At 59.8% G+C, this 115,343-nt stretch carries 88 protein-coding genes and 23 pseudogenes (2 of these 111 only partly in view); 62 read left to right on the plus strand and 49 right to left on the minus strand.

The window, feature by feature from the left end:
* From sctN to IHQ72_RS32955, 8 genes are all read left to right on the plus strand, one after another.
* Positions 1 to 775 carry the 3' portion of a type III secretion system ATPase SctN gene (sctN, locus tag IHQ72_RS32920; RefSeq protein WP_258119931.1) on the plus strand. The gene continues 584 nt to the left of window position 1, outside the view, so the window shows 775 of its 1,359 coding nt (coding positions 585-1,359); its start codon lies off the left edge, out of view; the stop codon is at positions 773 to 775.
* Positions 751 to 1,299 carry a hypothetical protein gene (locus tag IHQ72_RS32925; RefSeq protein WP_258119932.1) on the plus strand — a complete coding sequence of 183 codons (549 nt, stop codon included), beginning with the start codon at positions 751 to 753 and terminating at the stop codon, positions 1,297 to 1,299. The genes sctN and IHQ72_RS32925 overlap by 25 nt, the downstream gene beginning before the upstream one ends.
* Before the next feature lie 61 nt (positions 1,300 to 1,360).
* Complete coding sequence (gene sctQ, locus IHQ72_RS32930; protein ID WP_258119933.1) at positions 1,361 to 2,380, plus strand: type III secretion system cytoplasmic ring protein SctQ; 1,020 nt, start codon at positions 1,361 to 1,363, stop codon at positions 2,378 to 2,380.
* The gene (gene sctR / locus IHQ72_RS32935; RefSeq protein WP_258119936.1) at positions 2,373 to 3,038 is read left to right on the plus strand and encodes a type III secretion system export apparatus subunit SctR; all 666 of its coding nucleotides are present in this window, start codon (positions 2,373 to 2,375) and stop codon (positions 3,036 to 3,038) included. The genes sctQ and sctR overlap by 8 nt, the downstream gene beginning before the upstream one ends.
* 29 nt (positions 3,039 to 3,067) lie before the next feature.
* Complete coding sequence (locus IHQ72_RS32940; protein ID WP_374120420.1) at positions 3,068 to 3,316, plus strand: EscS/YscS/HrcS family type III secretion system export apparatus protein; 249 nt, start codon at positions 3,068 to 3,070, stop codon at positions 3,314 to 3,316.
* Between the two features lie 8 nt (positions 3,317 to 3,324).
* Positions 3,325 to 4,143 (plus strand): type III secretion system export apparatus subunit SctT, encoded by an 819-nt coding sequence (gene sctT, locus IHQ72_RS32945; protein ID WP_258119937.1) that lies wholly within the window; start codon positions 3,325 to 3,327, stop codon positions 4,141 to 4,143.
* Positions 4,140 to 5,177, plus strand: coding sequence for an EscU/YscU/HrcU family type III secretion system export apparatus switch protein (locus tag IHQ72_RS32950; RefSeq protein WP_258119939.1), 1,038 nt, complete (start codon positions 4,140 to 4,142; stop codon positions 5,175 to 5,177). Before sctT ends, IHQ72_RS32950 begins: the two co-directional genes overlap by 4 nt.
* A 224-nt stretch (positions 5,178 to 5,401) precedes the next feature.
* Positions 5,402 to 5,746: a hypothetical protein gene (locus tag IHQ72_RS32955; protein ID WP_258119940.1), complete on the plus strand. Its 345-nt coding sequence runs from the start codon at positions 5,402 to 5,404 to the stop codon at positions 5,744 to 5,746.
* A 216-nt stretch (positions 5,747 to 5,962) separates the two neighbouring features.
* On the opposite strand, the pseudogene istB reads toward IHQ72_RS32955, so the two are convergent.
* The 6 genes and pseudogenes from istB to tnpA form a co-directional block, all read right to left on the minus strand.
* Positions 5,963 to 6,816: pseudogene (istB, locus tag IHQ72_RS32960) on the minus strand (IS21-like element helper ATPase IstB).
* A pseudogene (gene istA / locus IHQ72_RS32965) lies at positions 6,813 to 8,067 on the minus strand (IS21 family transposase). The pseudogenes istB and istA overlap by 4 nt, the downstream one beginning before the upstream one ends.
* A 184-nt stretch (positions 8,068 to 8,251) precedes the next feature.
* Entirely contained in the window at positions 8,252 to 8,848 is a 597-nt protein-coding gene (locus IHQ72_RS32970; RefSeq protein ID WP_258117213.1) for a UPF0149 family protein, read from the minus strand.
* Complete coding sequence (tnpC, locus tag IHQ72_RS32975; protein WP_258117212.1) at positions 8,845 to 10,428, minus strand: IS66 family transposase; 1,584 nt, start codon at positions 10,426 to 10,428, stop codon at positions 8,845 to 8,847. The genes IHQ72_RS32970 and tnpC overlap by 4 nt, the downstream gene beginning before the upstream one ends.
* 71 nt (positions 10,429 to 10,499) lie before the next feature.
* On the minus strand, positions 10,500 to 10,850 hold the full coding sequence (tnpB, locus tag IHQ72_RS32980) for an IS66 family insertion sequence element accessory protein TnpB (protein ID WP_258117211.1): 351 nt from the start codon (positions 10,848 to 10,850) through the stop codon (positions 10,500 to 10,502).
* Positions 10,847 to 11,284, minus strand: a complete 438-nt coding sequence (tnpA, locus tag IHQ72_RS32985; RefSeq protein WP_258117210.1) for an IS66-like element accessory protein TnpA — start codon at positions 11,282 to 11,284, stop codon at positions 10,847 to 10,849. Before tnpA ends, tnpB begins: the two co-directional genes overlap by 4 nt.
* A gap of 698 nt (positions 11,285 to 11,982) precedes the next feature.
* Here tnpA and IHQ72_RS32990 point away from each other — a divergent pair.
* Together IHQ72_RS32990 and IHQ72_RS32995 are read left to right on the plus strand one after the other, a co-directional pair.
* Positions 11,983 to 12,813 carry an Effector protein NopP gene (locus IHQ72_RS32990; RefSeq protein ID WP_258119941.1) on the plus strand — a complete coding sequence of 277 codons (831 nt, stop codon included), beginning with the start codon at positions 11,983 to 11,985 and terminating at the stop codon, positions 12,811 to 12,813.
* Between the two features lie 657 nt (positions 12,814 to 13,470).
* Positions 13,471 to 13,904, plus strand: a pseudogene (locus IHQ72_RS32995) (IS630 family transposase); the annotation flags it as partial.
* A gap of 276 nt (positions 13,905 to 14,180) precedes the next feature.
* On the opposite strand, the gene IHQ72_RS37525 reads toward IHQ72_RS32995, so the two are convergent.
* Positions 14,181 to 14,969, minus strand: a complete 789-nt coding sequence (locus IHQ72_RS37525; protein WP_258119942.1) for a T3SS effector XopP-like protein — start codon at positions 14,967 to 14,969, stop codon at positions 14,181 to 14,183.
* Between the two features lie 37 nt (positions 14,970 to 15,006).
* Between IHQ72_RS37525 and IHQ72_RS37530 the strand changes: the two genes are divergently transcribed.
* The 5 genes from IHQ72_RS37530 (at position 15,007) to IHQ72_RS33025 (ending at position 22,314) form a co-directional block, all read left to right on the plus strand.
* Positions 15,007 to 15,684: a hypothetical protein gene (locus IHQ72_RS37530; RefSeq protein WP_258119944.1), complete on the plus strand. Its 678-nt coding sequence runs from the start codon at positions 15,007 to 15,009 to the stop codon at positions 15,682 to 15,684.
* Between the two features lie 2,543 nt (positions 15,685 to 18,227).
* On the plus strand, positions 18,228 to 18,446 hold the full coding sequence (locus IHQ72_RS33010) for a hypothetical protein (RefSeq protein ID WP_258119945.1): 219 nt from the start codon (positions 18,228 to 18,230) through the stop codon (positions 18,444 to 18,446).
* Positions 18,447 to 18,563: 117 nt separating this feature from the next.
* A complete protein-coding gene (locus tag IHQ72_RS33015; RefSeq protein ID WP_258124013.1) occupies positions 18,564 to 19,454 on the plus strand; it encodes a SctD/MshK family protein in 891 nt (296 codons plus the stop codon).
* 231 nt (positions 19,455 to 19,685) lie between these two features.
* A complete protein-coding gene (sctV, locus tag IHQ72_RS33020) occupies positions 19,686 to 21,737 on the plus strand; it encodes a type III secretion system export apparatus subunit SctV (RefSeq protein WP_258119947.1) in 2,052 nt (683 codons plus the stop codon).
* 67 nt (positions 21,738 to 21,804) lie between these two features.
* Entirely contained in the window at positions 21,805 to 22,314 is a 510-nt protein-coding gene (locus tag IHQ72_RS33025) for a tetratricopeptide repeat protein (RefSeq protein WP_258119949.1), read from the plus strand.
* Positions 22,315 to 23,034: 720 nt separating this feature from the next.
* Here the strand turns inward: IHQ72_RS33025 and IHQ72_RS33030 are convergent.
* Both IHQ72_RS33030 and IHQ72_RS33035 read right to left on the minus strand, forming a co-directional pair.
* Positions 23,035 to 24,561 (minus strand): hypothetical protein, encoded by a 1,527-nt coding sequence (locus IHQ72_RS33030; protein ID WP_258119950.1) that lies wholly within the window; start codon positions 24,559 to 24,561, stop codon positions 23,035 to 23,037.
* 696 nt (positions 24,562 to 25,257) lie between these two features.
* A complete protein-coding gene (locus IHQ72_RS33035; RefSeq protein WP_258119951.1) occupies positions 25,258 to 26,853 on the minus strand; it encodes an alpha,alpha-trehalose-phosphate synthase (UDP-forming) in 1,596 nt (531 codons plus the stop codon).
* A 1,360-nt stretch (positions 26,854 to 28,213) separates the two neighbouring features.
* Between IHQ72_RS33035 and IHQ72_RS33040 the strand changes: the two genes are divergently transcribed.
* The 6 genes and pseudogenes from IHQ72_RS33040 to IHQ72_RS33065 all read left to right on the plus strand — a co-directional run bounded on the left by IHQ72_RS33040 (position 28,214) and on the right by IHQ72_RS33065 (position 32,502).
* Positions 28,214 to 28,480 (plus strand): winged helix-turn-helix domain-containing protein, encoded by a 267-nt coding sequence (locus tag IHQ72_RS33040; RefSeq protein ID WP_258124014.1) that lies wholly within the window; start codon positions 28,214 to 28,216, stop codon positions 28,478 to 28,480.
* Positions 28,425 to 28,706: pseudogene (glyA, locus tag IHQ72_RS33045) on the plus strand (serine hydroxymethyltransferase); the annotation flags it as partial. The gene IHQ72_RS33040 and the pseudogene glyA, both read left to right, overlap by 56 nt.
* A 51-nt stretch (positions 28,707 to 28,757) precedes the next feature.
* The gene (metK, locus tag IHQ72_RS33050; protein ID WP_258119952.1) at positions 28,758 to 29,933 is read left to right on the plus strand and encodes a methionine adenosyltransferase; all 1,176 of its coding nucleotides are present in this window, start codon (positions 28,758 to 28,760) and stop codon (positions 29,931 to 29,933) included.
* A 101-nt stretch (positions 29,934 to 30,034) separates the two neighbouring features.
* Positions 30,035 to 31,048, plus strand: coding sequence for an adenosine kinase (locus IHQ72_RS33055; protein ID WP_258119953.1), 1,014 nt, complete (start codon positions 30,035 to 30,037; stop codon positions 31,046 to 31,048).
* A gap of 75 nt (positions 31,049 to 31,123) precedes the next feature.
* Positions 31,124 to 32,154 (plus strand): annotated as a pseudogene (gene tdh / locus IHQ72_RS33060) (L-threonine 3-dehydrogenase); the annotation flags it as partial.
* 291 nt (positions 32,155 to 32,445) lie between these two features.
* Positions 32,446 to 32,502, plus strand: coding sequence for a hypothetical protein (locus tag IHQ72_RS33065; RefSeq protein WP_258124015.1), 57 nt, complete (start codon positions 32,446 to 32,448; stop codon positions 32,500 to 32,502).
* Positions 32,503 to 32,756: 254 nt separating this feature from the next.
* Here IHQ72_RS33065 and IHQ72_RS37275 read toward each other — a convergent pair whose 3' ends face one another.
* Both IHQ72_RS37275 and IHQ72_RS33080 read right to left on the minus strand, forming a co-directional pair.
* Complete coding sequence (locus IHQ72_RS37275; RefSeq protein ID WP_374120298.1) at positions 32,757 to 32,909, minus strand: Hsp20/alpha crystallin family protein; 153 nt, start codon at positions 32,907 to 32,909, stop codon at positions 32,757 to 32,759.
* Positions 32,910 to 33,086: 177 nt separating this feature from the next.
* Complete coding sequence (locus IHQ72_RS33080) at positions 33,087 to 33,491, minus strand: Hsp20 family protein (protein WP_258124016.1); 405 nt, start codon at positions 33,489 to 33,491, stop codon at positions 33,087 to 33,089.
* 531 nt (positions 33,492 to 34,022) lie between these two features.
* On the opposite strand from IHQ72_RS33080, the pseudogene IHQ72_RS33085 reads away from it, so the two are divergent.
* Positions 34,023 to 34,124, plus strand: a pseudogene (locus IHQ72_RS33085) (DUF892 family protein); the annotation flags it as partial.
* Positions 34,125 to 34,564: 440 nt separating this feature from the next.
* Positions 34,565 to 35,035 carry a Ros/MucR family transcriptional regulator gene (locus tag IHQ72_RS33090; protein WP_258119956.1) on the plus strand — a complete coding sequence of 157 codons (471 nt, stop codon included), beginning with the start codon at positions 34,565 to 34,567 and terminating at the stop codon, positions 35,033 to 35,035.
* A gap of 248 nt (positions 35,036 to 35,283) precedes the next feature.
* Here the strand turns inward: IHQ72_RS33090 and IHQ72_RS33095 are convergent, their stop codons facing one another.
* The gene (locus tag IHQ72_RS33095) at positions 35,284 to 35,496 is read right to left on the minus strand and encodes a cold-shock protein (RefSeq protein ID WP_258119957.1); all 213 of its coding nucleotides are present in this window, start codon (positions 35,494 to 35,496) and stop codon (positions 35,284 to 35,286) included.
* 730 nt (positions 35,497 to 36,226) lie between these two features.
* Between IHQ72_RS33095 and IHQ72_RS33100 the strand changes: the two are divergent.
* Together IHQ72_RS33100 and IHQ72_RS33105 are read left to right on the plus strand one after the other, a co-directional pair.
* Positions 36,227 to 37,533: pseudogene (locus IHQ72_RS33100) on the plus strand (M16 family metallopeptidase).
* Positions 37,534 to 37,537: 4 nt separating this feature from the next.
* Entirely contained in the window at positions 37,538 to 38,929 is a 1,392-nt protein-coding gene (locus IHQ72_RS33105) for a M16 family metallopeptidase (RefSeq protein ID WP_258119959.1), read from the plus strand.
* Positions 38,930 to 39,160: 231 nt separating this feature from the next.
* Here the strand turns inward: IHQ72_RS33105 and IHQ72_RS33110 are convergent.
* The 3 genes and pseudogenes from IHQ72_RS33110 to IHQ72_RS33125 form a co-directional block, all read right to left on the minus strand.
* Positions 39,161 to 39,359 (minus strand): annotated as a pseudogene (locus IHQ72_RS33110) (DNA repair exonuclease); the annotation flags it as partial.
* 904 nt (positions 39,360 to 40,263) lie between these two features.
* Positions 40,264 to 41,580, minus strand: a complete 1,317-nt coding sequence (locus tag IHQ72_RS33120; protein ID WP_258124017.1) for a type II toxin-antitoxin system HipA family toxin — start codon at positions 41,578 to 41,580, stop codon at positions 40,264 to 40,266.
* Complete coding sequence (locus IHQ72_RS33125; RefSeq protein ID WP_258119961.1) at positions 41,570 to 41,908, minus strand: helix-turn-helix transcriptional regulator; 339 nt, start codon at positions 41,906 to 41,908, stop codon at positions 41,570 to 41,572. Before IHQ72_RS33125 ends, IHQ72_RS33120 begins: the two co-directional genes overlap by 11 nt.
* A 484-nt stretch (positions 41,909 to 42,392) precedes the next feature.
* On the opposite strand from IHQ72_RS33125, the gene IHQ72_RS33130 reads away from it, so the two are divergent.
* On the plus strand, positions 42,393 to 42,719 hold the full coding sequence (locus tag IHQ72_RS33130) for a helix-turn-helix domain-containing protein (RefSeq protein ID WP_258119963.1): 327 nt from the start codon (positions 42,393 to 42,395) through the stop codon (positions 42,717 to 42,719).
* 553 nt (positions 42,720 to 43,272) lie between these two features.
* Here IHQ72_RS33130 and IHQ72_RS33135 read toward each other — a convergent pair.
* Positions 43,273 to 43,863, minus strand: a complete 591-nt coding sequence (locus tag IHQ72_RS33135) for a type II toxin-antitoxin system VapC family toxin (protein WP_258119967.1) — start codon at positions 43,861 to 43,863, stop codon at positions 43,273 to 43,275.
* Entirely contained in the window at positions 43,853 to 44,149 is a 297-nt protein-coding gene (locus tag IHQ72_RS33140; protein WP_258119969.1) for a hypothetical protein, read from the minus strand. Before IHQ72_RS33140 ends, IHQ72_RS33135 begins: the two co-directional genes overlap by 11 nt.
* Positions 44,150 to 45,490: 1,341 nt before the next feature.
* Here IHQ72_RS33140 and IHQ72_RS33145 point away from each other — a divergent pair.
* A complete protein-coding gene (locus IHQ72_RS33145) occupies positions 45,491 to 46,948 on the plus strand; it encodes an NAD-dependent succinate-semialdehyde dehydrogenase (RefSeq protein WP_374120421.1) in 1,458 nt (485 codons plus the stop codon).
* Here IHQ72_RS33145 and IHQ72_RS33150 read toward each other — a convergent pair.
* Positions 46,945 to 47,265, minus strand: a pseudogene (locus tag IHQ72_RS33150) (hypothetical protein); the annotation flags it as partial. The gene IHQ72_RS33145 and the pseudogene IHQ72_RS33150 sit on opposite strands and share 4 nt — an antisense overlap.
* A 236-nt stretch (positions 47,266 to 47,501) precedes the next feature.
* On the opposite strand from IHQ72_RS33150, the gene IHQ72_RS33155 reads away from it, so the two are divergent.
* Both IHQ72_RS33155 and IHQ72_RS33160 read left to right on the plus strand, forming a co-directional pair.
* Positions 47,502 to 47,864, plus strand: a complete 363-nt coding sequence (locus IHQ72_RS33155) for a hypothetical protein (protein WP_258119975.1) — start codon at positions 47,502 to 47,504, stop codon at positions 47,862 to 47,864.
* A 134-nt stretch (positions 47,865 to 47,998) separates the two neighbouring features.
* Positions 47,999 to 49,146 (plus strand): annotated as a pseudogene (locus tag IHQ72_RS33160) (TlpA disulfide reductase family protein).
* Between the two features lie 412 nt (positions 49,147 to 49,558).
* On the opposite strand, the gene IHQ72_RS33165 reads toward IHQ72_RS33160, so the two are convergent.
* Complete coding sequence (locus IHQ72_RS33165) at positions 49,559 to 51,073, minus strand: ISNCY family transposase (protein WP_258119977.1); 1,515 nt, start codon at positions 51,071 to 51,073, stop codon at positions 49,559 to 49,561.
* A 281-nt stretch (positions 51,074 to 51,354) separates the two neighbouring features.
* Between IHQ72_RS33165 and IHQ72_RS33170 the strand changes: the two genes are divergently transcribed.
* Entirely contained in the window at positions 51,355 to 51,642 is a 288-nt protein-coding gene (locus IHQ72_RS33170) for a hypothetical protein (protein WP_258119979.1), read from the plus strand.
* Positions 51,643 to 52,145: 503 nt separating this feature from the next.
* Complete coding sequence (locus IHQ72_RS33175) at positions 52,146 to 52,601, plus strand: transposase (RefSeq protein ID WP_258124019.1); 456 nt, start codon at positions 52,146 to 52,148, stop codon at positions 52,599 to 52,601.
* A gap of 263 nt (positions 52,602 to 52,864) precedes the next feature.
* Here IHQ72_RS33175 and IHQ72_RS33180 read toward each other — a convergent pair whose 3' ends face one another.
* The 3 genes and pseudogenes from IHQ72_RS33180 to IHQ72_RS33190 form a co-directional block, all read right to left on the minus strand.
* Complete coding sequence (locus tag IHQ72_RS33180) at positions 52,865 to 53,263, minus strand: hypothetical protein (protein ID WP_258119981.1); 399 nt, start codon at positions 53,261 to 53,263, stop codon at positions 52,865 to 52,867.
* Positions 53,247 to 56,126 carry a hypothetical protein gene (locus IHQ72_RS33185; protein WP_258119983.1) on the minus strand — a complete coding sequence of 960 codons (2,880 nt, stop codon included), beginning with the start codon at positions 56,124 to 56,126 and terminating at the stop codon, positions 53,247 to 53,249. Before IHQ72_RS33185 ends, IHQ72_RS33180 begins: the two co-directional genes overlap by 17 nt.
* 352 nt (positions 56,127 to 56,478) lie before the next feature.
* A pseudogene (locus IHQ72_RS33190) lies at positions 56,479 to 56,905 on the minus strand (carbohydrate kinase family protein); the annotation flags it as partial.
* Positions 56,906 to 57,049: 144 nt separating this feature from the next.
* Here IHQ72_RS33190 and IHQ72_RS33195 point away from each other — a divergent pair.
* From IHQ72_RS33195 to IHQ72_RS37280, 7 genes and pseudogenes are all read left to right on the plus strand, one after another.
* Positions 57,050 to 57,436, plus strand: a complete 387-nt coding sequence (locus IHQ72_RS33195) for a hypothetical protein (RefSeq protein WP_258119985.1) — start codon at positions 57,050 to 57,052, stop codon at positions 57,434 to 57,436.
* 91 nt (positions 57,437 to 57,527) lie between these two features.
* Positions 57,528 to 58,128: pseudogene (locus IHQ72_RS33200) on the plus strand (site-specific integrase).
* Complete coding sequence (locus IHQ72_RS33205) at positions 58,125 to 58,544, plus strand: hypothetical protein (RefSeq protein ID WP_258119987.1); 420 nt, start codon at positions 58,125 to 58,127, stop codon at positions 58,542 to 58,544. Before IHQ72_RS33200 ends, IHQ72_RS33205 begins: the two are co-directional and overlap by 4 nt.
* Positions 58,545 to 58,549: 5 nt before the next feature.
* Positions 58,550 to 59,056, plus strand: coding sequence for a tyrosine-type recombinase/integrase (locus IHQ72_RS33210; RefSeq protein ID WP_258124020.1), 507 nt, complete (start codon positions 58,550 to 58,552; stop codon positions 59,054 to 59,056).
* A pseudogene (locus tag IHQ72_RS33215) lies at positions 59,053 to 60,043 on the plus strand (tyrosine-type recombinase/integrase). The gene IHQ72_RS33210 and the pseudogene IHQ72_RS33215 overlap by 4 nt, the downstream one beginning before the upstream one ends.
* Positions 60,044 to 60,298: 255 nt before the next feature.
* Positions 60,299 to 61,133: pseudogene (locus tag IHQ72_RS33220) on the plus strand (tyrosine-type recombinase/integrase); the annotation flags it as partial.
* A pseudogene (locus tag IHQ72_RS37280) lies at positions 61,133 to 61,210 on the plus strand (transposase); the annotation flags it as partial. The pseudogenes IHQ72_RS33220 and IHQ72_RS37280, both read left to right, overlap by 1 nt.
* 188 nt (positions 61,211 to 61,398) lie before the next feature.
* Here IHQ72_RS37280 and IHQ72_RS33225 read toward each other — a convergent pair.
* Positions 61,399 to 62,379: an SIR2 family protein gene (locus IHQ72_RS33225; protein WP_258119989.1), complete on the minus strand. Its 981-nt coding sequence runs from the start codon at positions 62,377 to 62,379 to the stop codon at positions 61,399 to 61,401.
* Positions 62,376 to 62,522, minus strand: a complete 147-nt coding sequence (locus tag IHQ72_RS33230) for a hypothetical protein (protein WP_258119990.1) — start codon at positions 62,520 to 62,522, stop codon at positions 62,376 to 62,378. The genes IHQ72_RS33225 and IHQ72_RS33230 overlap by 4 nt, the downstream gene beginning before the upstream one ends.
* Before the next feature lie 441 nt (positions 62,523 to 62,963).
* Between IHQ72_RS33230 and IHQ72_RS33235 the strand changes: the two genes are divergently transcribed.
* Entirely contained in the window at positions 62,964 to 63,797 is an 834-nt protein-coding gene (locus IHQ72_RS33235) for a type IV toxin-antitoxin system AbiEi family antitoxin domain-containing protein (RefSeq protein ID WP_258119992.1), read from the plus strand.
* Positions 63,798 to 63,805: 8 nt separating this feature from the next.
* Positions 63,806 to 64,714, plus strand: a complete 909-nt coding sequence (locus IHQ72_RS33240) for a nucleotidyl transferase AbiEii/AbiGii toxin family protein (RefSeq protein ID WP_258119994.1) — start codon at positions 63,806 to 63,808, stop codon at positions 64,712 to 64,714.
* A gap of 16 nt (positions 64,715 to 64,730) precedes the next feature.
* Here IHQ72_RS33240 and IHQ72_RS33245 read toward each other — a convergent pair whose 3' ends face one another.
* The 5 genes from IHQ72_RS33245 to IHQ72_RS33265 all read right to left on the minus strand — a co-directional run bounded on the left by IHQ72_RS33245 (position 64,731) and on the right by IHQ72_RS33265 (position 68,137).
* Positions 64,731 to 65,201 carry a type II CBASS E2 protein gene (locus tag IHQ72_RS33245; RefSeq protein ID WP_258119995.1) on the minus strand — a complete coding sequence of 157 codons (471 nt, stop codon included), beginning with the start codon at positions 65,199 to 65,201 and terminating at the stop codon, positions 64,731 to 64,733.
* Between the two features lie 52 nt (positions 65,202 to 65,253).
* Positions 65,254 to 66,033 (minus strand): hypothetical protein, encoded by a 780-nt coding sequence (locus tag IHQ72_RS33250; RefSeq protein WP_258119996.1) that lies wholly within the window; start codon positions 66,031 to 66,033, stop codon positions 65,254 to 65,256.
* Positions 66,034 to 66,085: 52 nt separating this feature from the next.
* On the minus strand, positions 66,086 to 66,394 hold the full coding sequence (locus tag IHQ72_RS33255; RefSeq protein WP_258119997.1) for a nucleotidyltransferase family protein: 309 nt from the start codon (positions 66,392 to 66,394) through the stop codon (positions 66,086 to 66,088).
* A gap of 182 nt (positions 66,395 to 66,576) precedes the next feature.
* Positions 66,577 to 66,843 (minus strand): hypothetical protein, encoded by a 267-nt coding sequence (locus IHQ72_RS33260; RefSeq protein ID WP_258119998.1) that lies wholly within the window; start codon positions 66,841 to 66,843, stop codon positions 66,577 to 66,579.
* Between the two features lie 661 nt (positions 66,844 to 67,504).
* On the minus strand, positions 67,505 to 68,137 hold the full coding sequence (locus IHQ72_RS33265) for a TetR/AcrR family transcriptional regulator (RefSeq protein WP_258120000.1): 633 nt from the start codon (positions 68,135 to 68,137) through the stop codon (positions 67,505 to 67,507).
* A gap of 105 nt (positions 68,138 to 68,242) precedes the next feature.
* Between IHQ72_RS33265 and IHQ72_RS33270 the strand changes: the two genes are divergently transcribed.
* Positions 68,243 to 69,307, plus strand: a complete 1,065-nt coding sequence (locus IHQ72_RS33270) for an efflux RND transporter periplasmic adaptor subunit (RefSeq protein ID WP_258120003.1) — start codon at positions 68,243 to 68,245, stop codon at positions 69,305 to 69,307.
* A 25-nt stretch (positions 69,308 to 69,332) separates the two neighbouring features.
* On the opposite strand, the gene IHQ72_RS33275 is transcribed toward IHQ72_RS33270, so the two are convergent.
* Positions 69,333 to 69,593, minus strand: a complete 261-nt coding sequence (locus IHQ72_RS33275; protein ID WP_258124077.1) for a hypothetical protein — start codon at positions 69,591 to 69,593, stop codon at positions 69,333 to 69,335.
* On the opposite strand from IHQ72_RS33275, the gene IHQ72_RS33280 reads away from it, so the two are divergent.
* From IHQ72_RS33280 to IHQ72_RS33290, 3 genes are read left to right on the plus strand one after another with little or no spacing between them, the layout of a single operon-like run.
* Complete coding sequence (locus tag IHQ72_RS33280) at positions 69,507 to 70,439, plus strand: efflux RND transporter periplasmic adaptor subunit (protein WP_258124021.1); 933 nt, start codon at positions 69,507 to 69,509, stop codon at positions 70,437 to 70,439. The genes IHQ72_RS33275 and IHQ72_RS33280 overlap by 87 nt on opposite strands.
* The gene (locus tag IHQ72_RS33285; protein ID WP_309508722.1) at positions 70,436 to 73,486 is read left to right on the plus strand and encodes an efflux RND transporter permease subunit; all 3,051 of its coding nucleotides are present in this window, start codon (positions 70,436 to 70,438) and stop codon (positions 73,484 to 73,486) included. The genes IHQ72_RS33280 and IHQ72_RS33285 overlap by 4 nt, the downstream gene beginning before the upstream one ends.
* A gap of 1 nt (position 73,487) precedes the next feature.
* Positions 73,488 to 74,702: an alpha/beta hydrolase gene (locus IHQ72_RS33290; RefSeq protein ID WP_258120005.1), complete on the plus strand. Its 1,215-nt coding sequence runs from the start codon at positions 73,488 to 73,490 to the stop codon at positions 74,700 to 74,702.
* Positions 74,703 to 74,870: 168 nt separating this feature from the next.
* Here IHQ72_RS33290 and IHQ72_RS33295 read toward each other — a convergent pair.
* From IHQ72_RS33295 to IHQ72_RS33310, 4 genes and pseudogenes are all read right to left on the minus strand, one after another.
* A pseudogene (locus IHQ72_RS33295) lies at positions 74,871 to 75,013 on the minus strand (IS6 family transposase); the annotation flags it as partial.
* 93 nt (positions 75,014 to 75,106) lie between these two features.
* Complete coding sequence (locus IHQ72_RS33300) at positions 75,107 to 75,250, minus strand: hypothetical protein (protein WP_258120006.1); 144 nt, start codon at positions 75,248 to 75,250, stop codon at positions 75,107 to 75,109.
* Between the two features lie 81 nt (positions 75,251 to 75,331).
* A complete protein-coding gene (locus IHQ72_RS33305) occupies positions 75,332 to 78,478 on the minus strand; it encodes an efflux RND transporter permease subunit (RefSeq protein ID WP_258120007.1) in 3,147 nt (1,048 codons plus the stop codon).
* Positions 78,478 to 79,563, minus strand: a complete 1,086-nt coding sequence (locus IHQ72_RS33310) for an efflux RND transporter periplasmic adaptor subunit (protein ID WP_374120301.1) — start codon at positions 79,561 to 79,563, stop codon at positions 78,478 to 78,480. Before IHQ72_RS33310 ends, IHQ72_RS33305 begins: the two co-directional genes overlap by 1 nt.
* Positions 79,564 to 79,808: 245 nt before the next feature.
* Here IHQ72_RS33310 and IHQ72_RS33315 point away from each other — a divergent pair, with 245 nt between their 5' ends.
* From IHQ72_RS33315 to IHQ72_RS33335, 5 genes are all read left to right on the plus strand, one after another.
* Positions 79,809 to 80,495 carry a response regulator gene (locus IHQ72_RS33315; protein ID WP_258120009.1) on the plus strand — a complete coding sequence of 229 codons (687 nt, stop codon included), beginning with the start codon at positions 79,809 to 79,811 and terminating at the stop codon, positions 80,493 to 80,495.
* Between the two features lie 2 nt (positions 80,496 to 80,497).
* A complete protein-coding gene (locus IHQ72_RS33320; protein ID WP_258120010.1) occupies positions 80,498 to 81,796 on the plus strand; it encodes a HAMP domain-containing sensor histidine kinase in 1,299 nt (432 codons plus the stop codon).
* 280 nt (positions 81,797 to 82,076) lie between these two features.
* Positions 82,077 to 82,751, plus strand: a complete 675-nt coding sequence (locus tag IHQ72_RS33325) for a DUF3313 domain-containing protein (protein WP_374120302.1) — start codon at positions 82,077 to 82,079, stop codon at positions 82,749 to 82,751.
* 94 nt (positions 82,752 to 82,845) lie between these two features.
* Positions 82,846 to 83,199 carry a hypothetical protein gene (locus IHQ72_RS33330; protein WP_258120013.1) on the plus strand — a complete coding sequence of 118 codons (354 nt, stop codon included), beginning with the start codon at positions 82,846 to 82,848 and terminating at the stop codon, positions 83,197 to 83,199.
* A gap of 383 nt (positions 83,200 to 83,582) precedes the next feature.
* Positions 83,583 to 85,427: an ATP-binding protein gene (locus tag IHQ72_RS33335; RefSeq protein ID WP_258120014.1), complete on the plus strand. Its 1,845-nt coding sequence runs from the start codon at positions 83,583 to 83,585 to the stop codon at positions 85,425 to 85,427.
* Between the two features lie 23 nt (positions 85,428 to 85,450).
* Here the strand turns inward: IHQ72_RS33335 and IHQ72_RS33340 are convergent, their stop codons facing one another.
* Both IHQ72_RS33340 and IHQ72_RS33345 read right to left on the minus strand, forming a co-directional pair.
* A complete protein-coding gene (locus IHQ72_RS33340; protein ID WP_258120015.1) occupies positions 85,451 to 86,530 on the minus strand; it encodes an IS630 family transposase in 1,080 nt (359 codons plus the stop codon).
* Positions 86,531 to 86,678: 148 nt separating this feature from the next.
* On the minus strand, positions 86,679 to 87,176 hold the full coding sequence (locus IHQ72_RS33345; RefSeq protein WP_258120016.1) for a hypothetical protein: 498 nt from the start codon (positions 87,174 to 87,176) through the stop codon (positions 86,679 to 86,681).
* A gap of 287 nt (positions 87,177 to 87,463) precedes the next feature.
* On the opposite strand from IHQ72_RS33345, the gene IHQ72_RS33350 reads away from it, so the two are divergent.
* The 5 genes from IHQ72_RS33350 to IHQ72_RS33370 all read left to right on the plus strand — a co-directional run bounded on the left by IHQ72_RS33350 (position 87,464) and on the right by IHQ72_RS33370 (position 92,614).
* Positions 87,464 to 87,709: a hypothetical protein gene (locus IHQ72_RS33350; protein ID WP_258120017.1), complete on the plus strand. Its 246-nt coding sequence runs from the start codon at positions 87,464 to 87,466 to the stop codon at positions 87,707 to 87,709.
* Positions 87,710 to 87,713: 4 nt separating this feature from the next.
* The gene (locus IHQ72_RS33355) at positions 87,714 to 88,370 is read left to right on the plus strand and encodes a hypothetical protein (protein ID WP_258120018.1); all 657 of its coding nucleotides are present in this window, start codon (positions 87,714 to 87,716) and stop codon (positions 88,368 to 88,370) included.
* 468 nt (positions 88,371 to 88,838) lie between these two features.
* The gene (locus IHQ72_RS33360; protein WP_258120019.1) at positions 88,839 to 90,548 is read left to right on the plus strand and encodes an Eco57I restriction-modification methylase domain-containing protein; all 1,710 of its coding nucleotides are present in this window, start codon (positions 88,839 to 88,841) and stop codon (positions 90,546 to 90,548) included.
* A 6-nt stretch (positions 90,549 to 90,554) separates the two neighbouring features.
* Positions 90,555 to 91,295: a PaeR7I family type II restriction endonuclease gene (locus IHQ72_RS33365; RefSeq protein WP_258120020.1), complete on the plus strand. Its 741-nt coding sequence runs from the start codon at positions 90,555 to 90,557 to the stop codon at positions 91,293 to 91,295.
* Between the two features lie 41 nt (positions 91,296 to 91,336).
* Positions 91,337 to 92,614 (plus strand): DUF2130 domain-containing protein, encoded by a 1,278-nt coding sequence (locus tag IHQ72_RS33370; RefSeq protein WP_258120021.1) that lies wholly within the window; start codon positions 91,337 to 91,339, stop codon positions 92,612 to 92,614.
* Between the two features lie 11 nt (positions 92,615 to 92,625).
* Here IHQ72_RS33370 and IHQ72_RS33375 read toward each other — a convergent pair whose 3' ends face one another.
* Positions 92,626 to 92,766 (minus strand): hypothetical protein, encoded by a 141-nt coding sequence (locus tag IHQ72_RS33375; protein ID WP_258120024.1) that lies wholly within the window; start codon positions 92,764 to 92,766, stop codon positions 92,626 to 92,628.
* A 201-nt stretch (positions 92,767 to 92,967) separates the two neighbouring features.
* Between IHQ72_RS33375 and IHQ72_RS33380 the strand changes: the two are divergent.
* Positions 92,968 to 93,991 (plus strand): annotated as a pseudogene (locus tag IHQ72_RS33380) (integrase core domain-containing protein).
* Positions 93,992 to 94,220: 229 nt separating this feature from the next.
* Here the strand turns inward: IHQ72_RS33380 and IHQ72_RS33385 are convergent.
* Complete coding sequence (locus tag IHQ72_RS33385; RefSeq protein ID WP_258120025.1) at positions 94,221 to 94,565, minus strand: hypothetical protein; 345 nt, start codon at positions 94,563 to 94,565, stop codon at positions 94,221 to 94,223.
* A 259-nt stretch (positions 94,566 to 94,824) separates the two neighbouring features.
* Between IHQ72_RS33385 and IHQ72_RS33390 the strand changes: the two genes are divergently transcribed.
* Together IHQ72_RS33390 and IHQ72_RS33395 are read left to right on the plus strand one after the other, a co-directional pair.
* The gene (locus IHQ72_RS33390; protein ID WP_258120026.1) at positions 94,825 to 95,427 is read left to right on the plus strand and encodes a hypothetical protein; all 603 of its coding nucleotides are present in this window, start codon (positions 94,825 to 94,827) and stop codon (positions 95,425 to 95,427) included.
* Between the two features lie 860 nt (positions 95,428 to 96,287).
* Positions 96,288 to 98,429: a S46 family peptidase gene (locus tag IHQ72_RS33395; protein ID WP_258120027.1), complete on the plus strand. Its 2,142-nt coding sequence runs from the start codon at positions 96,288 to 96,290 to the stop codon at positions 98,427 to 98,429.
* A gap of 157 nt (positions 98,430 to 98,586) precedes the next feature.
* Here the strand turns inward: IHQ72_RS33395 and IHQ72_RS37440 are convergent.
* A pseudogene (locus IHQ72_RS37440) lies at positions 98,587 to 98,769 on the minus strand (hypothetical protein); the annotation flags it as partial.
* Between the two features lie 1,085 nt (positions 98,770 to 99,854).
* Positions 99,855 to 100,023, minus strand: a pseudogene (locus tag IHQ72_RS33405) (divalent metal cation transporter); the annotation flags it as partial.
* Between the two features lie 98 nt (positions 100,024 to 100,121).
* Between IHQ72_RS33405 and IHQ72_RS33410 the strand changes: the two are divergent.
* Positions 100,122 to 100,424, plus strand: a pseudogene (locus tag IHQ72_RS33410) (DDE-type integrase/transposase/recombinase); the annotation flags it as partial.
* 72 nt (positions 100,425 to 100,496) lie between these two features.
* Here the strand turns inward: IHQ72_RS33410 and IHQ72_RS33415 are convergent.
* A complete protein-coding gene (locus IHQ72_RS33415) occupies positions 100,497 to 101,243 on the minus strand; it encodes a type III secretion protein (RefSeq protein ID WP_258120028.1) in 747 nt (248 codons plus the stop codon).
* Positions 101,244 to 101,770: 527 nt separating this feature from the next.
* Here IHQ72_RS33415 and IHQ72_RS33420 point away from each other — a divergent pair.
* Together IHQ72_RS33420 and IHQ72_RS37535 are read left to right on the plus strand one after the other, a co-directional pair.
* Positions 101,771 to 102,484 (plus strand): annotated as a pseudogene (locus tag IHQ72_RS33420) (IS6 family transposase).
* Positions 102,485 to 102,630: 146 nt separating this feature from the next.
* Entirely contained in the window at positions 102,631 to 102,942 is a 312-nt protein-coding gene (locus IHQ72_RS37535) for a TnsB C-terminal domain-containing protein (RefSeq protein WP_502572803.1), read from the plus strand.
* A 149-nt stretch (positions 102,943 to 103,091) separates the two neighbouring features.
* Here IHQ72_RS37535 and IHQ72_RS33425 read toward each other — a convergent pair.
* Positions 103,092 to 104,371, minus strand: a pseudogene (locus tag IHQ72_RS33425) (IS110 family RNA-guided transposase).
* Between IHQ72_RS33425 and IHQ72_RS33430 the strand changes: the two are divergent.
* Together IHQ72_RS33430 and IHQ72_RS33435 are read left to right on the plus strand one after the other, a co-directional pair.
* A complete protein-coding gene (locus tag IHQ72_RS33430) occupies positions 104,370 to 104,960 on the plus strand; it encodes a TnsB C-terminal domain-containing protein (RefSeq protein ID WP_258124078.1) in 591 nt (196 codons plus the stop codon). The pseudogene IHQ72_RS33425 and the gene IHQ72_RS33430 sit on opposite strands and share 2 nt — an antisense overlap.
* A 42-nt stretch (positions 104,961 to 105,002) precedes the next feature.
* Entirely contained in the window at positions 105,003 to 105,284 is a 282-nt protein-coding gene (locus IHQ72_RS33435; protein WP_258124024.1) for a Mu transposase C-terminal domain-containing protein, read from the plus strand.
* Between the two features lie 419 nt (positions 105,285 to 105,703).
* Here IHQ72_RS33435 and IHQ72_RS33440 read toward each other — a convergent pair whose 3' ends face one another.
* The 7 genes and pseudogenes from IHQ72_RS33440 to IHQ72_RS33470 form a co-directional block, all read right to left on the minus strand.
* Entirely contained in the window at positions 105,704 to 106,315 is a 612-nt protein-coding gene (locus IHQ72_RS33440) for a hypothetical protein (RefSeq protein ID WP_258120029.1), read from the minus strand.
* A gap of 137 nt (positions 106,316 to 106,452) precedes the next feature.
* Complete coding sequence (locus IHQ72_RS33445; protein ID WP_258120030.1) at positions 106,453 to 107,367, minus strand: PIN domain-containing protein; 915 nt, start codon at positions 107,365 to 107,367, stop codon at positions 106,453 to 106,455.
* A 41-nt stretch (positions 107,368 to 107,408) separates the two neighbouring features.
* Positions 107,409 to 108,176 (minus strand): Qat anti-phage system TatD family nuclease QatD, encoded by a 768-nt coding sequence (gene qatD, locus IHQ72_RS33450; RefSeq protein WP_258120031.1) that lies wholly within the window; start codon positions 108,174 to 108,176, stop codon positions 107,409 to 107,411.
* The gene (qatC, locus tag IHQ72_RS33455) at positions 108,173 to 109,546 is read right to left on the minus strand and encodes a Qat anti-phage system QueC-like protein QatC (RefSeq protein WP_258120036.1); all 1,374 of its coding nucleotides are present in this window, start codon (positions 109,544 to 109,546) and stop codon (positions 108,173 to 108,175) included. The genes qatD and qatC overlap by 4 nt, the downstream gene beginning before the upstream one ends.
* A complete protein-coding gene (qatB, locus tag IHQ72_RS33460) occupies positions 109,543 to 110,055 on the minus strand; it encodes a Qat anti-phage system associated protein QatB (protein ID WP_258120037.1) in 513 nt (170 codons plus the stop codon). Before qatB ends, qatC begins: the two co-directional genes overlap by 4 nt.
* Positions 110,056 to 110,446: 391 nt before the next feature.
* Entirely contained in the window at positions 110,447 to 112,402 is a 1,956-nt protein-coding gene (qatA, locus tag IHQ72_RS33465; RefSeq protein ID WP_258120039.1) for a Qat anti-phage system ATPase QatA, read from the minus strand.
* Positions 112,403 to 112,468: 66 nt separating this feature from the next.
* Positions 112,469 to 115,343, minus strand: a pseudogene (locus IHQ72_RS33470) (TrlF family AAA-like ATPase); it runs 98 nt beyond the window's last position.

Consider the following 115,343-nt stretch of genomic DNA (forward strand, 5'->3'; position numbering starts at 1 on the left):
CGTAAAAGGTGCTGCCGCTGACGTCGTCATAGTCGCGCTCATAGGCGAACGAGGACGTGAAGTTCGTGAATTCATCGAGAGGCATCTTGGGGAGGAGGGCCTTCGCCGTGCGGTCGTGGTTGTTGAAACGTCCGACCGCTCGGCTGTTGAGCGGGCACAATGTGCTCCGATGGCGACAGCGCTCGCGGAGTATTTTCGCGAACAAGGGCTACGCGTTGCTCTCATGCTGGACTCGCTGACACGCTTCTGCCGCGCCATGCGCGAAATAGGCCTTGCTGCGGGTGAGCCGCCGACACGACGGGGCTTTCCTCCTTCTGTCTTTGGCATGCTGCCAGGCTTGCTGGAGCGCGCTGGCATGGGTGAGCGTGGCTCAATCACGGCTTTCTATACTGTGCTTGTAGAAGGCGATGGCACAGGTGATCCGATCGCCGAAGAATCGCGCGGCATTCTCGATGGCCATATCGTCCTCTCACGCTCGATTGCAGCGCGATCGCATTTCCCCGCTATCGATATACTGCAGAGTCGCAGCCGCGTAATGGATGCGGTCGTTTCGGGGACACATCGCAACGCAGCATCCTCCTTTCGTGAACTCCTCTCGCGGTATGCCGAGACCGAGTTCTTGATCAATGTCGGCGAATACAAGGAAGGCGGCGATCCCCTGACGGACCGGGCTGTCGCGTCAATCGACGAACTGAGGGAGTTTTTGCGCCAGAGCGAAGACGAGGCGTCAGGGTTTGAGGAAACGGTCGCATGGATGTCGCGTCTGACCGCGTGAATCATATTCAGGCTTCGAGGCTACGGCTCCTGAAGGAAATGCAAGAGCGTCGTGCCCTCAGTGAGCTGTCCAAGAAGGAAGCCCAGCACCATATGGCCACCTTAGCCGCACAGAATGCCTGCCGAGAGCTTGCAATGGCACAACAACATTGCTCAACGGCCGAAGCAGCGCTCTACCAGGAGCTGATGACGCTCGACGACTTGTCTAGCACCACGCTCGACCGGCACCACCTCCATATTGAGCGGCTTGCGGCTGAGATCACTCGCAGCCGGCAGATGCTCGATAATGCGCGCGTCGCCGAAGAAAAGGCCGAGTTAGCGGCGTCCGAGACGCGGGACCTATGGGCCGCATGTTCGGCGGCAACGCAAAAATGGCGCCAAATCGAGGACGACGTCCGGCGCGCCGTCGAGATCCATTCGGAGGCCGCAGGCGAGATCGAGGCCGACGATGAGATACTGCTTCGGTTTGGGAGGGGTCCGCTTACCCAGGTCGCGAAAACAGATTCGATTACCCGCAGGTCCTGAGAATGACAGAACCGTACAGTTTTTGGCAGCCGCTTTGGTGAGCCCCACTCTATTGGAACCAGTGCTGACACTGTCCCACGAGGTCGCCGCGTGGCTGAATGACACAGCGGCTTCCCGCAGACCGTTTCAGAGCCGGATCAACGACGTGCCGCTATCGGTGCGAATGGCAGGGCTTGTCATGCAGGAGAAATCTGCTGCCGTCATTCCAATGTTTGACTGCATTTGGAGGGTCGGAGCTGAGACGGTCGTCCTGTCGATATCGCGGTCGCTTGTAGAGGGGCTCTTCGCTGCAGTGCAGAAAGGGCTGACTTTCCCTTCCGAGCCGACGGCTTCACTCATTGTGGAACTTGCACTTGAGCCGCTTATCGCTCGACTGGAGTATACGACACAGCTGAACGTGCAACTGGTGCGCGTGTGTGAAGCCGCGACACTGGCTCCCTATCTCGAACTGGATATCGACTTCGGCCCGGTCAGTGGCAAGGGTCGTCTGTTCCTGTTCTCGCCTCTTGATGGCTTGGTGCCGTCCGCGTTTCGCGCTCTGGGCGAACTGTTTGGCCAGTTACCGCGACAGCCGCGCGGATTACTTTCAGACCTCCCGATCGTGGTTGCAGGGGAGATCGGCACGCTGCGCGTTCCTGCGGCGCTTCTTCGAAAAGCATGTGCCGGTGATGCGCTGTTGCTGGACATGGCACCGTTCGGCCGCGGCCAGATCACCTTATCTTTCGGCCAATTGTGGGCCGGTGCAGATCTTGAGGGCGACCAGCTAGTCCTGCGCGGGGCCTTCCGCCCGCGATCATGTTCTTTGGAGAATGCGCATATGACACAACCTGGATCGCAACTAGGGCTGACGGAGGATCTCGACGAAGTCGAGATCATGCTTGTCTTTGAGTGCGGCCGCTGGCCTATTCCTCTAGGGGAATTAAGAAGTGCCGGCGAAGGGCATATTTTCGAACTTGGACGGCCGATTGAGGGTCCGGTCGATATACTTGCCAATGGTCAGTGTATCGGGCGTGGCGACATCGTGCGCATCGGAGATACGCTGGGCATCAGGCTCCGCGGCGGGTTGGGATGCAATGACTGAGATCCAGCCGCCAATCCTGGCGCTTCTCGCGGTTACCGCCGGACTGGGTCTGCTGGTTTTAGCAGTCGTCACGACCACGGCCTTTGTAAAGGTATCGGTTGTTCTTTTCCTTGTGCGCAATGCGCTCGGGACTCAGACGATACCACCTAACATAGTGCTGTACGCCGTGGCATTGATCCTCACCATGTTCGTTAGCGCGCCCGTTGTTGAACAGACCTATGATCGGTTGACCGATCCGAAGCTACATTATCAGACGTTCGATGACTGGGTAAGCGCCGCCAAATCCGGGAGCGAGCCCCTGCGTGATCATCTTAAGAAGTTCACAAATGAAGAGCAGAGACAATTTTTTCTCTCGTCGACCGAAAAAGTCTGGCCAGAGGAAATGCGTAACAAAGCCACAGCTGAAGATTTGTCCATTATGGTCCCATCTTTTCTAATTTCTGAGCTAAAGCGCGCGTTTGAGATTGGATTTCTCCTCTATCTTCCTTTTATCGCTATCGATCTTATTGTGACGACAATTTTGATGGCGATGGGCATGTCCATGGTATCCCCAACGCTTATATCTGTCCCTTTCAAACTCTTCGTGTTCGTCGCTATTGATGGTTGGTCGAAATTGATGCACGGACTTGTGTTGAGTTACACGATACCGGGAGGTTGACCATCGCCGAATCCAATATTGTCACTCTAATGAGCCAATCGTTGGTGGTATTCATGATCTGGATTCTGCCCCCGCTCATTGCATCGGTGATCGTTGGCTTGGTCATTGGCATCATCCAGGCGGCAACGCAGATCCAGGATGAAAGTCTGCCACTCACCGTCAAGCTTCTGGTTGTTGTCGCGGTTATTGGCTTGGCTGCGCCTGTGCTGAGCGCACCGCTGATAGAGCTAGCCAACCAGATCTTTACCGAGTTTCCCGCCATGACACTTAGCTACTAGGCTCTGCCATGGATGCCTCACCGGCCGAGATTCAAATCCTGATCAATACGGCTATCGAACTCGTCGTTGCAGCCAGTCTCGGCGCGGCTCGCGCGATAGGCATTATGCTGATCCTACCCGTATTTACACGGTCTCAGACGGATGGGCTGATCCGCGGCTGCCTGGCTGTCGCCTTCGGATTGCCATGCCTGGCACACGTCAGCGACGGGTTGCAGGCGCTGGATCCTGATACACGTCTGATCCAGGTAACTCTGCTCGGATTGAAGGAGGTTTTTGTCGGCGCGCTACTTGGCACCTTCCTTGGCATTCCCTTGTGGGGCCTTCAGGCGGCCGGTGAATTTATCGACAACCAACGCGGCGTCACCAACCCGTCCGCACCGACCGACCCCGCGACGAACAGTCAGGCTTCCGCTATGGGCGTCTATCTCGGGATCACGGCGACTACCATCTTCGTCGCATCAGGGGGTCTGGAGACTGTGATCAGCGCTCTTTATGGTAGCTACTTGATCTGGCCCGTGTATCGGTTTCACCCAACATTGAGCATGCAAGGAGCAATGGAGACATTAGGGCTCCTCGATCAGATTATGCGCATGGCTTTGTTGGTGTCAGGGCCAGTCGTGTTCTTTATGATGCTGATTGATGTATCCATGATGCTACTGCGTCGCTTTGCACCGCAATTCAAATTGATCCAACTGTCCCCGACGATCAAGAATCTTCTCTTTCCGATTCTCATGGTCACCTACGCTGGCTATCTGGTAGAGGGTATGAAACTGGAGATCTCACAAGCGAATGGCGCGCTTGAGTGGTTCGATAAGTTGCTGAAATGAGCGACACGAGTGAAGAGAAGACACACGCCGCAACCCCCAAGAAGCTAAACGACGCACGCAGAAAAGGGCAGTTGCCACGTAGCTCCGATTTCGTTCGGGCGGCCGGCACTTGCGCTGGGCTAGGGTACCTATGGCTAAAAGGCAGCGTGATCGAAGACAAATGCCGCGAGGTGCTGCTATTTGCCGACAAGCTGCAGAACCTGCCTTTCGATGTCGCGGTCCGGCAGGCGGTGGTTGTGCTACTCGAACTCACACTGGCAACTGTCGGCCCGCTGCTTGGAACCCTCGCCGCTGCGGCGATTTTGGCCAGCTTGTTAGCCAATGGTGGATTTGTTTTCTCTCTCGAGCCAATGAAGCCCACCTTTGAGAAAATCGATCCTTTTCAAGGGCTGAAGCGCTTGGTGTCTGCGCGTTCTATGGTCGAACTTGGCAAGACGCTGCTTAAGGCATTCGTTCTCAGTGCAACCTTTTCCTTTTGCCTTCTCGGCATGTGGAAGACGATGGTCTATCTGCCGGTCTGCGGCATGGGCTGTCTGGGCCTTGTCGTTGCGGGGGCAAAACTGCTGATCGGAATTGGTGCCGGCGCACTTCTGGCCGCCGGCCTGATCGATCTCCTGTTGCAGCGTGCATTGTTTCTGCGCGAAATGCGAATGACCCAGACTGAAGTCACGCGCGAGGTGAAGGATCAGCAAGGGGCGCCCGAGGTGAAGGGTGAACGACGTCGCATCCGCGAGGATGCAGCTGACGATCCTCCCCTTGGTGTGCATCGCGCCACGCTGGTCTTCAAAGGAAGGGCGATACTGATCGGTCTACGCTACGTTCGTGGTGAGACCGGGGTGCCGGTCCTGGTTTGCCGCGCCGAAGGCGAGCGCGCGTCACACCTGCTGAGCGAGGCGCGGGCGCTAGGCCTCGAAATTGTCGATAACCATGTTCTAGCGCATCAGCTCATCAGCAAAGCGAAACTCGGCAACCCTGTTCCTGGGCAATATTTCGAGCCCGTGGCGAGAGCACTCTTCGCCGCAGGCTTGGCTTAGCTGTGGGGCCTCCATGCTCGCCCCGCAATACAAGAGGAGCTAATGACCTTTTCGACGTGTGACTGAGTGCGATCTTCCCTGCGGCCTTTACGTTTGAAATTTCCTAGCCTGAAAATTCATGCGGGTTGGCAGATGTGGCGCAAGGCGTTGAAATGACGCAGGGTTTGGTAGCTTACGCCGATTCGGTTCATTTCCCGGAGACCACACCCGCCATGAATGGTCCTATGCTGCCGCTGACCGGTTTGTCATCTGTTGGCGGCAAGCCGTCGTCACGTGTTTCGACGGGCGGCATGCTGTGTCCCGAAACAAACCCGCTGACCTCAACCCGCAAACCCTCGCCTTCCATCGCGACGGATCACCGCCTGCGCCTGGACGAGGTTTGGAAAACGCACCGCAAAGGCACCAGATCGCCGCTTCAGGGCGCCAAAAGCTCATCGCCGTGCAGCAAACGGGCTAGGCCGGCGATCGGCGTGTCAAGTTCCATGACCCATCTCCGAGCACGCCGGCTTTTTGGCTCCAGCTGGTTTTCTGTTCGAGGCTGTTCGATCCTTGCGCCATTCGCGCCGTAGTTGCGGCGCGACGATCAGTATGAGATTCGTATTGCCTCAGCGAGGAGTGCTCCCGAGCAACTCTGCCGTTGCCTCGCTTGGATGTTCCCCGTAAGCGATGCGCCAAGGCACCTTTCCCGAAATCGTCTTGATGGTTAGGTGGTGTCAATGGGCACCGAAGTTTCCGCAAAAGTGGGCATCCAATTTTCCCTATCTGGCGGGTGAAGGTTTCGGTGATCAGCCGGCGTCTTGATCGGTCGATTTCAGTCCTGCTGGGCGGCCACGCTTTTTCGGCGGCGGCGGCGGATTGATGAGCGCTTTGGAGCGAACATGCTCGGGAACAAGATCAGCGTGCTGGCGCAATCGGTAGCTCGATCCTTCGATCTGCACGACGACGGCATGGTGAAGAAGTCTGTCGAGCAATGCTGTTGCGACAACAGGATCACCAAAAACTTCGCCCCATTCTGCAAAGCCGCGATTGGAGGTGAGTATCATGGCACCCTTCTCGTAACGGGCATTGACGAGCTGGAAGAAGAGATTGCCGCCGCCGGGCACGACCGGGAGATAGCCGATTTCGTCGACGACCAGCAGGGATGCGCGGCATAGATAGCGGATACGCTCGCGCAACTGCCCTCGCGCTCGGCCTTGGCCAGCGAGGCGATAATGTCGGCGAGCGTGGAGAAGTAGACGCTCTTTGCGGCCTTGACGGCTTCGACGGCGAGCGCGGTCGCCAGATGGCTCTTGCCGGTGCCGGGCGGGCCGAGAAGATGGACTACCTCCGCCCGCTCGATGAACTTCAGTTCGGCCAGCGCCATGATGCGGTTTTTATCGAGCGATGGCTGGAAAGCGAAGTCGAAGCCGGCGAGCGTCTTGATGGTGGTCAGGCGCGCCATCATCAGAGCAGCCTTGATGCGCCGACTTTCGCGCAGGGTTAGTTCTTCCACCAGAAGTTCCTCGAAGGCCTGGATGCCGTCGATCTCGCCCTGCTCGATGCGCCGCAGGATCGCTTCAAGCGCTTCGAGCGCCCGCGGCATGCGCAGCCCGACCAGGCTCTTCCTGATGCTGTCGATCGTGGATGCGTGCATGGTCATGACCGGCTCCCCGCGTCGGCCAGTCGCTCGGCGACGGCCTGATAGAAGTCGAGCGAGCGCCGGGCGACATGATCGCCGAGGCGGCCGACGATGATATCCGGGGCGGTCTTCCTCGCGGCGTGGCGAGCTAACCCCTGACGATGAGCAGGATCGATCCGATATTGGCGGCGCCCCTCGATCACAGGATGGCTGGCGACCAGCCGGCCTTCGTCCAGGATGCGGATGCAGTCGGCAAGCTGGTGAACCTCGACAAGTCGCCGGGTGCGATCGGGAACGCTATAGTAGTTGCCGCCGATCGAGACGAGACCATCATGGCTGACGCGACGCTCCAGCTTGAGAAGCGCGTCGAAGGGAACTGCCGGGAGAGGTTGAAGTTCCGGCTGCTCTGCCGCGAAGGCTTCGCTGACGATGCGTTGCGTGGTGCCGTGCAGGCGAGCATTGGCGACGGTGTCGAGCCAATCTCGCAATTGCTCGTTCAGGTCCTCGAGATTGCGGAAGCTGCGGGCCAGGAAGAAGTCCTCGCGGATATAGCGGAATGGTCGCTCGACTTTGCCCTTGGTTTTGGCGCGATACGGCCGGCAGGCTCTGGGCTGGAAGCCAAAGTGCTTGGCCAGCGCCAGCAGCGAGCGATTGTAGATGATGTGGCCTTCGTTATGTGACCGCCGTCTTCATCCTGTCGTAGAGGATCTCGATCGGTACTCCTCCAATGGCGTCGAACGCCTGCATATGACAGCGCAGCAGCGTTTGCAGGTCCTGGTGCATGACGTAGCGGGCGAAGATGTAGCGCGAGTGGCCAAGCACGAGCGAGAACAGCCAGACGATGCGCGTCACGCCCGGCGCGTCGGTGAACTCGGTGACGAAGCGCGCGAAGTCGATCTGTGCTTGATATCCGGCCGGAGTCTCGAACCGCACCTCGAAGGGACGCACCTGCTCCTGCGGTCGGATTGCGGCCACGAAGCGCTTCACGGCGGTGTAGGCGCCGTCATAGCCGCGCTCACGAATCTCGCGCGTCAGGCGCACGGCGCTCAGATCGGGAAAGGCCGAGACCCGTTCGCGCAGATAGTCGACAAAGGGAACGATCTTGTTTGGCCGCCCCGCCTGTCGCGGGCCATAGGCGGGAAGTTCGAGCCCGCGCTCGATGTATTTGCGGACCGTCTTGGGATCGCGGCCCGTTCGCCGAGCAATCGCGGTCACGGACAGGCCCTGACGGTGTAGATCCAATATCATCAGAAGTTCTCCAAGTTGGACCACCAGCGCCGCTCCGATTCCGATCAAATCGGGACGGACTATCGACGCCGGAGCGAAAGCCGCCAGTTCCGGGACGCGTCCCGGAACTGGCGACAGCAGCGCCAACTAGGGAATTTTCGATGCCCACAATCAGGGAATATTCATCGCCCGATGACAGGTGGCTTGTTGGTCGGCGCGCCGGCGCCGATCACTCCGGGTCGTAATGGGTGACGTAGTGGAGTTCGCGGAGGGCGGGGATGACCAGGGCGATGTCTTTGTACGCCTCGTGCTCGATGATGTGCGCGGTCTCGGGCCCCGGCCTGGGCTTGCCGAGGACGGGCCTGCCCTTTTTGTCAACGCAGTAGATCAGGATCGGCAGCAGCAGGCCGTGATTGGGATTATTGAGGTCGAGTAGCCGTTTCCAGCTTTTGATGTTGAGATTCATGGCCGCGTAGAACCCCTGGCACCACGGCCGGGGATCGATGCCGCCGCTGGGCTTGGTGGCGAATCGGGGCGCATAATCCTGCGGTCTGTCGAAGAGCGTCTCGTTGGTCCGATTGTGAATCCTGGCGACGCTGGCAAATACGGCGTGATCGGTTGCAGAGCCTTTGGCCAAAACGTCGCGCGGCAACCCCATGAGCGGGCACATCCAGTCCTGCGGGTCCGCGAACCGCGGCCCGGTGATCGCTGCCGTTACGAAGCCATCCAGCGCCGACATGGTCCGCACCAGCGGGCGGTTGGTCTTGGCAGCCATCCAGGCCTCGAGCGCCTCGTCCGACAGCGCCATGTCATCGAGCGCGCTCATGCCGCCAACGGGAGCGGCATCTCTTGGCGGCGCGCCCAATTCCACGGCATCAGCTCGTCCCAGCGCGAGGCTGGCCAGTCGTTCTGGATGCGCTCGGTGACATCGGCCATGTAGGCTTCGGCATCGACGCCGCAGAGCTTGCAGGTCTCGATGATGCTGAGCACGACCGCTGACCGCTCTGCCGCGGCGAAGCTGCCGGAGAAAAGCCAATTGCGCCTGCCGACCGTAAATCCACGAATGGCCCGCTCTGCGATCAGGTTGTCGGGCTCGAGCTGGCCATCGTAGAGGAAGCGGTTGAACGCGCGCCATCGCTTGGTGCCATAGGCGAAGGCCTTCGCGATATCGGCATGGCGCGACAAACCCTTGCCTTGGCGCATAAGCTGTCGTCGCAACGCGCGGACCAGTGGTCGGGTGCGCCTTCGTCGTGCGGCCAATCGCTCGGCGGGCGGGAGTCCCCGGATCTCTTCCTCGATCCGGTAGATCGCCTGGATACCCGCCATGGCCGTGGTGCTGAGCTCGGTCGGCTGGCTGTCGTGAACGTCGAATATCTTGCGACGCAGATGGGCCAGGCAGGCAGCTTCTCGAATGGCGCCGCCCTTGTAGATCTGGTTATAGCCGCTGAAACCGTCGGCCTGGAGGGTGCCGGCAAATCCGGCGAGCTCGGTCATCACGCTCTCGCCGGCGCGGCCCAGGGTGGCGCGATACCAGGCGATCGGCGGCTCCTGCGAACCCGAATTGCGGTCGTCGGCGACATAAACCCAGAGCGCGCCCTTGTGCGTCTTGCCGGCGCTGGGCACCAAGATCGGAAGCCGCGTGTCGTCGGTATGAATCTTGGTGCGGGTACGGCCGATCTCGCGGATGCGGTTGTAGATCGGGTCGAGCAAGGCGGCGGCGTAGCCGGCGCTGCGCGCAAGCGTGGAACGCTCGATATCGACGCCCTTGGCGGCCATCATCTGGGCCTGACGGTAGAACGGCAGATGATAGCCCCACTTCGCCATCATGATATGGGCGAGCGCGGCATAGCTGAGCTTGCCGCGTGCAATGGCCTTAACTGGTGCCGGCGCCTGGATGATTTTATCGCACGTCCGGCAGCTGTACTTAGGTCGAATGGTCTCCATCACCTGCCAGGCCTGGGCGACCAGATCGAGCATCTCCTCACTATCTTCGCCCATGGCGCGCAGATCGCCGCCGCAGCCCGGGCAACATGCGCAAGACGGCTCGCGAACGTCGTGCTTGCGCGGCAGGTTGGGATTGAGCTTGCGCACCGGCAACACCCGAACCTTGGCGGTGTCAGCGACGATGGGCAGCTCGATATCGGGCACGCTCGCGGCGAAATCGGTCTCGAGATCTTCGAGTTCGAGCCGCATCTGGCCCAGCTTCTCGGACGAGCGGCCGAAGGCCTTGCGGTTGAAGCGATCGATCTGCAGCTGCAGGCGCTGGATGCGAAGTGCGGCCTCGGCGCGCTCTCTTCGCAGCTGTTCATCGCGTTCGGCGATGGTGATGTCGCGGGCAGAAACGGCCGCTTCCAGAAGGGCGATCCGGGCGAAGAAATCTGCGGTTGAGGGAGCTTGTTCCGACACCCAAAACCTATACCCGAAAGACCCTCGTTACGGAAGCAGAATCATCACAAAATCAATAAGAAACGTCCAAATTAGCCAGCCAAACGCGGTCGATAAATCTTGCTCGGTCGGCGCCAATCGATCCCGTCCAAAAGCAGCGAAAGCTGCGCCTTGGTGAGCGATACGGTGACCTGCTCCTTGGTGGTTGGCCAGGCAAAACAACCATCGGTAAGCCGCTTGGTGAACAGGCAGAACCCCTGGTCGTCATGCGCCAAAATCTTGATGATATGGCCCTTGTGTCCACGGAAGCAGAAGATCGCGCCGGTGTGCGGGTCGAGCGCGAGCACCTGCTGCACCATCCGCGCCAGGCTGTTGATCCCGCGGCGCATATCGGTCGCGCCGCAGCACAGATAAATCCGGTCGGTCGGCACCACCGTGATCACCTGGTCAACTCCGCCAGAACGATACGCAGCGCTGTCGGATCGACGCTCCCGTCAATGCGCAGTCGCGTGCCGCTCGGAAAGGCCACGACGATCCCGCCGGCCGGGTCCGGGCAATCGGCGACGGGGCGTTCGACACCGGGCAGATCGCTCACCTCGATGCGTGCGAAGGTCGCTATCGCCTGATCGGCATCGAGCTCGCCGCCGGCCATCTGCTTGCGCCACGCATAGAGCTGTGACGGAGCTACGCCGAACGCTTCCGCGACCTCGGTCACCGACGATCCCGCCGCGCTCGCCAGGTCGACCAACGCGCGCTTCTCGGTGCAAGTCCACAGCCTTCGTTGCCGCACGCGCCCGGCCACCCTTGCAAGATCTTCTGCCGGCGCGGCGCCGCTGATCTCGGCGACCGTATCGCCCCTTGCATGTTCCAATGTCATGGCCCGAAAACTCCATGTTCATCGGCTTATTGCAAGGTGCCTTGGCGCATCGCTTACTGTTCCCCATGGTCGCGGCCCGTCACTCCGACATTGCCTGGAAGGCCGTTGCTGACGAAGTTGGGCCGAACACCGTCTCATGAGCATTCTCCTTCGCCATATTTGACGCGACGTTGCAGTGCGCGCAGAGGAGACTGGGATGTTTGTGCGGATAGTCCGACTGCAGTCGCGCCAGCAATTCCAGGCTCGTTTGCAACGTCCCATCTTCCAACCATCCATGTAGCTATTGCTAGTTGCTCCGCCGGCGAAGGACTGCTGTCATGTCATCGGGAGAGCTTCTGCGCATCTCGGGCATAGGCGGCGGACGCCAGGGAACGGCTGCGAACTCGTGCGGCTCGACCCGCAACCGTGGCTTGGCGACGTCCTCGCTCGCCGCTTAGCATGCTAATCGCGAAACTGGAGCAACTGCTCCGCCTCGGAACGGCAGCCAGCAAGACCCGAAGAGTTCAGGCGATCTGACCCGGGCTCTTGGCTGGCCGGCGCAGGTCACAGCCTAATTTCAACAAACGCTAACGGCTGTTCGGATTTTCGTCTGCATCAGGAGAACGCCTTCGTCAGCTAGTCGTCAGCTAAACCGGCTACCTAGGGCTGTGGCGCCACACCCGCCTCAACCTGATGCCTAAACACAGGAGTGCAATATTATGTATGGTCGAATTGGTGGCTCGTCCGATAGCCACTACACGCGTAGTGCCAACGGGCAAACGGATTCACAAACTCAACAGTTCGCGGACACGTTTGCCCGCATGGACTTAGCTGGATCGGATTCCAGCGGCGGCTCATCGTCGCGGGCGACGCAAGCGTATTCCCTTCATCCCAGACCTCCGGTGGTAGAGATCGACAGGCCTTCTTTCAGAAGCGAGGTGAGGCAATTTCATGGCGAGAAAATCATGCACATCGCCGACAATCCGCAAGAGTATTCGGAGTTCGTATCCTCACGGGCAAGACGCACTGCGGACGTTGCTAAGCAATACGGCGTGCGTCGCGATACGAAGCACGCGCGATATTTCAGCTACCAATTGGGAGACCAGAGTGCCGGACTGATGAGAACGGAAGGCGGATTCAGCATGGCTGAGTTCGAATCCGAAACTTGGCGGGAACAATTTCCTGGCAGAACTGAGATCACCTCCATAGTGGATCTTCAGGTCGCTCATCCGCTCATCGAGAATGCAGGCGATATTCTGCTGGAGCATCAACTTCGGATTGACGGCGAACGGCCGTTGCTGAATTGGCGTGCGGCTAATCCAGAAGCACAAGCCCGCGCAGCCACGATGGGGTTTGTTGAGGTGGGTGATGGAGACATGGTCCTTGACCCTACCCAGCATCCCGAAAAGTGGACTAAGAACAGTGCCGGTGAATGGCAGCGTGCAAACAAACCGCCGCTCTATCTTTGCAAAACTGAGGATAGCGAGAGCAGCGATGTCGAGAGCTCACCAAGTTCACCCAGATATTCGTACGAGGATGACTTTATGTGATCAGCCGGCGCGGCCGGTCCTTGCAACCGTTGCCGTGCGCTCGGTCGATAAGGATATTTGAATCCGAGTACTCTTGTTGATAGTCGGCGGTGGTTCGATTCGTCGCCGTAAAAACCCCTCCGGTGCGGATGGCCCGGTTCCAGCACCTGCCCCCGCGCCAGCGAAGCCGCAGTAATCCAGCCCAGCCCGCCTGGAGGATGAACTGCGGCATGAATGCAGATAGCGGCTGCAGCAGGCGAGCGAATCGGAGTCGGGACGGGACACCGCCTCTTCACGTTCAGAACCGGGCTGGTGTCGACCTCCCGACCGTCTTCCCCGGACAACATACCATTGGCGAGTTTGGATCCGCTGAAGCCGGCGAACCGGATCGGTTATCCTGCTCCGCGCTCGTCGCCGGACGATCTTCGGATTGATTTCGAAGCGAGCCGGACGACGGCGGAGAGCGCTGTCACTTCTAACCTCAGAAAACGTGGCAGCGCCGCTCGGCCTCTTTTGCCCTAAAGCGTTCATTGATTGATTGAATCGGGAGGGGATTCCCTGGGTTTTGGTTTGCGATTCAAGATTCTGGCCGGAATGAGGCCAGCATTTGATGACACGAGCCTATTCCAATGATCTTCATGAGCGTGTTGTTGCGGCGGTTGTTGCGGGTGAGAGCGGCCGCACGGTTGCGTCCACTGGCGCACGCTGACCTTTCTCGGCGCGCTGCGCTGCGACCGGCTCGCCGCGCCATGCGTCTTCGACGAAGGCCCGATCAACGGCGAATGCTTTCGCGCCTATGTCGACCAGCAGTTGGCGCCGCTCCTCAGGCCCGGCGACATCGTGATCATGGACAATCTCGGCAGCCACAAATCCGCAGCCGTCCGTCAGATAATCAAGGCCGCGGGCGCAAGGCTCTGGTTCCTGCCGCCCTGTTCTCCGGACCTCAACCCGATCGAACAGACCTTCGCCAAGATCAAGCACTGGATGCGCCAAGCACAGAAGCGCACCGTCGAGGACACTTGGCGTCATATCGGCGCCCTCGTCCCAACCATCCAACCGGATGAATGCGACAACTATTTCGCAATGCCGGATACGCTTTCGTCAAACCATGAAACGCTCTTAGTTGAGTTGCATGGCCGGCAACTCGAGCACCTCGCGTGCATTTCCGTTTTGGCTCAAGACGGAAATGCTTTAATTTACCCGTCTGGGACCACAAGTCATGGGCCCCATAAGCGGCATACTCGCGAGATGCCTCGGCCTTGGCGAACAGCCTGTCTGGCACCACAACTCATGGGGCGCCACAAGCGGCATGCTCGCGAGATGCCCGGATTGACGAACCGCCTGGGTTGAAGCTGCCGCCTCGGGAACCAGATGGAGGTGCATGGCCGCTAAGTGGTCAACAAGGACTTGCAGAACGCGGGGGTGAGCTTGCCGCGGTGGATCACGACGTTCTCGTGACCGATCGCAGCCCGGGCGTCTTGCCACTGCCGATTGTGGCCGCGCTGTTCATTTGACTTGACGTGGCAAGCGGCGAAGGCTGCGTCATCCAGCGTTGCCAACTGGCCGGCATGTACCGGCCGGTTTGTATGGATGTGCACCCACATCGGATTCGGCATTGCACCGTTGCGCAGCGCCTTGGGCTGCAGCCTGATCTCGAACAGATTGCCCGGCTCCCCCCTCAACGCGTGGGGGGAATCCGCAAGCGTCAACTCCTCGGTCGCCCGCAAGCGTTCAAGGTGCTTCTGCGATGGAAATGCGTAGTTCTTCATGCATTCAATCGTAATAATGGCCTTTCGCTCGGTCAAAGTCTTGGCGAGTCCCTGCGCCTGACTCAACATTTTTTCGAGGTGGTCTGTTTTCTCGTGCACCTTGGATACCTGCGTAGACGGCAGTAGCAGGCGTAGACGAGGATCCTGCAATGCGGCAAGACAGGCCTGCATCTCGGTGGCCTGCGTTTGCAGGCGCTTGACCACGGTGTCGACGGCGTGTTCGGCGTCCTCGGGCTTCATCTGGCGCGCTTGCGAGACGGTTCTTTGCTGACCCGCCACATCGAACTGCAAAAGTTCGTCTAACCGCTCGAGTCGTGACGTCAGGTCCTCCGCGGACGGCGGGGCCTGCCAGATTGCCAAGTGTGCGCCCGCCGCCGACGCACTCGCATGCGCCTCCTCCGCGCTCACGAACCTCTTCGTACCCAGATCCGAGCGCACGAGAACCTTGTGCTTCTGGCGCAGGGTCGCTGACGGCCGCAGCGATTTGCGGTTCCGGCCGCCCGGCCGCCGAACTACCAGCGCCAGCGGCCGGCTTGTGCTTGCCTTTCCCTTTCTTGCGCGCTGCGGTGCCTTCGGCCACTGCAGGCTTGGCGGTGTCGGCCGGTATCGCCGCGCCAGCGTCGGCCGGCAGTGCAACGGCTGGCGGCTTTGGCTGCAGTTCCAGGTAGCGCATGACATCGTGCGCAATGATCCACGCGCCGTCCACGATCTGGCTCAACAGTTCCAATGGCAGGTCGGCACCTGTTGGGTGATCGTTCAGTTTGGTCCGGATGACCTGGAACGCCGACGCAAATTCCGAAAGCCGCTCCATGACTCCTTCCAAAACGGCGCAGTGCTCTGCGTCGAGTGGGCGCCCTTCGTTCTTCGTTACAGCGTCGGCCGCCGAGCGGAATGCCGGATAAACGTCTCCGACGAAGTCTCCCAGCAGACGCACTCGCCCATTCTCACCAATGAGGATTTCCCCGACGGGTGCTTCGAGCGTGCTCACCTGCGGCTCTACCTTAGCTCGCGCGAGCCCGATCCGAGATTGCAGATGCACGAACTTGGCATACAGTGTGTGGCCGGTGGACAGCCGCAGTGCGGACTCTTCTTCCTGCCGCATCTCGGCTGTTGCACTTGGTAAGTTGCCAGTGGCGGCCCAGGCGAATCGCTCCCGTTCGCGGTGCCCTACCTTCTTTTCCCACCAGTCCACACAGGCCACATGCGCCTTCACCACACTGAGATTCGCTCGGCTCAGCTGGTCCGGGGTAGCCGTGGATTGAATCATCCTAAACACTTCTTCCGAAGCTTTTAGTGTTCCTTGCAATTTGTGGATAGTCGGTTCGGCAAGGCTGCTATAGTATTTCACCGCATCATACACGAGGTAGCGGCAGATACGGACCTGCTTGTCGTCCACAATGGTCCGCGCCGAAGCCGGGGGCAGGCTAGCGTAGTAGTCCAGAACTGCTGAACCTGCATCGATGACCCGATCGAGCAGCTCTTGCGCCTCCGGGTCTTTCGTGGACGCATTATAGCGAATGGTCATTTCCGTAAGCAGACCGCGCATTCGTTGCCGTGCCTCGGAAATGGGGACTGCCGCACCTGAAGTTGGCGGCTGGCTGGCGACGGGCGCCAGGGCTTCACCCTCCGAGATTGAGGGAAGACTGCGCCGCCGCGGACTAGCTGCACGTGGCGCGGCGGCTGCATGCCGCGCAGTGTTCATTGTTCGGTGTATGCCAACCGAGGGGTCGGACGCGCTGTCGCGCGGGGCATCGTCGACACCACGCTGCATTGGAACGGCGGGCGTCCTTCTATTTATCCCCACAGAGCGCATCTGCTCCACGACGGCATCGAACGACTGGCCGCCTTCCCCAGGCGCAAGACTTGATTGCGAGCGCGAACTGCTAGCCTCCCCCGCCCTGCCGGCCCTCTTTTCAGTCCGCGATCTCCCAGATCGGTCAATGCCCGTCATATTCCGTCTCCGTTTAGGCGAGGATGTGTTGTCTATGCCGTTGGGGCTGATGTCGCTGAGCCCTCGCGTATCAAGGCTTTCATGAGTGCAATGCCGCCAATTCACTGAACTAGGATTTGCACTGCCATCTTTCCGTCGCCGTCAGGCCGGTTGGGCACGGCAGGTCTAGATAGATCGCCTGGCTGACGATTATCTGACGAAGAGTTTCTTCTGGGCGCGCAAAATCCGACCTGGCTCAAGCGTTTAATCGTTGATGGAAACAACCTAGGCATACACCGGCTGCGAAGGCGCCGGATCAATCGTCTGGCGTGGGCGCTGTCACTTTATCGAGGGATCATTCACCACTTTCCAACCTGAAATAGCGTTGAGGCGCTGGGAATGTATGTGGCATGCAGAGCTGTTGCGGTCACACGCGAAAGCCTGGCGCTGGTTGCCAACCTTCACTTTCCACGCGGCGCCTGGTTCACGAACTCGATGCAATCCTCGCGCCTTGCAGCCGACCCATGTGGATCGCCAGCGACGATGGCACCGATCTGACACTACAGTGCTCAAGCCGAGCCCTCGCAACACGTCATTGTCGACGGCTAAATGGTTGCTTTCGCGATTAGCTCCTGAACGCCCTTGCCGAGAGCGCCAAGATCCAAGTTCGCTAATTGGAGCGAGTACTACAATTCTGTTTCCTATAAGTCACCGAAGTACACACCGATTTTCCTGCTCAGGAAGCGATCTCTGGGGCGTATTTGAGTCCGTCGCGCGTGCTGAAACGGGGATGCCTGCAGCCTTCCAAGCTCTGATCGGCTGGATTCAGGACGATCTGCCCGCATCCGAGCAACCCTCGTCTCATACGCTCCGCGTCCAATGCCAACATCCTGCAATCAGATCATCGCTGGCCATTAGCGGCGGTTGTCGGATGCGTGATGATATCGCCGGAAGTGCAGCTGCGCTGTCGACGATGCGCTTCGCCTGGCGCAGCCGGTATGCGAACACGCTCCGGTCAATCAGAGCTCGGAGTTTGCCTCCGGCGCGCCTCAGCCCGCCATCGTGGGAAAGCTGGGACACTGCGTGTGGCATTCCATGCAATGTATCGGAGCAAGAAGCGTAGGACTTAGCCCTACGGCGGAGGAAAGTCGGGCTCCTGTCTGGCCCGGCAGAAACGCACTGCCCACATTATCCCCTTGCCGGGACGCAAGACGTTTGCCGCAGCAGGCGCCCGAACCGTGCGCGAATCATTATTTTCCGGCAACCCGCTTTTTGTCCAGACTCGTCAGGTTCCCGAAAGCTCCCGCTCATAGCTTGACCACATTATCTTTGACGGTCGCCGCCAATGAAAACAAATGCAGGAGTACCTGATGATATTAGGATTTGGGAGTGGAGTGGGCAGCAGTTTTTCCTTAGCCCGTGCGGGCCATGGAGATCACAAACCCGGGCCTTCTCATGATAACAAGCCGGTTGGTGGGAAAGATCGGCGGGAAGACCGGACCACTACTAATGAGGACTCGCATCCTGTTTCTAATGGCGAGTCGCTCGCTGTAGATCAAACTAAAGCCTTCGAATCTGTCCTCAAATCGTTCGCACTCCAATTTGTGAACGATGCCATGGCTGAGACCGATGACGCCATGGACGAGTCAGAATAGAATGCCTGACGCCGGACGGTCCGGCGTCAGGTTTATACGGGCCGTTAATGACGGCACAACTTCAACAGAAAAGGAATTGATATGTCAAAAATTGACGGAAATGGTAAGAGTAACAACAATAAAAATATACACAATGATAAACACTCTGGAAGTGGAAAAGCTGGAGAGAACGAGTTCAAGAAGCAAATGGAAGAGCTCGAGAGCATGAGCATGGAGGCCACGGCTAGGAGTGTACAGCTGCGGACGGTGATGACCAACCTCCAGACAATCAAGAAGGCGGCCGACGAACGCGTTTCGTAATGTCGCAACGGGGCGTTAGGTTGCCCCTACCGCGTCGCTCTAGTAGCGCGATGTGGGACCGAAATGAGCCGCATGGCAATTGCCGTGCGGCTTCTATCCTTGTTTGAGAGATCCTCTGTGGATGACGCCGTTTTCCTCCATTTCGAAGTGCTGTCGGGGCTCTATTGCGGATTGACCGATAAGACTGCTCTCGCAACGAGCTTAATCGGCAGCGGCTTAGACGCCGATATGATCTTCGTCGAGCAAGGACTGGCACCGCATCATCTTCGTGTAACTCTTCTTGGCAACTCGATCGAGGTCGCGGCGCTTGCAGCCGGGCTCAGCATCGAGGGCAAGCGGAATATTGCCGCGGGCGAGTCCGTTGTGGTGCCCCTTCCTGTCGTCATCCATGCAGGCAAGATGTCCATTCTCTGGTCAGTGCAGGATGCAGCGCCAGCTGGTTCGATCGGCTTACCACGCCTTTCCCTCTCAGTGCTCGCCTTGGTGTTAGTCGGCTCTCTCGGGATCGGCATGCTCTCGGCCATTTTCTCCTACTACGGCAACGCTGGTGCATTGAGCGCCAATTCACCCGGTGTCGAACATGAGTCGAAGCTGACCAGTCACCGCTCTAACGACCAAATTGCGGAGGCAGTGGCCAAAGAGATGCAGGAGGAAGTCGGTAAATCGGGCCTTCTCAATGTTAAGATCGGCTCTGCAAACGGTGCTGTGACCGCCGAGGGCACCGTAACGTCTGAATTGGTCGTCAGCTGGCAGAAGCTTCAGCAGTGGTTCGATCATCGCACCAAGGGCACGCTAACACTGGTCAATGGTGTGCTCCTCAAGGAGGAAAAGTCGCCATCCGCAATCGCAGTTGAAGCCGTTTGGCGTGGCCCCCAACCATATCTTGTCATCGATGGCGAGAAGCATTTTGTCGGCGCCGTGCTGGATGATGGATGGATGGTCGATCGGATCGAGGACGGTCATGTGCTACTGAGCCGTAACGGCCGCTTTGCTGCTCTCCCGTACTAGATCCGCCCTATTAAGCAGAACTGCATGGTCAGCAACCATTCTGCCGCGCCCGGTACTGACAAAGCTGGACAGACTGAAACTCCTGCTGACCAGCCACCTTCGCGCATGTCTCTGGTTTCATGCACAGCCTCCTGTTGGCGGGCCGCCCAATGTGGACGAGGCTCTCGGACTTCGAATGCTACGCTTCCTGCGTAGCAGAATAATTCTCAAGCGGATCGTAAAGGGGCCTCGATGGCCAACACCCTGCGTAACTTCATCAAGCGGTCGCCGGCCAATCCGGACCTAATGGTCGCGTTGATGCTGCTTCTGGCTATCGCTATGATGGTCATGCCTATCCCGATCGTGGTGGTCGACGCGCTGATAGGATTCAATATGGGACTGGCCATCCTGCTGATGATGGTTGCCCTGTATGTCAGTACTCCACTTGATCTTTCCTCTTTGCCTGGCATCATTTTGCTTTCCACGGTATTCCGCCTGGCGCTCACCGTCGCAACAACGCGCCTGATCCTGGCCGAGGGAGAGGCAGGCGCCATCATCCATACGTTCGGCGATTTCGTGATCTCGGGCAATATCGTAGTGGGTTTCGTCATCTTTCTGGTCGTCACCATGGTGCAATTCATGGTCCTCGCGAAGGGGGCCGAACGCGTAGCAGAAGTGGCAGCGCGCTTCACGCTCGACGCCCTGCCGGGTAAGCAAATGGCGGTCGACGCAGAGTTACGCAACGGCCACATCGATGCCAACGAATCTCGCAAGCGGCGCGCCGCATTGGAGAAGGAAAGCCAACTTTACGGCGCGATGGACGGCGCGATGAAATTTGTGAAGGGCGATTCCATCGCCGGCCTGGTGATTATCTTCATCAACATGGTGGGTGGAATTTCGATCGGCCTGCTCTCGAAGGGCATGTCCTTCGGCGATGTGCTGCATCACTATACACTGCTAACGATAGGCGACGCATTGATATCGCAGATTCCGGCCCTGCTGCTGTCAATTACAGCGGCGACCATCGTTACCCGTGTCACAGGGGCGGCAAGGGTCAATCTTGGTACTGAAATGGTAAATCAGCTCACGGCCAGCAAGCGAGCATTGCGGCTGGCAGCTTGCGTCCTGGTTTTAATGGCGTTCGTTCCTGGCTTCCCCCTGCCCATCTTCTTGATGTTGGCCGCAGTTTTCGCCGCGGCAAGCTTTGTCAAGGGCGATGTTGTCGATGCTACAAGTGCAGCTGCAGGGGACACTCAAAAGCAAATCGCGCCCGCGCAGGAATGTCCGATCGCTTTCTTCCTTGCGCCAGACCTGATGCATGCGATCGAACAAGTCGAATTGCAGCAGGAGATTGCACGCGTTTCGCAACTAGTCTCAGCCGATCTAGGCATTGTCGTTCCCCCCATCCCTATCACGGTCGACCAGCAGTTGCTGGAGTCGCAATTTCGGATAGATATCGAGGGGGTGCCAGTCGAACAGGATGTGTTAGATCCGAGCCAGCTAACGCTCAAAGACAATGTAGCGAACATCGAGTCGAGCGGTATCCCCTTTCGGCGTGATCCAAAAACGGACAGGCTCGTGGCCGAACAGAGCCATGCACCGGCTCTCAAGGGCGCCGGCATCACGCATTACGGTCCTGGCGAATTCCTCGCGTTGCGCGTCCATGCAGCGTTGACCCGTTTCGCACCGCGGTTGATCGGTATTCAAGAAACCCGCCAATTGCTAGGCCGAATGGAGCAGGACTATTCTGATCTGGTGAAGGAGGTGCTGCGCACCACGCCGATCCCTCGGATTGCGGATGTGCTGCGCCGGCTCCTAGATGAAGGTATCCCGATCCGCCATACCCGCCTTCTCTTGGAAGCATTGGCGGAGTGGAGCGAACGTGAGCAAAACGTTGCCCTGCTCACGGAATATGTTCGTTCTGGTTTGAAGCGGCAGATCTGTCACCGCTATGCCAATAGAGAGGGCGTCGTGCACGCCTTGGTCGTCGAACGTGAGAGTGAGGATGTGATGCGTAGTGCAGTTCGAGATTCGGCTGCAGGTCCCTACCTCGTACTAGAGGATCGGCAAAGCGAAGCGCTGCTGTCACAGATGCGTCAGATCCATTCGAACGCAGCACCGGGTCAGACCCGCCCTGTCGTTTTAACCTCAATGGATATCCGACGCTTCGTCCGCGGCTTTTTCACCCGAAACGGGATCGATCTTGCCGTGCTGTCTTATCAAGAACTCGCCTCCGACTTTACAATTAAGCCCGCCGGGTCCGTCAAACTCCCGCCTGCATCGAACAGTGGGCTGTCAGAGTAACGGCAATATCCGCCCTGCCAGCGACTGAACGTCATAGAACTTCGTGATAATCAATTGGAAACCTAGCATGAATTCACACCAGAATACAGACGTCCGAGCATTTAGGTCTTTTCGTCTGAACTCACTTCTCTTCTCTTTACTCGCCATCCTGCCTCTCGGCGGTTGCGCCACCTTGGACAAGCCCGCTCTTTCAGTGAAGGAGACGTCATCCCCAGAGCTGCTCGCCGCCAACCAAATCGATCCGGCTATGCGCGAACGCATCTTGCGGGCAGTCGGCCAGGATGCTCAAGAGCGGGCTTTGCGCGATGAACTGAAGCAGCACCCGGACAATGTCGATGCGGCAATCCGTCTTACGAATGCGTTGGTGGCCCAGAAGCGCCCTCATGAGGCGCTTCAGGTAGTCGACACGGTCTTGGTTGCGGCCCCAGGAAATTTGCGCGCATTGAACGCGAAGGGAGTGATCTTGGACCTTGAGGGGCGGCATGACGCGGCACAGGTGCTGTATCGGCAAGCTCTCGAAACAGAGCCTGGGAATCAGATGGTGCAGCACAATCTCAACCTGTCGCTTACGCTTTGAAGGAAGTCCGGACGGAGTGCGTTGGCGCGGTCGCGCTAGCTGTGCACATGCACCGCATTGCATGCCCATATCAGAGCCTCGCAAATCCGGTCCTATGTCATCGGGTGGCAACGGCCAGCTACTGCCATTCGCCAAGGCTGATTTCGGAGCATTCACCAGAAGTCTCAGCTCAGCGCAGCCGTTTGTGGGCGTTTGCCGGGAACGCAGCGCAAGGGAGGGCCACAAAGGTTCGGGAACGAAAGGTGACGCGGTCGCTCTTGAAGAGAGATACTCGATGCCCCTCACAGTGACGCTGACCCGCAAGCAAGTTCGCCGCGGGGCGGCGGCTTAACCTGTGCGTCCTTCTCGGAGCCACGCCGCTGGTCCTCGAACCTCGAGCACCGCATCGTTTATCGGCATCTGCTTACGGATCATGGTGTCGCGCAGCCGAGTGAGGCGCGTCGAGGTCGATCCGCACCAGGCTGGACGCAAGTCCACAGCGTCCGCGGCGGCGTTGGTCGGTGGAAGCGAAGGCACGGCTGGTTGAAGAGTCTCTGAAGCCGTGGTGCGAACGTGTCGGCGATCGCGCGCCAGGCTGGACTGGCGAGCTCGCAGCTGTCTAGGAGCCGCGCCGAACTGCTGGGCCTTCGAACCTCAAGCACCGCATCGTTTATCGGCATCTGCTTACGGATCATGGCGTCGCGCAGCCGAGCGAGACGCCTCGAAGTCGATCCGCAGGCTTCAACTCCTTGGCCGCCGCCAAGTGTTCAAGCTACTTCTGCGTGGGAAAGGGGTATTCTTCATGCAATCGATGGAAATAGCGGCCTTTCCGTTATCCAAAGCCTTGGCCAGTCTCTGTGACTCGGACAACATCACCTTGACAGTTTTGTCGTGCTCTTCGCGCATTTGCACAGGGGTGAGTAGGTCGCGTCGACGAGGATCATCCAGTGCGGCAAGACAGGCCTGCATCTCGGTGGCCTGCGTTTGCAGGCGCTCGACTACGGTGCCGACGGCGTGTTCGGCGTCCTCTGGCTTCATCTGGCGCGCTTCCGGACCAGCTTGATCGAACTGCAAAAGTTCGTCCGCCAGTGTGAGTGTTTGCTTCAGGGCCTCCATCGACATCGGGCTTTGCCAGATCTCCAAGTCTGCCGCCCAACTCGCATGCGCTTCATTCGGGCTCACGAGCTTCTTCGTGCCTAGATCCGAGCGCACGAGAATCTTGGCTTCTGGCACAGAGTCGCTGACGCCCGCAACGGCTTGCGGTCCCGGCCGCCGCGTGGCCGGAGGCCTGGCGACGGCCGGCCCCTTGATGATGGCTGGCGCGTTCGCCTGCAGCGCGAGGAAGTGCATGACCTCTTGCGCAATGATCCTGACGTCGTCCACGATCTGGCCCAAATGTTCCAATGGGAGGTCGGCACCTGCTTGGGGATCGTTTAGTTTGGTCCGAATGAGCTGCAACGCCGACGCAAATTCCGAAAGCCGCTCCATGACTCCTCCCAAAACAGCGCAGTGATGTGCGTCGAGTGGGCGCCCATTGCTGCGCAGGACAGCGTCGCCCGTCGAGAGGAATGCCGGAAAAACGTCGCCAATAAAGGTTCCCAGCAGACGCACTTGCTCGTTCTCACCAATGACAATTTCCTTGACGGGTGCTTCGAACGTGCTCGCCTGCGGCTCAATCGTGACCTGCGCAAGAGCGATCCGAGATTGCAGATGCATGAACTTGGTATTCAGTGCCCAGCCGGCGCGCAGCCGCAGCGCGGCCTGCTCCACCTGCCGCATCTCAGCCGTTGCACTTGGCAAGTTGGCAGTGGCGACGCAGACGGAGCGCATCATTTCGCAGCGGCGTGCCTTCTTTTGCCACCACTCCATGCAGGCCGCATAGTGCGTCGCCACGGTGGAAGCGGCTTGGCTCAGCTGGTCGCGTGTAGCGTTGCTTTGGAGCAGCATGAACACTTTAGCCGCACGGTTCCTATGCGCTTCCAGGGAGGAGATAGTGCTGGAGCCTTTTGCGTTGCATTTGTCCCCCACGCAAAGGGCATGATCGCGGAGTCGACGGGCCTGATTGTCGGACAGAATGCTACGCGCTACAGGCAAGGGCAGGCTCGCTCGGCAGCCCAGAACCGCCGAGGTTGCATCAACGACCCGATCGAGCAGATCTTGCTTCTTCTCCGAGTCCTGGGCCTGCCCGGCCGCATCACGGCAAGCTCGGAGTTCCTCAAGCAGGCCTTGCAATCGTCGCCTTGCTGCGGTGACATCTTCGTCGGTCACGGGAGTGGCACCGACCATACCCGAAACAGACACCTGGCTCGTGACCGGCGCTGCGGCTCCACGCCCCGGCACTGAGCGAAAACGGCGCCGCCGCTCAGTACCTGAGCCTGGCGCCGAGGTTGCACGTAGCGCAGTATCCAGGATCCGGGGTGTAGCAGCCGGGCCAGCGAAGAGCTGTCGCCAAGGGGATCGTCCGAACAGCGTGCATTGGGAACGGATGACGTCGTTCTGTCGAGGCACAGAACGCATCCGGTGGGCTCCCCACGGATGCCACCTGATTCCCAGCGTGAACTGCTCAATCCGGCTCCAGCATTGCCAATGCGCGATCTCCCAGTTCGGCCACGGCCCGTCATATTCAATCTCCAGGTCGGCAATAGGCTGTCATGATGTTGAGGGCTGATGTCGCTCAGCCCAATGCCTCAGGGCTTTCACCCAAAACTTGGTGCGTTGCTCTGAAATTTGCTGAGCTAGGAGCGGCTTGGTCGCACACCGCCTTCACAGGCACTGTTGCTCGCCGTTACGCCGAAGATGGGCTGCCACTGGAACCTGCACCGGCTAGGTGCATCCGGCCGAACGAACGGTCCGCAAATCCCTTCCGATGTCTTTGCTGTACGGCTACCAACTGATTAGTTTCGTCAGCTTCACCAATGGGGCTGCGGCGCGGCGTACATTGCGGCCGCGTTAGACGGCCCATGCCTAATTGATCCAACCAGAGCCGAGGTCAGAACAGGTCGCCCGCACCGTGACCCGGCTTTTGTCCAGCTCCTGAACGAAGTGCGCCGACCAATCGTGGATGGTATATGCTTCAAGTTTATCCATCATCGCCCGCCAGCGTTGGACGCGCTCTTCGCGCGGCATATTGGCCGCTTTGGAAATTGCGGCAGCGATCTCGTCAGGGCGGGTCGGATCCACCAGCAGCGCTTCATTTTGATCAAAGTCTTCGGCCGCGCCTGCAAACTTCGATAGGACCAAAACGCCGGGATCGTTCGGATCTTGCGCCGCGACATATTCTTTCGCTACCAGATTCATGCCGTCACGCAGTGGCGTCACCACGCCAACCCGAGCAGCGCGGTAAAGACCTGCCAATTGAGCCTGGGTGAAAGGACTATTCTCATAGAGGACGGGCCTCCACTCGTTCGTGCCATGCTTGTCATTGACACGTTCTACCAGGCTCTCAACGTCGCGCTTATAAATTTTATACGCTTCGATTTCGGTTCGCGAGGGGTTGGCGATCTGCAGCAGCACTATGCTGCGCGGCTCGGCTGCCAAGACCTGATCGAAGGCTTTAATCCGTTCGTCAATACCTTTGGTGTAGTCGAGCCGGTCGACCCCGATTGCAAGCTTCGCGCCGTTGAGTTTCTTCTGCAACGAGGAGATATAGGGATCCGGTTTCGCAAGCGACTCCGAAGCATTCCGTGCGAACTGTTTGGGATCGATACCGATCGGAAATGTCTGGCAACGCGTGTGCCCGCGCGCCGAGATCACTACACCGTGCTCGATTTCCAGCCCTAGATGGGTACGGAGGCAGGCGCGGAAGTTGTTCAGGTCCCAGTTGGTCTGGAAGCCGAGCAGATCGTAGGCGAGCATCGATTGCATGAGCTCACCATGGTTGGGCACCTGCTCGATCATGTCGGGTGCTGGCCATGGTGTATGCAGGAAAAAGCCGATCGGCTTGTCGACGCCGAGATTTTGCAGACCAGCTCCAAGTGGTAGAAAGTGATAATCATGGACCCAGATTGCATCCCGATCCCTGAACTGGAATGCGGCTCCCGCCACGAACTTGTTGATCTCCTGGTAGCTTTTATAGTGATTTGCGGAGGCGGCCATCCGGTCAGGCAGCGAGTGCAACGCCGGCCACAATATCGAATTCGCGAAACCTTCGTAGTACCCTGAATAGTGCTCGCGCGGCAGATCGAGCTTCGCCACTTGGCCCTCGCCGTGCTGCCCGATGTCCAAGGGCTCGCTGCCGTCGCCTAACTTGCCCGAGGAGCCCATCCAGACCGCGCCAGAGCGTTCCACCACAGGCTCGAGGGCCGCAGCAAGCCCGCCCGTCTTCGGTTGAAGCGGGCCGAATGTCGCAACGCGGTTTGAGATGACGACAAGTTTTGGCTGCCGGGCTGCCGTGCCGAGGTGATGCTCCAGCTCAGGAGTGGCTGAACCTACAAGTGATCCCTGCTGTGCTGCCTCGCGCAGGTGCTGATCAAAGTCTGCTTGCTGGGTTGCTTGCTGAGTGGCGAATGACGTTCCGGGGTAACCTGCGGCTCTCTCACGGCCAGCGATATTGATATCCATCCGCCTCAACCTCCGATCGCAACCAACTATCGATTGCTCATCTTAGGAGGTCTCAGCTGTCGAGAAGCTGACGAGCCGAAGAGACAGTCACGGCCACGTTGCTGGCGTGTAAAGGGTTGTCTTTAGGGGCAGCCTCCTTGCCCGGCAGGCAAACGGTGCTTGAAACGCTGATCGCTCCGACGGGCTGTATCGCGAGCGGCGCTGTTTGAGCATCAGCGTGAGCGGCTCGCCCCATTGCGAGCTGGCGTCGCAGTCCAGGTCCCTGCCCTCGCCTGATGCTGGCCCGAGATGCGTTTTCGCCTGACGGCCGACGCCCACATCAAATCATTGTTGGTATGCAGGTCTTTGGCACGCTGTGCAATTTGGGGGAACATGTATCTATCAATGAAGCGGATCAGCTCGCTTCTGATGCCGCCATTTGCTTGTCAGGCGTCGCACCTGATTTCTTTCAGAAGAGATGCAGGGTGGTTCGATCCGGCACTGACCCTTGAGCGGGGGGGCTGGTTTGAGCCGGTGCCGGATCGAACCGTCTCAGGGCAACGCCGGCTATCTCGTGGAAGATTGGGACAACGCCGCGGCTAAACGGTGGCGATAATGTGTCACTGATTCACCAATTCCAACACGCACTTCGCAAAAGTGACTAGACGTTTCGGAAACGGCGCAGTGCAGCTGGCTTTGGCCAGAGCTCTTCAGTTCGGCCACGAAAACGCGAACCTTGGCTGTGGGACTGACCGATCACTGCGGTCGGGTGGAAGATAGGGAACACTCGCAATTGATTCCGCAGATCGACGGGCGACACACACCACCGTGACCAGCAGGTGCGGCTCGACTCGCGCGAAATCGACCAGATCCTCAGGAAGGACTCACACTGGCAGCCACTGAGTGGCGCGATCATCTTGCCGGTTGCCTTAGCTACCTGAGCGACGCGGATCAACGCCACACTTGGCTGCTCAGGCAAAACGCCGTGGCACCATCGCCCCTGTCGCGTCGGACCCAGGTCCTCACAGGCATACTGCGTTCTGGGGCAACGAGATGCTCCTCGAAAGTCGACCAGAACTCCTGAATGCTGAGACGATCGCAAGCGTGGGGTCAATGGTGGGCCTGTATTATATCCTCATCGGACCAGCCGCCCATCTTAGCCGATGGCCGGCTTGCAACAGATCCTTCAAAGAAAATCGCGGACTCTTAGCACTCCAATCCGCTGGGAATGGTTATCCTTTCATCTGACCCCAGTGGGTCGAGACCGTGGCGCCGTGTACCGAGCCAAAAACCAAGCGGTCGAGCGGACAAGAAAATTGCCTCTGAAAGTCCTGGAGGACGCCAAATGGACGGAATCAATAGGACGACCACCCAACCGATGATGAAACTGGTCAGGAGCCTAAGGGCGGCGGCTCATCTTGATCGGCTTCGGATCCTGGGACTTTGCGCGAATGCGGACCTAACCGTCTGCGAACTGGCAGAAGTTCTGGCTCTGCCCCGCGGCCACGTTATGGGACATGTCCGTCAGCTCGCCAGAGCCGGCTTTCTTCTCGGCAACGAACAACGTCCGCAGTCCTCGTACCGCCTCGAAGTCAGGCAAAGCCTATGCCGAGCGCTTATCGCAAGCAGGTATCATTGCGAATTTTAATATGGTGCCGGGCGACCGGCGGCATCCGGCGCTCACAAGCGGCATCCGCCTAGGTACACCAGCGGTGACGTCCATGGGCATGCGCGAGACGGAAATGATGCAGATTGCCGCTTTCATCGACCTGGTTTGCCGCCAGCCCGATGATCCGGGTGTCCATGCCTGCGTGCGGAGAGAAGTCGCCGACTTCTGCGCTGCGTTCGATGTGCCTGGCATCCCCGAGAGGTAAGACGGCCAATGCAAGTGTCACACCCAACTCCAAATTAAACGAGGGCATTTTATGACCAGGCAATTCGTGTTCTCTTCCGAATCCGTCGGCGCGGGACATCCCGACAAGATGGCCGACAATATCTCAGATGCCGTCCTCGATGCGATCCTTTGTAAGGATCCTGAGGCTCGTGTCGCCTGTGAAGCGTTGGTGAAGGCAGGGATCGTCGTTCTGGCTGGCGAGATCACCAGCCATGCGCAGATCGATTACAGCCAAGTTGCCCGAGACACCATTTTGGACATTGGATATGACGACGACGCCATCGGCTTTGACGGTCGGCGTTGCGCCGTGGTCCTGGCCCTAACCGAGCAGTCGCCGGACATCAGCCAGGGCGTTGACGAGGGACGAGGGCAGGATCTCGAGCAGGGAGCGGGCGATCAAGGCCTCATGTTCGGGTACGCATGCAATGAGACCGAAACCTTGATGCCGCTGCCAATCCAACTCGCTCACGATTTGACAAAAAGACAGGCAGAGGTGCGGAAAACGGGGCGGCTTAGCTGGCTGCGCCCGGATGTGAAGTCTCAAGTATCCGTCCGCTATGAAGGTCAGCGCCCCGTGGCACTTGATACCATAGTCCTGTCAACGCAGCATGACGAGGAGGTCTCACAAGCCACGGTCCGCGAAGGCGTGATTGAGGAGATCATAAGGCCAGTCTTGCCCCCCGACTTCGATACGACGGGGATAAGATTCCTGGTCAATCCAACAGGCCGGTTCGTGGTCGGTGGGCCGCGCGGCGACTGCGGGCTCACCGGTCGCAAGATCATCGTTGATTCCTACGGTGGGATGGGGCGTCACGGTGGCGGCGCCTTTTCGGGCAAGGACCCGTCCAAGGTTGATCGCTCGGCCGCCTATGCGGCGCGGTACGTCGCAAAAAATGTCGTTTCCAGCGGCCTTGCGGAGGTCTGCGAGGTTCAGCTTGCCTACGCGATCGGTGTGGCCGCGCCGGTGTCTATCCTGGTCAATACCTTCGGAACCGCAAAGATCGACGAAAAAAGGATCGAGCGCGCTGTTCTTGATCTTTTCGATCTCCGACCAAAAGGCATCATCAAAATGCTTGATCTCCTACGCCCAATATACCGCAAGACCGCGACATACGGACACTTCGGCCGCGAAGAGCCGGAGTTCACCTGGGAAAGGACGGACAGAGCAAACGACCTGCTGCGTGAGGCAGGACCGGCAGCTGCGTGATGCGCGGATGTTGGGTCAGCGGCATACGGCAGCCTTCGCCAAAAAAACCGCCCGCGGCCGGCATGCCAGAAAGCCGGTGGTTTTTCGCGGAGACATGATTGATGCCGAACTATGACGTGCTTTGTATCGGCAATGCCATTGTCGACATCATTGCCCAGTGCGACGAGGCATTCCTTGAGACGAACGGCATCATCAAGGGCGCGATGAACCTGATCGACACGAGGCGCGCCGAGCTGCTCTACAGCCGCATGGGCCCGGCCATCGAAGCCTCCGGCGGCAGCGCCGGCAACACGGCGGCGGGTGTCGCCAGCTTCGGCGGCCGCGCCGCCTTCTTCGGCAAGGTCTCGAATGACGCGCTCGGCGAAATCTACGCCCATGACATGCACGCCCAGGGCGTGGCCTTCGACACCAGGCCGCTCAATGGCGAACCGCCGACGGCGCGCTCGATGATCTTCGTCACGCCGGACGGCGAGCGCTCGATGAACACCTATCTCGGCGCTTGCGTCGAGCTCGGTCCGGAGGATGTCGAGGCGGACAAGGCGTCGGGCGCCGCCGTCACCTATTTCGAGGGCTATCTGTGGGACCCGCCGCGCGCCAAGGAAGCGTTCCGGCAGACGGCGAAGCTCGCCCACGCAGCCGGGCGCGAAGTGTCGATGACATTGTCGGATTCGTTCTGCGTCGACCGCTACCGCGAGGAGTTTCTGGAGCTGATGCGCTCGGGCACCGTCGATATCGTCTTTGCCAACAGCCACGAGATCAAGTCGCTGTACCAGACCGCCTCCTTCGACGAGGCGCTGGCCCAGATCCGCAAGGATTGCAAGATCGCCGCCGTCACCCGCTCCGAAAAGGGCTCGGTGATCGTGCGCGGCGACGAGACCGTCACCATCAATGCGACCAAAATCCGCGAGCTGGTCGACACCACCGGCGCCGGCGACCTCTATGCCGCCGGTTTCCTCTACGGCTACACACAAGGCCGCAGCCTGAAGCATTGCGGCGATCTCGGCTCGCTGGCGGCCGGGCTGGTGATCCAGCAGATCGGCCCAAGGCCGCGGCAGAATTTACGCCACGAGGCTGAACAGGCAGGGTTGATCCATTCCGGGTACTCAAAAGACTAGTAGCTGACTTCCCGTTGTGCAGGGCACGCAAGGGAGCGCGAGAAGGCAATTACTCACGGATATAGGGAGGCTCTGATGTCGAACATGATGAAGGCGCTGGTCAAGGCCAAGGCCGAGCCGGGCATCTGGATGGAAGAAGTGCCGGTGCCGGAAATGGGCCCGAACGACGTTCTGATCAAGATCAAGAAGACCGCGATCTGCGGTACCGACGTCCACATCTACAATTGGGACCAGTGGGCGCAGAAGACCGTGCCGGTGCCGATGGTGACCGGCCACGAATTCGTCGGCACAGTCGCCGACTTCGGCGCGGCGGTCACCGAATACAAGATCGGCCAGCGTGTTTCGGGCGAAGGCCACATCGTCTGCGGCCATTGCCGCAATTGCCGGGCGGGCAGGGGGCATCTGTGCCGCAACACGCTCGGCGTCGGCGTCAACCGGCCAGGCGCCTTCGGTGAATATCTGGCGATCCCGCAGCACAACGTCGTGCCGATCCCCGACGATGTGCCCGACGAGATCGCCGCAATCTTCGATCCCCTGGGCAATGCGGTCCACACCGCACTGTCCTTTGATCTGGTCGGCGAGGACGTGCTGGTCACCGGCGCCGGGCCGATCGGCATCATGGGTGCGCTGGTGGCGCAGTGCGTCGGCGCGCGAAAGGTGGTCATCACCGACATCAACCCGGTGCGGCTGGCGCTGGCGAAAAAACTCGGCGTCCAGCATGTGGTCGACGCGTCGAAGGAAAAGCTGCGCGATATCATGCCGGCGCTCGGCATGACCGAAGGTTTTGACGTCGGCCTCGAAATGTCGGGTGCGGCACCCGCCTTCCGCGACATGATCGACACCATGAACAATGGCGGCAAGATCGCCATTTTGGGCATCGCGCCGACCGGCTTCGAGATCGCTGGAACAAGGTCATCTTCAAGATGCTGCATCTCAAGGGCATTTACGGCCGCGAAATGTTCGAGACCTGGTACAAGATGATCGCGCTGGTGCAGGGCCCGCTCGATGTCAGTGGGTTGATCACGCACCGCATCGGCGTGGACGACTATATTTCCGGCTTCGAGGCGATGAAGAGCGGCAATTCCGGCAAGGTAGTGATGGGCTGGGAGGTGTTGGCTGGGTGCCGTTTCCTGAAACGTTGGAGGAACAGCACCCCTGTGGCCTTCCGGGCATCTCCCGACGAGGGGAAGCGCGGCTGGGCAGAGCTATGGCTAGCGCTTCGTGCGGCCCCAATCAAATTCGGCAACGTATCGCGGCCCAATCCGATGACGGCGCTGATGGGAATTCGCCAGTGGACGACAGAAAAGCCGGTCCAAGAAACGCTCACAGGCCCAGCGACTATTCTTTCCTGATCTTTTGTACGCGATGACCTACCCCGCTCCGAAGCCTGCCGCCAGATCGCGCTGGCCGTCGGCGATGAAGTGCCGGACCTTGAAAGAGCCGGCGCAGGATGATCCGGATCGACCAGGCCGCGATTAGTGACGGCTCCGCTGCGCAAGTCCGCCGATCGGCTTGGCTGTCGGACGCTTCCGGCTCACCTGAAGGGCGTGTACAGGATGCGACCCAAATTCAAACGCAGTGTGCTATTCGGAATTCGCCGAGGTCATCGACGCGATCACCTATTTGCCCAAGATCTGCGATTGAGGTCGAGGTGTTGCCGCCGTCTCGGCCGGCAATATGGGATAGGTTATCTCCGGTAGCTTTCCGATCAGCGAATTAACAAAGGCGACGAGCAGGTCGAGTTCGGTATCCGACCGTTTTCGCCACGCGGGGTCAGCACGTCGTCATCGAGCAGGACTTCGATGTCCTTCTCTTCCATGCCGGGGACCTCGGCGATGACGCGAAGCTCGTCGTCGAACAACCTGTTCACCTCGCGATGAAGTTCTGGTCGCCGCCCCGATAGACGCTCGGGGCCTGACTGCCGTTGCGGCCCCAGGGAATGAGATCACATTCATGGTTTACCTCCATGTTCAGCAGACATGCTTCTGGAAGGCACCGACGACCGCCGGTGCCTTGCCTTTTCAGATATGCGCTTGCATCAAGCCGCGTTTTTTTCGCCTTCGATTTGCTGCGGCTTCGCCTTTGCCGCGCTGCCGCCTATAGCGATCCGGCGCGGTTTCATCTCTTCAGGAATCTCGCGCTTGAGTTCGACGGTGAGCAGCCCATTCTCGAGGCTGGCGCCGGCTACCTTGACATGGTCGGCCAGTTCGAACCGACGCTCAAACGCGCGACCGGCAATGCCGCGGTAGAGATACTCGCCATTGTCTTCACCGTTCTTCGATCCGCTCACAACCAGCATATTAGGCTGGTGAGTGATCGTCAGCTCATCCTGCGAGAACCCGGCCACCACCATGGTGATGCGGTAGTCGTCCTCACCAACTTTGGCGATGTCGTAAGGCGGCCAGTTGTCGATGGTGCTGACGCGGCTCGCATTCTCGAGCATGTTGAAAATGCGGTCGAAGCCGACGCTTGACCGGAACAGGGGTGTAAAATCGAGGTTCGTCGCTCTCCTGTGCGGCGGGTTTTTTGTTTCCGGATAGAACAGTTGGTTGGAGTGAAAGTTTGCTCCATCGGCATCTCTTGTCGAATGCCCCAAGAGCTGGTCGGAGACTCTGACGAGTGTGCAAAGGGTTGGTCCAATTGAAGAGCGCGCAATCGCCGCAATCCTCAACAGGGCGGACCGTGGCGACAGCGTTTCGATCAAAGCGACATTAAACCATATTCGGCACACTGCGCCTGATCTGGTCGCGTCCAACGGCGAGCTAATCGAAGCTATTATGGAGGCAGCTACTGCCCTTGGCCTGTCGGTGGCCTCAGATGCGGGTGAGTAGTAGCCGTTCAATTAGCTCGCGCAAGACACGCCGGTTGTTGAGTCTTTGTTGCCGGTTGGGGACAAAGCTTCCGACGATCGGAACGAACGCTCTGTGGCGGCGTTGCGATGGCGGTGAAACTATGCTGACCAACGGAGACAGACATGACAGAGCCCAAGGAACGTTTGGTGCAATGGCTTCGCGACGCTCACGCGATGGAAGAACAGGCGGAGACCATTTTGAGCGGCCAAATCGAGCGTCCCGAGCGGCAGAGCCCGTAATTTGGGTGCCACCGCTCCGACAGCGGATTCCAATCGGTAGGCCCGCGCCACGCAATTGTTCGCTCAAGGTTCCACGGCTCGTCCCCACAATCCCACAGCAACGCCAACGTGTTTCATGCGGCCGAAGGTTTTCTGGCGCGTCGAATGCACGGCTCATGGTATCGAAGTTAAGCTTTGTGCGTCTTCGGCTCCTCCTGTTCCGAATTCAAATGGACGAGATCGGAACTGAAAGTCAATCTGCAACCAGTTGCAGGACAGCCATTACCAGGCAGATCAGCGTTCGCGACCGCGTGATACGACTCGATAGACCTCGATGCTGGACGACCATCGAAATAATCATGTCGAGACATTGGTTGCCTTAAGCGGAAACCGCCACTAGAAGCGACGCTTCGCCGACTATGGTTCAAATCCGCCCGGAGAGTTTCATGACAGAAGAAGCCTACAAAAACATCGACAACCTCATCCAGCTTACCGCCGATGTCGTCTCAGCCTATGTCTCCAACAATCCGGTCCCGGTGGCGGACCTCCCTGGACTGATCAGCCAAGTGCACGCGGCACTGGAAGGCAGGGTAGGAGATGTCTCCCAAAAGGAGCCGCAGGCTTTGAAGCCTGCTGTCCCGATCAGGAAGTCGGTGACCCCGGACTACATCATCTCCCTTGAGGACGGGAAGAAATTCAAATCACTAAGGCGCCATCTGTCGACCCACCATGGTATGACGCCGGACGAATATCGCGCCAAATGGGGACTGCCCGCGGATTATCCTATGGTCGCACCGAATTATGCTGCTACACGCTCGGCATTGGCCAAGACTATGGGGCTCGGCCGCAGACCTAAAGAGCCGGAAACGTCAGCGCCGGCTGCTGTAAAGCGGACCCGCAAGAAGGTCGCAGCTTGAATCATCTATTCTAGATTTCGTTCTGGAGCGCAGCTGACGGCATCGCCTGTGCAGAACTTGAAAAGGCGGGGGACCAACCCCGCCTTGCTTTCTTACAACTTGGTTTCACAAGGATTTCGCGACCGCTCGCAGCGTCTGCTGCCCCAGCCTTCCTGTCGATCCATGTTCTCGCCCGCTCTTATCGAGCGGCCGTCAGCGCATCCGGCACGTGCCGCGTCATTCCGCTCTTGCCCGGGCGCAGGAGAAATTCAGCCAGCTTTGCTGAGGTTGCTGGCAGAGGACTTGCCAGTGCGGCGGTCCTGTTCGATCTCATAGTTGATCTTCTGGCCCTCAGTGAGGGTCGAGAGTCCCGCGCGTTCCACCGCGGAAATGTGGACGAAAACATCCTGGCCGCCATTGTCGGGCTGGATAAATCCAAATCCCTTCGTGCTGTTGAACCACTTTACCGTTCCGGTCGCCATAATCGTATTCCTTCGTAACCATTCAATGTGGGCAGGCCATAAGCCAGTCCGGTTCATACCCGAGATTTTGGGGGCAGCAAAAGCGAAAATTGCAAAAGCCGCGGTTCAATCACCCACGGCAGCTCGAAAAGGCACCATGACATGGGAGACCGCGTCCATCGCCAGTTTTGGAGACCTATCACGGATTCTGCAATCTGCCGTCGCGAGTCACATGTGCTTACGAACCTGCTACGCGCGCTAAGGCCACCGCCGCTGAGCCATATTCGTTGGACCACCGGGCAGGTCACCTAGCCACCTTCATGAGGCAAGAACTCCCCATTCGGCGGTGTCCGATGTCTGACAATGTCGGATACGCAACATCGCCGAGTTCCGACAATCATATCGCCGAAACGGCTTTTTCGTTGGCACGGTTCGTGCACGGTGATTGCAACACGTCACGGCCCGAGGAGAAGCCATGATCACCTCACCCCAAAATACTACTGAACGTTTCCCTAACGCATCCAAAGATAAGCCTCGAGTCAGGCCTCGCAACATGATGATGGCTCATCTGGCTCGGGGCTGTCCACCGCGCCACCCTCTCCCACTACTAAGTGCGACGAGCACGCAGCACCCTAAACATAAGGGACAACTCACTTTGCCTCAAACCTTACCCATCGCCCGGCCACGACAACAGAAGCGATCAGCAAACCTTCGGTCGGACTGGCTGCGCGGGACACTTTTTGCGACCGCGCTGGCCTTCGTGACGACCGCTCCGGTTCTGGCGGCCACCGATGACATCAAGGCAACGAATTTCCTGCTCGACAACGGCATGGAGATTATCGTCATTCCCGATCATCGGGCGCCGATCGTCACCCATATGGTGTGGTACAAGATCGGCAGCGCGGATGAGCCGCCGGGCAAGTCCGGCATCGCCCATTTCTTCGAGCATCTGATGTTCAAGGCGACGACCAATCACGCGGCCGGCGCATTCGGCCGCGCCGTCTCCGCCATCGGCGGTTCGAACAACGCTTTCACCTCCTATGACTACACCGCCTTTTACGAGACGGTGGTGCCGCAGGCGCTCGAGCAGATGATGGATTTCGAGGCCGATCGCATGCGCAACCTCATCCTCAGCGACAATGTCATCGCCACCGAGCGCGACGTGATCCTCGAGGAACGCCGCTCGCGCATCGACAGCAACCCGCAGGCGCTGCTCGGCGAGGAGGTCGACGCGACGCTCTGGCAGAACCAGCCTTATCGCATTCCGGTGATCGGCTGGATGCAGGAGATGGAGAAGCTGAACCGCGCCGACGCCAAGGCTTTCTACAACAAATATTACACGCCCAACAACGCCGTGCTGGTGGTCGCCGGCGATGTCGAGCCGGAGGTGGTCAAGGCGCTGGCCGAAAAGACCTATGGCAAGATCGCGCGTGGTCCAGACCTGCCGCCGCGCATCCGTCCGGTCGAACCCGAACAGAACACCAGGCGCACGGTGACGCTCACTGACGCGCGTGTCAGTGTGCCGAACTTTTCGACGCAATGGGTGGTTCCCTCCTATCACACTGCGAAGCCGGGCGAAGCGGAAGCGCTGGACCTGCTGGCGGAGATCCTCGGCGGCGGCAGCCGCAGCCGGCTCCACCAGCAGCTTGTCGTCAAGCAAGGCATCGCGCCGAGGCCGGCGCCTTCTTCCAGGGCACCATGCTCGATGCCACCAATTTCACCGTCTATGGCGCGCCGCGCGGCGACGCCAAGCTGGCCGATGTCCAAGCGGCGATCGAGGTCGAGGTCGCCCGCATCGCCAAGGACGGCGTCACATCAGGCGAGTTGGAAAAGGCCAAGGATCGTTTCGTCCGCTCGATGATCTTCGCCCGCGACAAGCAGGATTCGATGGCCAACATCTACGGCGCGACGCTCGCCACCGGCGGCAGCGTCAGGGACGTCGAGGAATGGCCGGACCGCATCCGCAAGGTCACCGCCGATCAGGTCAAAGCCGTTGCCGCCCGCTATCTCGCGTCCGACCATTCAACCACCGGCTATCTCTTGCCCAAGGAGAATTGATGTGATGACAAACCAACTCCGCAGCAGCATTGCACAAGCGTTGCCCTCTCCTATTGGAGGAGGGAGGACCACGCGCCTCACGACCTGGCTGGCCGTCCTTCCCCTTGCTATTTTCTTCCTTATCCTGCCCGCTCTCACCGCCCACGCAGCGATGAACATCCAGGAGGTGAAATCTGAAAAGGGGATCACCGCCTGGCTGGTGGAAGACCACACGCTGCCGATCGTCACACTCGACTTTGTCTTCGACGGCGGCACCAGCCAGGACCCCGCCGGTAAGGAGGGGATTGCCAATTTGATGACCGGATTGTTCGACGAGGGCGCCGGTAATTACGACAGCGACACCTTTCAGGTACAGCTCGACGATGCCGGCGCCGAAATGAGCTTCAACGCGCGGCGTGACGGCATCCATGGCTCGATACGCCTGCTTTCCAAGCGCCAGGACGCCGCTTTCGATCTGGTCGGGCTCGCGGTGAACAGGCCTCGCTTCGATCAGGAGCCAGTCGACCGCATCCGCGCCCAGCTTCTCTCCGGCATCATCGCCAACGAGCAGGAACCTCACGCGATCGCCGAGCTTGCCTGGCGGCGCCGACTCTACGGCACGCATCCGTATTCGAGACCGCCCGAGGGCACCAAGAAAAGCCTGGCCCGCATAACGCCCTCCGATCTAAGCGCCTTCCACAGAGCCGCTTTCGCCCGCGAGGGGCTGCATGTGGCGGTCGTAGGCGACATAGATGCCAAAGCCCTGAGTGCAAGGCTCGACCAGCTGTTCGGCGATTTGCCTCAGAAGCAGGCGCTCGCCCCGGTACCTGATGTCACCCCGAAGCTCGGCGGGTGGACGTTGGTCGCATACGCCCTACCCCAGACTTCGCTCCAGCTGGCTTTTCCTGGCATCGGACGCAGCGACCCAGAATTCTATGCCGCGCAGCTGATAAACGACATACTCGGGGGCTCGCCATTTACCTCACGTCTTTTCCAGGAAGTGCGCGAAAAGCGCGGCCTTGCCTACGGCGTCTCCTCCGGCTTGGAAATCCACCAGCATTCCAACACGCTTGTCGTGGCCACGTCGACGCGCGCCGACAGGGCGGCTGAGACGCTCGACCTGATAAGAAAAGTAATCAAGGAGCTGGTGGACACAGGGCCAACAGCGGCCGAGCTCGAAGCGAGCAAGAAGTATCTGATCGGCGCCTATGCTATCGACAATCTGGGTTCCTCCAGCTCGATCTCAGCCACGCTAGTCAGATTGCAGCTCGACAAGCTCGGCATAGACTACATCCAGCGCCGCCCGGCCCTCATAGAGCAGGTGACGCTCGACCAGGTCAGGGCGGCGGCGAAGAAGCTGCTTTCGGCCGAGCCCGCGATTATGGGCGTTGGCCCGCGGCTAGCTGGGGTCCCGTGACAGCGAATAATCCCCCGCTCTACAATAATTGCTGAAGGACTCCGCCGATATATGTGTGGCTGATCCGACTTTGGTGTGGCAGAATGAACGCCTTGATTTCTGCCTGCTCGCCCTCGCAGGCCAGGTTCTCGCCCGGCGGTTCGATTGCCTAGCTGGAGACCTCCACCGTTCCGAGAAAGTACCCTAGCCTCGCGTATAAGAAATACGCGAAGTTAACATCCTCCTGAATCTGGAAGTCTGATCGCCATCGTAGGGGCGCCGGCTTCCCAAGCATCCACGCGTTCAGCAAGGCAGAGTTCCACTATCGACACGAAAGCCTGTCGGCTGGCATCGCCCACAAGGTCGCAAGATCGCGATTGCGCAGCGCCAGGGAACGCAGAGGCGAGTCGAGATGAATATCGGCCGTGTGTACGAACCGTCGAAATCCCATTCGGCCTCCGCCCACCGAATCGAGAGAGCGGATTGATCCCGGTTCGACAAACTTGCAACGAGGGGCTGAGAAAAGGTCCCGCTCACCCTCTAGCCTACCCTAACCCCTCACTCGCTGATTCCGCTCACACCAAACAAGCCGGCTTGATGCCTTAACAATCCTTTGGCGACGCGATGCCTGGGACGAGCCTCTCAATGGTCGTTGGAAGAACGACATCCAGGCCAACCCCCCGCCAAGGATGGTGGATCGGCAAAGCCGATCTCATTGATCCGCTGAGACACCTCATCCAGCAGCTTGCGCCGTTGCGAAACAGCATCATCCGTCCAAGTAGTGGCATCCTCAAGTTCAGGGTTTCTGACCGGCCTGCCTTAGTCGTGTTAGCTGACCCAGAACCTGATAGGCGGTGAGTTTGGAGGCCCCATATGGAACATGCATCCTGGTAGCATGTGCATTGAGTTTATCCCGAGCCTCCAGCACGCGTTCAGTCAAGGAAGAAGGAAGCTGTCCGCGAGGCGATCCGAGTTGCCAGGTGCGCCGCAGCTCCTCCAGCATCATACGCTTGTTCGCCTTATTGCTATGGAGCTCGAGGCAGGCGTCCCCCAATCAGCAGTATCAAGCCGTCGCTTCACGACTTCCAGCGCGGCCATTTTCTCGGCCACGAGAAGCACAGTCTTTCCGTCGGCAACGGCGACCCGATAATGTTTGCGATCGTCTGCGATTTTCCTGTCCCGGGCGGCCCCTGAATAACGGGATCGCGACCCTTTCTTGCATCATGAATCGCCAGCGTCTGCGAACTGTCGCTGTCGAAGAGCCGTCTGTTCACGTCTTCGTGCTGGCACGGCAAGGATTGTCCATATTGTGGGCGTCTTGCGCTTGCCGAGCTTGTCCGAAATCCAGCGCCGGATCAGGCGTGAACACTGTTGCGTAGTTCGTCAGCCAGTGCGCGGAGAACGTCGGCGCTCCCTTCCAGCGCCGTAAAAGCGTAGGGATTGAGGAACTGTCGGCCCCAGAACAGATTGCGATCTGTGCCGGATAGCGTAGCTTCCTCGCTGACACGCGGCCAATTCTCCGCAATGCATCGGAGCTGGCCTTCAACAATCGCAAGAGCTTCCGGCGCGCTGAGCAGGAAGTGATGCGCGGCTTCAAGGCAGGACGCGATCCGGCTCATGCGGTTATTGCCGCTGATGAGCATGGCGTGGCTGGCCTCCTGGCCACTGCGGGCCTGCGGACAAATATCGTAAGCAGGCGTGAGGGTGAGCTTAGCCCCATCCCAGAACGCCGCATGGTTGCGGGCATGATCGTCGGTGTTGCCGCAAAGTATGTTGAAGACAATGCGGCTGAACAACTCGCGCAGAGTTTCCGACGGCGCAGTGAATCGGTGGCGAATGATCTCCGCCAAATCCTGGTAGCTGGCGTAACGCGCTATCATCTCATCGAGCGCGAGCATCGTCAGCGCTGAGACCATGGATTTGCGTTGCCAGCCGCCCGTGACCTTGATCCGGTCGAATCGCTCGACGAGCAACACGTCCTTGCCTGCGGCGCGGACGAGCGAGACGGATGCCGCTCTGATGCCGCACAAGGCGGCAAGCCGCATGGCTATGAATTCTCCTTTGACGACGCTGTAAAAGTCGGCAGACGAAGAAAATTTCGCGACATGCTTGACGGCGTCGTCCTCGATCAGCGCCTTGGGCCTTGCGCCGCCGATCGAGCTGCCGTGATGCAGCGCCTCATCTAATTCGGGGGTGAGCGGAATACCTTTCTCTACCCGCTCCGCCGATTGGACAAGCTCTTCGAGAGTGGCATTGGCCAGTGCGCGCGGCTCGTAATTCGTGGGCGAAAACTGAAAATCGAGCGCGCCGATGCGGTCCGAGCCTGATTCCAGCAGGAACGTCAGTTCTGAAATATCGAGCCGCGCGATTTCATCACCCTTCACACCGAATTTGCGGTTTAGGATAACCCGTCGTCCCCAGGCATCGGGGGCAGCATCGCGGATGCATCCCGGCATGGTTAGGCCAGGAAGCAAAGGCAATTCGCCTGCCTTCAGGGGCAGTTCCGGGAGATAAAGCGGGATCGCCCTGCCCAGTTCACGAAAGCTCCTGCCATAGTTGAAGCTGACGAGTCCGTCATGGGCATATAGCCGCCCGGCGACAACCGGCGCGGTCTCGCCCGGCAGCCAGACCCAGACATAGGCTTCGTCGTATTTGGGGACCTTAGAACTCATCGACGACCTGCTTGCCGGCCTTGTAGACGTGCTTCGGCAGCAGCGCGATGCGATCGTCCATGCGGCCTGTGAGGGCTGTAATGCCCTTGCCGTCCGCATCGAACAGCTTCACACCGACAATGGCAGCAGCTTCGAACATCAGTCCGATTTCGACTTTGGGGTCGCCCTTCTCGATGCGCTGCAGGGTGCTGCGTGAAACACCGATTCTCTCGGCTAACTCCTGTGCGGTTAACCGGTGCTGCATCCGGCCCAGCCGGATGGTCTTACCGAAAAGGCCAAGCGCCTCCATCGCGTAGCGCGAATAGGTCCGTTTATGCGTTGCCGTCATTCGGGTCTCCGTGACCTATCCATGAGCCATATCGCCCACTTTCGACCTTTATATAGGTAATGTCGCAGAGCGACTGCCGAAGTCAAGCCTCCGTATCGTATATGATCCAAATCCCCCTGATTCGACCTTTATATGCAGCAAGAGTTCGCAGCACGGCTACGTTCGGAAAGCGAGGTAGAATGCGACGGGAGACGCAAGCGTTACCCATCCGAACAAGGACGGCGAATATTGCCTACGGCTCCTGCACAACCGGCCAGCTCTGCGCGCCTCGGGCGAGGCGGAGATCTGGCGCTGGATCGCGGACAGCCTTGAGACGCCTCGCACGAGTCATTCGATGGGCGGCCCCTGGTGCCACTACGCCAAGCGCGATGAAGCGTTGCGGTCTTCGTCGCGCAACGGCGAAAGCGTGCAGGAGGATGCCTCGGGTCAGGGCGGACAAGCATCTGCGTAACAATTTGCTTTTCGAGGACGGTAAGAGTCCAGGTTGGCCACTGCTCAAGGCGCTGGCTCCGCAGCAGAGCGGAGTGAACTGGAGGGTTTGGTCCGGCGTCGAGGCACGGCGCAAGGCCTGCCGCGACGGGCGCAGATAGTGCTGCTGGCCAGTGAGAGGATGGAGAACAAGGAAATTGCCTTACGCCTTGGTGCAATGCCCAACACAGTGGGCACATTGCGTCGGCGCTTTGCCGAACAGAGGCTCGATAGCCTTTACGATGAACCGCGTCCCGGCGCGCCGCGACAGATCGGCGATGAGGAGATCGCCGAGACGATCCGGTTGACGCTGGAGACGACGCCGCGGGACGCAACCCACTAGCCTGACTCTGCAATCTTGAGGAGCGCCAAGTTTATTCTGGCGTGCGGCGAGCTCAACGCCGAGCCGCTTGGCATCGATGCACGACACGACGTGATGCGGCGGCGTCGCACGGGTTCTCACGGTTTGGGGCTTCAGGATCGCGCGGAAGGCCCACGCTTTTCTGGCGGCGCGAAGCACGGGCAGTGCGCGTCCAAAACCCGACAAAGGTAACACTTGTCGGGTTCATTACAACCGCCATCCGGCAGTGTGGAGGTTTTCCAAGGCATATTTCATGCGCTTACTGCGCGCTGAGCGCATCCGATATTTCGGCCGCACTCGCTGCCAACCCAGAACCCTGGCCACCGACGAGACAGCCCAAGCCGAGCTGCCGCAATGCTGAGGCAAGCGAAATCGCAGCATGGATCCAGATCTAATCTGGGGGTATCGAGTTTGACATAACTCCGCAAAACGCAGAAACGCCGGCGTGTTCTGCAGGTGATTAACGTCAGTCGCCGGCGCCCGACCCAGCTGTTCCAGTTCGTAGAGAATATCTACAGGGGGCCGACCGTGACGTTCATGATATCTGCGGTTCCGGCGGAGCTCGATAGAGAATGATCCGTCCGGTCGGCAGAATCTGGGTGAGGAAATCAAAATCGCGGACGTTGCCGGTCAGCACGCCCGCCCCCAACTGACGCGCCTGCAGGAATACGAGGGCGTCATTTACGAAGTGGCGCTCGTGCCCCTCCCCCTTGGGCAGATTGCTCAGCCGGAAGAGCAAGCCAGCCAACACACCGGCCTGTCCCCACATCGCTGCATCTGGGGCATGAAGACGGTGGTCCGGAATGTCCTCCACCGTGGCTTTGATTGTCTCGAGGACAGCTTTTGTGGAGGCATGCTTTTGGTCGAGCCGGCCAAAGGCGTGGGTCAGCTCAGAAAGGCAGACCGCGGAATGGTGGCATCGGCGATAGGTAAGCAGCGTATCGACTTCAACCGGTGATCGTCCTTGCAGGACATCCAGATAGACGCTCGTATCCAGAAACACCGGTCCCCCGATCGCGGGTTCGTTTGCAACCCATGGGAGATCATCGTCGGCCCTACGCTCGAGCATTCCGGTGTACTTTTGCGGCTTGAGCGATCGAAGGGTCTTGGAAAGATCAAACCCCAAGATCTATGTCCGCCGGGATGCTGCCCTTGCGTCCGACCAAGCAGGCGCCAAAGTCATCTTCGAGAGCCAGGCGCGACAGCGCTAGTTCCAACAGCTCCGTGTCCGAGGTGACATGAGCGCGCTTCTTGGCCGCCTCGATCAACTCCGAAGGCACTCGCCCCGAAAGTCGGGTATTCTTCGCCGCGCCGAGCAGTCCGGCGGCTTTCGCTTGCTCGAGTACGAGCTTATTGCGGGTCGATGCGACCTTTGCTTCGCTTTCTGAAGCGGTCCGTGTTTGCGCGGCCATCAGAACCTCCTGTGTTGAACAGAATATAGATTGCGTTGAACGCATAAGCAAGGCTTAGTAGCCGCTGGCCTTCGGGACGTCAGGCACCTGAAGCACACTTATCATAGTGATCGATTGGGGGATCGATGGATTCTATGCAAACCGAAATTGCACGCTTCCTTGCGGAAAAAGCGGTGAGGCAAACGCGTGCGACATATCAGCAGGTGGGGAACGCCGTCGGTTGGAACCATCCGACAGGTCGCGGTCTGGGCAAGAATCTGGAGGTCGTCCTTCACGCCCTGAATGATCGTGGACTGCCGCCACTCACGACAATTCTAGTCAAGCGCGGTGAGAGGCATCCGGCGCCTGATGCCATGGCGTATATTTGCGGATCCTTGGCGATATCGACATCGAGGCCGCCCAGCGCGAAGTGTTCGCCTTCGATTGGGGCTCGGTTCCAGACGTGGCTTCCGATGGAGACAGACTTCCAACCAGCAGGGATCTTTGGCTGACCTCATTCTGGGGGTTTGACCCTGCAAGTTGGGGCTGCATTGGTTTTGCCGACGAGGCCAACCGCAATCGGTATCTGAGACTACCTAATCCCAATGCCTTCGTGGCGATCTACGTCACCAAGGGCAAAGGGCAAGCGCTTCGATCAATCCTGACCCGCCAACGTCCTTCAAAAGCGCGCAATTCGGCTGGAGGCGCAAGGCAGAAAGCTCGAACAGCTTCCAAGAGCCCCAGGCAAAATGGGCTCCGCGACGGATAATTAGCTTCAACGGACACGCAGGCGCACGTTCGCATGGGAGGGGTAACACATTCGGCAGAACAGCGCCCGAGAAGTGCTGTCGGCGGCTCCCTCGTAACGAAAAAAGAGAAAGCAGAACGTTCGCATGCGATTTTGTACATGAATGCTCATAACTGACTGACGGTAGTATCTTGGAGCGACATCGCTGCACAGATGACGCCAGACACCCACAACGGGGCAGAGCTGGTGCGGAGTGCCGACCTTGCGATGCATTTGCTGGTTCAGCCGCCCGATTCACCACGGGGCTCGCTTCATGTTCATGCCAGTCTCTCCGCTTCGGGATTGCAGAGGGCGCTGATCGTGCCGCACAGCCCACCAGAATGCACTACCTTCGGCGGGGGAAGCCGATGTCCATTGTTCAGTTTGCACCTGATGAGAACCGACAGCCATCGACCAGAAGTGTTCAAGAATTCTCCCTTTCAAGTTGAGTGGAATGGTCTACCTGCCGGCTGGCCGAGGCCCTATAAGGAACCCGCAGGTGCGGAGTACACACCGACGCCCTGCCGAATACATATCCGTTTGAGAGGAATCCGGTATTGCCCCTGTGCCTGCCGATGATCCGTCACCTGAAATCCCCGGACCTGTTTGGCGCCATCGATCGCCTGCCGGCACTCGGCACGCCGGTTAGCGAGCGGAGATTTATGGTCCTCAACCCGTCGAGCGGCGAAGTGCTGGCAGAGCTTCCCGACATGGGCGTGGAGGAGACACGCGCTGCGATCGACAGGGCCCATGTCGCGCAGCCTGGATGGGCGGCGCTGACCGCCCGAGAACGCAGTGACGTTCTGTGGCGATGGCATCAGCTGATTGTTGAGCACGCCGGTGATCTTGCCGCCATCCTCACCGCAGAGATGGGCAAGCCGTTTGCGGAAGCCAAGTCGGAGGTTTCGCATGCGGCCGCGTATCTGCAATGGTACGCCGAAGAAGCCAATCGCATCTATGGTGAGACGATCCCCCCACCGTCCACAGACCGTCGCATGATGGTGATCAAGCAGCCGATCGGTGTCGTCGGCACCATTACGCCGTGGAATTTCCCAGCGTCCATGGTGGCGCGCAAAATCTCGCCGGCCCTGGCGGCGGGCTGCGCGATCGTGCTGAAACCTGCTGAACAGACGCCGCTCGTGGCCGGTGCAATGTTTGCCCTCGCGCACCAAGCCGGTTTTCCCGACGGCGTCGTCAACCTGATCTATGCGTCCGAAGGTGACGACGTTGGACGCGAACTCTGCTCCAATCCCAAGGTCCGAAAGATCAGCTTCACCGGCTCGACTGAGGTTGGCCGGCTGCTGATGCGCCAGTGCTCGGATCAGATCAAGAAGGTCAGCCTTGAGCTCGGCGGCAATGCGCCATTTATCGTCTTCGACGACGCCGATATCGACGCTGCGGTTGACGGAGCGATCCAGGCGAAGTTCCGCAACGCCGGCCAGACCTGCGTTTCAGCGAACCGCCTTTACGTCCAATCGAGCGTTCATGATGAGTTCGTCGAGAAGTTCGTGGAGAAAGTCCGGCACTTGTCGGTTGGCGACGGCTTCGCTTCCTGGGTGGACATCGGACCGCTCATCGACATGCATGCTTTGGCCAAGATCGAGTCGCACATCGCAGATGCGGTTGCGAAAGGTGGCACTATTCGATGCGGGGCCGAACGTATCGGCAAGGGTGGCACCTTCTTCGAACCCACAGTCCTCACTGAAATTTCCAGCATCATGGCGGTTGCGCAAGAGGAGACTTTCGGGCCGCTGGCGCCGATCATCCGCTTCCACGATGCGGATCAGGTTGTGCGTGAGGCCAACGACACGATCTACGGCCTCGCCGCCTATTTCTATGCCTCGAACCTGAGGCGTGTCTGGCGTGTGGCCGAGGCATTGGAATATGGCATGGTTGGCATCAACACGGGGCGTATGTCTTCGGAAGCGGCGCCCTTTGGCGGCATGAAGCAGTCCGGCATCGGGCGGGAGGGTTCCCGCCATGGGCTCGAGGACTACCTCGAAATGAAATACCTCTGCATGGGTGGCATCTAAATGACCTTGCCCCCAGTTTTTATCCAGATTTGAGTTCGTTTCCGGCGTGTTTGTGCGCTGCTGGGCGGAGCGACGGGCGCTGGCGCGGAGCCTTTCGCGTAGCGCAGCGCGAGCGACCGTCGCGGATTGAAGGTGGCGGCGAACTCGGCCGGTGTCCGCCAGGCGATCTGGGAGTGCGTCCGCGCGGTGTAATAGTCGGCGCGCCAGAGGCGATGGCGACGCTTGCCGTGCGCACTGTAATGCCATTGGACCGGTTCTGATCCGCCCAGGAGAGCATGGCGTTCCGAAATGAACTCGCCGCCATTGTCGCTGACCAGTGATGAGCCGGTCCAAATTCCCGGGCAATCGAGCGCTCTCTGGACCCTCCTGAATAGCGCACCTTTGCCATACCGGCGGGATTAGCGCGGCCGACCTTACTTCAGTATAATGCGACCAATTTCTGCACCAGGCGCGCAACGTATGCCACTCCCTCAGATCGCCCAGCGATACCTCTAGGCCTGCATGTATGCTGCCCTCTACGATATCTTGCCGCGACACTTTCGGCTCGCCGGGTGTGAAGATCGTCTTCTGCGTCTTGACCCTCTCGGCGACATTGCCGGTCGGCCGTCCCCACCAAGGCCAAAAACTCGCGCCGTTTTTTCGCTCCCCGGTCGAGCTTGAACGTCTCGTCGATGATGTTCTGGCGTGCGGCGAGCTCAAAGCCGAGGCGCTTGGCATTGATGCACGACACGACGTGATGCGGCGGTGTCGCACGGGTTCTCACTCTTCAGGGATCGCGCGGATGGCCCGCGCTTTTCTGGCGGCGCGAAGCACGGGCAAAGCGCGTCCAAAACCTGACAAACTTGTCAGGTTCATTCAACCGCCATCCGGCACTGTGCGAGGTTTTTCGCATATTAATGCGCTTACTGCGCGCTGAGCGCGTGGCACGGCTTTTGCTCTCTTGATCGTGACTGCACGCAATGACGAGCGATGCTCTCTCCCCTGAACCCGTGTGCCGTCTCTGAGCGGGAACAAGCTCGCGCAGAAAGCAAACTTTGGAGAGCAACATTGGTGCTATTAAGGATCGGGTCCCCGGCTCCTTCGATTCAAGTTGAGAACTGGCTGCGTGGCGAGCCCCTCACGAGCTTTCAGACCGGCAAAGTGTACATCGTCGAATTTTGGGCAACTTGGTGTGGACCATGTGTGGACGGGATGCCCCATCTGATACAGATGCAGGAGAAATACAAGGACAGCGGAGTTGAGATCGTCGGAGTCGCGGCTTCTGAAGACGCTCCAACGGCCGATGAGGCCCGAAGCAAGTTGGATGCTTGGTTGACCGAAAAGTTCCTGAATCTGAACTATCGGATCGCGTTCGACTCCACGGGCAAAATGGACAAGCTTTGGATGGAGCCCAGCTTTTCTTTCGCGATTCCGACCTCGTTCGTGGTCGACCGAGACGGCCACATCGCCTTTATCGGTCATCCGATGCAACTCGATGAGGTCTTGCCGAAGGTGCTTAACGGCAGCTGGCGCACCAGCGATCAGGCCAAAGCGGCCGATACGGAGCGGATCGCGAAAGGCGAAACCATAGCGCGCGAACAAGCGCTGAAGAAGCCGATCAAGGACAGGTATCGGGCGGCGGTGGAGAAAAAGGATTGGAAGACGGCGCTCTCGGCGATCGAAGAAGGCATCGCCTTGATGCCGGACAACCTCGGTTTCCGCCATTCTCATGTGAATCTGTTGCTTCACAAAATGAAGGACATGCAGGTCGGCTTGCCCGTCATGCGCCAATTCGTTCGCGACGCGATCAACAGAAACTCCGAGAATTGGATGGTTGCGGCGCTAGACGAACTCTTCTTTCCAAACTTTGACCATTCGCACTTTCCGTCTGCTGAGCGCTTGGCGATGGGAAAAAGCTGTCCGAACACATCCTGGCACTGAATCCCCCGGAAAGCGACCAATGTAAGCTCGTGCCTTATCGGTTGGCAGCCCTATACTATCACGAGAGCGGCAACAAAGATCGGGCGATCGAGTTGATCGAGCTGGCACTGAAGTCGCAGGGCGGTCCGGAGCTTATCCGGGACGAAGATGAACAGCGCAAAATATCGCATTTGCTGCAGCTCCTGGCCTACTTCAAGGGTGAGAAGGTTTGTTACGGCGCTCTGTGTGCCGCTCCAAACAATGGCCGATTCGACAGCTGGTATACCGTTTGCGGCTGATTGTCAGGTTTATGTAAGGGACAGAATTGGCCGGGCGGACAGCTCTTGATGCGAACGGCGCAAACCCGCGCCAGGCTTGCGAAATCACCTGGCCGCTCTTTTGGACCTCGGTCCGAGGACTGGGGCCTGCTACGATGCCCGCCTTTGGTTAGGCGGGCTATGGAACTGCTACGGGTTTTGCCCGTTTCGAACCGTTCGCCAGCCTAGCGTAGGTGCCTCTCAACCACCTCCACCAAACTGAGGTATAGCGGGACAATCTGGGAGAGAGGTCGCATTGCCTCACGTAACGATGCTCCCCGAGATTCGAGCGTTGCCTCATCCATTTTGCTCCCGGCTTGAGGCGAAGGAGGCCGGGCGCGGAGATGGCGGGGGTTTCGCAGCGCCCGGCCTCCTTCGCGAGCGCCACGGCGCCTCAGTGTGGCCTTGCGATCTCCAGGATCGGCGGCTCCTTGTTCAAGGGGCCAAACAGCAACGCGTCCGCCTGTTCGCTGCGCCAGACCTTCAGCCGACGCTGAAGCGTTCGAAGCAGTTTGTCCGGGTAATCGCCGGGATACTCGGCCTGTAATCGTGACAGAAGTTCGCTGCCGGTCCGCCATGGTTCCGCTTCGAACCAATTTCGTAAGTCGGCAGTCGCCTTGACGAGAGGGTCGGGACGACGTCGGCTTCTTTTGGCTTTCACAATCGGGCGATCCGTCGGCCGGATAGCACCGTCCTTCCAGGCAGTCCGCAAACTCGCCAGGAAAAGGTCGATCGGCTGAGCTGCCCCGTCAGGGCGCACGGCCGGCGAAGTATCGGCAAGCGCAGCGAGCCGCTCCTGCATGGCGCGGATATCGCGCAACAGCAGGACAGGATCGAGTCCGGCGTAGAGTTCCTGCAGACGGGAGCGGACTGCATCTGAGGTGCGAGCGTCGGCAACCAGACGCTGATGCGGCGTAGCTGGCGGACTATACGTCTTGCGCACACGCGCGCCGTCACGCTGCTTCGCGATCAACTTGAACGATGGCTGAAAGAAGTTCACGAACAGCCGCGCTGACCGGTAGAGCTTCGCTAGCAGCGTGGCGGCCTCCAGCCCCTCAAACCGATGATATCCGACCATCCTACGCACCACGGCGCCATTCTTCTGCTCGACAAAGGCCTGGTCATTCTTGCGGTAGGGGCGGCAGCGCGTGAAGACGACGTTGGCGGCGTCGCAGTAGGCCTTCAGCGTCTCGTTCATGAAAACGGTGTCGTTGTCCGTATCCAGGCCGAGAAGCGCGAAGGGCAGTTGCTTGCGCAATTCTGTGAGCACCGTGCTCAACAGCGTCTGTTCGCGAACCAGCAGCGGCGCACATTCCGTCCAGCCGGTCGCGATGTCGGTGAGCACAAGGGTTTGGATGAAGCTGCCGCGAGCCGAAGGGCCGCTATGGGCTAGGAGGTCCGCCTCAACGAAGCCTGGCGCTGGATCGTCCCAATCCGCCGACGTTCTAATGGGAATGCTCCGTCGCAGGGCGTGCGCCGCGGGCCGTCGTCGAGGACGTCCCAAGCCTTCTCGGATCGGTCCCAGCGTCCTGTCGATCGTGGCCGCGCTAATCGCCAGCAATTTGCCCCGGATTTCCGGCGCTAGGTCAAAATGACCGTGCCGTTCCATCGCCTCGAGAAGGATGGGCAGCAACGCTTTCAGCCTCTTGCCGCAGACGCGGTCAGACGCCTCCCAGAGCAATATGAGCGCATTGCGTTCCGCTTCACCATAAATCCGCGGCCGCGCTCGCCGGCCTACAACCGGCCCCTCACGGCGTCGTAGCAGCCGCATCGCGTGCTTGCGGTGAAAGCCGGTGATGACGACGAACTCATCCAAAATTCTCGCCTTCTCCGCTCGCGTCGAAGCACGATAGCGCTCTGAAACCGCCGTCGTCAGTTCTTTCCGTGTCGCCATGCTCAGCCGTCCCATAGTCGCCCCTGCTCATACCCCTCGGTAGGGAGCAACTTATGTGAGGCAACGGTTGAACATTCAGGAACATTTTCGACGAGGCAATGCGCGCTCTCACTTTGATTGCCGCGCCGCACGCAGCCTTCAGGATCTGCCGGTCCAGGGCAAGCCCGTGACGGTGAAGCTCCTGCTGAGCCGCTGGCGATGTGCACATCAGAAATGTGAGCGACAAACGTTCGAGGGTCGTGGAGATTGTCGGCTTGCTCGGCCATAGCGCGGGTGGACGTCCTGGCGAACGCCTTATGCAACGGCTCGGCATGCCGGTCAGTGACGACACCATCTTGCGGCAACTGAAGCGGGATGCCGCGGTTACTCACCGTGCCCCCGAGATTCAGGTGGTTGGCATCGATGACTGGAGCTGGCGGCGAGCGACGCGATACGGCACTATCGTGATTGATCTCGAGCGTCACTCGGTCGTCGACATTCTCGATGATCGGAGTGTCGATAGCGCGCAGCCAGGTGGCTGCGGAATCATCCCTCCGTCGAGGTCGTCAGCCGAGACCGTTGCGGGCTGTATGCGCCGTCCGTGAAGGCGCACCGCAGGCTCACCAGGTGGCCGACCGGTTTCATTTGGTCCAGAATCTTCGTACTGCAATCGAGGAACAGATGAGCCTTAGTGGACGTGCTTCAGGAAGAGCCATCCTGTCCGAGGACGCTATTGTCGACGCTGCGACACATCGCCGGCGTGCCCGTCTCGCGCATAGGCAGTCTCGCCAGGAGATATTCGAGATGCTCCACGCCTTACGCCAGGAGGGTCTATCCTACAGCGAGATCGCCCGACGGACCGGCTATGAGCGCCGCAGCGCAGCGAAGTGGCTCAAGTTCAAGGCTCCGCCAGATAGGCGGCGAGCAGCATTGAACCCCACATCACCATGGTGCTTTGAAACGTTCCTTGCCCAATGCTGGAAGGAAGGGAACCGCTGCGGACGGCATCTTTTTCATGATGTCAAGCAGCGCGGCTACACCGGCAGCTTCTCCAATCTGGAGCGACTGCTGGGAGCTTGGCGGCGGGCCGAAAGAGTGCGCGCCGATGATGTTCCTTGCGATCAGCTTGGGACCCGTTCGAGATCCGGATAACGGCCACGCGATTTCGCCAGTTGTTGCCGCGGCGCTGTGCATAAAGCCAAGAGGCCTGCTGACGCCTCGACAAGCAAGGAAAGTCGATGCCCTGAAGCAGGGATCTGACGCATTCGCCGAGTGCGATGCCTGGCAATGCGCTTCAACGGTATTCTTCGGAGCAAGAGGTCGGAAACACTGGACCCCCTGGATCGACGATGCAATCGACTCCGACATCATTCCGATCATGCGATTCGCCCGTGTCTTGCGCAGAGACATCGATGCCGTCAACAACGCCATCGAGCTGCCCTGGAGCAACGGACAGGCCGAAGGTCAGATCAACCGCCTCAAGACCCTCAAGCGCGCAATGTACGGCAGGGCAGGCGCCGAACTGCTGAGAGCACGAATGCTGCCACCGCGCCACACAAATTGAGGAAGAACCCGTTTAACTGCCAAGCGACATCTGGAAGCGGCGCTCTTGGCCGAGGTCCAGTCCGACTTCAACCGATGATTGCCGGGCCCTTCTAGTAGCCGCTAAAAGTTGCCGTGTCGGGAGGGGCAGGACCACCTTTTCAGCCATGAGGCCCCCGTTATCACACCTCCTCAATGCGCCGCCAGCGGCGGCTTCGTTCAATCCTCTCGCAAGACCCGGGTTTCGGCAACCTCGAAGTGTCAGAGGCCTTTCTAGAAACCAAGTCAGCGCCCGCTCAGCCGGTCTTGCAGCGCCTGCCGATCGGCGACGAGGTTGTCGAGGGGCAGCGGCTCGCGGCCTGGCCGCTGCCCTTCCACCAATCGTCCAACCAGCGCCCACGTGCCGTCCAGCACAAAGACGCCGCAATCATAATCGTTCGGCTGTCGGGCCATGGGGGCTGGCGCCAAGGTGGCGTTCAGCAGTCCTGCGAGCTGTGTTGCAGGCCCGTCGTTGTATCCCTCTCGCTGGCGGGAGTCGTAGTGATAGGCGACCGGTATTTCCGGCTCGCGGCGATCAACGAGCAGCAGCGACCAATGGGTGCCGGGGTTAGTCGGAGTGCCATTGTTCACGGGCAGGAACAGGAAGTCGGCCGGGGCGGTGCTTTGATTATAGATGGACTGCAATGTGTGTTGCGCGGTGTTCGACCACGTGACGCAGGAGATGGGATACCGACGGATCCACCAGCCGTGTCCGGGCGGCGAGCTCCGGATTGATCCCCTGCAGTTGCCCCTCCAGCAAATGGTAATCCCTCTGAATATGGGCGTCGCTCAGCCACTCGGTGGCGCCGAGCACCGATCCGTTGGCGACCTTGGACGAGGCTGTCGGACCGAACGCCCCGATCTGAGCATCGGAGGAACTGGTCGTCAGCGTCGTCACATCAACCACTGGAAGACCGCGGTAGGTGCCTGGCAGCCTGGCGGTTGCTGGCGAGGCGGGTTGGGGAGCTCTTGCCGGTGCCGCTGGCGCAGCTTCACCCATGGGCCGAGGTCGAGGGTGATGGATGAGCTGAACCTCATTGGGTTCTCCCGCCCCCGGAACGGCGGCGGACCCTGTCCCTTGCATCATGGACTGCCACTCCGCATCGCGGAGCATCTGCCGCTGCGGACGCACCGGTCCAGAATGAGCATCGTCGCGCAAGTCGGACGGCGTGGGCGCATTCAGATCAACAAAAGACTGAAGACCGCCGTAGGTATCTGAGCGAGCACTGACGGACGGCGCTGGCGCAAAGTGAGCATCGTCGCGTAAGTCGGACGGTGTGGGCGCATTCAGATCAACAAAGGAATCAAGGCCGCCGAAAGTGTCTGAGCGCGCCCTGACGGACGGCGCTGGCGCAAAGTGAGTATCGTCGCGTAAGTCGGACGGTGTGGGCGCATTCAGATCGACAAAAGACTGAAGACCGCCATAGGTGTCCGAGCGCGCCCTGACGGAGTGCTCTGGCGCAAAGTGAGCATCGTCGCGCAAGTCGGACGGTGTGGGGGCATTCAGATCAACAAAAGACTGAAGGCCGCCATAGGTGTCTGAGCGCGCCCTGACGGAGTGCTCTGGCGCAAAGTGAGCATCGTCGCGCAAGTCGGACGGTGTGGGGGCATTCAGATCAACAAAAGACTGAAGGCCGCCGTAGGTGTCTGAGCGAGCCCTGACGGAGTGCTCTGGCGCAAAGTGAGCATCGTCGCGCACGTCGGATGGTGTGGGGGCATTCAGATCGACAAAAGACTGAAGACCGCCATAGGTGTCTGAGCGAGCCCTGACGGAGTGCTCTGGCGCAAAGTGAGCATCGTCGCGCAGGTCGGATGGTGTGGGGGCATTCAGATCAACAAGGGACTGAAGGCCGCCGAAAGTGTCTGAGCGAGCCCTGACGGCGTCAGCTGGCGCAAAGTGAGCGTCGCGCAAGTCGGATGGTGTGGGGGCATTCAGATCGACAAAAGACTGAAGACCGCCATAGGTGTCTGAGCGAGCCCTGACGGAGTGCTCTGGCGCAAAGTGAGCATCGTCGCGCAGGTCGGCAAGTCGTGCGGCTTCAGGGTGGACCCCAAAGGGTGCCTTCGCAGTTGATGGTGACGCGGATTCGTGCATCGGGTCGCTCAAGAAAGGCCCGGTCCCCTCGCTCTGGGCGGCGGGCGCGGCGAGCGCCTGCGGCGGGCTGAGCCGCCCAGCATCCAGCAGCAAAGCCGGCTGCTCACGCGCTCGCAGCCCCAGCTCTCCGTTCGCCTCGACCAGTCTTAGGTAGTTCCGAAGATGCGCCACATCGGAAAAGACGACTTGCCTTCCAGTCCGTTGGAGCGCTACTACATCGTTCTCCAGCCTTAACTGCTCCTGATTCGAGCCGTTAACTCGGCTAGCTATGCTCCCCTTGCCCTGTTTTTGAAGCCAATCACTCACCCCACGAAGACGTGTAGCTCGCTGCTGGGCGAACTGCCTCTGCTTCGCAGTCGGGACTCCAAAATCCATCAACGCTTGGCCGAGCGCACCATCGATGAGGGGGGCGTCTTCGGGATGAGGAATCAGGCAACGGGGCCGCCCGATGCCACGGGGCTCGGGTCCTTCGGCTTCTTCAGCCCCAGGCAAAAACCGCCGGAGATCAAGCAGAGCCGATTTAAGTCGGTTCTGAGGGTCGCCACCCAGGGCCCTATACTCCGAAATCGCCTTATCTAGTGAACCGCCTTGCAGCTGAGCAGCTAAAGGCTCTTTGTTGTTTTCTTGGAGCCACCGAGCAAACAGTCGAAATCCGGAAAGAGTGTTATTGATGGCCCCTTTGGTGGCGATGTCGCGCCGCCCGGCGTTTTCCCGGAACCTTGCCAAGAGACTCACGTCCTCGGCAGGGAGCTCCCCAGTTAGATGGCCTCGCGACGGGAGGCTACCGGGCGCAAGCTTGTTCAGCTGCCCAACGACAGCAATACGGCCACCATCCTTCAGATAGTCCTGCACATCGGCGACAAAAGAAGCATGGCTGGGCGATTCGGTGTTGAACCGGTCGGATATGGGCCTGCGATTTCCCTGGCGCAGCCACCGGCTGAGATGGTGTAGATCACCTACGAATCTCTTGACTGTCCTCTCGTGCGTGTTCGCTTGGACGGCTACTTTCTTGAAGGTGGAAACAAGCGCCTTGTCCTCGGGAAAGGGTTCGGAGCGGTCGCGCTTTTCGCCCACGCGGGCCTCTTTATTCACCCCAAACTCAGGTCGTTGTCTCCCGCTGTTCGGTCCTGGGCGCGGTCCGTGCGTCGCCGCATCGGACGTGTGGCGCGCGCCAGCGGCAAAGTTGTCCCGCAGAGCGGTCGACGGCACCGGTTGCGGAGCGTGGAGGTCCGTGCGCCGGAGCCCTCCACCGCTTTCCCCGGACGAACTAGGCTGCAACTGGTTCAACTGCTGCTCAAAACTCGCTTGCAGACTGGCGGCCTCCTGTTGCCCTACCTGCATGCCGGTATTCTGCCGCGCCACGCCTGGCGCAAACGGGTTCAACTGCCGAGGATTAAATTGAGAACCATCCATATCATTTTCCGTTTGAAATAGAGGCTGCTACTCGCAAGTCTCCGCAGACAAGCTCAGATCTGGTGTAAACGGACAGAAGCCGGTAACGCCTTGGTGGCGAATGGGTTGCGAGCCTCGGACCCTCCCGGCAAGCTATCGCAACCAGCTTTCGAGAAGCTGACCAACCGGAAAAAACCACGTCCACAGGCCTGCATTTCCTCACACGCCCGCTCAGCCCCGATCGCCGGGTAGGATAAAGCGGCCTCTGAATCTGCGGACGCCAAGCATTTTCGCATTCCAGTGACCACGTGTTCCAGGCGATTGTGATGACGAATTCCAGTGATTGCGATCAGGTTCGGAGGCGAAACGCTATGGCAAAGACGATGTCCACCGTGCCTGAGCGCATCAGTTCGAGGAACTCGTCGCGGTAGCGGTCGACACAGAAGGAATCCGACAGCGTCATCGAGACTTCACTCACCCTTCAGCGGCCTGATGTCGAAGGCGACGCCCTGCGCATGGATGTCGTGGCCATAGATTTCGCCGAGCGCATCGTTGGAGACCTTGCCGAAGAAAGCGGCGCCGCCGCCGAAGCTGGCGACGCCGGCCGCCGTGTTGTCGGCGCTGCCGCCGGAGGCCTCGATCGCCGGGCCCATGCGGCTGGAGAGCAGTTCGGCGCGATGCGTATCGATGAGGTTCATCGCGCCCTTGATGATACTGTTGGTTTCGAGGAATTCCTCGTCGCACTGGGCGATGATGTCGACAATGGCATTGCCGATGCAAAGCACGTCATATTCCGGCATCAATTCCTGTCTCCGCCAAAGCCCGACCGGCTTTCTGCGAGACCTGGCGCGGATGGGTTTTTGGCGAGTATGGAATGATGGCCCCTCGCCCGACAAGGCTATACGCCGCTTTCCGCTCGCGAGCAGATGCGGCTGGTGGCGCGATTGAGCCGCTGGCTCGCATTGGAAGGCATGGATGTGGAGGGACTGGGTGCGAGCGAGGTCGATCGGTTCGTCCGTACCCGTCGTGCCGCTGGCCCGCAACTCCGCTCGATCAAAGCATTGCAGCCCCTGTTGGCCTATTTGCAGTCTCGCGGCGTGGTGCTGCCGTCGCCCCGTGCACCCGACGATCCGGCAGATCAGCTGCTGGAACGATACCAACGCTATCTGGCGATTGAGCGCGGTTTGGGGAAAGCGACCGCCGATGTCTATGCCCGGATGGTGCGCCCTTTCTGCGTCATCGATTGTCGTCCGACGGGCGTGCCCTGGACCTTGCGGGTTTGGCCGCGACCGACGTCGTTACCTTTGTCGTGGCACGTTGCCCTCAGCTGAGCCGCGGCGCGGCAAGCCTGACTGTAACGGCGCTGCGGTCGCGGCTCACGTTCCTTCATGTCGAGGGTCTCATCGCTCTCTTGCCGCTTGCGTGCCCTCGGTCGCCGGTCGGCGATTGGCTGGGTTGCCAAAGGGACTGGATTGCGACCAGGTTCAGCGCCTGCTGACGTCCTGCGGCCGCGATACGTCGAACGGCTGCCGCGACTTCGCGGTCCTGACCATGTTGGTTCGTCTCGGCTTGCGGGCGGGGGAAGTCGCCAAGCTCAAGCTTGACAACCTGGATTGGCGGACCGGTGAGATTCTCGTACGGGGCAAAGGAAGCTGCATCGAACACCTTCCCTTGCCGGCCGATGTCGGCGACGCGGTGGCGGCCTATCTGCGCCACGGCCGTCCCCGGACCGCCCAGGGCCCGGACAGTATTTGTGCGAGTCAGGGCGCCCCACGATGCCCTCACAGGCGCTGGCGTGTCGCAAATCGTGGCCGCCGCCGGTTGCCGCACCGGGCTCGGCCGGATCCACGCCCACCGCCTGCGCCATACGGCGGCGTCGGCGATGTTGCGCGCCGGCGCGGCGCTACCGGAGGTCGGGCAGGTCCTGCGTCATCGCCGCGCCCTGACAACGGCGATCTATGCCAAGGTTGATCGCGAAGCCCTGCGAACGATCGCCCGCCCTTGGCCGGGAGAGGTGGCATGAGCGCCCTTCGCCAGGCCCTGGCCGATTACCTGGCCATGCGTCGCGCCCTCGGCTACACGCTTGTTCGGTCCGAGACAGAGAAGCTTCTTGCCCAGTTCCTCACCTACCTCGAGGCGCAGGGCGAAGACCACCTGACCACCAAGACGGCCCTCACTTGGGCGATGCTGCCGGCAGGCGCCGATCGAAGCTGGATGTCGGCGCGACTTTCCGTCGTTCGCCGCTTTGCGACCCATCTGCGCGGGATCGAGCCGGCAACCGAGGTGCCGCCGTGTGATCTGCTGCCGGGGCGATCTTGCCGAGCGACGCCCTACCTCTATTCGCAGGAGGACGTCATCGCCTTGATGACGGCAACCGCGGCCTTGCGCACGCCGCATCGGGAAGCAACCTACCGGACCCTGATCGGCTTGCTGGCGTGACCGGAATGCGGGTTGGAGAAGCGATCGGCCTGGACCGCGACGACTTCGATGCGGTCGGCGGCGGCCTCACCATTCGGCGCGGAAAGTCCGGAAAATCCCGCGAGTTGGCGTTACATCCGAGCACTGTAGCGGCCCTCGGCAATTATCTGCGCCGGCGCGATCGACCCCGCCGGCCGCCGAACACGCCCGCCCTGTTCGTCTCACCGGCCGGCACTAGGCTGCTCTATGTGAACGTTCAAAACACGTTCCAGAAGCTCGTCTGTCGCGTCGGCATCGCCCCGCGCTCGGCAGGTTGCCGACCACGGCTCCACGACCTGCGGCACGCGTTTGCCGTTCGCACGCTTCTTGATGCTTATCGCGACGGCGGCGACCCGGGGCGCCGGCTTGGCCTGCTGTCGACCTATCTCGGTCACGTCGATCCGGGCAAGACGTACTGGTATCTCTCGGCGGCTCCGGAATTGCTGCAACTGGCCGGTGCTCGTCTGGAACGACGGATCGGAGGCGGCGCATGACCGCCCTGAGCGCGACCTTGCAGGCGTTCTTCACCGACCGCCTGATCCGGCAGCGGCAAGCCAGCCCGCATACGCTCGCCGCCTATCGGGACACCCTGCGGCTGATGCTGGTCTTCGCCGCCGCGCGGCATGACACAGAGCCTTCCAGGCTGGAGTTCAACGACCTCGATGCCGCGTGTGTCGGCGACTTCCTCGATCACCTCGAGCGTCATCGAGGCAACAGCGCGCGGACCCGGAATGCGCGGCTTGCCGCAATCCGGTCGTTGTTCCGGTTCGCCGCCCTTCGTTACCCCGAGTACGCCGCGACAATCGAACGGGTGCTCGCGATTCCGCCTAAGGCGTTTTGAGCGACGGCTTGTCACGTTCCTGACGGAGGAGGAACTCGATGTATTGCTGTCCGCCCCCGCGCGGTCGACCTGGACCGGGCGGCGCGACCACGCCTTGCTTCGGCTCGCCGCCCAAACCGGCCTGCGGGCGTCCGAACTGATCGGCCTTCACTGCGCCGATATCCATCTCGGTTCCGGCGCTCATGTCAGCTGTATCGGAAAGGGGCGAAAGCAGCGGATCACACCCCTTACCTCCAACATGGCCGCCGTGCTGCGCGTCTGGCTGGCCGAACGTGCCGGGCAGCCGGCCGATCCCCTCTTCCCTACACAGACCGGCAGGATGATCAGCCGCGACGCTCTCGAGCACCGGCTCGCGAGGTATGTCGAAATCGCTGCCAGAAACTGTCCGTCGCTGCAGCGGAAAAGGGTCACACTGCACACCTTGCGTCATACCGCGGCAATGCGACTGCTGCGTGCCGGCGTCGACACCTCGGTGATCGCGCTGTGGCTTGGCCACGAACAGATCGAGACCACCCACATCTACTTGCACGCCGATCTGGAGCTTAAAGAACGCACCCTGGCGAAAACCACGCCGGCCAACACGGCGCCAGGACGCTACAGACCGCCCGACAAGCTTCTCGCTTTCCTCGAGGCGCTCTGATTATGCCGACCCCATCGCAGCGATCACCGCCTCCGAAGCCGACATCCACCCCCAAGGTCGGCATAATCCGGACATCGGCATAATGCACGTTGGACTAACCCGCTCCGCGAATGCGGAGCGGCAAGGAGGGTGAGTGCCGACAGCGTGATCTGATCGCGTCGTCTGTCGCGCTGGTCATGTGTCCACAACAAGCTCCGACTGCGTCAGCATGGAGTGGCTGCTTGCAGCCTATTCCATCGGACAAAGGAGCTTGTCATGACCCAACTTCGCCAGCGCATGAGCGAGGACATGCAGGTGCGCAACCTCGCGCTCAACACCCAACTCTCCTATCTTCAGCAGGTGTCGCTGTTTGCGCGTCACTTCGGCAAGTCGCCGGACTTGCTCGGGCGCGAGGATATTCGGACCTATCAGGTCTATCTGACCAACGAGAAGAAGCTGTCGCCTGGTTCGATCCACACAGCAATTGCGGCGCTGCGCTTTCTCTACAGTGTGACGCTCGAGAGGGATTGGGCGCCTGAAGAGGTCCTGCCGCTTCCCAAGAAGCCGCAGAAGCTGCCGATCATCCTCAGTGCCGAGGAAGTTCAGCGGTTCCTCGGCTGCGTCCTCGACGTCAAACACCACGCCATCCTGACCACTTGCTATGCCGCCGGCTTGCGCATCTCGGAAGCGGTTCAGCTAAAGCCCACGGGCATCGACAGCCAGAGAATGGTCATCCGCGTCGAGCAGGGCAAAGGCCAGAAGGACCGCTACGTGATGCTGTCGCCCAAGCTGCTGGAGATCCTGCGTGACTATTGGAAGCTGCGGCGGCCAAAGGGCGTGGCTCTTCCCCGGCGATCGTGCCGGCCAGCCGATCACCAGGGATGCGGTGGGACAGGCCTGCGCGAAAGCGTGCGACCTCTCCGGCTTGTCCAAACCGGTCACGCCGCACAGTTTGCGGCACGCCTTCGCCGTCCATCTGTTGGAGGCCGGCGCCGACGTGCGCACCATTCAACTGCTGCTCGGTCACCGCAGCCTCGCGACCACCGCCCATTACCTGCGGATCGCCACCAACAAGGTCTGCGCCACATCGAGCCCCTTCGAGCTCTTACCAAGCACCTGGGCGCCGAGATCGGCTTCTTCGCCGTGCTGCACAGCTGGGGCCAGAACCTGCTTCATCATCCGCATCTGCGGAGCGGATCGACAAGACTTTGCACTGTCATGCTCCTGCACCGGTGGGCGGTTCGTGCAAGACCTTGATACGCTCGGCGTGACGTTCGCGCTCGGTTTGAGCAACCAAATCCGGTATCGCTTGCGCCAAGTCCTGGAAACGTCCGTTTAAGAGCGAGATGCGCTGATCTCCAATGTCTGCGAGCCTCTTAAGTTTGGCAAAAAACGGACTCGCGTTCTCTTGTGCAGGGCTTCCGGCAGAAAGGATGTGGTCGGCTTTTTCCCAGTTCAGTACTGGCGAGGAACGCCATATCGCATACGACAATTCGAAGGGTCATATTGGCTTCGACAGCCGCCATGATCGGCTTGCTGATATGGTCGTCATTGAAGCCGAAGCCGGACACTATCAGGGCCGTATCCGGTTCCCGAATTGCCGTTTGAAATGCGGACATCATGTCGAGGTACGGGGATTCAAAAGCCTCTTGATACTTGCTGTCACGCGGATAGATCAAAGCCGGCGTGCCATCGCGATCATCCCGTGACCGGAGCAGCTCTGACTCCTTGCGCCGCCAATCGATGGAACCGTGTAGCTTATGGAGATGAAAGACGTTCTCGATGTAGTCCGGACTATCTTTTCCTCCATCCCGCCGAACGATGTCATGAACGAAATGGCTTCGATCATAAACCTGCGGAATCGAATGTGAGAAGCCATCGATGACCGTGAAACGCAGGCCCTGTGCAGCATATTCGAAGCAAAGGTTGTAGTTGGTCGTAAATATACGTACGCGGGGTTTGCGGATTCCCCGCCTTGCAATTTTGCGAATAATCGCTTGATGCGCCGCAAGATCGGTGACCTCGCTTACAAAATCCACCCGTGCCGCGATCGTCTTCTCGGCGAGAGTGATAAAATCGGAGACCTCATTTGCCTTGTCCGCGCCGAACAATTCCAAGTACATTTTGCAGTGTGTGAGGAATTTCTCTATGTTCTTGGCTTCGGCAATCGCTTTTGTGTTCGGAACTTTTGCGGCAATTGCATCAATGGGTGCCTGGGTGGCTGCGACGACGACCGCGTCCCAAAGGTCACGCATTCCAGGGGCCTGTTTCGCGTCGTCCTTTGGATTTCTCGCACAAAAGGATGAGCCCGCTCCTGTAAGCAGAACTAGGTTTGAGGCGTTCAGCGCCAGCGTCAATGTCTCTTCGACGGACCGCGCGCTTCCGCGCTCAACGACTTGCCCTTGTCGTTTTTCTTGTCTTCGCTGGCGCGCCATCCCTCACAGCGCGAGTAGTGCCGGATATTGTCTAACGCCGCCGATTTACCATCCCAATAGCCCATCATCTCTCCTCACATCGCGAAGAACTATACAAATCTTGCATGCCTTCGCGAAGTGTTTTCACGAACGCTAGCGATTATAGGAAGTAAGCCAGCCCGATTGTTATTTCTCTAACAGAAACGCTTGTGAAATTGCGGGATAATCGTGAGTCAGCGCCTGCCCAGCTATGCCCGTAAATTCCCACTTTTCTTATTCTGTGGGGGGCGATCCAGCGAGTGTCCAAACGATCATCGGCTGGTTGCCGGGGGGCATACCGGGGCGTATAGGGAGGCCGGATAGCGCGGTTTAAATTTGTAAGAATTGCGGCGATGACCGCCGCATTTTTGAAAGATTGTAAATTCACTTTAAACGTGATAGTTTATAGGAGTCATGGGAATGCGGCGATCATCGCCGCATATTAGCGCCTCTATAAACTTATGCCAACGAACACTGACCGGAGACAATTGCTGCAAAACCTGTTGCCCGAAGGCCTACCGGTTACAAAGCAATGGCTAGCGAAGCAGACCCCGGACTTCGATCGCCATGCGCTCGACAATCTGGTCAAAAGCAGGCAGCTCACGCCGCTCGCATCCGGCGTCTACATACGCCCCGGTACACACCTCACCTGGCAGGGCGTCGTCGCTGCGTTGCAGACTATCTTCCGCACGGATCTCACTGTCGGCGGGCTAACTGCACTCGAATTGCAAGGATTTGCACATTACCTGCCACTATCGAGGCAACATGCAGTCCATCTCTACGGCAAAAACGCCTTGCCCACCTGGTTACAAAATGCGCTGCCTTCAGTTCAATTGGTTCGACATAGCAGTCTCAACTCACTAGGCGGCGCCGGTCTCCTAACTTGGGAGTATGATATCAATGAGCGATCTTTCGTGGCCAGCGACATACCGGGTCAACGAGCAAGCGCGTGGCCGTTTACCATGTCGTCGCCCGAGCGCGCTTATCTCGAAGTCCTCAACGAAGTGCCTGACACCATCTCTTTCGAACATGCCGACCAACTTCTCCAAGGTATGACGACCGTCTCGCCAAGGCGCATGGAGCAGCTCTTGCGCAAATGCACGAGCGTCAAATTGCGCAGGCTGTTCTACTGGATGGCCGAGCGCCATTCGTACGCCTGGCTGAAGAAGCTCCCCAAACCCGAAGCGCTCGATGAACTTGGCCTTGGCAGCGGCAACAGAGTGCTGGCCAGGGGCGGCAGACTCGATACAAAATACCACATAACGGTCCCGGAGGATATGTGGACACAAGTAGCCCCTACTACAGACAAGTCCGGCTCCTGACGCGTGTCTTGCCGCTCGTTGCGGCGGAGACGTGCTTCGCCCTAAAAGGCGGCACCGCCATCAATCTCTTTATTCGCGATCTGCCGCGGCTTTCCGTCGACATCGATCTTGTCTATCTGCCTATGGACGAGCGTGACGAGGCGCTCAAGAAAATCGCTGATGCGCTCGCGCGCATTGCTGATGCGATTTCAAAGGCGATGCCCGATACGGAGATCATCCGATCGTATGAAGATCAGCGCGATGCCTTGCGCCTGTTCGTGACGCAAGGCGGGGATCGCATCAAGATCGAACTCTCGCCCGTGCTGCGCGGCTCGGTATTCCCAGAGGAGCTACGAGAGGTGTCACCAGCCGTCGAAGAGCAATTCGGCTTCGTCGAGATGCAACTTCTTTCGATCCCCGATCTCTATGCCGGAAAAATCTGCGCCGCGCTCGATCGCCAACATCCGCGCGATCTCTTCGATGTCAAATTGCTGCTCGAGAATGAAGGATTGACCGAGGATCTGGTAAAGACCTTTCTCGTCTACCTCATCAGTCACAACCGAACGATGGCTGAACTCCTTCAACCGACCCGCAAGGACATTGCCGGCATCTACGAAGGTGAGTTTTTGCGCATGTCGCAGATCGAGGTGAGCCTCGATGAATTGCTCGACGGTCGCCAGCGACTGATTGCGGGCCTCAATCAGGCATTGACCGACGATCAGCGAAAATTTCTTCTCTCATTTAAGGCGCGTCGCCCACAATGGGATCTGCTCGGAATTGAAGGGGCGGACAAGCTTCCCGCCGTTCGCTGGAAGCTCCAAAATCTGGAACGCATGCCTGAGGCGAGACATCAGCAGGCATACCAAAATCTTGAACGAGTGCTCAGCAAGAAAGCGAGTGACTCTACCACGCCACCGCGTACCGATACCGAAGAGTGAGACCTTGTTTGCCGGCTCACCTTGTTATCGCGCAGCGGCGAACGGCACGGCGGATGACCTCGCTCGAATCTGGGTCGGGGTGCTCGCCACCGCCTTTCCATTCATCAGAACCCAGCCATTCTTCGAAGTAGAATAGCCATGTCGCAATCCACGGGATTAAGGTCTGGTCCAAGCGCATCGAACCCACCCACTCATGCGCTTTAGGCAGGTGCAAGCAGAGGCGGAGTGGATCGCGGTAGACGTGCGGCAATTTCCTCTCGCCAGCAAGAAGCTGAAGGTCCGGTTCCAGCACGACAGCCTTCGCTGATCCGCCTCGCTCATAGGTCAAGCGGACTCGATATTCCCGATTCAAGGGCGTGGGACGAACATGATATTCCCACGACAGTCCTTTTGCATTCAACGCACCGTCACCCGCACAAATCGGGTTCGCTCGCAGGAACAAAAACTGCTGTGCGGGCGTGAGATCAGGACGGGTTGACCAGCTCATTAATCACCGAAGTACGTGTTCTTCAGAACAGCCGTCGCCGCAGCGCTGTTGGTCAACGTAAGACCAACCATAAGCGCAACAAAAAGCTTTTGCGCCGCGCGCGCGCCTGAAAACTGTTCGGTGCGGGCATCCATGACGCGCGCCACGACGGTCTTGCCGTAGGAATCGCGGAGTTTCTTGGTGATGCGGTCGAGGCCTTCGAGTTCAGCGAGGTTCTCGAAGTCGGCGAGCGCCTTGGCGTGCCAGGCATAAAAGCCGTGGCCCGCGCAGGCTCCTTGTTCCAGCGCTCGGCGAAATTCTCGCCGATGGTCGTTTCGTTGGCGACAACATACATCCGCTGACCATTCACGAAAGGCCGATCAATGAAGTGAGGCATCATCCGGATCGTTGCGATGACGACATCAAGTGCGGAGTCAAAGGTGAACGTGTTCACGCAGTACTCGTAGGCTTGCGCTGCCAGCGTCGTAATGACGATAGAGATTGGCGCGATGTCGGCCTCGATATCGAAGAAATAGATATCGCGGTGGCGCTTCAGCAGCTGAACGGTTTGGCGCAAAATGCCCTTGACCCTTATGTGCACGGGGAAGGGCTCGATATTAGCCTGCCGGTCAGCTGCGATGGCCTTTTGAACCTTGAGGCGCGGCCGCATCAAGGCGCGCTTCTCGAACAGTGCCCAATATCCCTTCGGGTTGGGCTTGAATTCGCTCAGGCTTTTATCCGGTACCAACTCGCCGCCATTGTTGCAGCTGGGGTTCACAATTGTTGGTGTAACATCCAGATGGAATTCGCGCGCGTAGTTCAGACGCCAGCACCGCTTTTTCTCCTCAAGCATAGCTGCATAGCGTGCATTTTCGCGAAGCCGGTCGCCAACGATCTTCTTCAGCTCAGCGGGCGGGCGTACCGACGCAAATCGGAAAACGAGCAGATAACATCGACATCGAATCCTCGCGGCCGAGCGGTTTCACTGAGGTGCCCAGCCCCGCCGATCCATGCGGGTAAACATCAATGTGTTGCAAAATGGGATTGTCCGACGAGGACAACCAATCTGCGACCGCCTCATAGCTCGCCTTGGCGGCCTCCATTTGCGCGGTGGTCAGTTCGAGATCCTGACAGATCTCGTCCAATATCGAATAGACCTCGGATTTGCGCAGCAAGACATTCTGAGGCACGAGGCTTCCGGCAAACTCGTTCATTTCATCACTTTGCTTAGTTGGTAGCATGGCACAAACGGCTCTGCCGGTTCCGTCAGAAACACAGGTTCAATGCGCGCCCGGTCGCGGCGAGCCGCTGCCGCGCCCATTGTCACTTGGCACTTAATTATGAGAATGCCATACAAACGATTCCAAATGCTTAGGCCCGGCACTTAATTTGATAATTAGCAGTTAATTTGATAATCGCTCTTGGCGAGACCGGTAACTTCTCTGGGGTTAGGCGGCGCGCAGGAGAGCCGTTCGCCAATCCTGATGGTTCGCTTGCGCACGGTGGCATGCGTCTCGGTCGGCTCAACGGGCAGGAATTCGGCAAGCACTCTCGCAGCCTGCCGGTACGGCATCATGCTCCCCAGCCGCGCCGTCAGTTCCATCAGCTCGGATGTCGCTCGATCCGGGCAGATCTCCCGCAGCGGCGCAAAGGCATCGACCATGCCTGGGTAACAATCCCGACACAGCATCCAACGAGGATTGCGCACCTCCACGATGCCAAAGACAGTCCGGATCCGTCGCGTCGTGTAGTCCTTGACCGGCCGAAACCTGTGGCAATCCGGGCAGACCCGACGAAACTAGGGAATACGTCTCCGCCTCATGGTTCACGACCGCGCTCTGCAGCGCCGCCATGATGGTCTTGCTATCTTCGATCGACAGGCCGAGGTCGCCGTCAAACAGACGTTCCCAGCTCTTGTCGATGCGGACCGCCTTCCGGCAAACGTCACCGAACTCGTTCCTGCCCTCGATCGTGATCGTCCATTCCACCGCCATCGCTCTCCCTCCGAACAAAGCGGCGCTCATAGACTACGCGGGCCTAACAACCTGTATTCGACCCCAGGGAAATTACCGGTCTCGAAAGATAGCCTGCGACCGATCTCGTCGCTGCTAGGAGGAATGCTGTGCCTTTAGGCGCTTCCTGGCTACGCTCAGTTCTTTGACAATGCGTCCGTGACGAACTGGGGCAGTCATTGCGCAGCCAACCACGGGGCTCGATAACAGGCCGGCGTCCCGGACCCGCACGAAAAAGTACACCATTGCGTAATTGCGCTGGACTGCTCGCCATTCAAGCGGAATCACCAGCCTTTGAAGCTGGCACAAACCTCAACTGTTCCGCTGCAGCAAACCGTTTAAGACGAGATCGACATGTGCCTCGATAAAGGCCGCCTCATCGATTGGATTTCTGTCTGCGAAGATCAGTTTCCAGATAGTGAGGTGAATAGCCGAGCTGATCACCACTTCCGGCATATTTGCAGCGGCGCCCTCGTGAAACTCGCCCGAAGCCACGCCTTGCTCGATAAGCGCGCGAACTGCGTCGAGCAGGGGTGCGATAAACTCGCTGTAATGCCGGTCGATGATATTGGGGAAGCGCGAACCGTCAGCCAATTGGAGGCGCAACAACTCTCTCGTCTTCCTGTCGCCGGCGAGCTTGTCGTATCCCAGGAGAAGCAATTGGCGCAAACGGTCGGAATGAGAGCCTAGCAGCGCATCGATAGAAGCTCGGACGTCTTCGAACGGCGCCGAGACATGTCCCATCGTTGCCTCGAACAAAGCGTCCTTCGTCGGAAAATACAGATAGACCGTGCCTTTTGTGACGCCCAGGCGCGCGGCGACGTCTTCGACGCGCGCGGCTGCATATCCCTTTTCGACAAACTCCTCGAACGCCGCATCGAGGATCTCGTGCGGGCGCCTCGCTTTCTGTTCTGCTCGAGAAAGTTTCTTTTCCATGGCTGGCATCCTTCGTTGAACCGGTCAGACGATTCCGTCAAAAATCCATTGACTAACTCGTAAGTCAGCGATATTTAGCCCACCGTTTCCTCTGATGCAACGGTGCCTGGAGCAATGAACACATTTCGCCCAATCATTCTGGGTCTCGCCTGTGCCGCCCTGGCAGGCTGCGAGGACCATACCTCAAGCCAGACGGCACCGCAGCCGGTGCGAGCAATTGCCGCCTCGCTGGCTCAATACCAGCCGGGCGCCGCGGTCACCGGGGAAGTGAAGGCTCGGGTTCAATCCGAGTTGTCTTTCCGGACCGGCGGCCGGGTGAGAGAACGCCGCGTCGATGTCGGATCACGGGTGCGTGCGGGCGACGTCCTGATGCGCATCGACGACACCGAGCAACGCGCCGATGTCGATTCCGCCCGGGCGGGCCTGCGGTCGGCACAAGCCACCGTCAAGCAGAAGGCGCTTGCCTTCGAACGCTACAAGACATTGCTGAAATCGCGAGCAATCGCTCAGTCGACCTATGATGGGGCGCGAGAGGCGTTGACGACAGCGCAGGGCTCTCTGGAAGTCGCCCAGGCGAGTTTAGCGACGGCGCTGGATGCGCTTTCCCATACGGAGCTCAAAGCCGACGCAGATGGCGTCATCACCTCGCGCAGCGTCGAAGCAGGCCAGGTGGTCTCTGCGGCGCAGCCGGCGCTGACGCTTGCGCGCGATGGCCCGCGGGACGCTTCTTTCGAGGTGTTCGAAGCCTTCTTCCTCCCAGGCCGACCGACGAGTGAAGTCGAGGTTGCTCCGGTGGGTGATCGGGCGCGCACGGCACGGGGCAAAATCCGGGAAGTCTCTCCAGTCATCGATACGAGCACCGGGACCATCCGCGTCAAGGTGGCGCTGCCGCAAGAGGCGCAATGGTCGCTCGGAACGTCGGTGGTGGGTGAATTCCATTCACCGTCTCGTCAAGGTGTGATCCTGCCGTGGAGCGCCATGGCCTCCGCCGGGGGTGAGCCGGCGGTATGGGTCATCGACGCGGCAAGCAAATCGGTCTCGCTGCGCAAGGTCGCGGTCGCCCGCTATCGAACAGCCGATTTCATCGTCACCGGTGGGATTGCGCCAAAAGACCTGGTCGTCACCGACGGCGGAAAATTTCTCAAGCAGGGCCAGGCTGTGGCCTGGCAGGAGAAGTGACATGACCAGCTTCCGTTCACGCATCTCAAGCCGGTTCGTTCAGGTGATAACGGTCCTGATCTTGCTTCAGGCCGTTCTGGTGCTGTTGCTTCTTTCGGGCTGCGACCAAAGCCCAGCCGCGAAAGCGGCCCCGCCACGACCGGTCAACGTCGTCACGGCGAAACCGGAGCTGCCCGCTGTTTTGGGTTTCGCCGGCGTCGTGCAGGCGCGGGTTGAAACAGATCTGGCATTCCGGGCATTGGGCCGCGTCATATCGCGCAGCGTCGAGGTCGGCGATCTGGTGCACAGGGGCGATGTTGTGGCCGAGCTCGATCCTCTGGCGCTGCAGCTTGCCGTCACGAGCGCCGAGGCTGATCTGCGCAATGCCGAGGCGCAGCTCGAGAACGCCACAGCCACCGAAAAGCGCAAGCGCAATCTCGCGTCTGCAAATACCGGCAGCGTTGCCGATGCCGAAGTTGCGGATCAGGGCCTCAAGTCGGCCGAGGCGGATGTGGGACAGGCGCGGGCTCGTCTCGACAAGGCACGCGAGCAGCTTGGATATTCGCGGTTGAAAGCCGAATTCGATGGCGTGGTGACCGCCACTTCGGTCCAGGTCGGACAGACGGTCACGGCCGGTCAGACGGTCCTGAGGTTAGCCGGCCTGGATCGGCGTGATGTTGTGGTCGATGTGCCCGAAGCCCAGGTCGGTTCACTACGCCCTGGGACGCGCTTCGACATCGCTCTTCAGCTTGATGACACGGTTCGGACGGTGGGCGTTCTGCGAGAGATCGGCCCGGAAGCCGACGCCAATACCCGCAGCCACAGGTTGAAGATCGCCTTGAACGAGGCACCCGAGGTTTTCCGTCTCGGTTCCGTCGTCACGGCGACGGCGGCAAGCAAAGCCACGGCCAGCGCGATCGTGCTGCCGGCCACCGCAATCCTTGAGCAGGATGGCGCCGACCATGTCTGGGTGATCGATCGGGCCAAACTCACAATCTCCCTGAGACCGGTCCGGCTCGAAGCCCGGCCCGCCGGGGCTGCTCGTGTCCGGGTCCTGTCGGGGCTGCAGAACGGAGAAGAAGTTGCCGTCGCGGGCGCCAATGAACTCGCGGACGGCCAAAGCATAAGACCTGCACAGGAGCTGCCCCAGTGAACAAATTCAACCTTTCTGACTGGGCGCTCGAGCATCGCTCGCTTGTCTGGTATTTCATGATTGCCTTTGCCTTGGCGGGCATCTTTGCCTATGTCGGGCTCGGCCGTGAGGAAGATCCGTCCTTCACCATCAAGACCATGGTGATCCAGGCGCAATGGCCGGGTGCATCGGCACAGGAAGTTACGCAGCAGGTTAGCGACCGTATCGAAAAGAAGCTGCAGGAGCTCGAATCCGTCGAGCATACCCGCAGCCTGACCACGGCCGGCCAGACGATCGTCTTCGTCGATCTCCTGCCATCGACGAAGGCCCGGGATGTCGAGCCAACCTGGCTGCGCGTCCGCAACATGATCGCCGATATCCAGGCTGAATTTCCTTCGGGTGTCGTCGGGCCTTTCTTCAACGACCGCTTCGGCGATGTCTACGGCAACATCTTCGCCTTCACGGGTGATGGGCTGAGCCAGAGGCAATTGCGCGATCTCGTCGAGGGCGCCCGCACGAAGATTCTGGCGGTTCCAGATGTCGGCAAGGTCGAGATCGCAGGGGCGCAGGATGAAGCGATCTTTCTCGAATTCTCGACCCGCAAGATCGCTGCCCTCGGCATCGACCGGTCTTCGATCATTTCCACTCTTCAGGCGCAGAACGCCGTCACCCAATCAGGATTTATCGAGGCGGGACCGGAACGCATCGCGCTGCGTGTCGGCGGCCGCTTCATCTCCGAGGAGAGCCTGCGAGCGATCAACCTGCGGGTCAACGACAGGTTCTTTCCGCTGACCGACGTCGCAACCATCACCCGCGGCTACGTCGATCCGCCGACCACCCTGTTTCGCTTCAACGGCAAGCCGGCGATCGCCCTGACTGTCGGGATGAAGGCCGGCGGCAATCTCGTCGACTTCGGCAAGGCGCTGGAAAAGACGATCGCCGAAATTACCCAGGATCTTCCGGTCGGCGCGGCGGTAGAGCGTGTGTCCGACCAGCCGGCAGTCGTCGATGAGGCGGTATCGAGTTTCACGCATGCCTTGTTCGAAGCGATCGCCATCGTGCTTGCCATCAGCTTCGTCAGCCTCGGGATGAGGGCTGGACTGGTGGTGGCGATTTCAATTCCGCTGGTTCTCGCCATTACGTTTCTGGTGATGCAGTACACAGGCATTTCGCTGCAACGAATCTCGCTTGGGGCGTTGATCATCGCCCTTGGTCTGCTCGTCGACGACGCCATGATCGCCGTGGAGATGATGGTGGCCCGGCTCGAGGTCGGCGACAGTCTCGAAAAAGCCGCCACCCACGTCTACACCTCGACCGCCTTCCCGATGCTGACCGGCACGCTTGTCACCGTCGCGAGCTTCGTCCCGGTCGGCTTCAACAGCAGCAGCGCGGGCGAGTTCGTCTTCTCCCTTTTCGTCGTCATTGCCGTGTCGCTCATCGTTTCCTGGGTGGTCGCGGTTCTGTTCACGCCGTTGCTCGGTGTGACGATACTGCCGAAAACGATGAAAAAGCATGCGGATCACAAGGGCTGGTTTGCAGCCGGCTTTGCTCGCATTCTTCATCTTTGCCTGCGCTGGCGATGGGTGACGATCGCCGTGACGGTCGCTGTCTTCGCCTTGTCCATTGCCGGCACGTCGCTGGTCCAGCAACAGTTCTTCCCCAGTTCCGATCGGCCGGAACTGATTGTCGACTGGAACCTTCCGCATAACAGCTCGATCAGCGAAACCAGCCGGCAGATGGCACGCTTCGAACAGGAGAAGCTCGCCGGCAATCCCGACATCGATCATTGGTCGACCTATGTCGGAAGGGGCGCACCGCGCTTCATCCTCTCCTTCGATCCGCAGCCGAACGACATCACCTTCGGGCAGACCATCATTGTGACCAAGGGGCTGGACGTCCGCGACAAGCTTAGAAAGGACCTGCAGGATTACCTGCATCAGACGTTTCCGGGCACCGACGCCTTCGTGAAACTGCTCGATATCGGTCCTCCAGTCGGCAAGCCGGTTCAATATCGGGTATCGGGCCCGGATATCCAGACGGTTCGCGATCTCGCGGGCAAGCTGGGTTCGATCATCGATTCCCAACCATCGCTGACCAATCTTGCCTTCGACTGGAACGAACCGGCGCGCGTGGTGAAGATCGATGTCTTGCAGGACAAGGCGCGACAATTGGGCGTTTCCTCGGAGGATATCGCCACCGCGCTGAACAGCATCGTTGAGGGAGCAACCGCGACGCAGGTCAGGGATGACATCTATCTCGTGAACGTGATCGGCCGTGCCGAAGCCGAGGAGCGCGGATCCGTCGACACGTTGCTCGATCTTCAACTGTCGAGCAGCAGTGGCAAGGTCATCCCGCTGTCATCCGTGGCGACGTTCCGCTACGAACTTGAACAGCCGACGATCTGGCGGCGCGACCGGATCCCGACCATCACGATCAAGGCCGGCATCAAGGATGCGACGCAGCCAGCAACCATTGTGGCGGCGCTTGCCGAAAAGGTCGAGGCGTTCAAGACGACATTGCCCGCCGGCTACTCCGTCGAGGTCGGCGGGTCCGTCGAGGAAAGCGCCAAGTCCCAGGGTCCAATCCTGGCGGTGGCGCCGGTCATGCTGTTTGCCATGGCAACGCTCCTGATGATCCAGCTCCAGAGCTTCCATCGGCTGTTCCTCGTCTTCTCCGTCGCGCCGCTCGCCTTGGTCGGCGTTGTCGCAGCGCTGCTGCTCAGCAACGCGCCGCTCGGCTTCGTCGCCCTTTTGGGTGTGCTGGCCCTCATCGGCATTCTCATCCGCAATTCGGTCATCCTGGTCGTGCAAATCGAGGAATTGCGTGGATCTGGACTGTCTCCATGGAAGGCAGTCGTGGAGGCAACGGAGCACCGCATGAGGCCGATCATGCTGACGGCCGCAGCCGCCACGCTTGCCCTGATCCCGATATCGCGGCAGATCTTCTGGGGTCCGATGGCCTATTCAATGATGGGCGGCATCATCGTCGGGACAGTGCTGACCCTGCTCTTTCTGCCTTCGCTCTACGTCGTATGGTTCCGGATTCGCCTCGACGCCGAGGAGGCATGACGTGACGGCATTTCGCTGCTGGTGCCATGCATTGCTTTTGCCGCCACTTGTCCTGTGCGTCCTGGCTGGCTGCGCGACGCGGCCAGAGAGCGTGCTCAAGCCGCTTGCGCTCGCCCCCGGCGGCGATGCCGCTCAGGTCGACATGCTGGTTACGACGACCCGCAAGCCGGTCGAGGATCCCGGGCGGCTCTATTCTGGCGACAGAGGAACGGTGATCTCATTGAACAGCATCGTTGTCTCCATTCCTCCAGATAGAAATCGCAAAATCGGCGAGGTCCAGTGGCCCTCGCACGTGCCGGCCAATCCCGAGAAGGAGTTTGCGGTCCTGAAGGTCGGCAAAGTCGCATCGGAACAGAATATCCTGCGGTGGTTTCGCAAGAACCGGAATGCCAAACGGCAGGCCGTCATCTTTGTCCACGGTTTCAACAGCAGCTATTCTGATGCGGTCTTCCGCTTTGCTCAGATCGTTCATGATTCCGGAACGGATGCAGCGCCTATACTGTTCACCTGGCCTTCGCGCGCCAGCGTGTCCGGCTATCTCTACGACAAGGACAGCACCAACTATTCGCGTCGGGCTTTGGAAGACATGATCCTTCAAGCCGCCGAAAGCCCCGACGTCGGCGAAGTCACGATACTCGCCCATTCCATGGGAGCCTGGCTTACGGCGGAGGCGCTGCGTGGCGTCGGCATGCGCAACGGGACAATTCCAGCCAAAATCAACAATGTCATCCTGGCGTCACCGGACATCGATGTGGACGTGTTTCGTCGCCAGGTCATCGAGATGGGGCCAAAGCTGCCGCATTTCACGATCTTCACCTCGACTGAGGACAAGGCGCTAGGGATTTCACGATTGATCTCGGGCGGCGTCAATCGCGTCGGAGCTCTCGGCGACGTCGATCTCGCTCCTCACTCGGCCGATCTCAAGCGGCTCGGCATCACTGTGATCGACACGAGCGCTGTCGATCCTCGCGATCCGCTCGGTCATAATGCGTTTGCGGACAGCCCCGAAATGATTCGTCTTCTCGGGCGCGGCTTGGCCGGCCAGTCTTTGGAAGCAGGGCAGGCCACCTTCGCAGGTCAAATGAGGATGGCGACGATTGGGACAGCCAATCTCGCCGGTTCGGCAGTGCGAGCAGTCGTAGCGGCTCCAGTGTCCGCCGTCGGCGATAATCCTTACCGCAGGGCGAGGATCCTCGATGGTGAGATATCCTATTGAGCCGGCGATCGGACGGATCACATTAGCGCGAGGCGAGCAGAGGCCGCCGAGTCCCGCAGGGTTCGGCGGCTTTCCAACGCAACAACCGAGGTATACCCACACGGATTTGGTCTTCGTGTGTTGTGCTATTAACGCTTCGAGACACTTGTCGCGCCCAGCGTGAGCGCTCATGATCGCGGCTGATGCCGGTGATTTGAAGCCGAGCATTGACAGGAATGCGGCGCTTGATGCGCCGATGGTCCTGCGATCCGGTTATTCAGGTATTTACTTCTGCGGATCCGCATCGGCTTCAGCCGACGCCGGGAACGGTCGTGTGCATCCGCTCGCAATCGCCGACGCAGAACCCGCTCCGACCCTCGACTTCTTCTACGAAAGCCGCCGATGTCTGACCTTCCCGCCGCTTGTCACCGCGCAACGGGCATGGGCTGTGACAGTCCCGAAACGGTGACGACGCCTGAGCCCCAACCCAGCAGCTTCGGCAGCCATACCTGCGAAAACGCGAGGACAATCGCCGCGAAGATAAGCACGATGACGACAACGCTGCGCATGGTCCCTCTCATTGATTCAAACACCGCCCGGACCGGCCGCCGGAGGTGTTCCTCGGGAACTGTCCTCGAAGCCGGTCATCTTCAGCCGTGCCCGCGTTTTGCCGGGCTGCCCTCGAAGGCGAGCACTTCGCGACCGTCGGAGGCATGGGGTTCCTGGCCGGATGTTTCGTCGTGCGGACCGGGCCGATTTAAGAGCCGCTTGAGCGTCTCGAGCAGATCGTCGACGAAGGTGAAGATCACCGGAATGACGATGAGGCTCAGCAGGGTCGACATCATCACCCCGCCGATCACCACGATGGCCATGGGCTGGCGGAAGCTTGAATCGCCGCCCACGAGGTTGAGCGCGACCGGAAGCATTCCCGCCGCCATGGCTATGGTGGTCATGACAATCGGCCGCGCCCGCTTGTGGCAGGCATCGATGAGAGCGTCGAACCGGGACATCCCCAGGCGGCGCGACATGATCGCGTATTCGACGAGAAGGATGGAATTCTTCGTCACCACGCCCATGAGCATCAGCAGTCCGATGACGACCGACATGGAGAAAGCGGTTCCGGTCAGCACCAGCGGCAGCAACGCGCCGCCGAGCGAGAGCGGAAGCGCCATCAGGATAGTGAAGGGCTGCAGGAAGTCGTGGAAGAGCAGCACCAGAACCGCATAGATGCAGAACACGCCAATCGCCATGGCCAGGCTGAAGCTCTGGAACAGTTCCGAACTGCGCTGAAGCTCGCCTTGGTCGACCAGCGTCACCCCCACCGGCAGGTTCTCGAGAGCCGGCAGCGCCTTTGCCTCGCGGTTCACGTCACCCAGGATGCGGCCGTTGAGTTCGACGGAGACGGTCACGTTGCGCATTCTGTCGATGCGGTCGATCTGGGAGGGACCGCCGCCGATGCGTAGGTCGGCGATCGAACCGAGATCGACACTGCCATTGGCGCCCGCGACCCTGATGTTCCTGATGTCGTCGAGGGTCGTGCGTGTTTTTGGGGCGAACTGGACGACGATTGGAACCTGCCGCTGCGGCAGATTGAGCTTCGGCAGCGCGGAAGAATAGTCTCCGCCTGTCGCCACGCGCACGGCTTCGGCGACAGCGTTGGATGTCACCCCGAGTGCGGCCGCACGCGCGAAATCCGGAATGATCTGGATTTCGGGCGCCCGCCTCGACGCGCTCGACGTGACCGCTCCGATACCTTTAAGCGTGCGGAGCTGTTCCTCAAGCGGTGTACTGACGCCGTCGAGCGCTGTCGGGTCGTCGCTGGCAAGGGTGATATCGAGCTTCGTTCCGTTGCCGCCGCCGCCGACTTCGACACGGACGCCGGGGAGAACCGATAGAGCCTGGCGGATGTCGTTTTCGATCTCGGACTGCTTGCGGCTCCGCTCTTCGATGGGCGTCAGCGTCACGACCAGCGTGGCACTTCCGACACTGCTTGTGGTGGAGGCATCGGGGCCGCCGCCCACGGCAGCCGAACCGATCGACGAGAAAACGTCGGTGACGTCGCCCAGCTTGCCGACGATGTCCGCCGCCTTCCGGGTCATTGCCTCCGTCTGCCCGATGGTCACGCCGGGCTGCAGGGTCAGCGTGATCTGGGTCCGCGCATTGTCGGATGCAGGCAGGAACCCTGTTTTGAGGAAGGGAATTGTCGAAAGCGAAAACGCGACGACGACAGCGGTCAAGACGACGGTGGTTTTCCGGTGGCTCAGGGCCGCCTTCACGATCGCCATATAGGCGCGCATGATGCGGCCATCCTTCTCCTCTGCCGGATGCGCTTTCATGAAATAGGCGGCCATCATCGGCGTCAGAAGACGCGCGACCACGAGCGAGGCGAGGACGGCAACGGCAGCGGTGATGCCGAACTGACGAAACAGAAGCCCCGGTATACCGCTCATGAAGGCCGTCGGCAGGAACACCGCCACCAGCGTAAAGGTGGTGGCGATAACCGCCAGGCCGATTTCGTTGGCGGCTTCGAGCGCGGCTTCGACCGGTTTCTTGCCCATCTTGAGGTGGCGGGCGATGTTCTCGATCTCGACTATGGCGTCATCGACGAGGATGCCGACAACAAGCGACAGGGCGAGCAGCGTCACGATATTGAGGCTGAAATCGGCCAGGTACATGGCGAGGAAGGTTGGGATGACCGACAACGGCAATGCCACTGCCGACAGAATCGTCGCACGCCAGTCCCGAAGGAAGAGCCAGACAACGACGACCGCGAGGATCGCTCCCTCGTACAGCATGTGCATGGAGCCGTTGTAGTTTTCGATGATCGGCCCGACCGTGCTGTAGGCTTCATCGATCTGTACATAGGGATGCGCGGCCGCGAATTGCTTCATGGCCTCGTCGACGCCGGCGGCAACGCCCGTGTCCGAGAAACCGTTGAAACGCTTGACCTCGACCGCGATCACGGGCTGGCCGTCGAAATAGGCCATCGAGGATCGGTCCGCATAGCTGTCCTTGACGGATGCGATATCGTCGAGACGAACCTGCTGGCCATTGGCAAGAGGGATTCGAAGCCCTTTCAGATCTTCGACCGAGGCCACGGCGCCGAGCGTGCGCAGCGTCTGGCGGGTGCTGCCGACTTCGCCGCGACCGCCGGACGTATCCGCCTGGACCGACTTCAACTGCGCCGACACCGTGGCTGCCGTAACCTCAAGCGACGCCATCGTCGCCGGATCGAGGTCGACATGAACCTCGCGATCTACCCCACCCACACGATTGAGCTGTCCTACGCCGGACACCGAGAGCAACGCCTTGGTCATGTCGTTGTCGACAAACCAGGAAAGCTCGGTTTCGTTGAGGTTCGCCGAACGGATGGCATAGGTCACCAACGCGGCGCTCTGCACGGTGACCTTGGTGACGCTTGGCGATTCCATCTGGGCCGGCAGATCGGCCTTCACACTGTCGAGGGCATTGCGAACCTCGTTCAGCGCCTCCTCGCTGTTTTTTTCCAGCTTGAAGGACACCTTGATCGATACCGTCCCGTCGGTGACGGCCGTCGTGATGTGGTCGAGATGGCTCAGCGACGCGAGATTGTCCTCGATGACACGGGCAACCTCCGTTTCGAGCTGCGTCGGCGCCGCGCCGTCGAACGTGGCAACAACGCTGATGGTTGGAAGGTCCATGTCGGGGAAGTTCTGGACCGGCAGATGCTTGAATGCCAGCAGCCCGCCGACGGTCAACATCGCAAACAGCAGTATCGCCGGTACGGGATTGTGGATGGACCAGGTGGAGAAGTTCATCAGCCTTCTCCCGCAATTTTCACGAGAGCGTTGTCTGACAGGAACGCTCCGCCCGAGGTCACGACCTGCGACGACCGGTCTACGCCGGAAAGGATCTCGACTTCGCCGTTACCGCGGCGGCCGGTCTCCACGCGCACCCTTTGCGCACGCTTGTCCTTGTCGACCACGAAGACGTAGTTGATCCCGTCGCGGAACACGATGGCCGTTTCGGGGACGGTTAGGGCCGCCGTGATTTCAAGTTCGATTTTGCCGGTCACATACAATCCGACGCGCGGATGAACGTCTATCGGAAGGGCAACGTAGACGATGGCGCGCCCGGTGCCGGTGCTGACCGAGGGGCCGACCAGCCTTACCCTGCCTTGAATGAGCTGGCAATCCGGCCCGTCGATGTCGACGTTCAATCCTGCCGAGATACGCGGAAGGTAGCGCGCCGAAACTTCCGCCTGCCACTCGACGCGCTGCTGCCGGACCATACGAAACAATTCGGTGCCGGAGGCGACAACCGTGCCGAGATCGGCGGAGCGCGAGGTTATGAGCCCATCGTCAACGGCCGTGACGGTCGTCTGTTCGAGCTTGATCTTCTGGCTTTCGAGGGCGGCTTCCTCCGATTCGAGGCTCGCCTTCGCCGTCTCCTCGGTGGTCAGCCGCTCGACGATATTCTGATCGGAAAGAGCGCCCGACGGGCGCAGTTGCCGCGCCCGGTCGGCATGCGCCGTAGCCTGTGCCAGATTTGCCTTGGCGGTCCTGACCGCTGCTTCCTGCTTGCGAAGATCGGCCAGCACGCTGTCCTGCGAGAGCCGGACGAGCGTCTGTCCCTTTTTCACGGCGGAGCCGACATCGGCGAGAACGTCGGTTATGCGAAGGCCGCTCGTTTCGGATGCGATGACCGCTTCCTGCCATGGCTTGAGCCAGCCGCTGGCCGGGGCCGTTTCCGGCCACTCCCGCTGCGCCGGCGCCGCCAGAGAGACCGTGAGGGCGGGCGCCTCGGGTTGGTCGGCGGCAACGCTGGGAAACGGCAGCAGCATGAGCGCCACTCCGAAAAGGGCGGCGGCGAGTGAGGTGGCCTGTATTCTCAACGATACCATCCTAACGGGTCAGGTCATCGGCGCCTTCTCCCCACGCCGCATCAGGTCGACAGCGTCCATTCGGCCGGCCGCGCAGACGGCGCTCAGGCCGCTCTGGAACTCAGCCGATGACACCATGCACTGAGATAGCCGGACGAACGTTAAGTGCGGTCAAGTTAGTGTTAAGCTGGGTAAAATCCGGTCGCACACCAGCGTTTGTGCTGTATGGGTAAGTATGGTGTAGGAATGAACGGCGGACGAGGCAGATGAACACGGTTCTCCTCATCGACGACGATGTCGAGCTGACGACACTTCTGCAGGAATACCTGACAGAAGAAGGATACGAGGTGGCTACCGACTCCGACGGCCGCGCCGCGATTGCGGCTGCCGCCGGCAACTCCGTCGACATAATCGTGCTCGACATCATGATGCCCCGGATGAACGGGATCGAGGTGCTCCAGAGGATCAGGAAGCTGAGCCGGGTTCCCGTATTGATGCTGACCGCAAGAGGCGATGAGGTCGACCGCATATCGGGCCTCAATCTGGGTGCCGATGACTATGTGCCGAAGCCCTGCTCACCGGGAGAGCTTGCAGCCAGATTGCGTGCGATCCTTCGTCGCGCGAGCCAGCCCGCAAGCGGCCCATCCAACGACACGATAAAAGCAGGACGGCTGGTGATTCATCCAGGCAGCAGAACCGCCGAATGGGACGGGGAGCCTCTGGAGCTTACCGGCACTGAGTTCAGCCTGCTCGAGGTCCTCGCCCGCAACGCGGGACAACTTGTAGCGAAGCAGGACATTTCGAAGCGTGCCTTCGGAAAGCCGCTGACGCCGTTCGATCGCCGTATCGATGTCCATATCAGCAGCGTTCGCCAGAAGCTCGGACTGCGGGAAGACGGACAGTCCTGGATTCAGTCCGTCCGCGGCCAAGGCTATCAATTTCTTCTGGGTTGACGATGCCGCGGCTTTTCTGGAGATTTTTTACGATCATCTGGCTGACGATGGCGGCTACCGTCGCGACCATAATCATCATCGTCAATCTCTTTCAGACCGTTCCCTTCGCGCGGGAACTGGATGACGAGCGGCGCGCGCTCGTTCTGAACCTGACTGCAAGCGTGCTGGCAAAGGATGGCGAGCAAACTGCCACGCGTCTCGTGCGCACGAGCGAAGAGACATTGCCGCTTGGCCTGACGATTTCGAAACTCGCGCAAACCGGCGCATGTTCGGATGCCGATACAGCAGACACCAGGTTCGTCGCGAGGGACGGGGTTTGCTACGCAATGGCCCTGGCAGTCCAACCGAACTTCGTTTTCGACAGCTTTGCGCCGTTCATGCCATGGATAGCCATACTGATTTCGAGCACGATCGCAGCGGCGGCGCTTGCCCGATATCTCATACGCCCCGTCGTCCATCTTCGCGATGGTCTGAGCGCGCTTGCGCATGGTCGCTTCGATATCCGTATCGGCGATAAGATGGCGGGTCGAAAGGACGAGGTGACAGCGCTTGCGCATGATTTCGATTCGACCGCCGCGCGGCTGCAGGAGCTTCAGGATGCACAGCAGAGGCTCTTTCATGACGTCTCCCACGAACTGCGCTCGCCTTTGTCGCGTCTTCAGGCCGTCGTCGGAGTTCTGAGGCAAAGCCCGTCGAAACTCAGCTCAATGCTTGACCGAATCGACCGGGAAGTCGAACGGCTGGATTATCTGGTCGGCGAGGTCCTGACGCTTGCGAGACTGACCGTCACATCCGGCCTTCCCTTGAAGACGCAGGCCCTCGATGTGATCGACCTACTTAACGAAATTCTGGGCGATGCCGCCTTCGAAGCACAGGCGAGAGAGGTGTCGATCACGCCGAACGTCGACGGCGTTTTCCTCGCCGAGGTCGAAGGCGAATTGATCTATAGGGCGCTCGAAAACGTAGTCCGCAACGCCGTCAAATACACCGCCGAGCATTCGCAGATATCCGTGTTCTGCGAGACGACTTCCGATCTGCTCAAGGTCTCCGTCATGGATCGGGGGCCAGGTGTTAGGCGCGACGAACTCGAACGCATCTTCCAGCCGTTCTCCCGCGGGGGCCATGCAGTGCCGAGAGGCGGGTACGGTCTGGGGCTCGCGATCACCAGACAGGCGATCGAGCGGCACGGCGGGCGCGTTTATGCGTCGCTGCCGGAGACGGGCGGCCTGACGATCACTCTGGAAATTCCGCGCAAACCCGAGGCATTTCGCCAGTCGGACGACACCGGCCCTCAGGATTGAGCGGCCGGCTGGTCGCCCGTCTCCGGATTTACCCAACTTTACACTCCCTTTACCGCCATTAACTCTCGCGTCGCTAGAAGCTGAACTGTGGTCCCGGTTCGGAAGGTTGCAGATGGCCTCCAGGTTTCAGCTACATGACATGCGCCTGCGGGTGCTCTGCGCAATTACATGTTCGTTGATTTCCTCCTGCACGAACGTGCCTCTGCATGAGGGTCTGTCCCTCAGCTCCTACACGGGAATGACTCCGTCCGGAAGCACCCTGACAAAGGCGAAGCTGCGCGTGGATCCAGCACCGGTTCTTGCCGCGCGTACCGTGCGCATCGTGCCGACAACGGTACGAACTGGCGGTGACGGCGCATTCGCTCCCAAGGATCTGGCGCTCGTAACCAACGCAATCGATCGGGCGCTATGCACCGGCCTGAGCGACCGCTTCAGGATCGCGGCTCCGAATGAACCGGCAGACCTCGTCGTTCACGCGGCAGTCACCGACATAGTGGCAACCAACCGGGCAGCCGCGGCGACCTCCACCGTCGCATCGCTTGGCGGCTTGGTGGCGCAGATTCCGATGCCGAGGCTTCCGATCGGCCTTGGAGGGCTGGCGGTCGAAGCCGAGGCCGTCGGCGCCGATGGATCGCAGAAGGCGGCCATGCTCTGGTCGCGCGGCGCCAACATGCTGACGACGAAGGCCAGCGTCTCCACCGTTGGAGATGCGTATTCCCTCTCTTCGGCGTTCGGAGCCGATCTCAGCCGCACGCTGATCGGCGGCAAGGACCCGTTCAAGGAAACGATGCTGATGCCATCGATGCAGAAGATCAAAGCCTCGCTTGGCGGCGCTCCGAAGTATGAGGCCTGCAAGGCATTCGGATCGGCTCCCGGCATTAGGGGAGCGATTGCAGGTCAACTCGGCCTGCCGCCGGATTGGACCGACAAGGGGGCAGCTGCCTCGCAACAATAGCTGGGATCGTCAGATTGTCCGGCCGGTCTGCTTTCGGGCAGTCGCTGGCCAGTCATTCGCAAGTCGGGAAATCGAGCGGAAATAGGAGATCGAAATGAGAAAGAGATTGCGAGCCCTACTGCTTGCGCTTCTAGTCGCAAGTCCTTCATTTGCTGCTGAAAGCCAGGCTTTCCTGCCCGCACGGAAGGCTGCGGCCGTACTTGCCGACGGACGCCCCTGGTCGGTCAACACACCGGACGGCAAGACACTCAAATTCACTCTTAAGAAAGACGGCACCGGCAGCGTAAGCGGCCCCATGCCGTTCACGTTGACTGTCGATTGGACCGTGATGGGCGAAACCGTGTGCATCACCGGCAGGATGGGCACCAAATGCCTTCGGTTCAGCGAGATCCCCGGAGGTGTGCAGGGTTGGGACGGGGACAAGCCGGACCTGAAGTTCAGCCGCTGAAGTGACTGCGAGCCCCGACCCGAATTCTCAGAACCATTGGCTTGGCCTTGCGCGAGCGAGGAACGCCGAGGTTGCCCCCATGAACAATTTTAGGACAGTCGTTGCCGTGTCGTTTATGCTGGCGGGCCCGACGATCGCTGCGGCGCAGGTCCCGCCGCTCGTGTTGCCGCCCGGTATCATCCCATTTGCCATAGTATTCCCCTTGCCGCATTCCCACGCTACCAATTCCCCCTTCATCTCTACGTTGCAATAGGCTAAACCATTGAAGGGTGGTTTTTCGGCATTCGGGGGGCATTTTGGATCAATCAAAGTCTGGGCAAAGTGTTCTCTTCGATTCTCGGTTTCTGGATCGGTACGCAGGACCGATTATCTCGGATACGGGCGTGGCGATTGTCGAACTCGTAGCGAACGCGTGGGACGCATTTGCAACCAAGGTTGAGATCACTTGGCCGGACAGAGCAAATGGTGGCCTGTTCTCTATTCGCGACGACGGAAAGGGAATGACCGCCGATCAATTCCAACAACGCTGGGGCACGCTAGATTATGACAAGCTCAGCATGGAGGGGAACAGGTCGACCCCGCCGCCTGAACTGAAGCATTTTGGGCCTCGTGACCCGTACGGAAGAAACGGCAGGGGACGACATGCGGCGTTTAGGTTCTCGGACCCGTACATTATCGCAACGTGGCGTGACGGTATCGAGACCTCATTTGAAGTGAAACGCGGTGTCAACCAACCGTTCGAAATGCGGCAACTTGCCTCGCAACAGCGCGATGGTTCTAGTCATGGTACTGAGATAAGGGCTACGACCGTTTCCAATCTGGCAATGGCGGCTGATACGGCCCGAGAGGTACTCGGTACACGCTTCCTCGCCGATCCGAACTTTGAAGTGTTCATCGACGGCACAAGGGTCACCTTCGACGACATTCCAAGACACAGTATGGACCGTGTGAAGGTCGAGGTGCCGGGCCACGGCACGGCTGAAATTGTAGTTATCGACAGCTTGAAGTCTGACAAGACGACGAAGCAACATGGTATCGCATGGCGCGTGAAGTCTCGGCTGGTTGGTTCGCCGAGTTGGGTGGGTTTCGATCACGAACGGGTCGTTGACGGGCGCACATCAGAAGCGAAGCGGTTCCTATTTATCATATTTGCGGACTTTTTGGACGATTCCGTTACACCTGACTGGACTGGTTTCAATGCTGATTCCGTCGCTTGGAAAGAAACCCTACCGAGGGTTCACAACGCCATAAAAGCGACCCTCTCGGAGTTCACTGCCGACAAGCGGCGAGAGGCGAAGGCAACGGTCAGGGAAACTCACTTCACGAGCATTGCCAAGCTACCGCCTGCTGGCCGTGAAAGGTGGAACCAGTTCGTCGACCAGGTTGTGGACACATGCCCCTCGATCACTGTGGATCAGCTTGGGCAAGTCGCAGGGATTTTGGCAACACTTGAAGTCTCGACTTCCAAATACGGGGTTATCAGCAAGCTCCATGACTTTGTCCCCGATGACTTCGATGCTCTTGATTCGATTCTACAGGACTGGACCATCCGGTTGGCGAAAGACGCGCTGGACGAGATTCAAAGCCGTCTGAAACTGATTGCAGAACTGGATGTGAAGCTCCGTGATCCGAGCATGTCGGAGGTTGGCGATCTTCAGCCCCTGATTGACAAATCGCTGTGGGTGTTCGGTCCCGAATATGAGAGTATCGAATTTACGTCCAACAAGGGAATGACCGAGGTCGTTCGGAAATTTTTCGGCGCTACTTCTCCTGTTAGCCGCCTGCGACCCGACTATGTAATAGTTCCCGATGGGAGCGTCGGTCTTTACAGCAGAGATAGCTATGACCCGTCTGGCGAGGTTATTGGAACTGATCGGCTAGTGATCGCCGAGATAAAAAGGGCAGGAATTGGCATCGGCTCTGATCAAATTACCCAGCCTTGGAACTACGCAAAAATGCTGAAGACTGGCGGTCACATCTCAGACGCGACGTCGGTGACATGCTTCGTCCTTGGATCCACGATCGAAGCGGGCGAGAACGAGCCGACAACGCGCGGCAACGTGGTCATTGTTCCGATGACTTATAACGTCTTCATCCGCAGAGCTCAGGCGCGAATGCTGGGCCTACGGGCTAAGCTTGCTGACGTACCATTCCTCCAAGAATATGTGGAGGAGCTCGCACCCAAACAGAGCAACCTGGAGCTGGCTGGCATTGCGGCGTCTGCATGAAACAGGTCAGACCGCATTTTGCGCTAGTGGATTGATTCCAACGCTTGGTGCCCGCGTTTGACTGCTGCGATGATCTCTTCGGGATCTGCTTTCCAGACGAATGGCCGCGGGTCGTTATTGTGCTCAGTCATGAAGCGGTTGATTGCCGCCTGCAGGTCGACGACGGAGTGGAAGACGCCGTGTTTCAGTCTGCGTCGTGTCAGTTTGGCGAAGAAGCCCTCGACAGCGTTGAGCCATGAACATGATGTTGGAACGAAGTGGAAGGTCCATCGCGGGTGTCTTGCCAGCCAGGCGCGGACCTTCGGCTGCTTATGGGTCGCGTAGTTGTCAAGAATGACGTGGACTGCCTTATCCTTCGGCAGTTGCGCCTCAATCACGTTGAGGTAACGGATGAACTCCTGATGCCGGTGTCGCTGCATGTTGCGGCCGATCACCGAGCCGTCGAGAACATTGAGGGCAGCAAACAGGGTGGTGGTCCCGTGGCGCTTGTAATCATGGGTCATCGTGCCAGCCCGCCCCTTCTTTAAAGGAAGTCCTGGCTGGGTGCGGTCGAGCGCCTGGATCTGGCTTTTTTCATCGACGGAAAGAACAATGGCATGGGCCGGCGGCGAGACGTAGAGCCCAACGACATCGTGCAGTTTCTCGGCAAAGGCCTTGTCATTCGACAGTTTGAAGCTGCGCCAGCGGTGCGGTGCAAGACCATGCTCGTGCCATATCTTGACGACCGAAGAGGCCGCGATCCCCACCGCCTTTGCCATCGCGCGAACGGTCCAGTGTGTGGCCTCGTGCTTGGGCGTTTCCAGCGTCAGCGCGATGACCTGATCGACCAGTTCGGGATCAAGTGGCGCAATGCCTGGCGGGCGGCTCTTGTCGCGCAAAAGGCCATCCACGCCTTCGGCCATAACACGCTCCTGCCATCGCCACACGCAGGTCTTCGATTTGCCGGTAGCCTCCATAATGGCCACAGTTCCCAACCCGTCATCGCTCATCAGAATGATCTTCGCCCGCCACGCATGCTTCTGCGGCGAACCGCGCTTTGCCACGATGGCTTCGAGCCGGATCCTGTCGGTGGCAGTGACGTCAAATGTAATACCGGTGCGCATGCCCGATCGTTGCACATGCGAAAACCGATGGGAATCCAACATCGGACTCTTTTGTCTCGATCAATCCACTAGATTGGTGCCGATCGTTGGTTTTGGCCGGCCTATTCCTCTGGACCGCCTCATGCCCGCGGCCCCGGGAATATGCAGGTCACTTGATGACGCCGAGCCCGAGCAGCGCGAACATCGTCGCGACGAGCAAGACCATCCAGAGGGCCAGACCGAAAAGCCCGGCGTAGATGGAGGAGAAAAAGCTAACGACGACTCCCGATCCAGCATGCCGCTTGACGCGCCATTCGCGAACCGGGAACAAGAAGGGGGCGACAATCATTGTGCCGAGGCCGCGCAGCCCGAGCATCGCGTAGTCCGGCCAGTCGCGCCAGTTGCCGCGCAGCCAGGCCTTGGCGCGGCCGAGTCCGACGAGCGCGAAGCCTCCAAGCAGCAGGACGGTGACCGCTATCCACGCCTTGCCGATCCATGAGTCCATGGCTTCGTTCAAGGCACGCTCGGCCCCGTCCAGCCACAGCCAGCCCGCGTATACGAACATCGGCATGCCGATGAAGCATAGGGCGATAAAGTAAAGTACTCCGGCGACCTCGTTCCAGTCCTTTGCCTCGCGGAATGCTTTGAGGGTCTCGCGGCCCCCCACCCGGCAAGCGCCAGCAGGCCCCATATGACGGCGATGACAACGGCGACAACGAAGAAGCGCTGCAGGCCTCCTAGCATCGCGTCCTTGCCGAACAACCGCACGCCCGCGATGACCGCGAGCAGCAGGTTAGTGATCCCGCGTCCTTCCATGGCGCTCTCCCCCAGCCGCGCGCAGCGGACCATAATGCACCGCGTCGCCGGAACCGCAAAGGAGGCGGCGGAGTGGTGAAAGTTTCCCAATCCGAAGCGGCACGGCTATACAGGACTCGGGATTCAGAGGGGGCAGTGATGAGATTCGGGATTGATTGGGCGGTCGTCATCCCGACGGCCGTTTTCTTCGTGGCGCTCTGGCTGCTACAGTCGGCCTTGTCTACGCTTTACGAGGCCGTCGAAGTCTCGTGCGGCGACCTCTCCTGCGGCGAGAAAATCGCAATCGCGTACCAGTTTCTGTCGCTGTCCACGGTCGTGTCAGCGGGCGCGGTCGCGTGGGCATCCTACCGCTTCAACACGGCAATCTATAAGGGCAAGGGATAACCCGATGCCTGACGTAAGCCTAGAATTCCTGCTGCTCTCGAACGCAATCACCGCGGCGTCGACGCTCGCCGTAACGCTGGCCGTGACGTATTTCACCCATCGCCTGGCGGTGCAGAAGGAGGCAGAGATCAAGCAAACCGATCTCGACCGGGACGCTCGGTATCTCGCCACCCGGGTCGTATGCATGCTGGACCCGTTCGTGCTGCAGTGCGTGGAGGTGGTCAACGACGAGGGCGAATATGTCGAAGACGAACTGACACCGCAGGTGGACACCCCGTCGATCTCGTTCCCAGACGACCTCGACTGGAAGACGATCGATGCCGCCCTCATGTATCGCATCCTGACGTTGCCCAACGAGATTGCGGCCGCAGACAGCACCATCTCCGCATACGCCGAGCACTCGGGCCCGCCAAATTGGGAAGAGGTATGGGAGGAGAGGAAGTTCCAATACGGCCGTGTCGGTCTCTACGCCCTCGACCTCGCCGCCGATCTCCGCCGCCGCTACGGGCTGGCCCCGAAAGACTACTCGCGCTGGGATCCACGGAAAGTTCTCGACGCTGCGTACACAGTCGAAGACGTGCGGCGGAAGAAGGCCGACGCGAGCGTGAAACTCATGATCGCGAAGTCGCTGAAGAAGAAGGCCGCCAAAAAGGAAAGCTGACGACGGCCTGCGCTGCGTCGCCAATTCTTCCATGATGCCGTCGTCCTTCAGGTACCGTTCGAGCGAATACCGAGGGGTGTGGCGCCCGTTAGGCCGGAACGGAAACCTCGGCCGGATAGCCAGGTCCACTGCGATGCCTGCGTCTTCCTGCTGGTCGTAGTATTCCTCAAGACTGCGGTTGTAGCTGTCGACCCATACGCGCTCGGGCGGTACCGTGATCGCGGGCGAGTGTGGACGAGCCGAATCTCCCTGGGCCGATGGCAAGTTTCGTCGCGTGATTGGACCAGGGCCCGAATAACGGTGGGCGCCAAATTGCCGGCCGTTAGTTTCAACCCTGGGCCAGAAAGAGATGCGCTCTGAGCTCCAAGGCGGGGGATAACCGGCAAGTTCACTCTTTGTTCTTTTCTCATTCTGCGTTGAGCGCTATAGTCTGGAATGGATTTCAACCGGATTTCTAAGCGAGGCGCCGTGGACGGTAAATTGCGTGCTCCCCTACAGCTAAGTCTGGCAGGGCTGTCCCAGCTTGAACCAGCAGTGCGTGCCCTGGCCAATGCGGAAGCGGAGGACCGTGGCGCAATATTCACGCGGCGGGAGGTTGTCGACTTCATTCTTGACTTAGTCGGCTACACGGTCGACCAACCGCTGCACCAGCAGAGCCTGTTAGAACCGTCATTTGGCGAGGGCGATTTTCTGCTTGCGGTCGTCAAGCGCGTTTTTGAGTCCTTGCGGGCCAGCGGAACCAAAACCAACGCCGTGCTGGCACTTAAGGATGCCGTCCGTGGTGTTGAGCTCAACCCGGCGACGTTCGAGCGGACCTTTTCCCGTGTTGTGGAAGCCATGGTCGAGGAGGGCCTCAGTGAGCGCGAAGCGCGCGCGCTAGCGGGAGTGTGGCTTCGCTCAGGTGATTTCCTGCTCACTGAATGGGCCGAGCGGTTCACCTACGTGGTCGGCAATCCGCCATATGTCCGCCAAGAGCTCATTCCGACCATCTTGATTGCCGAATACCGGCGTCGGTTTTCAAGTGTTTTCGATCGCGCAGACCTTTACGTGCCCTTTCTGGAACATGGGTTGTCCCTGTTGCGCCAAGGCGGCCGGCTAGGATTTATCTGTGCAGATCGGTGGATGAAGAACCGTTATGGCGCGCCGTTACGGCGCTTGGTCGCCGACCACTATCAGCTCCTCGCCTACGTCGACATGGTCGACACTCTCGCCTTTCACAGCGATGTGGTGGCCTATCCGGCGATATTCGTTCTCGGTAACGAGCGGACGTCCACAACGCGGGTCGCCCATCGGCCGAGTCTTGATCCTAACAGCCTCAGTAGACTTGCAGAGGCAATGCGGGATGGTGTGGCCAACAATGCAGTCACGGAGGTGGGTGGCGTTGTTCAGGGCGACGAGCCGTGGATCCTGGACGCGCCGGACCAACTTGCCGTGGTGCGCCGCCTGGAGGCCGATTTTCCTCCTTTAGAAGAGACCGGATGTCGGGTCGGGATTGGCGTGGCCACAGGCGCGGATAAGGTCTTTATCGGAAAATTCGACGAACTCGATGTTGAAGCCAGCCGTAAACTGCCTCTGGCCATGAGCCGCGATATTTCAAGCGGCGTGGTCAAATGGCGAGGCTATGGCGTCCTCAACCCGTTCGAGGATAACGGCCGCCTTGCCGCATTGAAGGACTATCCCAAGTTTGCCCGCTACCTAGAGGAGCACGGAGCGGCAATCAAACAGCGGCACGTGTCGAAGAAAAACCCCAGCAGCTGGTATCGCACCATCGACCGGATTTACCGGTCGCTCACCTACAAGCCGAAGCTCCTGTTTCCCGATATCAAGGGTGAGGCAAATGTCGTCTATGAGGAGGGGCGGCTTTACCCCCACCATAATTTGTATGTGCTGACTTCCGATGAGTGGGAATTGCGGGCACTCCAGGCCGTCATGCTCTCGAGCATCGCCCGGCTTTTTGTGGCGACCTACACCACGAAGATGCGAGGCGGCTATTTGAGGTTTCAGGCGCAATACGTACGCCGCATCCGGCTACCGCGTTGGGAAACAGTACCCGAGAGACAGAGACAAGAATTGGCGGCGGCGGCGAGCGCCGGTGACCATGAGCGGTGCAATGCGGCCGTTGCCCGCCTTTACAAGCTCACGGCTGCCGAACGCGTCGCATTGGGAATGGAAGGGTAGCATTACGTGGGGCTGAATCTTGTTAGTTATGAGGATAAGGCGCGGGAAGCCATCAAGCTGTTTTGGGGAAATCGGCACGCCGCCGTCGCGAAACAGAAGCTTGCAGGCAAGGTCGATGCCGGGGAGCGGGCCGGCGTTACCGCAGGCAAGAACATGGACGGCTTTTTCGCCCTAATCGTTGACCTGGTTGAAAAGAACGGGCTGAAAGACGCCGAGATTCATCTGATGCGCCGCGTCTTGACGTTGCCCGGCTATTTCCGACCGACCAAGCTTTGGGACATTTTGATCATCAGCAAGGGACATCTGGTCGCGGCCTTAGAGTTCAAGTCCCAGGTGGGTCCAAGCTTCGGCAACAATTTCAATAACCGCGCTGAAGAATCGATCGGAACGGCTGTCGACCTCTGGACTGCCTACCGAGAGAGCGCGTTTGGAGAGGATGTTCCGCGTCCGTTTGTGGGCTGGCTTATGCTTCTTGAAGACTGCGCGGAATCCCGTATCGCCGTCAGGGACAAGTCACCTCACTTCCCAGTGCTGAAAGATCTTCAGTGCGCGTCCTATGCCGAGCGATACAACAACCTTTGCCGCAAGCTCATGCTGGAACGTCTGTATTCGGCGGCTACGATTATCGTCTCCCCGCGCGATGCCCATGATACGGGCGCCTACAGCGAACTTTCGGACACAACAAGCCTGAACAACTTCGTGGCTAGCTTTGCCGGCCATATAGCAGCAGAGGCCGCACGCAAATGACCGTGCAGCCGACTGGTACGATGTTGCAAGGGAGTAGAGTATTGAACGAGCCTACGATCAGCTGCCCCAGCTGCAAGACCGAAATCAAGCTCAATGAGTCGCTCGCGGCTCCACTTATTGCTGCGACGCGGGAGGAGTACGAGCACCGACTGGCGCAGAGCAATGCGTCTATGGTGGCCCGTGAAGAAGAGTTGAAACGGCAGCAGGCCGACATTGCCAAGGCTAAAGAGGATGTTGATGCGCAGGTGGCCGAGAAGGTGACGGCGAAGCGCGCCGAGATTGCTGCAGAGGAAGGAAGGAAGGCGAAACTGCTGCTGTCCGTGGACCTGGAGGACAAAGACAAGAAACTCGCCGAGCTAGAGGCGACGTTAAAGGCTCGTGACGAAAAACTCTCGGCGGCTCAGCAACAGCAGGCCGAGTTTCTAAAAAAGCAGCGTGAGCTTGAAGATGAGAAGCGAGAGCTTGCGCTCACCGTGGAAAAGAAGGTGCAGGAGGGGCTTGGCGCCGTGCGCATCCAGGCACGGGCCGAGGCCGAAGACGGATTAAAGCTGAAGGTCGCTGAGAAGGAAGAGCAGATTGCCGGGATGCAGCGCCAGATCGAGGAATTAAGACGGCGCGCCGAACAGGGCTCTCAGCAGCTGCAGGGCGAAGTTTTGGAACTTGAACTAGAGTTTCTAATTGCCAGTCGGTTCCCCATGGACGTGATTGAGCCGGTCGCAAAAGGCGAGTTTGGCGGCGACGCATTGCAGCGGGTGATCGGTCCTGCCGGTCAGCAGTGCGGAGCAATTCTCTGGGAATCGAAGCGCACCAAGAACTGGAGCCAAGGCTGGTTGGCCAAACTGAGGGGCGACCAGCGGGCCGCTAAGGCCGAAATCGCTCTCATGATATCCGAGGCCCTACCGGGCGGTGTCGAAACTTTCGACTTGCTGGACGGCGTATATGTCGCCCATCCGAAGTGCGCGATCCCTATCGCAATCATGCTTCGCCAATCGCTGATCGAGCTAGCGAATAGCCGCGTGGCACAGGAAGGCCAGGCGACCAAGATGGAGCAGGTCTACGGCTATCTCACGGGCCCGCGGTTCCGTCATCGCATCGAAGCGATCGTAGAAAAATTCTCGGATATGCAAGATGACCTGAATAAGGAGAAGCGTGCAACAACGCGGCTTTGGGCTAAGCGCGAAGCACAAATCCAAGGGGTTATCGAATCGACAGTCGGAATGTATGGCGATCTTCAGGGCATCGCCGGCCGCGCCATGCTTGAAATCGAGGCGTTTGAGGTGCTTTCGATAGCCAGTTCTTCGGCAGACGACGCGGCCTAGTAGCACTCACTTTAGCGAGAGAAGATCGGCATAGATTTGTCGTAGGTGCTGAGCTGCAGTCGGTAGACTGCGAAGCGGGTGTCGGCAATCACTGACTGGTGCAGTTCCTGTTCCTTGCCGGACCAGGCATCGAGAACAGAAATATCGTTCACGCCTTCCGGCGTGGCGAAGCGCAAATGCTACAATGTCGAGCGCGATCGGGTCCGCCTATTCTGCAAGCCAATCGCGTAGTTCGACTACGATGTACGACCAGCTTGCCTCTGCCTTCAACATCTGATCGATCTCATGTGACCTGCCACGGGTAATTTCCTCCATCTGAGATTAGAGTCCGGCCTCGATTGAAGGACGGACTGATGAAGAGAAAGCGGTTTACGGAAGAGCAGATCATCGCGGTTCTGCGTGAGCATGAGGCGGGAGCAAAGGCGGGCGACCTGGCGCGCAAGCATGGGATCTCCGAGGCGACGCTGTATAACTGGAAGGCGAAATATGGCGGGATGGACGTCTCCGATGCCAAACGGCTGAAAGCCTTGGAAGACGAGAACGCGAAGCTGAAGAAGCTGCTCGCCGACCAGATGCTCGAAGCGTCGGCACTGCGCGAGCTTCTTTCAAAAAAATGGTAGGGCCCGCCGCCAAGCGCGAAGCCGTCGCGCATCTGCAGGCCGTCATGGGCGTGTCGGAGCGTCGGGCCTGTTCCTTCGTCGGTGCCGATCGCAAGATGGTCCGCTATCGGTCCCGGCGTCCGCCGGAGACGGAGCTGCGCACAAGGTTACGCGACCTCGCCAACGAGCGCCGCCGCTTCGGCTATCGACGCCTGTTCATTCTGCTCCAGCGAGAGGGCGAGCCATCAGGGGTCAATCGCATCTACCGGCTCTACCGCGAGGAGGGCCTGACGGTGCGCAAGCGCCGGACACGTCGATCTCCGGTCGGCGCGTTGCTCGGGAACTGACTGACCTGATCGCCTGGCGCGGCAAGCCGGACATGATCGTTTCCGACCACGGCACAGAGTTCACCTCGAACGCCATCCTCGCCTGGTCGAAGGATCATCGCGTCGAATGGCACTACATCGCGCCGGGCAAGCCGATGCAAAATGGCTACGTCGAATCCTTCAACGGCCGAATGCGCGACGAGCTGTTGAACGAGAGCCTGTTCTTCGGCCTCGACCACGCCCGCAGTGCCATTGCCGAATGGAGGCAGGACTTCAACACCGCGAGGCCCCATTCCTCGCTCGGCTACCAGACCCCGGCGGCCTTCGCCGGAACCCTCGCCGCAACCGGCTCCGACGCTGCGCTCAATGAAGGCTTCGCGTCTCCGCCGGTTGCTCAAACCGCGCCATACGGCGTAACAGAAACGGCCGAGGCTCTAATCGCCACTGGATGAAAGTTCAGTGGCAGGTCACCCGGTCCACAAAGCCGACATGTCCATGCCGGACGCCATCTCAGTAGACAGTCCGAAACCCATCACAGGTCGAGACTTGAAGCCTCCATGCGAAACGTCCGCTATGCCATCCCGAAGTCCCGAAGCTGCTATTCCGCTGTCGGCCCCCAGGCTGCCGAGCAGCGATGAGCCTCAGCGGCGAGACGGACCGCCGACAAATTCACACCCTATCTCAACGCCCGTTGATGACGTCCCGATAGCGCGGCCCTCTGAGCCATTTGTCACCCAAGGCCTTCCGAGCCTTCTTGCGTGCCTCTTGCCCTTCCGGGGAGAGGAAGTTCAGCCAGCGAACCCGGTCGGCCTTGTTCTCAAAGAGGAACGACGGCGCATGCACCAAATCGATGTAGCGATCATCTGTTTCGAGTTGAGCCAAACGGAAGGCGCACCAGGCATCCGCCTCGCTGGTGTCCTCTCCAAGCGCCAAATACCAACGCCGCATGTGCAGGGCTGCGGCGAATGATTTGCGCGAAGCCTCGTAGACTTCGCCGAGCCAGCCGCACGCCGGCGAGCGCGACAAATGCGTATCCCGATCTCCGGCCCATGGCAAGGCGCCCACAAGCGGTTGTCAAGTAATGCCGCATAAGCGACCGGTTATCAACGTCTCCAAACATCGCCGCGGTCTCTATCGCCGAGCACGCATATAGTCAAAAGCGAACGTTCGCTAGATGACGGACAGGCGGCTGCGTGCAGCCAGACGAATTGACCTACACCACCTCGGACGGTAGCAAATCCCGATCGGCCAGAGAGCTGATAATCAGCGGACGACAGACAGGATCATGAAACACGAAGCGACGGCGGAGAGCGCGCTCCGCAAAGAGGATCTGGGGCGAATAGCCTTGCGGGAGGCCGAGCGATTAGCTTTCCCGCCGACCGAATGGGAGGCTAACACCCTTGCTGAGGTTCTCGCCCTGCCGCGAGTCACTGTCACGCGGCCGCCCGAAAAGCATCTTCTGGCGGCCGGCATGGTTCCTAAGGACTGCCATGTAAATTGCTCCACACAAGTGGCAAATGACCCGGATCGGCTGAGCCGTCATGTTTGGGGTTGGTGGATCTATGGTCCGATTGTTGTCTTGCATTCGGTTGTCGAGGTCCGCGGGCAATGGCTTTGTCTAACGCCACAGATGACGCCGTTACCTTCACGGTTCCAGTTCATCCCCGACGCCTCGATCGAATGGCTAAAAGCCAACGACGGCGTAGCAACTTACGGATTTCGGGGCGGGGTAAAGCTGCCGGATGCACTTCGCAGATATCCCGAGCATCATCTTCGGATGCGGGATAAGCTCCGCGCTCATATGGCGTCAGGAATCACGGCATTTGATGCCTGGCAAATCGTCGATGCCAAGCTGGGCGCCGAGCTAATGAAAAGAGAGCCCATTTAACTCATGCGTCTCGGTGCCCGAACACTTGTGCAGGATCAAATACGAGGTCTCCTTATAAGAAAATGAGGCTGAAGCCGATCGGCTGCTTTCCGCCACCTAGAACTCAGAAGCGGACCGGTAGCTGCCGGTTAAATGTCTGCTATCCGCTAGGGAGATGCCGCAAGCTGTCGGTCCGCCTTCGGCTCCTAATGCGACACGTTTGCTTCTCGGCTCGGAAGGGTCGCTCTTTGGCACAACTGAGCCCATGACGAATAGCGGATCCCAGCATGTGAGCGAAGTCGTTCTGACGTGTTCGATGTTTGTTCGCCCAAAGTAGCATAAGATGCAGTGCGGAACGGGAGCTGAGCAGTTCCTGAACCGCCCGGCGCCTCCAGCGGCTATAATAATTCAGATGTTCGCAGATGGGTCGCTCCACTTCCCGATCGGCGAACACCAGCAAGGAAATGCATAGGATACCGCATGGTCTTCGGCGTATACGGCTAGGTGAAGAAACGCACTCTCACAATTATGGACAGGCGACGGCCGTTCGGCAGCGGGCTTCGTCGCTGGCGAGGACGAGGGTGTCGGGTCTACGACGAAATGTCGGAAGTCGGACATGGAAGGCAGCTTACCATTTGGGTCGTTGAAAGCTTTATTCCTTTGGCACGATTAGTGCAACGGATGATCCGCAACGTTGCACAGAACCGATACGATGTGAGGGGAGCGTCATCCAGATGTTTGCGTTGACCGTCCCCTCAGTCTTCACCCAGTGGCAGCCGCGCAGGCGCTGGCGTCGCCGGCCAGCCCGATAGCTCATCGATCCAGTCGGCGGAGACAGTAGATAGAATGGGAGAGACACCAGTATGAACTGCGAATGTGATATGGTTGCTTGGGTAAGTGCCATCGCCTTGCTCTGGACGGCCACCGCTGCATCGGCGAACGAAGGCATGTGGATGCCGGCCCAGAGTGCGGAAGTCGGCGCGGCCATGCGCGCGGATGGGCTCCAGATCGATCCCGCGCAGCTGAGCCGTCTGGGCGCTGCCCCGCTTAACGCGATCGTTTCACTGGGCGGATGCTCCGCCTCATTCGTCAGTCCGCAAGGGCTGGTCGCCACCAACCATCACTGCGTGCTGGAATCCATCCAGTACAACAGCAAGGAGAGCCAAGACTATCTCACCAACGGGTTTCTGGCGAAGAGCCTGGGTGAAGAATTGCCTGCGGCGCCCGGCAGCCGCATCTATGTGATCGAGGATATGCGGGATGTGACCGCTGACATGCTCAAGGGCGTCTCGGACAAGCTGAACGGCTTTGCCCGCTATGAACGGCTCGAAGCGAACCGCAAGGCGCTGATCGCCGCGTGTGAAGAACAGCCCAATCGCCGCTGCGACGTAGGGTCCTATTATGGCGGCGCCTCCTACTATCTCCAGCAGAAGCTTGAAATTCAGGACGTGCGCCTCGTCTATGCGCCCGGGCTCGGCATAGGTAACTTCGGCGGCGAAACGGACAATTGGATGTGGCCGCGCCACACAGGCGACTTTGGCTTTTATCGCGCCTATGTCGCCCCTGATGGTTCATCCCGGCCTTATGCGCGCGACAACGTGCCCTACCGGCCGAAGAACTGGCTGCGCATCGCCTCTAAAGGCGTGCAAGAAGGCGATTTCGTGATGGTCGCCGGCTTTCCCGGAGCAACCAATCGATTCCTCACCGCCGATGAAGTCCGGTTCAACTTCGCGCACTACGAACCACTGTCCCAGCGTTTGCTCTCGGATTATGCGGCCCAGATCAAGCAAGCCACGGAAGGCAATCGCGAAGCGCAGATCCGCTACGCCTCCATCCTACAAGGCGTGGAAAACTACAAGAAGAAGCTGGCGGGCGATCTAGCCGGCGCCGACGCGATCGGCCTCGACGCGCGCAAGGCTACCGAGGAGGAAGCTTTTCGCGCCTGGGTCGCTGAGTATCCCGTGCGGCAGACGCGCTTTGACGCAGCAATCCGCGACCTGGACGCGATGGTGGGCGAGAATAGCCGGGCTTCGCTGGCGAGGCTGCGCCAGGCGTTGCTCAATCGCGCGCAACTACTGTCATCGGCACGCACTCTCTATCGCTGGACAAAGGAGCACGAGAAGCCCGATGAAGACCGTGAAAGCGGCTTTCAGGATCGTGACCGTAAAGAAATCTCGGATCAGCTGACGCAGATCGAACGCCGCTATTTGCCAGACATCGATCGAAAGCTTTTCGAGGCCGCACTCGACGAATATCGCCGGCTGGATGCAAAGGACCGCGATACTGTTTTCGAAAGCGCTTTGGGCCAAATTGGCCTTGACCGACTTTATGCAGACACCAAACTCGCAGACACGGCAATGCGGCTCGGCTGGCTTGACAAGCCCGCTGCTGCCTTCGAGGCGTCGGAGGACCCTTTCATCAAGTTGGCGGTCGCTCTCTATCCCGGCGACATAGCTGCGAAGCACGCTGCGAAGGACCGCGCTGGACGCAGCCAGGCGGCTCGCGCCATCTATATGCACGGCCAGCGTGCCTACCGCCAGGCAATCGGCCGGCCGATGTATCCCGACGCGAATGGCTCGCTGCGCATCACCTGGGGCAAGGTGGCGGGGCGAACACGCGACGGGCAGATCTGGATGCCCTTTACCACGGCCGATGGACTTCTGGCCAAAGAAACGGGCAAGGGTGAGTTCGACGCTCCAGATGCGGCTATCGCAGCGATCCGAGCCAAGGATTATGGCCCCTATGCCGCGCCGGCGCTGGGCACGTTACCGGTCGACTTCCTGTCCACCGCCGACATCACCAACGGCAATAGCGGCTCGGCCACGCTGAACGGACGCGGCGAGTTCGTCGGCCTCGCCTTCGATGGCACGCTTGATGGAGTGATCTCCGATTGGGCATATGCCGCAGACCGCAATCGCAGCATCCATGTCGACAGTCGCTTCATGCTCTGGACCATGGACAAGATTGACGGCGCTAGCCGGTTGCTCAAGGAGATGGGAGTGCTGCCGGCGTCGCGCTCCTGAGCGGGGTAGTCTGGTGGTAGGGAAAGGCAATTCGGGGACATTGACGTGAGCTTGCCACAGCGATCGTTGATCGTGCCCGAATCGGCCGGCGCTCCAATGCATGCGCAACATTCAAAGGTTCGCCAGCGCCTGAGCGAGACTGGTAACTTCTCCGGGGTCAGGCGGCACGTAGAAGAGGCGGTTTGGGTTTGAATAGCGGTGGCACGTTCGGTTCGGGCTGACGGAACGGTGCCCGCAGTCGATCACGAAGCTCGCCGTTCAGTTCGGCCGTCCGAACCTGCATGAGCATGTGAGCACCGTGAAGGGACCAGCGCATCTGCTGTTTCTTCACCATCCGCTTGCCGAAGCGAGTCCCAGGGACCGGCTCGGGAGCGAGCGATGTGATCGGCAATCTGCTGCATGGGCTGGATTTTCATGGCGATGTGGAACCAGTCGATGATGTGGGCTGTCGGCTTCGGCATGGCCCGTGGCAGACGCTTCAGGATTTCAGCGCCGTCCGAAATCACGGTGACGTCGCCAAGGCCACGATACCCTTCATGGCGAAGAGCATGAAGGGCGCGAACCCGGATAGCGGTTTGATCGGTGCTGCTGGTCACGAAATAGCGGCCGCCGCTTTCACCGCGCCCACCACGGCTGCATCTGGCCACCACGAGCTCGAAGTTTCGTGCTGAATTGGGATCGGCGCTGCGAACGTGCGCCGTATCGATGCTGATGACGAATTCTTTGCGCCGATCGCCGGGAAGCTGCATTTCAAGCTGGCTTCGGTCGTCCGCCCGCGACCCTGCCCGCCGTTCTTCCTCTGCAATTTGATCGTCGAGCCGCTCGCCGATTCTGATGGTGCGCTTGCGCACGGTCGCATGCGTCTCGGTCGGCTCAATGGGCAGGAATTCGGTCAGAACCTTCGCAGCTCGCCGGTAAGGCATCATGCTTCCCATTCGCGCAGTCAGTTCCATCAGCTCGGACGTCGAGCGGTCGGGACAGATTTCCTTCAGCGGCGCAAAGGCGCTGGCCATGCCAGGGTAACAATCCTGGCACAGCATCCAGCGAGGGTTGCGAACCTCAACGGTGCCGAAAACGGTTCGGATCCGGCGCGTCGTGTAATCCTTGACCGAGCGGAACGTGTGGCAGTCAGGGCAGACCCGACGAAAGAGGGAATAGGTTTCCGCCTCGTGGGTCACAACCGCTCCCTGCAGCGCCGTCATGATCTTCTTGCCGTCCTCGACCGACAAGCCGATGTCGCCGTCGAACAGATGCTCCCAGCTCTTGTCGATCCGGAGTTCCTTCCGGCAGGTGTCGCCAAATTCGTTCTTGCCCTCGATCGTAATCGTCCATTCCACCGCCATCGCTTTGCCTCCTAGCAAAGTGACGTTGATGGACTACTCGAGCCTAACAGCCCGTATTCGACCCCAGAGAAATTACCGGTCTCACGAGAACGGCAAGGCCGATAACTGTGTAGAACCCGACCGCCTCGCGCGGCTTGTGCTCCAGTCCGGTTTTCCACCCGCGGGTCGCATATGGCATAGGCTGCCGATCCTGCCAGCACAGGCACGGCGAGCAGCCCTGTGCCGATGATGCCCGGGCTGAATAGCGCGAATAATAGTGGTGGTGTGGAACGGCCCTCCGAGCCGTCGCGGAACATGACTATGCTGGTGCTCGAAGCGTGGTCGTCAAGAAGGGGACACACCATGGAAGATCACCGACAAGCTTCGATCCTACGGTGCAGCGAAGCGGGAGATCATGCCAGGCGTCGACATCGCTCGCACAAGGGCCTGAACAATCGGGCGGAGAACTCTCATCACCCCGTCAGACGGCGGGAGAGGATCATGAAGCGCTTCAAGTCAGCGCGACGTCTTCAGTGTTTCGTTTCCGTACACGACCCGATCGCCCAACTTCTTTAACGTTCCCCGCCACGATATTCCATCCACCCACCATCGAGAACTGCGAGCAACTGCCATGCAAGCATGGCGCCAAATCGCGCGCCCTCACGCCGAATGAACCAAAGCCTCACTCCCAGATCTTGTTTTCACAGCGTTAAGTTTACGGTGCCCGATTCGATCCTCTTGCCGTTCAGTATTCCGGCGGCTCGACAGGAGGCCGGGGCAGCGAGTCCAGTTGGTTGGCGGCCACTAGAACTGATTCCACTGCGTCTTGGTGCGTGCACGAGGAAGGATCCATTCCGTAAGCTTCCTGAATCATCCGTGATGCGATTTCCCTTTGTTGGTCTTCAGGAACACGGGACAATGCGTTGCGCACACTATCGGCGAACTCGGGTGAGATCACTTGTACTTCTGCATATTTTTCCCACGATACGGGTGCGTTTTGCCTCCGGCGCAAATTGTTGGCAGTGTATTCATTTGTGTCCGGATGCACGAACGGAATCAACCCCTCAAGACGGCTTTTCAGGAATTCGGCGGTGCTTTTGTCCATCGACCAAGGACCTTGCTCGGCCGGCTCTCCGCTCCATGCGCTGTCTTTCAACCGAACAGCGGGACCGTTGGCCCAGGCATCCATGACCACGGTCGACCTCGGGTCGCGGCTTCCGCGCCGCAGTTCGTTCCAGGTGTGACCCGTCTTGACTGGGATCTCATCACCTTCCTCGGTTATCTCTTTCATTGACACGGAAGCAATAGAGGTCATACTCCGCTCGTCGGCCGCCATGTGTGGGGCGTGGACGATAGCGCAAAGGGGAGCGGTCTGATTGCAGCACGCTGCTCCCATGACTACTGCCACTGCAACCTTGTTGTTGCCGTCTGGTGCCATCATTGCAACCGACGATCCGATGCCGTTGTGGCCGTGCGAGGGAATGTCGTCCACCTTAACGTTTCCCCGGCCATGCTTGAGCAGCAGGCGGAGGTCGTGAACTGTTTGCCCCGCTGTCGCGAGTCTTATCGGGCTCGTGACGTCGTCATGGACGAGACACGCTCCCATATGGTAGGCGGCCTGCTGGATCTGATGTTGCTCCAGAGGCGCATCTCCGCCCCATCGCAACTTGTCGGCAGGCGTGCCCAGGGAGACCCTCAGCGCTGATATGCTGCTCTCAAAGGCCGACGCCGTGGATTCTCGCGGCGACTCTTCCGTGTCATATGTGGCATGTCGAGTCGATCCGGAGGATTTGGAGAAGCAAATTCCCATAGCCGTTCACCTGTAGTGGAGTTTTCTGATCGTCGAGGGACGGGATACGCGAGACGGCGCTTAACCGTCAGTGTCATCTGGATGACTCATGCTAGGCGGGTTGGCTTTCGACAAGCTGACGGGCACCGTAAACTTAACGCTGTGAAAACAAGATCTGGGAGGGCACCGTAGCGTTAACCAGCATCGATCAAAATGTGGGATCTGGCGGCATGACCAGATTTTCCCGTGATTATCGTCGCCACCGATTTCCGGCGCAGGTGATTGCCCATGCCGTTTGGCTCTATTTCCGGTTTCCGCTCAGCCTGCGGATGGTCGAGGATATGCCGGCAGCGCGTGGCGTCATCGTCTCTCACCAGACCGTGCGCGACTTTGGGCTGAGAAATTTGGCAGACACTTTGCCAATGATATCCGGAAGCGATCGGCCGGCAAGCTCGGCGACACATGGCATCTCGATGAAGTTGTCATCACCATCGGTGGAAAGAAACACTGGCTTTGGCGCGCCGTTGATCAGGACGGGTTTGTTCTCGACGCGTCGGTGCAAAGCCGTCGCAATGTCAAGGCGGCAAAGCGCTTGATGCGAAAGCTTCTGAAAGGCCAAGGCCGTTCGCCGCGTGTGATGATCACCGACAAGCTTCGATCCTACGGTGCGGCGAAGCGGGAGATCATGCCAGGCGTTGAGCATCGCTCGCACAAGGGCCTGAACAATCGGGCGGAGAACTCTCATCAACCCGTCCGACGGCGGGAGAGGATCATGAAGCGCTTCAAGTCAGCGCGACATCTTCAGCGTTTCGTTTCCGCACACGTCCCGATCGCCCAACCTCTTTAACGTTCCCCGCCACGATATTCCATCCACCCACCATCGAGAACTGCGAGCAACTGCCATGCAAGCATGGCGCCAAATCGCGCGCCCTCACGCCGAATGAACCAAAGCCTCACTCCCAAATCTTGTTTTCATACGCGCAAAGCGACGCGGCGAACAGAGGATCGCGAAGGCGACAACGGCCGTTCCTGGATCGTTTGAGGTCTCCCGTCCCCTGGAGGTGGTCAGATCGACCATACCAAGGCCGATATCTTTGTCGACGACGAGGAAACTCGGCAGCCGGTCGGTCGACCGTGGCTGACACTGGCGATGGACGTGTCCAGCCGGATGGTGACTGGGTTCTACCTTACGATGGAAGCACCGTCCCGGCTTTCGACCAGCGTTTGCTTGCTGCATTCTGTCTTCGAAAAATCGGCATGGCTGAGAGAACGCGAGATCACAGAACCATGGCCCGTTGCTGGCCTGCCTGATACGCTACATGTCGACAACGTCCTAAGCGCGGAACGAAATGGAGCCTGCAGTCAAGGTCTCTCTATCCGCCAGCATGCTTTCGCTGCGTGACGTTGGTCAAGTCGTCGAAACAGGCGGCTTCCACCGGCAAGGGAAAAGGTCTCGTCCATAGCAAACAAAGGGTACGCACGGAGGCGTCCCTCACCGTCCTCAACACGAGCTTCTGATCCAGGCGGAAGACCCGAACATTATCTACAGGGTCATCGAAGCGATGCCCTCACGGCCCTTAGCTGACAGAGGTTCTTCCACCTGGCACCCGCCCTTCAACGAAGGGCCGGTAGTCGGAACCACCTTTGACGACAGCGTGCACGACGCGCGCCATCTTGGCGGTAATAGCGGTCATTGCCTTGCGGCGTAGATCGGGCTTGTCGCGATCCCGCGCAATGTAGCGTTCGAACTTATGACGGAAGCCGTTCTCCCGCTGGCGGATGGCGACTTGTCCAGCGATCCACAGGGTACGGCGTAGCCGGGCATTGCCAATTTGGAAAGGCGGGTCTGGCCGCGATATTGGCCTGACTGTTGTGTCGAGAGGTCCAGCCCGCAGAACTTCAGAAACTGGCGGTGATGAGCGAAACGGCGAAGATCGCCGGCTTCGGCAATGATCGTCAGCGCATTGATCGGCCCGATGCCGGGGATCTGGCGTAGGAGCTGATAGTCCTGGCTGTGCCGCAACAGCTCGTCGGCTTGCGCTTCGATCTCATTGCGCTGCCGGATCAGGCCGCGTGCCTCGTCAATGACCATCCGGAACATGCGAATGGCAGGGGCATCGAGCGGCAGTGGCAGTCCGATCGATGAGCGCGCCGTCTCGTAAATAACCATCAGAATCTGTGTCTTGCTGACCTTGCGGCCGACGACATCCCAAGCTGCCATCACAAACTCCTCCTTCGTCAGCGCCGTGATGCCTGCTGGCGCCGGAAAGGCATGGAGGAAGGCGAAGAACCAGTCGCTGCGGCTGTTCCCCCGGAAACGATCGATCTCGGGAAAATACAGCGGCAGGTAGTGCGTCAGGATACGGTGCTGGATCTCGGTCTTGGCCCTGGCGATCGCTTCATGGGTCTTCGACAGCTCCTGCACGTCGTTGATGCCGGCGCGAATGGTAGACTTGTGTTGCCTGGATCCTGAGCATGTGCAGCATCACCTGTGCATCCTTTGGATCGTTCTTGTCCCAGCTGTTGTGCAACGCTTCTCGCGTTCGGGCCAGCGCCAGCGACGACACCAGCCGCACCTCAAAACCCGCTTCAGCCAGGCGCCATGCTATCGGCCGGTGATAGTTCCCGGTCGCTTCAAAGGCGCAGACCACAGGGCGGCCATACGCCTACAGCACCTCTATCAGATGGTCGTGCTCAGCACGGGTGTTGAGGACCAAAAGACGACGCCGGCGCTTGTGGCCTGGTGCTTCGATCAGAACTTCATTGCGCACCTTGGCAATGTCGATCGCTACCAGCACCGCGGCGGCGGGTGTAGAATCTGAAGTGGTCATGGTCGGTCTCTCCGGAATGGGTTGTGAACATTCACATTCTAGAGAAACTTTGACTGGCCATGGCCGCCTCGAGAGCGGTGCGCGCCTGCAGCGAAAAGCTGCGCGCACCGCCCTGGCGGTCGTCGCCGCTCCGTTATTCCGTAGGTGCTACGGTCCTGACTTCCGCAGCCGAGCCTTCAAGAGAGGATGCCAGGATGTCGGAATTGCGATCGAATGGCGACCTCCGGGCGAGCCGCGCTTCGGCGGTCACATCGAGCGCCTTATCGGTACACAGATGGGGAAACTGCACCTGCTACCCGGCACGACGTTCAGCAACGCGCAGGAGCTTGGCGAGTACGATTCGAAGCGGCACGCGGTACTAACACTGCGGGAGCTTGAGCGTTATATCGCCCTCGACATCGTGGGGTGCTATCATCAGTCGATCCACAGCAGTCTGGGCCGGCCGCCGATTGCGGTCTGGCGCGAGCATGAGGGCGAGATTCCACTTCGGCTGCCGCAGGATCGGCTGCGTTTCTGGCTGACGTTCCTGCCCGAGCAGGAGCGCACCTTGCGGCCAACCGATATTCATCTGTTTGGGCTGCGCTATTAGTCGCCTGCGCTCAGCGCCGACATCGGGCGTTCGGACCGGCGCCTGCTTGTCAAATACGATCCGCGCGACATGGCGCGCATCTTCGTTCGAAGGCCATCGGGTAACTTCGTGGAAGCCCGCTATGCCGACGTGACGTTGCCTTCGATAACCCTCCACGAGGCGCTGACCGCCCGACGCACCCTGCTTGCGAAAGGCCGCCGTGAAGTCGACACCCGCGCCATCGTCCGCACTGCGATCGCCCAGCGCGAGCTGGTCGGCGGCGACCAGGAAGACGGCGGCTGCGCGACGCCGCGGGACCAGCACTTCGAAATCGAAGGTGGATGATGCCGGATGGGCTCGCTTCGCGGCGTCGATTCCAGCAAACCCGTACCCTTTGTCGAGGATACGGATTGAGCTGGCATGAACGATGAAATCTCCCACTCATTGTTTAATCGGCGCATAACACGTTGAAAACGTTCACTTATTTTCAAAATCTGCGCGACAATCCCGACAGCCATGCCGTCAAAAAGTTACGCTCTTGATTTAAAGGAAAAATCGCCAGAAAAATATTTTTGAGGTTTCACGGACTATCGACACCAATCGGGTCACCTTTGCACTGGCCGGCAGTGGCGACTTACCCGACTCCGCATCCGAAAAATACCGTCAGCAATCTATAGCACGCTCGCACACTTGGCACCATCTGCTCCAGAACAGTGCGGCCCTCGTCGCACCGGTTAGCTCAAACCCATCAGATGTCCCTGATCTCAACGCGGCCGGTTGAGACGGTACTCGTTAGCCGGAACGTCTACACGCCATGCCTCGCAAGGATGGACGATGAAATCATCGTCATAGTGGTCGAGGCGGCAGTAGATTTCGGCGATGGACACCGTCGAAACATAGACCGCTGGGTTGGGAAGATCGTAGTATTCGACGTGGTGAGCTGCATACCAGATCGCCTTGTCGAGAGATGGCGTCCACGACATGCCCATGCTGTGCACAGGCCCTGCGCAACCGCGGAACAGCGTGAGCCGCTCACCTCTAACAAAAGTGAAGGTCTCGCCCAAAGGTTTGAGTGCGCGGAGGCGATCCCGATCACACGCGTCAAACACGTCCTTCAGCACCGAGATACCCTGGTCGCGAAAGTGGGATGCATGCACATAGGCGTCAAGCCAAGGCGCTTCGAGCACCCCCAAGGCGGCCAGAACCCGATAGTTGCGGATGATAAAACCAAGGCTCTCCGTCGGGATGTAGCCATGAAAGTTTTCCCCACGGGCGATCGCCTTTCGGACTTCGATAGCGTCCGCTTCCGCGAGCCCAGTAAAGTCCAGGCATTCCGACCCCAGCGGCTCTATTAACGTTGCGGGAGCAGTTTCCATCGACGCATCCCCTCCGACCATACTAGGTATCAAGAAAATCCCATTCACTGCCCGTCACCCAGCGCAAAGCGCTGAGTTTCCCATTGAGCATTCCCCACTCGAAATCGCTCCACGGCCCAAGATTTTCTAGGCCGACCTCATCTTCCGTTCGCTTCGCTGCAGCCAGAGCCCTCTGCCACACGGTGTCGATAGTCACTTTCTGATGGCGCTTGGGGACGCTTTTTCCACTCAGCTTCCGTGACAACTTTGTGTTTGCCGCTCTCAATCGCGCGAAGGTTCCAATGTCGGTTGTACCAAATTTGCCGAAACAGAAGATTTTCAGCCTCCATGATCTCGCTGAGCAATCGCGGCTCCTCCCGGTACTCAAACTCCCATTTCACTTCTTCCATCAGATCCGGCGCGTAATCGTTCAGGACTTCTCCAATCGCTAGCGAATATGTGGAGTTCTTGGCGGCAAACAGGTCGCCGAGATCGGGGTGCGGCTCCCTCTCATCGCCTGCCATGTTGGAGAAGTCATGCTTATTGTGCGTTACAAAAGCGTAGTCCGCGCCTTCGTCGGCCACAGATACAATGTCTCTGTAAATTTCTATGAGAATTGCGTCGCCAATGCTGTTCTTATCTTTGTGAAACGGAGCGCGCTTATCGACTGCGCGCTGTGCAGCCCGAAGCTTCACCGCATCATCCGTCACAACCGGGCTCGCGGCGGCAAACAATTTCTCTATGCGCTGGATGCTCTCATGGACGGCTTCGCCGAGGATCGTGATGCGGTGATCCACGTCATCCAAACTGGCCAAGGCCTCCTCCCGGCCCTCCGCCTTACCAAACTGCCGTACAGCTTCTTTGACCCGCTTGAAGGTGCTGCTCAGACTCTTGCCGCTGTCCCTTATGATGCGGTCCTTGTTGCGAGCGAATTCGTCGACCGACTGCTTTGGCAAAACCAAGATGACTTCACCTGCCTCGATCATCTGCTCAAGAGCGGCAAGTGTGGGTTGGTGCCGATAATCCTTGACCATATCGAGCCACACACAAGTATCAACAAACAGATGCAGCACGATTTCGACCTTCTTTGTTTGGTTTGTCTACCATGCATAGTTCACGCACTCACCAGACGTCTTAGGTTCTGGAGAACCGCGTCTTCCATGGCCTTCGCCGAAACGTTCCGAGCTTCCGCCAGTTCGGCGACCGTGTGGCCGACATCGCGTGGCCTGAGCGGCTGCCCATCCCTCTCCACAAACGGCCCGTCGGTTTCAGTCAGCAAACGGTCGAGCGGAAGACTCCCAACCAGTTGTCGGTGCTTGGGTGAGCGCAGCATCTCTCCGTTGATCGAGAAATAGCAGCCGAGCGCGACCGCCCGACGGGCTTCGGCCGACGTGCCGGTGAACCAATGCATGACAACGCGTCCCCGGTCCTGCGGCAGGGAGCTTTCAAGATGATTCAGCACTTTGCCAACCGCGCGGACGCTATGGACGGTTAGTATCTTCCCGCCCTGTTCAGCGCAGGCGCGGAGGATGCGCTCGAACACCCGCTCCTGTGCCGGAAAACTCCGATAGAAGCGGGGGCCGGCGTCCAGGCCAATCTCGCCGACATAGCGTGCATCTGAGAGGTAGCGCTCGAAGATCGGCAACTCATTCTCGCGTTCGGCGACGAGCTGCGGATGTAGCCCCAAGGCGATCCGGACATGCGCCGACTTCGCCGCAAGCTCCCGGTTTCGCGGCCAAGCCTTCGGCGTGGTCGTGACCGCAAGCGTCGCCACGCGTTCTCGATCGCATTCGGCAATAAGAGCCGAATGGTCTTTGTAGAGATCGACGTGGCAGTGGAAATCGACCCAGCGCGCGGCCGATTGGTTGGATGTCTCTATCATAGCGGACGGGCCTGGACGCCGTGCAACAGTCTGCCGACCTCCTGCAGGCCGGCGACGTAGACGGCCTCATAATCGGAGAGCTTGCCAGGATGATCGATCAATGGCCCCGGTCGATGAATATCGAAACGGGCTCGCCCAGGCTTTCGTGCAAGGCGCGATAGCGCAAGCTGGAAGGAGCGCACATGCTCGCCCTCCGCCTTGTTTGTATCGAGGACCTGCGCTCGAAGATCGGGAATGCGGTACGACGTATCGTCGGTGCCCCAGCCTTCGAGGATCGCAGCGCGCCGGATGAGACACGGCACACAACGTCCGCAATGTTTAGGCGTCCTCTCATTCGGGTCCGGATCGTAGCGGCGACTTCCAGGCGACGAGCACGACATCGTGTGCTTCGCTTCTTTCCGGAGGAACGGGATGTCGGCGCATTCCTTCGCCATTTGGCCTTTCGTCATGAAGGCGTAGGGATTTTCCAATCGAACGCTCAGGCCGAGGCCTTTGAGTAGATCCTCGAAACGAGCCATGTAGAACGGATGTGTCGTGCGAGTGCTAAGTGCTCCGAGGCGGAGCGGATCCAGAGGCACGTTGAGCGAGATCAGGCCATTCTCCGGCACATGCACGACCATGTCGCCGCCGATCGCGTCGGCCGCCATGACCGCCAGCGAGAAGAACAGAAATGAACGCCCCCTCAGCGTGTCCTCGACCGCAGAATGCTCCACCGTATCGGTCGGGAATCCCACTCTTGCCCGAATGTGATGAAGCGTTGTTCCGCCGAAGCGACGCTTCATCACCTCGGCGCAATAGGCTTGGTGCGTGCTGGTGATGCCGTCCCAATAGTGGCTCACCAACATCGGCGCCTCACCGCGCGCGAGCAGATCGATCGCACCAATGAAACTGTCCAGCCCGCCCGAAAACAGGCAGACCGTTGTCGGATTGGCGGTGCGCAGCTTCGTCGGTCTGGCCGCCAGATCGCGAGCGCCGGCAGCGCGAGGACGAAAATAGACGCCCCAGCGGTCGCCGGTCAGGAAGTTCAGCGTTGTCGAGATCAACGACGCCAGGCCTTGCCAGCGAGCGGCGTCATATACCGGCAAGTGGAGGTCGATCTCGCGGGTCCAGGCGTCCTGTGCGTCAGCGGCACGCGAGATACGGGTATCGGCGGCAGTGATCGCCGCGGCCAAAAGCGCCAGATCGACCGCTGTTTCGGAGGGGCGAAGGCCGAGCTCACAGAGTTGATCCAATGGCTGGCCCAGCCCATAGCCCAAACGGAACTCGCCATCGACGAAGTTGATCTCCGTCTCTTGTGTATCCACACGGCTCGGCGAAATGCTTGTGCCGTCTCCCGGACCAAGCCGGGCAATGATCGTATGATGCCTCATGCTGCGGCCTCCCCGGCGACGGCAACCAGCTCGAAAGCCGTCTCGTAAATCTGGTTGACGACATTCTCGATATCGCGGTCAGACAGACGCTCCAGGCTTTCGAGCCTTCCGGCGAGCTGACCGCGCGTTGCGCCCTCGATAAAATCATGAAGCTGCGCCTGGGCGCTTTCCACGGCAGCGATGTCATCAGGGAAGGTGATGCCCCGCCCGCCGAGGTCTGCCATCACCCGCCCTTCGATCGAACGGGAGATGAAGTCCAGGAAGACGTCCTGGAGCTGCTCCGGTGTAAGTGTATCGAAGCTGCCCAAGCCCGCTTCAGCAAGATCACCGATCGTCTCCAGCATCGCCTGCCGCGCGATCGCGTCGTCGACCGCGCCGCCCGGTGGGCAGATAAATTCCAGGATCGTTACGAAGACATCTGCCGCCGGCTGCGTTGCCAATCCGGCCAGGTTGAGTTGACGAAGCGTTTCGGTTGGTCCGAGACGCTGGAAGTCGCGAACGACGCCCAACAATCCGCTGGCTGTGGCGCGGGATGAGCCCATGCGCCGCGCGGCCCGTCGGGCGCCGCCGGTGCTGCCGCGTACATAGCCCGACAATGCACTTCCGAGCGCACTACGGCTGCCGGTCCTTGCGAAGCGCGTGAAATTGCCCCGCGCGCCACCCAGGCTGCCGGTGCCCTTCGTATCCGGACTTGGCGGCGTGCGCGGAACGCCCGGAACAGCAGGCGCTGCCGGCTGCCCCGGTTGCGGCGATGACGGTCCGCCTGGCGCGCCCGGCGCATTCGGACTCACCGGCGCTGTTGCCGGAGGTCGAGGCTGGGTCGGCGGCGTGGGGTCGTCGACGAAGGATGGGACGAGGCCGCTTGAGGGTCCGCCGTAGCTTTTTGACGTGCCCATCCGATCAACCCCGCTGCAGTTTGCTGATGCCCTGCGCGGCCTTTTGCAAAATCGAGTTTTCCGTCTGCTCGGCCCATGACCGCAGCGTCGTCTGGTACTCCGCCACGATGCCTGTGTCCGTGAAGCACGCCCCCCAGCTCGACGCCGCCCAGCTCCCGACCTTGGTCACGGGCAATTCACGGACGAACTCCAAAAGCCGGCGCTGCAGCGTCGGATGCGCCTCGACCAGCCGGACGAGGCCGTCCGCCCCCTTGGGCTTGGCCGCGAAGTTGTCGTCCTGGAGAATCCGGCCACGGATTGCCTCGAAAACCTCCTCGGGCTCTGGCCCTGTGAGTTTCGCGATCTCGCCGACGGCCCCCCGGACCATCATCGTCGGCCCCATCAGCTTCTCGACGAGGCCCTCAAGATGGCTTGCGGCGGCCAGCCCTCCCAACGAGCTACGCTTATCACGCGTGACGAACACATACGGTCGCAGATCTACGCCCGTTAGCGGTGGGTCGATTGCCGCCCAGCCCTTCGCCCACTCGTTCTTTTCCCATTCCATGGCTTCTGCCGGGAGAGGTGCAGGTGCCGAGCGCGCAGCCTTGCGCCCGCCCTTCGCGGCAGGCTTCTCATCGTCGTCCTCCTCCGGCGCGGGCGCCCGGACGTGCTCCTCAAAACGCCGCAGCGCCTCGGGTTGGCCATCAGGGTGATTGGCCGCGAGGCGTGCGATCTGTTCGTAGAAATCTGGATAGAACCGCTCGGCGAGCATGATCTTGGCCAACACCGGACGCTGAATGTCGGCACCGAAACCGCGTTCCTCGGCAATGGCGTGTCGCAGCATCATGGAATTGAGGAAGCGTTTGATCTGGCGTGGATTGCCGCGGGTGCCCTCGCTTAGAATCTTCGTCACGTGGGCGCTGATCACGAGCGCCTGGTCGACGTCGGGCGGCATCTTGCCTGCCATGGCTTGCTCAACGGTCCTGCGATCGAGGCCACGGCTCTTCCACGGCCGTCGCATATCTTCCCGCGCCGATGCTAGCAGACTGAGGAACCGCGGGTCCTTCGGGCCGAGCGCGTTCTCCGCCAGGAGAAGGGTCACGTACACGCGCGTCTCGGTGACACCTAGCGCGGGAATTCGGAAAGGAACCTGGATCAACTTTTCCAGATAATTGCGCGCATAGCTCACCGGACCGGAGCTGGGCGGCAAGTCGGGGAAGTGCTCGCGCACTGCATACTCAATCATCAGTTCATCGGCACCGATGACAAAGGCGGTGCGTTCGACAAAAAGGAAAAGGCGGATCGCTTCGAGCGTCGCGATCGCGGTCTTCGGTAAGCAACGGTCGAGATCGTCGACGATGACGACGAGCTGGTCGATGTCGGCGGCGTCGAGAAGCTCCTTGAACTCCTCGCGGAAGGCATGAATGTGCTCCGGAAGATTATCGCTCTCATCCGGCGTTTCCTTGAGGAACTCGCCCGCCTTTTCGGCGACCCCTTTCAGATCCTCGATCGAGACATGGTCCTGGGGTTTGGCCAGGAACGAGGTAGCAACATCATACAGGCCTTTGACCTGATCGAAGGTTGGGATGCCGGTTGCCGCCGTAAATGCGAAGCCGCCAGCCTTGCGAGCAAGCTTCAGCCAGTCCACCCGCTTCAGGACCTTCTTCGCGGCGTCGGCCACCTTCGTCGACGTCGGACGGGCGCGACGAAGCTCGTCGACAATGGTTTCGATGACGACCGTTTTTGCGTCTTCGAAGCCCTCGAACGTCCAACCGTTGAACCAAAGGCAGAGGACACGATCGTCCTCCGCGAAGGCGCCCTCCAGCATTTTGAGAACGCTTGATTTGCCTGCGCCCCAATCTCCGTGGACGCCGATCGTCACCGGCGCGTCGGGCGTCTTGCGGATCAGAGTGACAACCGTCTTCGCGATGGCCTCGTAGTAGAGGAGATCGGTCGCCGTCTCCTGATCGTTCAAGAACATAGTTCCCCCCTTCGCCTACATTACGCAGGCCATAGCCTCAGCCTATTTGTTCTTCTCATTGACCCATTATCGTTCCAACCGCACGCGCAGTCGGCGCGCACGTTCCTGGAAGGCACCCTCTCCACCTTCGAGAATATCGCAGACTGCTTTCCTGATCTCTGCGTTCTCCAGACCGCCCGACCGGTACGAGATCGGCGGCAGGGAGCCGTGCGGGTGCGGTCCCGCCTCGGCAATAATGATCGGATCCGCATCGGTGTTGATCACTAGGTTCGCATTGTGCGTCACCATGATCACCTGACGGTGGGACTTGGCCTCGACGAAGAGGTGAACGAGCTCATCAAAGACCGATTTTGGATCGAGGTTCTCTTCGGGCTGGTCGATCACCAGCGGCCGGTTGTCGCTGTCATCCAGTGCCAGATAGAGAAGCAGAAGAACAATGCCGCGGGTGCCTGGCGATAGCTTGCGGATGTCGACGCCGTCGTAGTCGATGCCATAGCGGATCGTGATATGATCGGTGCTGAAAAGCCATTGGGCGAAGCGCTTCGACCAAGCGCGAAACTCCGCCTGATCCGTGTGCGCGACCGGAGAATGATCCAACAGGTCCTTCTGGTAGAGCCGCCGGAACTCCGCCATCGCGGTGATGACGGCTTCGGAATCGCCGGTCGCCCACGCGCCCTTGAGCACCTCGTTTACCTTCTGCAGCAATGTGCCCTTACCCCGGAACGCGCCAGTTTTGCGGAGGTCGATCAGGCCGTCTTCGGCCTCGTTCGCCCATTGCTCTACATCGGCCACGCGCGCGACCGAGAACGACAGCTTCTTCAACGTACCGGACGAGGCGGCGAGCCGCGCCATAAGCGGTGCGTAGAGATCTTCCAGTACCGATTGTTCCGCGACGAGCGCGTCGAAGGCCCTGCCATAGGCTTCCTCGCGCTGGGTCTGCAGGTCGCGCGCGCGATCCTTGGCGCCCTTCGCGTCGATCGCCTTCTCGGTCAGCGTTTGCAGCGTCGCGGTCTCGGTCGCGATGCTGCCCGAAAGCGCGGTGTAGCGCCGCTGGGTTTCCTTGTCCGCGCTGACCAGCTTCTCCAGCCGCGCCATTTCCGCATCGAGGACCGCCTGTGACAGCGTGGAGAGATCGGTGTCGTCTGGAAAATACGGCGTGTTCGGATCGCCCAGCGCCGGCGTCGTCCCCTTCAGGGCAGCGATTTTGCTGTCCACCCACTTCACATAATCGGCGAGATCGCTGTCGACCGGGCCTTTGTAGTCCAGCAAGAAGGCCGCCCACTGCTCAGCCGACAGGCCACTGTGCGTATGACGTGTCTGCGCCTGCCGCAATGTCTCGGGAGCCTGGTTGCGACGCAGGTCCTTCACCTCGTCCTGCAGGGCAAGAAAGGTCTGTCGCTGGCCGGCAAACTGCCGCAGCTTCGACCGGACCTGATTGGCGGCTCCGGCAAGGTCGGTATGGCGCTGGGCTCGCATTTCGCTGCCGGCCGACACGAGCTTCGCACGGTCTGCGGTGTAGGCCTCGACCAGCTTCTTCTTCTGCGCGGCCTGCGCCTCATAGGTCGCGGCCAGCTTTTCCTTCTCCAGCTCGGCGCCGATCCGTTCCGAAATCTGCGAGACGGCCTCGGCTTCACGATCACGAGCGAGACGATGCCGGGACGCGCGGTGCTCCAGCAGCTCTTCAAAGTCCAATGTGCCGTCCCGTGCGTCATCGGGGTGTGCCTCGAAGATCACCCGCTCGATCTCCCTCAGCAGGCCGTCCGTCAGGCCGCTTGAAGAGCACAGATCCTCGACGAATTGCTGCGACAGATATCGGACGCGCTCATAGCTGTAGGGTCCGTTCGCATCCGATCCGTCGAGTGCGCGCGTGCTGGGTTCACCGGCCGCCCAATTCACCTTCACCTTCCCGTCTGCGACCAGCGGTCGAGCGCGCACGAGAAAGGACGGATTGGCCCATTCCTCGGCGTTCCACGACTCGTCGGGGATAGAGTCACAACCTGCAGCGATCATGTCGGCGAGTGCAGTCTTGCCGGAACCACGCGCGCCGATGATGGCGACCAAGCCCGGATTAAGCGGAATGACGGGCGTCGTCATCCAGGGGGCGTCGAGCACGCGAACTACTTCCGAGATCACCTGCGACGGCGTGGCCGACCCGGGCGGCTCGGCGCCGACATGCGCGCGGCCGCTGGGGTCGATGCATGCCTGCCGAACTCCAACCCCCCTTTGATCCACGAGAAGCGGTCCCCGAACGGTGACGCCACATCGTCGAGCTTGTGGGCGTCGCTCCCGTGCAGGCAGGGTTTCAGCCCGCCATAGCGGGCCCGAATCTCCTCGGGGCCGAGGTCCCGCAGGCCGAGCCAAAACTCCCGCTGCGCAGGGCTGCCGGCGAAAATGACGTCGGCGGAACCCTTCGATTTCACGCCGGATCGTCTGGTCGGCAGCCTCGCGCACGCCCGACGTACCGTCTGTGGCGCCGCCGGCCACCGCGATCAGGATATTTTTCTTCGCCCAGCCGTTGCCGGTGAAAAGGTCACGCAGTTGCTGGAAGTTGACCTTGAACTGGTTGGCCCCATAGCTCAGCGCCGCGCGGTCGTCGGTGATAGCCGGATCGGCCTTCTTGCCAAGCCGGATAAGGTCCGCGCGCGTGCAATCGAAATGATCCTGCATGACGTTGAAACGCAGGCGCGACAGCAGACGCCGTAACTCTTCGATATGCTGAGGATCCTCCGGACCGACGAACAGGTGGAGGTTGACGAAGCCGCCTTTGGCGGTCGCGACATCGAGCCTAAGCTCGACATTGGGAAAGATCAGCTTGGCCGCCGGCAGTCGCCCGGCCGCCTTTTGCCTCAGCACCTCCTCATAGGTGTCGGTCACATAATAGTCGGTGACCGCGATCGCCTCGATCACGGGCGTGGCCTGCTCCAACGCGGTGAGATAGTCG

It is taken from the genome of Mesorhizobium onobrychidis (assembly GCF_024707545.1).
Lineage (GTDB): Bacteria > Pseudomonadota > Alphaproteobacteria > Rhizobiales > Rhizobiaceae > Mesorhizobium > Mesorhizobium onobrychidis.

Bases quoted from the DNA above. Each gene is read 5' to 3' on its own strand.
- IHQ72_RS32925 (WP_258119932.1), top strand. From the start codon at position 751: ATGGATGTCGCGTCTGACCGCGTGAATCATATTCAGGCTTCGAGGCTA.
- sctR (WP_258119936.1), top strand. From the start codon at position 2,373: ATGACTGAGATCCAGCCGCCAATCCTGGCGCTTCTCGCGGTTACCGCC.
- IHQ72_RS32940 (WP_374120420.1), top strand. From the start codon at position 3,068: ATGAGCCAATCGTTGGTGGTATTCATGATCTGGATTCTGCCCCCGCTC.
- sctT (WP_258119937.1), top strand. From the start codon at position 3,325: ATGGATGCCTCACCGGCCGAGATTCAAATCCTGATCAATACGGCTATC.
- IHQ72_RS32950 (WP_258119939.1), top strand. From the start codon at position 4,140: ATGAGCGACACGAGTGAAGAGAAGACACACGCCGCAACCCCCAAGAAG.
- IHQ72_RS32955 (WP_258119940.1), top strand. From the start codon at position 5,402: ATGCTGCCGCTGACCGGTTTGTCATCTGTTGGCGGCAAGCCGTCGTCA.
- IHQ72_RS32970 (WP_258117213.1), bottom strand. From the start codon at position 8,848: ATGAGCGCGCTCGATGACATGGCGCTGTCGGACGAGGCGCTCGAGGCC.
- tnpA (WP_258117210.1), bottom strand. From the start codon at position 11,284: ATGACATTGGAACATGCAAGGGGCGATACGGTCGCCGAGATCAGCGGC.
- IHQ72_RS32990 (WP_258119941.1), top strand. From the start codon at position 11,983: ATGTATGGTCGAATTGGTGGCTCGTCCGATAGCCACTACACGCGTAGT.
- IHQ72_RS33010 (WP_258119945.1), top strand. From the start codon at position 18,228: ATGTCAAAAATTGACGGAAATGGTAAGAGTAACAACAATAAAAATATA.
- sctV (WP_258119947.1), top strand. From the start codon at position 19,686: ATGGCCAACACCCTGCGTAACTTCATCAAGCGGTCGCCGGCCAATCCG.
- IHQ72_RS33025 (WP_258119949.1), top strand. From the start codon at position 21,805: ATGAATTCACACCAGAATACAGACGTCCGAGCATTTAGGTCTTTTCGT.
- IHQ72_RS33035 (WP_258119951.1), bottom strand. From the start codon at position 26,853: ATGGATATCAATATCGCTGGCCGTGAGAGAGCCGCAGGTTACCCCGGA.
- IHQ72_RS33040 (WP_258124014.1), top strand. From the start codon at position 28,214: ATGAAACTGGTCAGGAGCCTAAGGGCGGCGGCTCATCTTGATCGGCTT.
- metK (WP_258119952.1), top strand. From the start codon at position 28,758: ATGACCAGGCAATTCGTGTTCTCTTCCGAATCCGTCGGCGCGGGACAT.
- IHQ72_RS33055 (WP_258119953.1), top strand. From the start codon at position 30,035: ATGCCGAACTATGACGTGCTTTGTATCGGCAATGCCATTGTCGACATC.
- IHQ72_RS33080 (WP_258124016.1), bottom strand. From the start codon at position 33,491: ATGCTCGAGAATGCGAGCCGCGTCAGCACCATCGACAACTGGCCGCCT.
- IHQ72_RS33090 (WP_258119956.1), top strand. From the start codon at position 34,565: ATGACAGAAGAAGCCTACAAAAACATCGACAACCTCATCCAGCTTACC.
- IHQ72_RS33095 (WP_258119957.1), bottom strand. From the start codon at position 35,496: ATGGCGACCGGAACGGTAAAGTGGTTCAACAGCACGAAGGGATTTGGA.
- IHQ72_RS33105 (WP_258119959.1), top strand. From the start codon at position 37,538: ATGACAAACCAACTCCGCAGCAGCATTGCACAAGCGTTGCCCTCTCCT.
- IHQ72_RS33120 (WP_258124017.1), bottom strand. From the start codon at position 41,580: ATGAGTTCTAAGGTCCCCAAATACGACGAAGCCTATGTCTGGGTCTGG.
- IHQ72_RS33125 (WP_258119961.1), bottom strand. From the start codon at position 41,908: ATGACGGCAACGCATAAACGGACCTATTCGCGCTACGCGATGGAGGCG.
- IHQ72_RS33140 (WP_258119969.1), bottom strand. From the start codon at position 44,149: ATGGCCGCGCAAACACGGACCGCTTCAGAAAGCGAAGCAAAGGTCGCA.
- IHQ72_RS33145 (WP_374120421.1), top strand. From the start codon at position 45,491: ATGATCCGTCACCTGAAATCCCCGGACCTGTTTGGCGCCATCGATCGC.
- IHQ72_RS33165 (WP_258119977.1), bottom strand. From the start codon at position 51,073: ATGGGACGGCTGAGCATGGCGACACGGAAAGAACTGACGACGGCGGTT.
- IHQ72_RS33170 (WP_258119979.1), top strand. From the start codon at position 51,355: ATGCAACGGCTCGGCATGCCGGTCAGTGACGACACCATCTTGCGGCAA.
- IHQ72_RS33175 (WP_258124019.1), top strand. From the start codon at position 52,146: ATGTTCCTTGCGATCAGCTTGGGACCCGTTCGAGATCCGGATAACGGC.
- IHQ72_RS33185 (WP_258119983.1), bottom strand. From the start codon at position 56,126: ATGGATGGTTCTCAATTTAATCCTCGGCAGTTGAACCCGTTTGCGCCA.
- IHQ72_RS33205 (WP_258119987.1), top strand. From the start codon at position 58,125: ATGAGCGCCCTTCGCCAGGCCCTGGCCGATTACCTGGCCATGCGTCGC.
- IHQ72_RS33210 (WP_258124020.1), top strand. From the start codon at position 58,550: ATGCGGGTTGGAGAAGCGATCGGCCTGGACCGCGACGACTTCGATGCG.
- IHQ72_RS33230 (WP_258119990.1), bottom strand. From the start codon at position 62,522: ATGGGCTATTGGGATGGTAAATCGGCGGCGTTAGACAATATCCGGCAC.
- IHQ72_RS33245 (WP_258119995.1), bottom strand. From the start codon at position 65,201: ATGAGCTGGTCAACCCGTCCTGATCTCACGCCCGCACAGCAGTTTTTG.
- IHQ72_RS33250 (WP_258119996.1), bottom strand. From the start codon at position 66,033: ATGCTTGAGGAGAAAAAGCGGTGCTGGCGTCTGAACTACGCGCGCGAA.
- IHQ72_RS33255 (WP_258119997.1), bottom strand. From the start codon at position 66,394: ATGAACGAGTTTGCCGGAAGCCTCGTGCCTCAGAATGTCTTGCTGCGC.
- IHQ72_RS33260 (WP_258119998.1), bottom strand. From the start codon at position 66,843: ATGGTCGATGCCTTTGCGCCGCTGCGGGAGATCTGCCCGGATCGAGCG.
- IHQ72_RS33265 (WP_258120000.1), bottom strand. From the start codon at position 68,137: ATGCCAGCCATGGAAAAGAAACTTTCTCGAGCAGAACAGAAAGCGAGG.
- IHQ72_RS33270 (WP_258120003.1), top strand. From the start codon at position 68,243: ATGAACACATTTCGCCCAATCATTCTGGGTCTCGCCTGTGCCGCCCTG.
- IHQ72_RS33300 (WP_258120006.1), bottom strand. From the start codon at position 75,250: ATGCGCAGCGTTGTCGTCATCGTGCTTATCTTCGCGGCGATTGTCCTC.
- IHQ72_RS33305 (WP_258120007.1), bottom strand. From the start codon at position 78,478: ATGAACTTCTCCACCTGGTCCATCCACAATCCCGTACCGGCGATACTG.
- IHQ72_RS33310 (WP_374120301.1), bottom strand. From the start codon at position 79,563: ATGGTATCGTTGAGAATACAGGCCACCTCACTCGCCGCCGCCCTTTTC.
- IHQ72_RS33315 (WP_258120009.1), top strand. From the start codon at position 79,809: ATGAACACGGTTCTCCTCATCGACGACGATGTCGAGCTGACGACACTT.
- IHQ72_RS33320 (WP_258120010.1), top strand. From the start codon at position 80,498: ATGCCGCGGCTTTTCTGGAGATTTTTTACGATCATCTGGCTGACGATG.
- IHQ72_RS33330 (WP_258120013.1), top strand. From the start codon at position 82,846: ATGAGAAAGAGATTGCGAGCCCTACTGCTTGCGCTTCTAGTCGCAAGT.
- IHQ72_RS33340 (WP_258120015.1), bottom strand. From the start codon at position 86,530: ATGCGCACCGGTATTACATTTGACGTCACTGCCACCGACAGGATCCGG.
- IHQ72_RS33350 (WP_258120017.1), top strand. From the start codon at position 87,464: ATGAGATTCGGGATTGATTGGGCGGTCGTCATCCCGACGGCCGTTTTC.
- IHQ72_RS33355 (WP_258120018.1), top strand. From the start codon at position 87,714: ATGCCTGACGTAAGCCTAGAATTCCTGCTGCTCTCGAACGCAATCACC.
- IHQ72_RS33390 (WP_258120026.1), top strand. From the start codon at position 94,825: ATGAAACACGAAGCGACGGCGGAGAGCGCGCTCCGCAAAGAGGATCTG.
- IHQ72_RS33395 (WP_258120027.1), top strand. From the start codon at position 96,288: ATGGTTGCTTGGGTAAGTGCCATCGCCTTGCTCTGGACGGCCACCGCT.
- IHQ72_RS33430 (WP_258124078.1), top strand. From the start codon at position 104,370: ATGGTCGGTCTCTCCGGAATGGGTTGTGAACATTCACATTCTAGAGAA.
- IHQ72_RS33440 (WP_258120029.1), bottom strand. From the start codon at position 106,315: ATGGAAACTGCTCCCGCAACGTTAATAGAGCCGCTGGGGTCGGAATGC.
- qatD (WP_258120031.1), bottom strand. From the start codon at position 108,176: ATGATAGAGACATCCAACCAATCGGCCGCGCGCTGGGTCGATTTCCAC.
- qatC (WP_258120036.1), bottom strand. From the start codon at position 109,546: ATGAGGCATCATACGATCATTGCCCGGCTTGGTCCGGGAGACGGCACA.
- qatA (WP_258120039.1), bottom strand. From the start codon at position 112,402: ATGTTCTTGAACGATCAGGAGACGGCGACCGATCTCCTCTACTACGAG.